98 protein-coding genes, 4 pseudogenes and 1 riboswitch (1 of these 103 running past the window's edge) are annotated in these 115,343 nt (G+C 42.6%); of the genes and pseudogenes, 79 read left to right on the top strand and 23 right to left on the bottom strand.

Annotated elements, in window-relative coordinates:
* The 6 genes from purL to purD form a co-directional block, all read left to right on the top strand.
* Nucleotides 1-1,635 carry the 3' portion of a phosphoribosylformylglycinamidine synthase subunit PurL gene (gene purL, locus CVD23_RS06745; protein WP_101665553.1) on the top strand. 582 nt of this gene lie to the left of the window's left edge, so only the last 1,635 of its 2,217 coding nucleotides appear in the window; the start codon falls outside the window, past its left edge; the stop codon is at nt 1,633-1,635.
* Nucleotides 1,620-3,035 carry an amidophosphoribosyltransferase gene (gene purF / locus CVD23_RS06740; protein WP_101578294.1) on the top strand — a complete coding sequence of 472 codons (1,416 nt, stop codon included), beginning with the start codon at nt 1,620-1,622 and terminating at the stop codon, nt 3,033-3,035. Before purL ends, purF begins: the two co-directional genes overlap by 16 nt.
* Before the next feature lie 91 nt (nt 3,036-3,126).
* On the top strand, nt 3,127-4,155 hold the full coding sequence (gene purM, locus CVD23_RS06735) for a phosphoribosylformylglycinamidine cyclo-ligase (protein ID WP_101665552.1): 1,029 nt from the start codon (nt 3,127-3,129) through the stop codon (nt 4,153-4,155).
* 14 nt (nt 4,156-4,169) lie between these two features.
* Nucleotides 4,170-4,751 (top strand): phosphoribosylglycinamide formyltransferase, encoded by a 582-nt coding sequence (gene purN / locus CVD23_RS06730; protein WP_101665551.1) that lies wholly within the window; start codon nt 4,170-4,172, stop codon nt 4,749-4,751.
* Nucleotides 4,748-6,283 (top strand): bifunctional phosphoribosylaminoimidazolecarboxamide formyltransferase/IMP cyclohydrolase, encoded by a 1,536-nt coding sequence (purH, locus tag CVD23_RS06725; protein ID WP_101578291.1) that lies wholly within the window; start codon nt 4,748-4,750, stop codon nt 6,281-6,283. Before purN ends, purH begins: the two co-directional genes overlap by 4 nt.
* 20 nt (nt 6,284-6,303) lie before the next feature.
* Nucleotides 6,304-7,575, top strand: a complete 1,272-nt coding sequence (gene purD, locus CVD23_RS06720; protein WP_101578290.1) for a phosphoribosylamine--glycine ligase — start codon at nt 6,304-6,306, stop codon at nt 7,573-7,575.
* Here the strand turns inward: purD and CVD23_RS22815 are convergent.
* Both CVD23_RS22815 and CVD23_RS22810 read right to left on the bottom strand, forming a co-directional pair.
* Nucleotides 7,553-7,642: an EYxxD motif small membrane protein gene (locus CVD23_RS22815; protein ID WP_342751462.1), complete on the bottom strand. Its 90-nt coding sequence runs from the start codon at nt 7,640-7,642 to the stop codon at nt 7,553-7,555. The two genes, purD and CVD23_RS22815, sit on opposite strands and share 23 nt — an antisense overlap.
* A gap of 172 nt (nt 7,643-7,814) precedes the next feature.
* Nucleotides 7,815-8,306, bottom strand: a complete 492-nt coding sequence (locus CVD23_RS22810) for a YgaP family membrane protein (protein ID WP_374702618.1) — start codon at nt 8,304-8,306, stop codon at nt 7,815-7,817.
* Between the two features lie 166 nt (nt 8,307-8,472).
* Between CVD23_RS22810 and CVD23_RS06710 the strand changes: the two genes are divergently transcribed.
* From CVD23_RS06710 to gatB, 24 genes and pseudogenes are all read left to right on the top strand, one after another.
* A complete protein-coding gene (locus CVD23_RS06710) occupies nt 8,473-10,215 on the top strand; it encodes an adenine deaminase C-terminal domain-containing protein (RefSeq protein ID WP_101665550.1) in 1,743 nt (580 codons plus the stop codon).
* 74 nt (nt 10,216-10,289) lie between these two features.
* Nucleotides 10,290-11,339: a DUF3048 domain-containing protein gene (locus CVD23_RS06705; RefSeq protein WP_101665549.1), complete on the top strand. Its 1,050-nt coding sequence runs from the start codon at nt 10,290-10,292 to the stop codon at nt 11,337-11,339.
* Between the two features lie 14 nt (nt 11,340-11,353).
* Nucleotides 11,354-11,668 carry a YerC/YecD family TrpR-related protein gene (locus tag CVD23_RS06700; RefSeq protein ID WP_101578287.1) on the top strand — a complete coding sequence of 105 codons (315 nt, stop codon included), beginning with the start codon at nt 11,354-11,356 and terminating at the stop codon, nt 11,666-11,668.
* Between the two features lie 224 nt (nt 11,669-11,892).
* Nucleotides 11,893-12,579, top strand: coding sequence for a heptaprenylglyceryl phosphate synthase (locus CVD23_RS06695; protein ID WP_101578286.1), 687 nt, complete (start codon nt 11,893-11,895; stop codon nt 12,577-12,579).
* A gap of 74 nt (nt 12,580-12,653) precedes the next feature.
* Nucleotides 12,654-14,861: a DNA helicase PcrA gene (pcrA, locus tag CVD23_RS06690; RefSeq protein ID WP_101665548.1), complete on the top strand. Its 2,208-nt coding sequence runs from the start codon at nt 12,654-12,656 to the stop codon at nt 14,859-14,861.
* An 88-nt stretch (nt 14,862-14,949) separates the two neighbouring features.
* Nucleotides 14,950-16,956: an NAD-dependent DNA ligase LigA gene (ligA, locus tag CVD23_RS06685; protein ID WP_101578303.1), complete on the top strand. Its 2,007-nt coding sequence runs from the start codon at nt 14,950-14,952 to the stop codon at nt 16,954-16,956.
* A gap of 14 nt (nt 16,957-16,970) precedes the next feature.
* Nucleotides 16,971-18,143, top strand: coding sequence for a CamS family sex pheromone protein (locus CVD23_RS06680; protein WP_101578284.1), 1,173 nt, complete (start codon nt 16,971-16,973; stop codon nt 18,141-18,143).
* A gap of 193 nt (nt 18,144-18,336) precedes the next feature.
* On the top strand, nt 18,337-19,884 hold the full coding sequence (gene pruA, locus CVD23_RS06675; RefSeq protein ID WP_101665547.1) for an L-glutamate gamma-semialdehyde dehydrogenase: 1,548 nt from the start codon (nt 18,337-18,339) through the stop codon (nt 19,882-19,884).
* Nucleotides 19,885-20,024: 140 nt separating this feature from the next.
* Nucleotides 20,025-21,533 (top strand): cardiolipin synthase, encoded by a 1,509-nt coding sequence (cls, locus tag CVD23_RS06670; protein ID WP_101578282.1) that lies wholly within the window; start codon nt 20,025-20,027, stop codon nt 21,531-21,533.
* Between the two features lie 63 nt (nt 21,534-21,596).
* A pseudogene (locus CVD23_RS06665) lies at nt 21,597-21,833 on the top strand (SDR family oxidoreductase); the annotation flags it as partial.
* A gap of 217 nt (nt 21,834-22,050) precedes the next feature.
* Nucleotides 22,051-23,043: a thiamine pyrophosphate-dependent dehydrogenase E1 component subunit alpha gene (locus CVD23_RS06660; protein ID WP_101578281.1), complete on the top strand. Its 993-nt coding sequence runs from the start codon at nt 22,051-22,053 to the stop codon at nt 23,041-23,043.
* 21 nt (nt 23,044-23,064) lie between these two features.
* Complete coding sequence (locus CVD23_RS06655; protein ID WP_101578280.1) at nt 23,065-24,093, top strand: alpha-ketoacid dehydrogenase subunit beta; 1,029 nt, start codon at nt 23,065-23,067, stop codon at nt 24,091-24,093.
* A 30-nt stretch (nt 24,094-24,123) separates the two neighbouring features.
* Entirely contained in the window at nt 24,124-25,353 is a 1,230-nt protein-coding gene (locus CVD23_RS06650) for a dihydrolipoamide acetyltransferase family protein (protein ID WP_101578279.1), read from the top strand.
* A 15-nt stretch (nt 25,354-25,368) separates the two neighbouring features.
* Entirely contained in the window at nt 25,369-26,748 is a 1,380-nt protein-coding gene (gene lpdA / locus CVD23_RS06645) for a dihydrolipoyl dehydrogenase (RefSeq protein ID WP_101578278.1), read from the top strand.
* Between the two features lie 25 nt (nt 26,749-26,773).
* A complete protein-coding gene (locus CVD23_RS06640; RefSeq protein WP_101665546.1) occupies nt 26,774-27,550 on the top strand; it encodes an acetoin reductase in 777 nt (258 codons plus the stop codon).
* A gap of 449 nt (nt 27,551-27,999) precedes the next feature.
* Complete coding sequence (locus CVD23_RS06635; protein ID WP_101665545.1) at nt 28,000-28,455, top strand: hypothetical protein; 456 nt, start codon at nt 28,000-28,002, stop codon at nt 28,453-28,455.
* 441 nt (nt 28,456-28,896) lie between these two features.
* On the top strand, nt 28,897-29,097 hold the full coding sequence (locus tag CVD23_RS06630; RefSeq protein WP_257988080.1) for a hypothetical protein: 201 nt from the start codon (nt 28,897-28,899) through the stop codon (nt 29,095-29,097).
* Between the two features lie 277 nt (nt 29,098-29,374).
* On the top strand, nt 29,375-31,261 hold the full coding sequence (locus tag CVD23_RS06625; RefSeq protein WP_101665543.1) for a sigma-54-dependent Fis family transcriptional regulator: 1,887 nt from the start codon (nt 29,375-29,377) through the stop codon (nt 31,259-31,261).
* A gap of 513 nt (nt 31,262-31,774) precedes the next feature.
* On the top strand, nt 31,775-32,509 hold the full coding sequence (locus CVD23_RS06620) for an alpha/beta hydrolase (RefSeq protein ID WP_101665542.1): 735 nt from the start codon (nt 31,775-31,777) through the stop codon (nt 32,507-32,509).
* Nucleotides 32,510-32,795: 286 nt separating this feature from the next.
* On the top strand, nt 32,796-34,076 hold the full coding sequence (gene aceA, locus CVD23_RS06615) for an isocitrate lyase (RefSeq protein WP_101665541.1): 1,281 nt from the start codon (nt 32,796-32,798) through the stop codon (nt 34,074-34,076).
* A 208-nt stretch (nt 34,077-34,284) separates the two neighbouring features.
* The gene (locus CVD23_RS06610; protein WP_101665540.1) at nt 34,285-34,728 is read left to right on the top strand and encodes a YueI family protein; all 444 of its coding nucleotides are present in this window, start codon (nt 34,285-34,287) and stop codon (nt 34,726-34,728) included.
* Between the two features lie 311 nt (nt 34,729-35,039).
* Nucleotides 35,040-35,330, top strand: coding sequence for an Asp-tRNA(Asn)/Glu-tRNA(Gln) amidotransferase subunit GatC (gene gatC / locus CVD23_RS06605; protein ID WP_101575903.1), 291 nt, complete (start codon nt 35,040-35,042; stop codon nt 35,328-35,330).
* A gap of 12 nt (nt 35,331-35,342) precedes the next feature.
* Nucleotides 35,343-36,791 (top strand): Asp-tRNA(Asn)/Glu-tRNA(Gln) amidotransferase subunit GatA, encoded by a 1,449-nt coding sequence (gene gatA, locus CVD23_RS06600; protein ID WP_101665539.1) that lies wholly within the window; start codon nt 35,343-35,345, stop codon nt 36,789-36,791.
* Nucleotides 36,792-36,803: 12 nt separating this feature from the next.
* Entirely contained in the window at nt 36,804-38,231 is a 1,428-nt protein-coding gene (gatB, locus tag CVD23_RS06595; RefSeq protein ID WP_101665538.1) for an Asp-tRNA(Asn)/Glu-tRNA(Gln) amidotransferase subunit GatB, read from the top strand.
* A 56-nt stretch (nt 38,232-38,287) separates the two neighbouring features.
* On the opposite strand, the gene CVD23_RS06590 is transcribed toward gatB, so the two are convergent.
* The 3 genes from CVD23_RS06590 to CVD23_RS06580 form a co-directional block, all read right to left on the bottom strand.
* Complete coding sequence (locus CVD23_RS06590) at nt 38,288-39,922, bottom strand: methyl-accepting chemotaxis protein (protein ID WP_374702619.1); 1,635 nt, start codon at nt 39,920-39,922, stop codon at nt 38,288-38,290.
* Nucleotides 39,923-40,479: 557 nt separating this feature from the next.
* Complete coding sequence (gene putP, locus CVD23_RS06585; RefSeq protein ID WP_101665536.1) at nt 40,480-41,958, bottom strand: sodium/proline symporter PutP; 1,479 nt, start codon at nt 41,956-41,958, stop codon at nt 40,480-40,482.
* Nucleotides 41,959-42,071: 113 nt separating this feature from the next.
* Nucleotides 42,072-43,088 (bottom strand): hypothetical protein, encoded by a 1,017-nt coding sequence (locus CVD23_RS06580; RefSeq protein ID WP_101665535.1) that lies wholly within the window; start codon nt 43,086-43,088, stop codon nt 42,072-42,074.
* A 186-nt stretch (nt 43,089-43,274) separates the two neighbouring features.
* Here CVD23_RS06580 and CVD23_RS06575 point away from each other — a divergent pair, with 186 nt between their 5' ends.
* On the top strand, nt 43,275-43,832 hold the full coding sequence (locus CVD23_RS06575; protein ID WP_101665534.1) for a thioredoxin family protein: 558 nt from the start codon (nt 43,275-43,277) through the stop codon (nt 43,830-43,832).
* A gap of 18 nt (nt 43,833-43,850) precedes the next feature.
* A complete protein-coding gene (locus CVD23_RS06570) occupies nt 43,851-44,930 on the top strand; it encodes an NAD(P)H-dependent flavin oxidoreductase (protein ID WP_101665533.1) in 1,080 nt (359 codons plus the stop codon).
* A gap of 24 nt (nt 44,931-44,954) precedes the next feature.
* On the opposite strand, the gene plsY is transcribed toward CVD23_RS06570, so the two are convergent.
* Nucleotides 44,955-45,575 (bottom strand): glycerol-3-phosphate 1-O-acyltransferase PlsY, encoded by a 621-nt coding sequence (gene plsY, locus CVD23_RS06565; protein ID WP_101665532.1) that lies wholly within the window; start codon nt 45,573-45,575, stop codon nt 44,955-44,957.
* 196 nt (nt 45,576-45,771) lie between these two features.
* Between plsY and CVD23_RS06560 the strand changes: the two genes are divergently transcribed.
* Nucleotides 45,772-46,566, top strand: coding sequence for a class I SAM-dependent methyltransferase (locus CVD23_RS06560; protein WP_101575894.1), 795 nt, complete (start codon nt 45,772-45,774; stop codon nt 46,564-46,566).
* A 99-nt stretch (nt 46,567-46,665) separates the two neighbouring features.
* Here CVD23_RS06560 and CVD23_RS06555 read toward each other — a convergent pair whose 3' ends face one another.
* Together CVD23_RS06555 and CVD23_RS06550 are read right to left on the bottom strand one after the other, a co-directional pair.
* Nucleotides 46,666-46,929 (bottom strand): hypothetical protein, encoded by a 264-nt coding sequence (locus CVD23_RS06555; protein ID WP_101665531.1) that lies wholly within the window; start codon nt 46,927-46,929, stop codon nt 46,666-46,668.
* 329 nt (nt 46,930-47,258) lie between these two features.
* Nucleotides 47,259-47,633, bottom strand: a complete 375-nt coding sequence (locus tag CVD23_RS06550) for a DUF3221 domain-containing protein (protein WP_101665530.1) — start codon at nt 47,631-47,633, stop codon at nt 47,259-47,261.
* Nucleotides 47,634-47,833: 200 nt separating this feature from the next.
* On the opposite strand from CVD23_RS06550, the gene CVD23_RS22700 reads away from it, so the two are divergent.
* Nucleotides 47,834-47,953 carry an acetyltransferase gene (locus tag CVD23_RS22700; protein ID WP_142382889.1) on the top strand — a complete coding sequence of 40 codons (120 nt, stop codon included), beginning with the start codon at nt 47,834-47,836 and terminating at the stop codon, nt 47,951-47,953.
* 66 nt (nt 47,954-48,019) lie between these two features.
* Here the strand turns inward: CVD23_RS22700 and CVD23_RS06540 are convergent.
* Nucleotides 48,020-48,124: pseudogene (locus tag CVD23_RS06540) on the bottom strand (VOC family protein); the annotation flags it as partial.
* A 123-nt stretch (nt 48,125-48,247) separates the two neighbouring features.
* Between CVD23_RS06540 and CVD23_RS06535 the strand changes: the two are divergent.
* The 8 genes from CVD23_RS06535 to CVD23_RS06500 all read left to right on the top strand — a co-directional run bounded on the left by CVD23_RS06535 (nt 48,248) and on the right by CVD23_RS06500 (nt 56,143).
* Nucleotides 48,248-49,429, top strand: coding sequence for an alanyl-tRNA editing protein (locus CVD23_RS06535; RefSeq protein WP_101665529.1), 1,182 nt, complete (start codon nt 48,248-48,250; stop codon nt 49,427-49,429).
* Nucleotides 49,430-49,533: 104 nt separating this feature from the next.
* On the top strand, nt 49,534-50,097 hold the full coding sequence (locus tag CVD23_RS06530; RefSeq protein ID WP_257988079.1) for an RNA polymerase sigma factor: 564 nt from the start codon (nt 49,534-49,536) through the stop codon (nt 50,095-50,097).
* On the top strand, nt 50,094-50,567 hold the full coding sequence (locus CVD23_RS06525) for a hypothetical protein (protein ID WP_101665528.1): 474 nt from the start codon (nt 50,094-50,096) through the stop codon (nt 50,565-50,567). The genes CVD23_RS06530 and CVD23_RS06525 overlap by 4 nt, the downstream gene beginning before the upstream one ends.
* On the top strand, nt 50,567-51,643 hold the full coding sequence (locus tag CVD23_RS06520; RefSeq protein ID WP_101665527.1) for a hypothetical protein: 1,077 nt from the start codon (nt 50,567-50,569) through the stop codon (nt 51,641-51,643). The genes CVD23_RS06525 and CVD23_RS06520 overlap by 1 nt, the downstream gene beginning before the upstream one ends.
* A 106-nt stretch (nt 51,644-51,749) precedes the next feature.
* Nucleotides 51,750-52,691: a hypothetical protein gene (locus CVD23_RS06515; RefSeq protein ID WP_101575889.1), complete on the top strand. Its 942-nt coding sequence runs from the start codon at nt 51,750-51,752 to the stop codon at nt 52,689-52,691.
* 242 nt (nt 52,692-52,933) lie between these two features.
* Nucleotides 52,934-53,845, top strand: coding sequence for a diacylglycerol kinase (locus CVD23_RS06510; protein WP_101575888.1), 912 nt, complete (start codon nt 52,934-52,936; stop codon nt 53,843-53,845).
* A gap of 266 nt (nt 53,846-54,111) precedes the next feature.
* Nucleotides 54,112-54,657 carry a cysteine hydrolase family protein gene (locus CVD23_RS06505; protein ID WP_101575887.1) on the top strand — a complete coding sequence of 182 codons (546 nt, stop codon included), beginning with the start codon at nt 54,112-54,114 and terminating at the stop codon, nt 54,655-54,657.
* A 16-nt stretch (nt 54,658-54,673) separates the two neighbouring features.
* Nucleotides 54,674-56,143 (top strand): nicotinate phosphoribosyltransferase, encoded by a 1,470-nt coding sequence (locus CVD23_RS06500; RefSeq protein ID WP_101665526.1) that lies wholly within the window; start codon nt 54,674-54,676, stop codon nt 56,141-56,143.
* Between the two features lie 95 nt (nt 56,144-56,238).
* Here CVD23_RS06500 and CVD23_RS06495 read toward each other — a convergent pair whose 3' ends face one another.
* Nucleotides 56,239-56,367, bottom strand: a complete 129-nt coding sequence (locus tag CVD23_RS06495; protein ID WP_101575885.1) for a hypothetical protein — start codon at nt 56,365-56,367, stop codon at nt 56,239-56,241.
* A 149-nt stretch (nt 56,368-56,516) separates the two neighbouring features.
* A riboswitch (cyclic di-AMP (ydaO/yuaA leader) is annotated at nt 56,517-56,660 on the top strand.
* Nucleotides 56,661-56,813: 153 nt separating this feature from the next.
* On the opposite strand from CVD23_RS06495, the gene CVD23_RS06490 reads away from it, so the two are divergent.
* The 6 genes from CVD23_RS06490 (at nt 56,814) to CVD23_RS06465 (ending at nt 63,998) form a co-directional block, all read left to right on the top strand.
* Nucleotides 56,814-58,640, top strand: a complete 1,827-nt coding sequence (locus CVD23_RS06490; RefSeq protein ID WP_101665525.1) for an APC family permease — start codon at nt 56,814-56,816, stop codon at nt 58,638-58,640.
* A gap of 196 nt (nt 58,641-58,836) precedes the next feature.
* Entirely contained in the window at nt 58,837-59,265 is a 429-nt protein-coding gene (locus CVD23_RS06485) for an EamA family transporter (RefSeq protein ID WP_101575883.1), read from the top strand.
* 185 nt (nt 59,266-59,450) lie between these two features.
* Entirely contained in the window at nt 59,451-59,723 is a 273-nt protein-coding gene (locus CVD23_RS06480) for a hypothetical protein (protein WP_101665524.1), read from the top strand.
* Between the two features lie 68 nt (nt 59,724-59,791).
* Nucleotides 59,792-61,138, top strand: a complete 1,347-nt coding sequence (locus CVD23_RS06475) for an MFS transporter (protein WP_219619916.1) — start codon at nt 59,792-59,794, stop codon at nt 61,136-61,138.
* A 271-nt stretch (nt 61,139-61,409) separates the two neighbouring features.
* On the top strand, nt 61,410-62,003 hold the full coding sequence (locus CVD23_RS06470; RefSeq protein WP_101665522.1) for a Bax inhibitor-1/YccA family protein: 594 nt from the start codon (nt 61,410-61,412) through the stop codon (nt 62,001-62,003).
* Between the two features lie 327 nt (nt 62,004-62,330).
* Entirely contained in the window at nt 62,331-63,998 is a 1,668-nt protein-coding gene (locus tag CVD23_RS06465; protein WP_101665521.1) for a M20/M25/M40 family metallo-hydrolase, read from the top strand.
* 227 nt (nt 63,999-64,225) lie between these two features.
* Here CVD23_RS06465 and CVD23_RS22805 read toward each other — a convergent pair.
* The 4 genes and pseudogenes from CVD23_RS22805 to CVD23_RS21870 all read right to left on the bottom strand — a co-directional run.
* Nucleotides 64,226-64,294 (bottom strand): annotated as a pseudogene (locus CVD23_RS22805) (CPBP family glutamic-type intramembrane protease); the annotation flags it as partial.
* An 87-nt stretch (nt 64,295-64,381) separates the two neighbouring features.
* Nucleotides 64,382-65,602 (bottom strand): Nramp family divalent metal transporter, encoded by a 1,221-nt coding sequence (locus CVD23_RS06455; protein WP_101665559.1) that lies wholly within the window; start codon nt 65,600-65,602, stop codon nt 64,382-64,384.
* 247 nt (nt 65,603-65,849) lie between these two features.
* Complete coding sequence (locus CVD23_RS21875; protein WP_180955579.1) at nt 65,850-66,005, bottom strand: hypothetical protein; 156 nt, start codon at nt 66,003-66,005, stop codon at nt 65,850-65,852.
* A gap of 199 nt (nt 66,006-66,204) precedes the next feature.
* Entirely contained in the window at nt 66,205-66,378 is a 174-nt protein-coding gene (locus CVD23_RS21870) for a hypothetical protein (RefSeq protein WP_180955578.1), read from the bottom strand.
* A 404-nt stretch (nt 66,379-66,782) separates the two neighbouring features.
* Here CVD23_RS21870 and CVD23_RS21865 point away from each other — a divergent pair, with 404 nt between their 5' ends.
* Nucleotides 66,783-66,947, top strand: coding sequence for a hypothetical protein (locus CVD23_RS21865; RefSeq protein ID WP_180955577.1), 165 nt, complete (start codon nt 66,783-66,785; stop codon nt 66,945-66,947).
* A gap of 172 nt (nt 66,948-67,119) precedes the next feature.
* On the opposite strand, the gene CVD23_RS06450 is transcribed toward CVD23_RS21865, so the two are convergent.
* Nucleotides 67,120-67,320: a heavy-metal-associated domain-containing protein gene (locus CVD23_RS06450; protein WP_245917312.1), complete on the bottom strand. Its 201-nt coding sequence runs from the start codon at nt 67,318-67,320 to the stop codon at nt 67,120-67,122.
* 189 nt (nt 67,321-67,509) lie between these two features.
* On the opposite strand from CVD23_RS06450, the gene CVD23_RS21860 reads away from it, so the two are divergent.
* Entirely contained in the window at nt 67,510-67,677 is a 168-nt protein-coding gene (locus CVD23_RS21860; RefSeq protein ID WP_180955576.1) for a hypothetical protein, read from the top strand.
* A 513-nt stretch (nt 67,678-68,190) separates the two neighbouring features.
* Here CVD23_RS21860 and CVD23_RS06445 read toward each other — a convergent pair.
* Complete coding sequence (locus tag CVD23_RS06445; RefSeq protein ID WP_101665519.1) at nt 68,191-70,701, bottom strand: PIG-L family deacetylase; 2,511 nt, start codon at nt 70,699-70,701, stop codon at nt 68,191-68,193.
* 310 nt (nt 70,702-71,011) lie between these two features.
* Between CVD23_RS06445 and CVD23_RS06440 the strand changes: the two genes are divergently transcribed.
* The 6 genes from CVD23_RS06440 to CVD23_RS21855 all read left to right on the top strand — a co-directional run bounded on the left by CVD23_RS06440 (nt 71,012) and on the right by CVD23_RS21855 (nt 78,019).
* On the top strand, nt 71,012-72,223 hold the full coding sequence (locus tag CVD23_RS06440) for an ROK family transcriptional regulator (RefSeq protein ID WP_101665518.1): 1,212 nt from the start codon (nt 71,012-71,014) through the stop codon (nt 72,221-72,223).
* Between the two features lie 15 nt (nt 72,224-72,238).
* The gene (locus CVD23_RS06435) at nt 72,239-73,339 is read left to right on the top strand and encodes an extracellular solute-binding protein (protein ID WP_101575875.1); all 1,101 of its coding nucleotides are present in this window, start codon (nt 72,239-72,241) and stop codon (nt 73,337-73,339) included.
* Between the two features lie 15 nt (nt 73,340-73,354).
* The gene (locus tag CVD23_RS06430; RefSeq protein ID WP_101665517.1) at nt 73,355-74,461 is read left to right on the top strand and encodes an ABC transporter ATP-binding protein; all 1,107 of its coding nucleotides are present in this window, start codon (nt 73,355-73,357) and stop codon (nt 74,459-74,461) included.
* The gene (locus CVD23_RS06425; RefSeq protein WP_101575873.1) at nt 74,458-76,149 is read left to right on the top strand and encodes an ABC transporter permease; all 1,692 of its coding nucleotides are present in this window, start codon (nt 74,458-74,460) and stop codon (nt 76,147-76,149) included. Before CVD23_RS06430 ends, CVD23_RS06425 begins: the two co-directional genes overlap by 4 nt.
* Nucleotides 76,150-76,165: 16 nt before the next feature.
* Nucleotides 76,166-77,656 (top strand): argininosuccinate lyase, encoded by a 1,491-nt coding sequence (gene argH, locus CVD23_RS06420; RefSeq protein WP_101575872.1) that lies wholly within the window; start codon nt 76,166-76,168, stop codon nt 77,654-77,656.
* Between the two features lie 189 nt (nt 77,657-77,845).
* On the top strand, nt 77,846-78,019 hold the full coding sequence (locus CVD23_RS21855) for a hypothetical protein (RefSeq protein ID WP_180955575.1): 174 nt from the start codon (nt 77,846-77,848) through the stop codon (nt 78,017-78,019).
* Nucleotides 78,020-78,313: 294 nt separating this feature from the next.
* Here the strand turns inward: CVD23_RS21855 and CVD23_RS06415 are convergent, their stop codons facing one another.
* Nucleotides 78,314-78,748 (bottom strand): DMT family transporter, encoded by a 435-nt coding sequence (locus CVD23_RS06415; protein WP_101665516.1) that lies wholly within the window; start codon nt 78,746-78,748, stop codon nt 78,314-78,316.
* Between the two features lie 347 nt (nt 78,749-79,095).
* On the opposite strand from CVD23_RS06415, the gene CVD23_RS06410 reads away from it, so the two are divergent.
* The 4 genes from CVD23_RS06410 (at nt 79,096) to CVD23_RS06400 (ending at nt 81,970) form a co-directional block, all read left to right on the top strand.
* Nucleotides 79,096-79,479, top strand: a complete 384-nt coding sequence (locus tag CVD23_RS06410) for a hypothetical protein (RefSeq protein WP_101665515.1) — start codon at nt 79,096-79,098, stop codon at nt 79,477-79,479.
* A gap of 588 nt (nt 79,480-80,067) precedes the next feature.
* Entirely contained in the window at nt 80,068-80,214 is a 147-nt protein-coding gene (locus CVD23_RS21850; protein ID WP_180955574.1) for a hypothetical protein, read from the top strand.
* Nucleotides 80,215-80,234: 20 nt separating this feature from the next.
* Nucleotides 80,235-80,615 carry a type II toxin-antitoxin system death-on-curing family toxin gene (locus tag CVD23_RS06405; RefSeq protein WP_180955573.1) on the top strand — a complete coding sequence of 127 codons (381 nt, stop codon included), beginning with the start codon at nt 80,235-80,237 and terminating at the stop codon, nt 80,613-80,615.
* A gap of 566 nt (nt 80,616-81,181) precedes the next feature.
* A complete protein-coding gene (locus tag CVD23_RS06400; RefSeq protein WP_101665513.1) occupies nt 81,182-81,970 on the top strand; it encodes a TIGR00266 family protein in 789 nt (262 codons plus the stop codon).
* Between the two features lie 261 nt (nt 81,971-82,231).
* On the opposite strand, the gene CVD23_RS22695 is transcribed toward CVD23_RS06400, so the two are convergent.
* The 3 genes from CVD23_RS22695 to CVD23_RS06390 form a co-directional block, all read right to left on the bottom strand.
* Complete coding sequence (locus CVD23_RS22695) at nt 82,232-82,768, bottom strand: DEAD/DEAH box helicase (RefSeq protein WP_308314923.1); 537 nt, start codon at nt 82,766-82,768, stop codon at nt 82,232-82,234.
* Between the two features lie 17 nt (nt 82,769-82,785).
* Nucleotides 82,786-84,561 carry a TOTE conflict system archaeo-eukaryotic primase domain-containing protein gene (locus CVD23_RS06395; protein ID WP_308314922.1) on the bottom strand — a complete coding sequence of 592 codons (1,776 nt, stop codon included), beginning with the start codon at nt 84,559-84,561 and terminating at the stop codon, nt 82,786-82,788.
* Between the two features lie 262 nt (nt 84,562-84,823).
* Complete coding sequence (locus CVD23_RS06390; RefSeq protein ID WP_101575867.1) at nt 84,824-86,062, bottom strand: ABC transporter substrate-binding protein; 1,239 nt, start codon at nt 86,060-86,062, stop codon at nt 84,824-84,826.
* A gap of 275 nt (nt 86,063-86,337) precedes the next feature.
* Between CVD23_RS06390 and CVD23_RS06385 the strand changes: the two genes are divergently transcribed.
* From CVD23_RS06385 to recQ, 4 genes are all read left to right on the top strand, one after another.
* Nucleotides 86,338-87,219, top strand: coding sequence for a carbohydrate ABC transporter permease (locus tag CVD23_RS06385; RefSeq protein WP_101575866.1), 882 nt, complete (start codon nt 86,338-86,340; stop codon nt 87,217-87,219).
* Nucleotides 87,220-87,251: 32 nt separating this feature from the next.
* A complete protein-coding gene (locus CVD23_RS06380; protein WP_101575865.1) occupies nt 87,252-88,061 on the top strand; it encodes a carbohydrate ABC transporter permease in 810 nt (269 codons plus the stop codon).
* Between the two features lie 162 nt (nt 88,062-88,223).
* Entirely contained in the window at nt 88,224-89,063 is an 840-nt protein-coding gene (gene speD / locus CVD23_RS06375; RefSeq protein WP_101665512.1) for an adenosylmethionine decarboxylase, read from the top strand.
* A gap of 175 nt (nt 89,064-89,238) precedes the next feature.
* Nucleotides 89,239-91,377, top strand: a complete 2,139-nt coding sequence (gene recQ / locus CVD23_RS06370) for a DNA helicase RecQ (protein ID WP_101665511.1) — start codon at nt 89,239-89,241, stop codon at nt 91,375-91,377.
* Between the two features lie 54 nt (nt 91,378-91,431).
* Here the strand turns inward: recQ and CVD23_RS06365 are convergent, their stop codons facing one another.
* Entirely contained in the window at nt 91,432-91,830 is a 399-nt protein-coding gene (locus tag CVD23_RS06365; RefSeq protein ID WP_101665510.1) for a VOC family protein, read from the bottom strand.
* 326 nt (nt 91,831-92,156) lie between these two features.
* Between CVD23_RS06365 and rlmD the strand changes: the two genes are divergently transcribed.
* From rlmD to CVD23_RS06300, 13 genes are all read left to right on the top strand, one after another.
* Nucleotides 92,157-93,527: a 23S rRNA (uracil(1939)-C(5))-methyltransferase RlmD gene (gene rlmD, locus CVD23_RS06360; protein ID WP_101665509.1), complete on the top strand. Its 1,371-nt coding sequence runs from the start codon at nt 92,157-92,159 to the stop codon at nt 93,525-93,527.
* A 377-nt stretch (nt 93,528-93,904) separates the two neighbouring features.
* Entirely contained in the window at nt 93,905-94,486 is a 582-nt protein-coding gene (locus CVD23_RS06355) for a TetR/AcrR family transcriptional regulator (RefSeq protein ID WP_219619917.1), read from the top strand.
* A gap of 211 nt (nt 94,487-94,697) precedes the next feature.
* Nucleotides 94,698-95,663 (top strand): FAD:protein FMN transferase, encoded by a 966-nt coding sequence (locus tag CVD23_RS06350; RefSeq protein WP_219619915.1) that lies wholly within the window; start codon nt 94,698-94,700, stop codon nt 95,661-95,663.
* A 43-nt stretch (nt 95,664-95,706) separates the two neighbouring features.
* Nucleotides 95,707-96,099: an FMN-binding protein gene (locus CVD23_RS06345; RefSeq protein ID WP_245917307.1), complete on the top strand. Its 393-nt coding sequence runs from the start codon at nt 95,707-95,709 to the stop codon at nt 96,097-96,099.
* A gap of 56 nt (nt 96,100-96,155) precedes the next feature.
* Nucleotides 96,156-97,649 (top strand): carboxylesterase/lipase family protein, encoded by a 1,494-nt coding sequence (locus tag CVD23_RS06340; protein WP_101665508.1) that lies wholly within the window; start codon nt 96,156-96,158, stop codon nt 97,647-97,649.
* A 234-nt stretch (nt 97,650-97,883) separates the two neighbouring features.
* Nucleotides 97,884-98,174: a type II toxin-antitoxin system prevent-host-death family antitoxin gene (locus CVD23_RS06335; protein ID WP_101665507.1), complete on the top strand. Its 291-nt coding sequence runs from the start codon at nt 97,884-97,886 to the stop codon at nt 98,172-98,174.
* 1,148 nt (nt 98,175-99,322) lie between these two features.
* Nucleotides 99,323-99,970, top strand: a complete 648-nt coding sequence (grpE, locus tag CVD23_RS06330) for a nucleotide exchange factor GrpE (RefSeq protein WP_180955572.1) — start codon at nt 99,323-99,325, stop codon at nt 99,968-99,970.
* Nucleotides 99,957-101,816 (top strand): Hsp70 family protein, encoded by a 1,860-nt coding sequence (locus tag CVD23_RS06325; protein WP_101665506.1) that lies wholly within the window; start codon nt 99,957-99,959, stop codon nt 101,814-101,816. Before grpE ends, CVD23_RS06325 begins: the two co-directional genes overlap by 14 nt.
* 15 nt (nt 101,817-101,831) lie before the next feature.
* On the top strand, nt 101,832-103,079 hold the full coding sequence (locus tag CVD23_RS06320; RefSeq protein WP_142382831.1) for a J domain-containing protein: 1,248 nt from the start codon (nt 101,832-101,834) through the stop codon (nt 103,077-103,079).
* Between the two features lie 96 nt (nt 103,080-103,175).
* Nucleotides 103,176-105,902, top strand: a complete 2,727-nt coding sequence (locus CVD23_RS06315; RefSeq protein WP_101575854.1) for an MBL fold metallo-hydrolase — start codon at nt 103,176-103,178, stop codon at nt 105,900-105,902.
* Nucleotides 105,903-105,920: 18 nt separating this feature from the next.
* Nucleotides 105,921-106,169 (top strand): DNA-binding protein, encoded by a 249-nt coding sequence (locus CVD23_RS22185; RefSeq protein ID WP_101575853.1) that lies wholly within the window; start codon nt 105,921-105,923, stop codon nt 106,167-106,169.
* 755 nt (nt 106,170-106,924) lie between these two features.
* The gene (locus tag CVD23_RS06305) at nt 106,925-108,394 is read left to right on the top strand and encodes a protein adenylyltransferase SelO (RefSeq protein WP_101575852.1); all 1,470 of its coding nucleotides are present in this window, start codon (nt 106,925-106,927) and stop codon (nt 108,392-108,394) included.
* Nucleotides 108,395-108,845: 451 nt separating this feature from the next.
* Complete coding sequence (locus CVD23_RS06300; RefSeq protein WP_101575851.1) at nt 108,846-109,940, top strand: NAD(P)-dependent alcohol dehydrogenase; 1,095 nt, start codon at nt 108,846-108,848, stop codon at nt 109,938-109,940.
* Nucleotides 109,941-110,288: 348 nt separating this feature from the next.
* Here the strand turns inward: CVD23_RS06300 and CVD23_RS06295 are convergent, their stop codons facing one another.
* Nucleotides 110,289-111,443 (bottom strand): MGDG synthase family glycosyltransferase, encoded by a 1,155-nt coding sequence (locus CVD23_RS06295; protein WP_101575850.1) that lies wholly within the window; start codon nt 111,441-111,443, stop codon nt 110,289-110,291.
* 156 nt (nt 111,444-111,599) lie between these two features.
* Between CVD23_RS06295 and CVD23_RS06290 the strand changes: the two genes are divergently transcribed.
* Nucleotides 111,600-113,018: an MFS transporter gene (locus tag CVD23_RS06290; RefSeq protein ID WP_180955571.1), complete on the top strand. Its 1,419-nt coding sequence runs from the start codon at nt 111,600-111,602 to the stop codon at nt 113,016-113,018.
* Nucleotides 113,019-113,336: 318 nt separating this feature from the next.
* A complete protein-coding gene (locus CVD23_RS06285) occupies nt 113,337-114,401 on the top strand; it encodes a bifunctional transcriptional activator/DNA repair enzyme AdaA (RefSeq protein WP_101575849.1) in 1,065 nt (354 codons plus the stop codon).
* A gap of 121 nt (nt 114,402-114,522) precedes the next feature.
* Here CVD23_RS06285 and CVD23_RS22690 read toward each other — a convergent pair.
* Nucleotides 114,523-115,232, bottom strand: a pseudogene (locus CVD23_RS22690) (M24 family metallopeptidase).
* Nucleotides 115,233-115,343 lie beyond the last annotated feature (111 nt).

Here is a 115,343-nt window from a genome sequence, read left to right as displayed (position 1 = left end):
GATCATAAAGATATTAAAAAAGGACAGGCACATGGAGTCGGCAATACGGTTATGTATGTCGGTGCCAAAACGGGCCGCGACGGTATCCACGGTGCTACGTTTGCATCGGAAGAGTTGAACGAACAGTCGGAAGAGAAGCGCCCCGCTGTGCAAGTTGGCGATCCGTTTATGGAGAAACTTCTCCTTGAAGCATGTCTTGACATCATCCAGTCTGACGCGCTTATTGGCATTCAGGATATGGGGGCTGCAGGATTGACGAGTTCTTCTGCTGAAATGGCAAGTAAAGCAGGATCAGGCATTGAGATGGATCTTGACCTGGTTCCGCAGCGTGAAACGGGTATGACGGCATATGAAATGATGCTGTCTGAATCACAGGAGCGGATGCTGATTGTCGTTGAAAAAGGAAGAGAGCACGAAATCACCGCGTTAATTTCGAAATATGAGCTTGAAGCAGTGGCAATCGGCACCGTTACCGATGATAAAATGCTGCGCTTGATTCATAAAGGCGAAACGGTTGCTGAAGTTCCGGTTGATGCTTTAGCGGAAGAGGCACCGGTTTATCATAAGCCATCAATGGAACCGGAATATTTCCGAGAGTTCCAGGCGATGGATAATGAAGTTCCTGCGGTTGAAGATTATAGAGAGACGTTGTTGCAGCTCTTAAAGCAGCCGACGATCGCCAGCAAAGAATGGGTTTACGACCAGTATGACTATATGGTTCGTACAAGCACGGTTGTTGCACCGGGATCGGATGCAGCGGTTGTCCGAATTCGTGGCACGCGTAAAGCCCTTGCAATGACGACTGATTGCAACTCCCGCTATCTATATTTAGATCCTGAAACAGGTGGGAAAATTGCTGTCGCCGAAGCAGCGCGAAATATTGTTTGTTCCGGGGCAGAGCCACTCGCGATTACGGACTGCCTTAACTTTGGCAACCCGGAGAAGCAGGAGATTTTCTGGCAGCTTGAAAAAGCGGTCGATGGAATGAGCGAGGCTTGCCGGGTATTGAACACACCGGTTATTGGCGGTAATGTCTCTTTGTACAATGAAACAAACGGGAATGCTGTTTACCCGACACCGGTTGTCGGCATGGTTGGTCTTATCGAAGATGTTGACCATATAACCACTCAGCACTTTAAAAATTCCGGAGATTTGATTTACGTACTAGGTGAGACGAAACCTGAATTTGGCGGCAGTGAGCTGCAAAAGCTTCAATATGGAAAGATTTTTGGAAAAGCGCCCGAATTAAATATTGAAATCGAGCAACAACGCCAAGATCAGCTGCTTAAAGCAATCCGTGCTGGACTTGTTGCCTCGGCGCACGATATTGCCGAAGGCGGTTTGGCTGTTGCCATTGCGGAAAGCTTGATCGGCACAGACCGTTTAGGCGCAGAAGTGAACGTTTCAGGAGATATCATTTCAGCCCTTTTCAGCGAGTCACAATCACGCTTTTTAGTGTCTGTGAAAAAAGAGGATCAGGAAGCTTTTGAAAAAATCGTTGCAGCAAGCCTTGTTGGATTTGTGACAGAATCAGCTGAATTGAAAATCGAATCAGCTGAAGGCGACGCCTTAAAGGTAAACACAAAATCACTAGAAGAAGCCTGGAAAGGAGCGATTCCATGCTTGCTGAAATAAGAGGATTAAACGAAGAATGCGGCGTATTTGGAGTCTGGGGACATGAAAATGCTTCGCAGATTACGTACTATGGATTGCACAGCCTCCAGCACCGCGGCCAGGAAGGAACCGGCATCGTCACAACAGACGGTGAGGTTCTGAAAGGCGTCAAAGGCGAAGGGCTTGTTACCGAGGTTTTCACTGCCAAGGCAATGGAAGAATTGACTGGAAGATCAGCGATCGGCCATGTCCGCTACGCGACAGCCGGCGGTGGAGGCTACGAAAATGTCCAGCCTCTGCTGTTCCATTCGCAAACGGGAAGCCTTGCTCTCGCCCATAATGGCAATCTGGTCAATGCTGATGCGCTAAGGCATCAACTTGAAGGCCAGGGCAGCATTTTTCAAACGAGCTCCGATACTGAGGTATTTGCTCATTTAATCAAGAGAAGCGGTTTCCCTTTATTAAAAGACAAAGTGAAAAATGCGTTAACAATGTTAAAAGGTGCTTACGCTTTCTTGGTGATGACTGAGTCAGAAATGATGATCGCCCTTGATCCGCACGGGTTGCGGCCGCTTTCGCTCGGTCTGCTTGGCGATTCTTATGTAGTTGCTTCGGAAACATGTGCGTTTGACATTGTCGGTGCCGAATTTGTCCGTGATGTGCTTCCTGGTGAATTGATCATCATAAACAATGAAGGCATTCATTCCGAAATGTTCTCGATGAATACGAACCGGGCGATTTGCACGATGGAATATGTTTATTTTTCCCGTCCCGACAGCAACATCCACGGTATCAATGTTCATACAGCACGGAAAAACCTTGGCAAACAGTTGGCGATTGAAGCGCCAATTGAGGGGGATGTTGTCACAGGTGTTCCTGATTCGAGTATTTCGGTAGCGATCGGCTACGCTGAAGCGACAGGGATTCCATATGAACTCGGCTTAATTAAAAATCGTTATGTTGGCCGGACGTTTATTCAGCCGTCGCAATCGCTTCGTGAACAGGGTGTCAAAATGAAGCTATCTCCCGTCCGCGGCGTTGTGGAAGGCAAACGTGTCATTATGGTTGATGATTCGATTGTCCGCGGCACGACGAGCAGGCGAATCGTTACAATGTTAAAGGATGCTGGTGCACTCGAGGTGCATGTGGTGATCAGTTCACCGCCGATTAAAAATCCGTGCTTTTACGGAATTGACACTTCCACATCGGAGGAATTGATTGCCTCCAGCAATTCTGTTGAAGAGATCCGCAAGCAGATTGGTGCAGACTCTTTAACGTTCCTTAGCGTTGAGGGAATGGTAGAGGCGATTGGCAAAAATGAGGATGGAGAGACAAGGGGCCATTGCCTTGCCTGCTTCACTGGCAAATACCCAACGGAAATCTATCCTGCGCAGGACGCTGGAAAAAAGCTCACCTGTTAATCACGATTGCAGAAGCTGAAATCATCAAAAAAATAAGGCAGAGTGCGGCATTGTTGAATGTCGCTTTTCTTTTAAAATAGGAGGAGCGAAAATGGCTAACGCTTATAAACAAGCAGGTGTAGATATTGAAGCCGGATATGAGGCCGTCGTGCGAATGAAAAAGCATGTTCAAAAAACGATGCGGGCTGGTACGATCGGCAGCCTTGGCGGCTTTGGGGGAATGTTTGACCTGTCCGTTCTCAACTTAAAGGAGCCGGTCCTCGTTTCAGGAACGGATGGAGTCGGCACGAAGCTGATGCTTGCGTTTATGGAGGACCGCCATGATACGATTGGCATCGATGCTGTTGCGATGTGTGTCAACGATATTGTTGTCCAGGGTGCGGAGCCGCTCTATTTTCTTGACTATATTGCTTGTGGAAAGGCAGATCCGGCAAGAATTGAAGCGATTGTGAAAGGAATTGCTGACGGCTGTGAGCAGGCGGGCTGTGCTTTAATCGGCGGAGAGACAGCAGAAATGCCGGGAATGTATGATGAGAATGAGTATGATCTCGCCGGTTTTTCTGTCGGAGCCGTTGAAAAAGCAAACATCATTACCGGTGAGAAGATTACATCCGGTGATGTGTTGATTGGGCTCGCCTCGAGCGGAATCCATAGCAATGGTTACTCGCTTGTCAGAAAGATATTGTTGCAGGATGTCAAACTTTCTCTTAAGGATGATGTGAACGAATTAGGCTGTACTTTGGGCGAAGAGCTGCTGCGCCCGACGAAAATATATGTAAAACCGATCTTGGCGGCGATCAAAAAATTTGAAATTAAAGGGCTCGCCCATATTACCGGCGGTGGCTTTATTGAAAATATTCCCCGCATGCTCCCGGAAGGCCTTGGAGCAGAGATCACAGCTGGTACATGGCCAGTATTGCCTATTTTTGATTTGCTTGAAAAAGAAGGAAAACTCCAGCGGTCGGAGATGTTCAATATTTTTAATATGGGAATCGGCATGGTGATTGCAGTGGCTGAAAAGGAAGCGGAAGCGCTGCTTGTCCACTTTAACGAAGCCGGTGAAAACGCCTATCGAATTGGCACGGTATCCGATCGGAAAGGGATTAAAATCCACATATAATACGGAGGTTGAACATGAAAAACATCGCGGTGTTTGCTTCCGGAAACGGCAGTAATTTTCAGGCGATCATCGATGCGGTCGAGGCAGGAAAAGTGGATGCATCGATCAAGCTGCTCGTCTGTGACAGAGAGAATGCCTTTGCTATCGAACGGGCAAAAAAAGCGGGCATTCCCCAGTTTGTATTTAGCGCAAAGGATTATGCGAGCAAGGCAGACTATGAAAAGGAAATTCTCTTCAGGCTTAATGAGCTCGGCGTTGAATTCGTGATCCTGGCGGGCTACATGAGATTAATCGGCGCTGTTCTGCTAAGCGATTTTGAAGGGAAGATCATCAATATTCATCCATCGCTCTTGCCAGCCTTTCCGGGAAAAGACGCGATCGGGCAAGCACTTAAAGCGAGGGTGAAAATGAGCGGAGTAACCATTCACTTTGTCGATGCAGGCATGGATACAGGCCCGATCATTGCCCAGCAGGCAGTCGGGGTCAGTGCGGATGACACGAGGGAAAGCCTCCAGGAAAAAATCCAAAAGATCGAACATGAGCTGTATCCACAAATTTTACATGAGCTATTCACAGCGGGGGAGGAAAAGCAATGACTAAAAAACGGGCATTAATCAGCGTTTCGGATAAAAGCAATCTCACAGTGTTTGCAAAGAGCCTCTCAGAGCTCGGATACGAAATTATTTCAACGGGCGGAACGAAAAAGACTCTTCAGGAAAACGGTATTCCTGTTATGGGTGTCAGTGATATTACTGGTTTTCCTGAAATCCTCGAAGGACGGGTCAAGACTCTTCATCCAAAAATTCATGGCGGCCTTCTCGCAAAGCATGATGATGAAGGCCATGTGAAGCAGCTTGCAGAACATCAAATTGAGCCGATCCAGCTTGTCTGCGTCAATCTTTATCCTTTCCAGCAAACGATCGCTAAACCAGGTGTAACCGTTGATGACGCGATTGAAAACATCGATATTGGCGGTCCGGCAATGCTGCGTGCTTCGGCAAAGAACCATGAATCGATTACGGTCGTCGTTGATCCTGCTGATTACGAACTCGTGCTTGATGAACTGCGGCAGGGAGAAGTGAGCCACGAAACACGCCGAAAGCTTGCTGCCAAGGTTTTCCGCCACACAGCCAGCTATGACGCAATGATTGCCTCGTATATGACCGAGCTAGTTGATGAGCAGAACCCGGAGAAGCTGACCGTTACTTATGAGCTAAAGCAACAGCTGCGCTACGGGGAAAATCCGCATCAAAAAGCGTCATTCTACAGCAAACCGCTCGGTTCAAACTTTTCAATCGCCAAGGCAAACCAGCTGCACGGCAAAGAGCTATCCTATAACAACATCAATGATGCAGATGCCGCTTTGCAAATTGTGAAGGAATTTTCCGAACCTGCTGCTGTTGCCGTCAAGCATATGAATCCATGCGGAGTCGGCACAGGTGACAGTGTGTTTACTGCGTTTGAAAGGGCATTTGCGGCTGATCCGGTTTCGATCTTTGGCGGGATTATCGCGTTAAATCGTGAGGTGGATGCGAAAACAGCGGCCAAGCTTCACGAGATCTTTTTAGAAATTGTCATTGCTCCGGGATTTTCGCCCGAAGCGCTTCAGATTTTAACAGGAAAAAAGAATCTTCGCCTGTTATCGATCCCGTTCGCAGGAAATGGGCAGCCGGAAGTAAAACTGTCGTCGATTGAAGGCGGGCTGCTCGTTCAAGACCAGGACCTCCATACCATTGACGATGCTGAACTTTCTGTGCCTACAAAAAGACAGCCGTCTGAAGAAGAGTGGCGGGCATTGAAGCTGGGCTGGAAGGTTGTCAAGCACGTCAAATCAAATGCGATCGTCGTTGCAGGAGATGACATGACGCTCGGAATCGGTGCCGGACAAATGAACCGGGTCGGTGCGGCTAAAATTGCGCTCGAACAAGCAGGTGCAAGAGCCAATGGAGCGATACTGGCATCCGATGCATTTTTTCCAATGGACGATACGGTCGAAGCGGCGGCCAAGGCAGGTATTACTGCGATTATCCAGCCTGGCGGCTCCATTAAAGATCAAGATTCGATTAAAAAGGCGGACGAGTACGGAATCGCAATGGTATTCACAGGTATCAGGCATTTCAAACATTGAGTCTTTTTGGAGGTGCACATATGAAAGTATTGGTGATTGGAAGAGGTGGACGGGAGCATGCTATCTGCCGAAAGGTTTCCGAAAGTCGACTTGTCGAGCAGGTATTTGCAGCACCGGGCAGTGAGGGGATGGCTGATACAGCAACATGCTTGCCCATTGATGAAAGCAACCAGGAAAAGCTGCTCCAATTTGCGAAAGAGGAAGGCATTGGCCTGACGATTATCGGTCCGGAGATTCCTTTGCTTGCAGGACTTGCAGACCGGTTTGCCGACGCGGGACTCCCGGTTTTTGGCCCGAAAAAAGCTGCTGCGATCATTGAAGGAAGCAAGTCATTTGCAAAGGACCTGATGAAAAAATACAATATTCCAACCGGAGATTACAATACGTTTTCAAACTATGAGGACGCGAAGGCGTATATTGAGGAAAAGGGTGCCCCGATTGTCATTAAGGCGGATGGGCTGGCAGCCGGGAAAGGCGTTACAGTCGCTTTTACAATGGAAGAAGCGCTGCAGAGCATTAAAGATATGATGTTGAATGAAAAATTTGGTGCAGCCTCAGCGACCGTTGTAATCGAAGAATTTCTTGATGGTGAAGAGTTCTCTCTTATGGCGCTTGTCAACGGGGAAATTGTCGTCCCGCTCGAAATAGCCCAGGATCATAAGCGCGCTTTTGATGGAGATAAAGGCCCGAATACAGGCGGAATGGGCGCTTATTCACCGGTGCCGCAAATTGGTAAAGAAACAATCGATTTAGCCGTTGAAACGATTTTGAAGCCGGCCGCCAGGGCACTTGTCAACGAAGATAAAAGCTTTTGCGGCATCCTTTATGCAGGGCTGATTTTGACGAATAAAGGCCCGAAGGTGATTGAATTTAATGCCCGTTTTGGAGATCCAGAAACACAGGTGGTTTTGCCGAGAATGAAATCAGATCTTGTTGAGGTAATCCTCTCACTCCTTCACGGGGAAACACCTGAAGTGGACTGGGATGAAAAGGCGATGGTCGGGGTCGTGGTTGCGGCAGAAGGCTACCCTGGTGAATATAAAAGTGGAACTGTTTTAACAGGGCTTGAGCAAGTGCAAGAGGAAGTGTTAGTCTTTCATGCCGGAACTGAAAAAGATGGGTCCGGAGAGTATCGAACAAACGGAGGACGTGTATTTTTGGCCGCTGCGAAAGGTGATACTTTAAAGGACGCCCAAACGAAAGTTTATCTCGGACTAGGGAGATTAAAAGGCGAAGGCGTTTTTTACCGTAAAGATATAGGCCATAAAGCTATCGGCTCCGTCTCTTCTTAGTTTTACGAACATAAACATATAAAAGGGCCACGATACTGCCTATTAAAGCGATCAGCACAAACAACATGTCACTGATGTATTCAAGGAACATTACTGTCAACTCCTTTTATACAGAGCCTGCCCTGATAGTGGCAGGCTTTATCTATGTTAAGCTATAGCGTTGGCTGCTATTAATAGTTTTCATGATCGCTATGCCAAGATAGTTTTGGTTTTATAGCAAAGTATGGACACTACATTTTCTATAGTGGATTGTCCTGCAACAGCTGGTCGATCATTTCCTTTTTGATGTCTCCGCCTGCTGCGATTTTTTCCTGGATTTGTTTGATATCTTTGCTTTGTTTTGCATCCTGTTGTGAATCGTTTCCGTTGCTTTGCGTGATCTTCTGCTTTGTATGATTGTCTCCGTTTTCCTTTGTTTCCTGTTGTGAGTCGTTTCCGTTGTTTTGCGTGATCTTCTGCTTTGTCCGGTTGTCTCCATATTCCTTTGTATTTTGCTGTGAACGGTTATCACGATTTTGCATATTTTCTTGTCTGTTTTCGAAGAGAGCGGTAACTGGACAGAAGCGGACAATTCCTTCTGCCACCTTCATTCCTCCGAGCATAGCCATCACTAAATATGAATCGCGCCGCGGCTTTTTTACAAGCTTGGCAGTGCTCCACGAAAGAATAGTCAATCCGACCGTTATTCTAATTAAAGCATTGATAATCCCAATATTAGGTGTTACTTTCATTTTGGACACCCCTTCATAAAATTTTTCACATTATTTACTAATTCTTTAATGTGCTAAACAGTGAAGTATGTTAGTATATAACAAAACCTTTTTGTAAGGGTTTTCTTAAAATACCTTTTCTAACTTATCCATATAATCAACAGTAAAGTGCAAGGAGGGAATTGCAGTGTTGGAACAGCGTTATCGGTGGAAAAACAAACATTTGCGTGAGCACGTTGCCGTACTGGACGGAAAAATTCCACCGACAATATTGCTAAAAAATGCTACATATTTGAATCAAACATTCCGTCGCTGGATGACAGCGAATATTTGGATCTATGAAGACCGGATTGTCTATGTAGGAGAAAAACTTCCGGAAAATATAAGTGAATGTGAAATGATCGATTCTCCAAAGGAAAGGCTGGTACCAGGCTACATCGAGCCCCATGCCCATCCATTTCAATTATATAATCCCCATTCATTTTCCAGATATGCATCACAGTTTGGAACAACAACCTTTATGAATGATAACATGGTGCTTGTTTTACAATTGGAAAAAAGGAAAGCGTTTTCATTTCTAAAGGAAATGCGTAATCTTCCTGCAACGATGTTTTGGTGGTGCCGATTTGACGCACAAACGGAGATACTCGAGGAAGAAAAGTTATTTTCTCATGGTGAAATCAAATCGTGGCTTGAGCATGACGCTGTTTTACAAGGAGGCGAGCTGACCGGCTGGCCGAAGCTATTGGATGGCGATGATATGATGCTCCATTGGATTCAGGAAGCAAAAAGAATGAGGAAGCAAATTGAAGGACATTTCCCGGGTGCATCTGAAAAGACGCTTGCAAAAATGATGCTGCTCGGAGCTGATTGTGATCATGAATCGATGACCGGCAAGGATGTCTTAAACCGCCTGATGCAGGGCTATATGGTGTCGCTCCGATATTCTTCAATTCGGCCTGACTTACCGGGGCTCCTCGATGAAATTCACGAACTGGGCATAGCTGCATATGATCGATTTGTGTTAACGACGGATGGATCATTTTCTTCGTTTTACGAACAAGGAGTTATTGATGAGATGATTCGCATTGCGATTAACAAAGGAGTTCCGATTCCTGATGCCTATAATATGGCAACGATCAATCCCGCCCGCTACTATAATATTGACCATCTGCATGGGAGCATTGCAACCGGCCGGGTTGCCAACATAAATTTCCTGGAGGATGAAAGCAACCCCACTCCTGTCTCAGTGCTCGCAAAAGGGAGGTGGGTCAAAAGAGATGGTTATGAAGTTAATAGCTTCCCGGAAGTTCCATGGGAGGAATTTGGACTTGATCCATTGAACATCAACTGGGAACTGACGATGGATGATATGCAATTTTCGATGCCGTTTGGAATTAAGCTGGAGAATGCCGTCATTACCAAGCCTTATTCCATAACGATAGATGTATCAACAAACGAACTGTCCAAACAGCATGATGAGTCCTTTTTCATGCTGATCGACCGAAATGGCAAGTGGAGAGTCAATACGTTGCTTAAAGGATTTGCCCGCGATTTGGACGGATTGGCAAGTTCTTTTTCGAACACGGGTGATATTATTTTAATAGGTAAAAACAAGCAGGATATGATCATCGCCTTTAACCGCATGAAGGAGCTGGGCGGAGGGATTGTTACAACTGAAAACGGCGAAGTTACACAGGAGATCCCTTTAAAACTGCGAGGGGTCATGTCCAATCAACGAGTCGAAACTTTAATTGAAGAAGAGAAGCAGCTGCTGAAATATTTAAAAGACAAAGGGTACCAATTTGTCGATCCGATGTACACACTGTTATTTTTCTCATCGACCCATCTTCCGTATATTCGCATTACGCAGCGTGGAATGTATGATGTTATGAATAAAATGGTACTCTTTCCGTCAATAATGCGTTAAAATATAACAGAGATAAAGTGAAATTCACAGAAATAGACAAAGATATATCGAGGGTTATTTAGGGGGAAAATCGAATGCTAAAAAAATCGGCTGTGCTTGCAGCGAGCCTGCTTTTGCTTTTTTCTGGATGCAGCAACAAAGAGGAAGTAAAAGACGATGTGAAAAAGGCTGCTGATAAGACAGTAAAAGAGGTTGTTGCTGAAACATCTTTCTCGGAATATTACCCCTTAACAGGAATCGGTTCTGAAGAAGCGACTGACGGACGCGCTGTTGCTGTTATGGTCAATAATCATCCGGCAGCCAGGCCTCAGTCGGGCCTGAACAAAGCCGATATTGTTTATGAGGTTCTGGCTGAGGGCGGGGTAACGCGATTACTGGCTATTTTCCAAAGTGAAAAACCGGAAAATATCGGACCGGTCCGAAGTGCCAGGGAATACTATATTGAACTTGCCAAAGGATATGATAGCTTGTTTATTGCACACGGATACAGTCCCGATGCAAAATCAATGCTCGATAAAGGCTATATCGACCATTTAAACGGAATGGCCTATGACGGCACGCTTTTCCAAAGGGCAGATTTCCGGAAAGCGCCCCACAATTCCTATATTACGTTCGGGAACATTATGAAGGGTGCTGAAGAAAATCTCTTTCCAATGAATGAGAGCCCGGGAAGTCTGCAGTTTTATACAGAAAAAGAGCTGGATACGATCAGCGGCGAGGATGCCCAATCAGCGATGATTTCCTATTCTTCAGAGGATTTTAATTCGAGCTATGAATATGATGATCAGCTTGGCAAATATAAGCGCTATTCCAGCGGAGAACAAACCGTCGACTATGTGACGGAGGAACCGGTCTTGATTGACAACATTTTTATTGTCGAAACGGAACATGCCATCGTGGATGATGCCGGCCGCCGGGAAATTGACTTAACCTCGGGTGGACGAGCCCTTCTGCTTCAAAAGGGGAAGCGTAAGGAAGTGGAATGGAAAAATGTCGATGGAAAGATCCTTCCGTTCATCGCTGGTTCTGCTGCTCCGCTTGTTCCCGGAAAAACGTGGATCAACATCGTGCCGACGGATCCCGGCATCGAACAGAGTGTATCATTTGAGACAGAATCAATTTAAAGGAGTTTCTATGCATGCAAATTGATAAACTAAGAGGGAAAGACCTTGATCAGTTGTTTAAAGCTATTCTTTCATTAAGAGATCTGGAAGAATGTTACCGTTTCTTTGATGACCTGGCAACCGTTAATGAAATCCAGTCACTGGCACAGCGGCTTGAAGTGGCGAGGATGCTTCGTGAGGGGAAAACGTACCATAAGATCGAAACGGAAACAGGAGCAAGCACAGCAACGATTTCACGTGTGAAGCGCTGCTTAAATTATGGAAATGATGCTTACGAAATGGCACTCGAAAGGCTGCGCGAGCAGGAAACTGGCACAGTGAATGAATAAAAACCGAAGATTTTTCTTCGGTTTTTATTATTGCTTCAAAACGACTGCGAACAGAGCTGTTTAATCGAAATCACTCCTTAACAACCAGCAAAGAATCCTTGATACCCGTGCAGGGTTATACCCACTATTTAACTTTATTCTGTGGTCGGCTTTTCGTTTTGTATGCCCGTAACAAATGATATAATGGTGTAATGGAATGGAAGATAGAATGGAGGCAACCTAAGATGTATGAGATCCGCGAGTGGCGCCATGTGTTTAAACTCGATCCAAATAAAGAGATAACGGATGAAGCGCTTGAAAAAATTTGCGAATCGGGAACGGATGCAATCATTGTCGGCGGGACTGATGGCGTCACACTTGAAAATGTCCTTGACCTGATGGCGAAAATTCGCCGCTATACGGTTCCTTGCATATTGGAAGTATCAACGATTGACTCAGTCACGCCAGGATTCGACCTATACTTTATTCCGACCGTTTTAAATAGCCGCGACCCTAAATGGATAACCGAACTTCATCATCAGGCTGTAAAGGAGTACGGGGAAATCATGAATTGGGAAGAGATTATCGTCGAAGGCTATTGCATTTTGAATCCAGAATGTAAAGCGGCCGAGCAGACCAATGCAAACACTCACCTATCAAACGACGATGTTGTCGCTTATGCAATGATGGCGGAGAAAATGTTCCGGCTGCCGATATTCTATCTTGAATATAGCGGGTCATACGGAGATTCTCAATTAACGGCACAAGTGCGGAGTACGCTTGAACATACAACCCTCTTTTATGGCGGCGGAATTGAGACGGCTAAGCAAGCCGCGGAAATGGGCGCTCATGCCGATGTAATTGTCGTTGGTAATGTCATTTATAATAATCTTGACGAAGCCTTGGAAACTGTAAAAGCTGTTAAGGGGTAAAACAGATCCTGCTTTCTCTTTCGTAAAAAATAAGATAAAATAAGAACAAATGTTTGTTTGGTGGTGAAGCTAAAATGCAATTTTTAACTGATAAATTATTAACCGGATTAAATCCAGAGCAGCAAAATGCTGTAAAAGCAACGAAGGGCCCCCTTTTGATCATGGCAGGAGCCGGCAGTGGAAAAACCAGGGTTTTAACCCATCGCATTGCTTATTTAATGGTTGAAAAAGGTGTTAATCCTTATAACATCCTTGCGATAACCTTTACCAATAAAGCGGCGAGAGAGATGCGAGACCGCATCTCAAAAATGATGGGCGGAGCAGCAGATGATATCTGGATTTCGACGTTCCACTCAATGTGTGTACGGATTCTTCGCCGCGATATCGACCGGATCGGATTTAATCGTAACTTTACGATTCTCGATACAACAGATCAGCTATCGGTTATTAAAGGGATTTTAAAGGCTAAAAATATCGATCCGAAGAAATTTGATCCGCGCGCGATTCTAGGCTCGATCAGCAGTGCGAAAAATGAACTGATCGATTCCGAAGAGTATTCCAATACAGCGGGGGGCTTTTACGAGCAGGTTGTCAGTGATGTTTATGAAGAATACCAAAGACGGCTGCGGAAAAATCAGGCCCTTGATTTTGATGACTTGATTATGAAGACCATCCTCCTGTTCAAAAGAGTACCTGAAGTTTTAGAATACTATCAGCGTAAATTCCAATATATTCATGTCGATGAGTATCAAGATACAAATAAAGCACAATATACATTGGTAAAGCTTTTGGCTGAGCGGTTTGAAAATTTATGCTGTGTCGGTGATTCCGACCAGTCGATTTACCGTTGGCGGGGAGCGGACATTGCCAATATTCTTTCTTTCGAAAAAGATTATCCGAACGCGAAAGTAATTCTGCTCGAGCAAAACTATCGTTCCACTAAAAAGATTCTGTCGGCTGCCAACGGAGTCATTGCAAAAAATGCTAACCGTAAACCGAAAAATTTATGGACGGAAAACGACGAAGGAAATAAAATTTACTATTTTCGGGCAGACAGTGAACAGGGAGAAGCGCAATTCGTCGCAGGGAAAATTAAAGAGATGGTTGATAGCGATAAACGCAAGCCTTCTGAAATTGCGATTTTATACCGGACAAATGCCCAATCCCGTGTCATGGAAGAAGTGCTTTTAAAATCAACGATTGACTATTCAATCGTTGGCGGAATCAAATTCTATGACCGCAAAGAAATTAAGGACATGCTGGCTTACCTCCGCCTGATTGCCAATCCTGATGACGATATCAGCCTCCAGCGCGTTATCAACGTTCCAAAAAGAGGGATCGGCGGAACCTCTGTAGATAAAATTGCCGAGTTTGCAGCCATGCATGATTTGTCTATGTATCAGGCACTTGAAGCAGTGGACTTGATTGGCTTAAGCCCGAAAATTACAAAGGCTGCAGCCGAGTTTCGCGATTTAATCGAAAACTACACACGTCAACAAGAGTATTTGTCTGTCACTGAGCTGGTAGAAGAAATTCTTGCGAAATCCGGTTACCGTGAAATGCTTCAGCTTGAGAAATCGATCGAAGCACAAAGCCGCCTTGAAAACCTGGATGAATTTATGTCGGTCACGAAAAACTTTGAAGAAACGAATGAAGACAAAAGTTTGATTGCTTTTTTAACGGACCTCGCGCTTGTTGCTGATATTGACAAGCTTGACGATGACGGAAAAAAAGCAGATGCGGTCGTGTTAATGACTCTTCATTCTGCTAAAGGGCTCGAATTCCCGGTTGTTTTCTTAATAGGTTTGGAGGAAGGTGTCTTTCCGCACAGCCGGTCTTTGATGGAAGAGGCTGAAATGGAAGAAGAGCGCCGCCTTGCTTACGTAGGAATTACAAGGGCTGAACAGGAATTATTTTTAACCAATGCGCAAATGCGCACCCTTTTCGGGCGGACGAATATGAACCCGCCTTCCCGGTTTATAAAAGAAATTCCGGTCGATCTGCTTGAAGGCCTCCAGCCTGCAGCAAAAGCTGGATCACCATTTGCTGCACCGTCAAGACAACCGATGAGACAGCCGGTCATGCGCCCGGTTATCACTTCCACAGGCGGCGAACAGGCAGATTGGAAGGTTGGAGATAAAGCGGAACATGGCAAATGGGGAACCGGAACAGTTGTCAGTGTGAAGGGCGAAGGAGAGAGTACCGAGCTCGATATAGCATTCCCAAGCCCAATTGGCATTAAACGGTTGCTGGCAAAATTTGCCCCGATTAAAAAAGGATAACGAAACAGCCTTCCTTTCTTCCGGCAGTTTTGCAACCCGGAATCCGAGGCAAATCACCAATCACCAAATCAATGAAAGGGCTGGATTTATGGACCTTGAAAAAGCGGAATCGCGCGTAAAAGAATTGCATAATCTTTTAAATCAATACAATTATGAGTACCATGTACTTGACCAGCCGTCAGTCCCGGACGCGGAGTATGACCAGCTTCTCCGTGAACTGGTCGAACTCGAAACCGAATTTCCAGAGCTGAAAACGGCTGACTCGCCTTCGCAGCGCGTCGGCGGTGCGATTCTTGATATGTTTGAAAAAGTGCAGCACCGCACACAGATGCTCAGTCTCGGCAATGCTTTCAATGAGCAGGATTTGCGCGATTTTGACCGGAGGGTCCGCCAGATTGCCGGCGAAGACATCGCATATGTTTGCGAGCTTAAAATTGACGGGCTCGCTGTTTCTCTCCTCTATGAAGACGGTTTGTTCATTCGCGGTGCTACCCGTGGCGACGGCATGACCGGAGAGGATATTACAGCTAATTTACGAACGGTACGTTCAATTCCTTTACGGCTGAATGAACCTGTTACCCTGGAGGTCCGTGGTGAAGTGTTTATGCCTAAGCGGTCATTTGAAGCGTTAAACCAGGCCAGGGAAGAACGTGGCGAAGAGTTGTTTGCCAATCCGAGAAATGCTGCAGCCGGCTCGCTGCGGCAACTGGATCCCCGGATCGCGAAGTCACGAAATTTGGATATTTTTGTTTACGGAATTGCCGATGTTGGGGAAACGGGCGTCGTTTCGCACAGTGAAGGCCTCGATCTATTGGATAGGCTTGGCTTTAAAACCAATAAAGAACGGAAACGTTGTGCAAACATCGATGAAGTCATCCAGTTTGTTGAAGGCTGGGTCGAACGGCGCCCGAACCTTCCGTATGATATTGATGGAATTGTCATCAAAGTAGATTCACTCGAACAGCAGGAACGGCTGGGAACAACAGCGAAAAGCCCGCGCTGGGCGACTGCTTATAAATTTCCTGCCGAAGAGGTCGTTACGGTCTTAAAAAGGATTGATTTGCGGGTTGGCCGGACTGGAGTGCTAACCCCGACCGCGATTCTCGAGCCTGTCAGAGTAGCTGGGACGACTGTGCAAAGGGCTACGCTCCATAATGAAGATTTGATCAGGGAAAAGGATATTAAAATCGGCGACCATGTTGTCGTCAAAAAAGCCGGAGATATCATTCCCGAGGTTGTCAATGTGCTGGCAGACCGCCGGACCGGCGAGGAGCAGGACTTCAAAATGCCGGACAACTGTCCTGAGTGCAACAGCGAACTGGTCCGCCTTGATGGCGAAGTGGCATTGCGCTGTATCAATCCGAAATGCCCTGCGCAAATTCGCGAAGGACTGATTCATTTTGTTTCCCGCAACGCCATGAATATTGACGGGCTCGGTGAGCGTGTTGTCAGTCAACTGTTTGCCGAAGAATTGATTCACGATGTAGCTGATTTATATAAGCTGACGAGAGATCAGCTTCTTGAACTGGAGCGCATGGGCGAGAAGTCCGTCGACAATCTTCTGAACGCGATTGAAGCTTCGAAGCGGAATTCGCTTGAACGGCTGCTCTTCGGTCTTGGCATCCGCCATGTCGGCTCAAAAGCGGCAAAAACGCTCGCACAGGAGTTCGAGACGATAGACAGACTTGCCGCAGCCAGCCGTGAGGAATTGACAGCGATTAACGAGATCGGTGAAAAAATGGCGGATGCGGTCGTTACCTATTTCGGGCTGGAAGAGGTGCGCGAATTAATCAACGAATTGAAGGAAGCCGGCGTCAACCTCGTTTACACCGGACCAAAACCGGTGGCAGCGTCACAGTCTGATTCTGTTTTTGCCGGAAAAACGGTTGTGCTTACCGGCAAGCTTGAGCAGCTTTCAAGGAACGAAGCAAAAGAGAAGATTGAAGCGCTTGGGGGCAATGTCGCCGGGAGCGTCAGTAAGAAGACCGACCTGGTTATTGCCGGTGAGGATGCCGGGTCCAAGCTTGCGAAGGCACAAGAACTGGGCATTACGGTATGGGATGAGGAGAAACTGATTGAAGAATTAAATAAGTAAGAGGTGGGAATGCTGTGAAAAAACTTTCAATGGCCGCTCTGTCTCTTGTTTTGCTGCTGACAGCCTGTGCCCCGAATTTTCAACAGCAAGAGGAAGTCGTTCAGGAAACGGATGAAAAAAAAGAGAAGGCAATTATCCCGAAATATAAAATATCGGATGAATATTATCGGATGATAACGCCGTTCGAGCCCGGGGAAGCCCGCGGTTTAGTCGTGAATAATTTAAATACCCGTTATGATATAAATGAATTTGAAACAGGGTTGATGAGGCTTGCCCAAAACGCCTTTGATCCGAACAAATACGTTTTTCAAGAAGGCCAGTTTTTAAAAAAGGAACAGGTTACAGCATGGCTGAACCGGAAATTCACGCCTGCCCAGCTGCAAGCAAGGAATTTGGATGAGTCGAAAAACCTCGGTTTAAATCCGCCCGATGACGAACAAGGCACGATCGATGAGCGGAACGCAAAAAGCCCGATCTATTTGGCCCATATTTTAGAACATAATTATTATATTAAGCAGGACAATAGCGACGCATTCAGTTTGGGCGGCGTCGTGATCGGCCTGGCGTTGAATTCCGTCCATTATTATCAAAGGGAGCAATTTGGCGCCACCTTTGAACGGGATATTACCCGCAGTGAACTTGACAGGGAAGGAAAAAAACTCGCCGAAGAAGTAATTAAGAGGTTGAGAGGGGTTGACGAACTGAAGGAAGTCCCAATCACCATTGCTTTATTTGAACAGGAAACGCGGTCTTCGGTCGTTCCGGGGAACTTCTTTGCTTATACGAATGTTGCCAATGGCAGCGCGAGTATTGGTGGTTGGGAGGAAGTCAACGAAGATTATGTATTATTTCCTTCAAAAGATGCAGAAGACAATCACCGGGAGGATTTCACTTCCTTTCAGAACTTTAAGCAGGATGTAGAAGAATTTTTCCCTAACTTCAATGGCGTAATTGGCGAAGGGTTTTATGCTGGAGGCCAGCTCCAGGAGTTATCGATCGATATCCCGATCCAATTTTACGGAAAAGCAGAAGGGATTGGTTTTACCCAGTATGTGACCGGAAAAGTGATGGAACACTTCCCAAACTATATTTCTGTCCAGGTCAGCATCACATCGGTTAATGGCCCGGAAGCATTGATTGTCCGCAAAGCGGAGCAAGATGAACCTTTTGTCCATATTTACGAATAAAGGTAATCATATTGTGCTGCTGGGACATTAAAATTAAACGACCAAGCCTCCGGAAATCAATAGATGCATTCCGGAGGCTTTATTTTATGGCTTTTAAAGAGTGAATTTTTTATATTTTGGAAATTGATGATCAGAACAGAAACATGTTAAAATTAAAAGTGTGTGAAAACTTTTTTACATAGGAGGCGGTAACATGGTACAACCATATAAACATGAGCCATTCACTGATTTTTCCGGTGAAAAGAATCGCAACGCGTATTTGCAAGGACTGAAAACAGTCGAACAATATTTGGGACAGAATTACGATTTATTGATTGGCGGAGAGCGTATCTCCACTGAAGACAAAATCATTTCATACAATCCATCAAATAAAGAGGAAGTAATCGGACGCGTTTCCAAAGCGAACCGCGATCTTGCAGAAAAGGCCATGCAGTCAGCCGTTGCAGCATTTAAGACATGGAAAAAAGCAAAGGTGGAGACACGCGCCGATGTGTTATTCAAAGCAGCAGCAATTATCCGTCGCCGCAAGCATGAGTTCTCCGCCCTTTTAACGAAGGAAGCAGGCAAGCCATGGCGCGAAGCGGATGCTGATACTGCAGAAGCAATAGACTTTTTGGAGTTTTACGCCCGACAAGCTTTAAAGCTTAAGAATGGTGTGCCGGTACAAAGCCGTCCAAATGAATATAACCGCTACGATTATATCCCGCTTGGCGTTGGAATCATTATTTCACCATGGAATTTCCCGTTGGCAATCATGGCCGGTACAACTGTTGCCGCCATTGTTTCCGGCAACACGGTGCTTTTAAAACCTGCCTCAACTACGCCTGTTAGCGCAGCTAAATTTGTCGAAGTGATGGAAGAAGCAGGACTTCCAAAAGGCGTTCTAAACTTTGTTCCGGGCAGCGGTGCAGAAGTCGGCGACTATCTGGTAGACCATAAAGATACTCGTTTTATTTCATTTACAGGTTCCCGTGATGTTGGGCTTCGCATTTTTGAACGTGCATCGAAGCTTAACAACGGCCAAATTTGGCTGAAGCGTGTAATCGCTGAAATGGGCGGGAAAGATACAATTGTCGTCGACAGTGATGCAGATCTTGAATTGGCGGCCCAAGCGATCGTTTCCTCCGCGTTTGGCTTCTCCGGGCAAAAATGTTCGGCTGGTTCCCGCGCAATTGTCGTTGAAGATGTTTACGACGAGGTATTAAATCGTGCCGTTGAATTAACGAAAGAATTAACGGTCGGCAATCCTGAAGATCAGAACAACTATATGGGACCGGTCATTGACCAGGCTGCCTTTGACAAAATCACGAGCTATATTGAGGTTGGCAAGCAGGAAGGCAAATTGATGACTGGCGGTGAAGGAGACAATTCAAAAGGCTTCTTTATCAAGCCTACTATTTTTGCTGATCTTGACCCGAAATCCCGGATCATGCAGGAGGAAATCTTCGGACCGGTTATCGGCTTTTCGAAAGCAAGAGATTTCAATCATGCCATTGAGATAGCCAACAACACCGAATATGGCTTAACCGGTGCTGTCATCACCAGGAACCGCGAGCATATTGAGCAAGCCCGTGAAGATTTCCATGTTGGGAACCTTTACTTTAACCGCGGCTGTACAGGCGCGATTGTCGGTTATCAGCCGTTTGGAGGCTTTAACATGTCCGGTACCGACTCTAAAGCAGGCGGTCCCGATTACTTGCTGCTTCACATGCAAGCAAAAACCACTTCTGAATTGTACTAAATTTCCACCCCTTCTTTTCCGTGAAGGGGTCTTATTTTGGCATCTAGGAATCTGTGCTTTTGCAGATGATGAGCTAAATGTTTCTCCAGGCTAACTTTATGGGTATATGCAGTTAAATAGACTTAGTGGAGAATGATCAAATGATAAAACGGAGAATAGAATTTCTTTTTGTGATTATTTTGGCAACAGCATTATATATTATGATGTTTAGTGGTTTCTCATCATTTATAAAGCTCATTTTTGCGATCATATACGGTGTGATTATTTTGATCAGTGTCTACTCTTTAATGCTTGAAAACCGCTCTGCCCCGCATACCCTGCTGTGGATGTATGTTCTCGTCCTCTTCCCCCTCTTGGGATATTTCTTTTATTTATATTCAGGTCAGCTTTATTTAAAAGGCTATTTGTTTAAAAATAAGCGGAGTAAAGACAGGGAAGAATGGCTAAAGCTGTTGAATCGAGTAAAAGCACCCAGTTTAGCGTTTTTGCAGGACAATCAGCAAGTCTTCGCCAAGTATGCGAGCAGAGCTTCATTGACTTCGATTAGTACTGCGTCGAGAACTACTGTGCTGAATAATGGCCAGGAAACTTTTTCGGAAATGAAGAGAAAACTCAGAGCTGCTGAAAAATATATTCATATCGAATATTATATTTTCCGGTCTGACCGGCTTGGGAAGGAAATCATTGAAATTTTGATAGAAAAAGCCAGGGAAGGAATAGAAGTCTTGTTTATCTTCGACGCGGCAGGCAGTATGAGCCTGTCTGGCGGGGATATCGCCAAAATGAAAAGTGCCGGAATTAAAGCCTATCCCTTTTCTCCACTAAAATATGGATTTTTTAATCAAAAGTTTAACTTTCGCAACCATCGGAAAATTGTCGTTATCGATGGCGAATCTGGATTTGTCGGCGGATTGAATGTCGGTGTGGAATATCTTGGCGAAGATGACAGCATTGGATTCTGGAGGGATACCCACTTAATGCTTGAGGGTGACGCCGTTTATACACTCCATACGATTTTTTTATTAGATTGGGAGTATGTCAGCGGAGAAAGTGTTCTTAAAAAACGGCCTCATCCAAAGCCGATCGAGGAAGGAGAATTGGATGGAGCTGTGCAGGTAGTGGCGAGTGGCCCTGATACACAGCAAGGGATCATGAGTGACTTTTTTTACGCGTTGATAGCAAGTGCGACAAAGTCAATCTGGATTGCTTCACCTTATTTTGTGCCAAATGAGGCAATTCGAACCGCACTAAGGGTTGCTGCCGTAAAAGGAGTGGAGGTTCGTGTGATGGTACCGGAAATTAATGACGGCTTTCTAACCCAATATGCTTCACGCTCTTATTTTTCAGAACTGTTAAGATGCGGCGTTGAAGTTTATTCGTACAAAAAAGGATTTCTGCATCAGAAAATCATCATTGTTGATGGAAACCTTGCTTCGATTGGGACTGCAAACATGGACATGCGCAGCTTCCACTTAAACTTTGAAGTGAATGTGTTTTTATTTGGCACAAGCTCAATCCGGGACCTTATTGCCCATTACGAAGAGGATACTGAAGACAGCGAGCTCATCCGGCCTGTTGCTTATTACAAGAGGGGCTATATTGAAAGAACAAAGGAATCGTTTGCGCGGCTGTTTTCAGGAGTGTTATAAAGGAAATATACTGCTGTATTAAAATCAATCTAATAAACCCCATTATGGGGTTTTTTGACGTGGGAATTAGGTCAGTATGGAATAACGGTCAATATGGTTTCAGGAGGACTATTAAAAATGACCGATGCAAGTTCTGCCACTTCTGAAGAAGTATTTCAATTAATTGAGTCGTCAACACCGCTTCGAAAAGTAAAAGATCCTGCCGAGGTCGCGGATGCGATTGTTTTCTTTGCTTCACCATTGGCAAGAGCCGTAACTGGCCAGAACTTAATGGTTGATGGCGGTTTGGTTATGAACTAATAGTGAATGATGCATTTGTACAGTTGCTCAGCAACGCCTGTGCGCCACACATAGGGGCGATGAGGTAATCAAAAAGAGACAAAACGAGACACCATCTCATTTTGTCTCTTTTTTTGTCCCAGTATATAAGAATAATGCTATGTTTTACGCTAGGCTGTGTTGGCACGATATTTGCATTAAACAATAGTGAATCAAATCTACGAATGGAGGTTTATAAATGGAAACGACTAAAAGCAAAGAATTGATCTTGTCTCAGGAAAAGGCACATTGGATGTACAAAAAGATGCTTGAGATCCGCGAATTTGAAGATAAGGTGCATGAACTGTTTGCAACAGGAATTCTTCCGGGATTTGTTCACCTTTATGCAGGCGAGGAAGCCGTGGCTGTCGGCGTTTGCGCGCATCTCACTGAAAAAGACAGCATCACGAGTACCCATCGTGGCCATGGCCATTGTATTGCGAAAGAATGCGACTTAAATGGAATGATGGCTGAAATCTATGGAAAAGCAACAGGTCTGTGCAAAGGTAAAGGCGGTTCCATGCACATTGCCGATTTGGATAAAGGAATGCTGGGGGCAAATGGAATTGTCGGAGGAGGATTTCCGCTCGCTTGTGGGGCAGCCTTAACGGCTAAATACAAAAAGACCAATAATGTAAGCGTTTGCTTTTTTGGTGATGGGGCAAATAATCATGGCACTTTCCATGAAGGAATCAATCTTGCTGCGATATGGAAGCTGCCGGTTGTGTTCGTCGCGGAAAACAACGGCTATGCAGAAGCGACTCCATTTACGTATGCGTCAAGCTGCAAGGCCATTAAAGATCGCGCGATCGGTTACAATATCCCGGGTGTTCAAGTCGATGGTAAAGACGTAATGGCCGTTTTTAAGGCAGCAGAAGAAGCGATTCAAAGAGCCCGCAGAGGAGAGGGCCCTTCATTGATCGAATGCGTTACTTACCGTAATTACGGACATTTTGAGGGAGATGCCCAGAAATATAAAACAGTGGAAGAAAAGAAAGTCCACAAGCAAGAGAAGGACGCGATTATTCCATTCAGGCAATATCTGCTCGATCAGCAGCTGTTGGATGAAAATGAACTGAAATCAGTTGAGGATTCGGTATCAGAAGCGATAAAGAATGCTGTGAAATTTAGTGAGGACAGCCCGTATCCGGATCAATCCGATTTGCTGACCGATGTTTATGTTTCATATTAAAAATAAAAGGAGGAATGAAGGATGGCACGAGAAATCAGTATGTCAGAAGCGATAAACGAGGCGATGACGCTGGCAATGAGAAAGGACGAAAACGTCATTCTGATGGGCGAGGATGTTGCAGGCGGCGCGGAAGTCGACCATCTGCAGGATGATGAAGCATGGGGCGGTGTTCTTGGGGTTACAAAAGGACTCGTCCAGGAATTTGGCCGTGACCGGATTTTGGATACACCCATCGCAGAAGCTGGCTATATGGGTGCAGCGATGGCAGCTGCGTCTACCGGTCTGCGTCCGATTGCTGAATTAATGTTCAACGATTTTATTGGGAGTTGTTTGGATGAGGTCATGAACCAGGGAGCCAAGTTCCGTTATATGTTTGGAGGAAAAGCGCAAGTTCCTGTTACAATCCGGACAATGCACGGTGCCGGGTTTAGAGCAGCGGCCCAGCATTCCCAAAGTTTATATGGCCTGTTTACAAGCATCCCGGGACTAAAGGTGCTAGTGCCGTCAACTCCTTACGACGCGAAAGGGTTGTTGCTTGCAGCGATTGAAGACAACGATCCGGTGATCTTTTTCGAGGACAAAACACTATACAACAAGAAGGGGGAAGTGCCGGAAGGGTATTACACAGTTCCGATCGGGAAAGGCGAAGTTAAACGCCAAGGAACTGATTTAACCATTGTTGCGGTCGGCAAACAAGTCCACACCGCCATGCAGGCGGCAGAGCAGGTTGCTGCTAAAGGAATCGAAATCGAAATAGTAGACCCAAGAAGCTTATCGCCGCTCGATGAGGAAACGATCCTTACCTCTGTTGCAAAAACGAATCGCTTGATCGTGATTGATGAAGCCAACCCGAGATGCAGCATCGCCACGGACATAGCTGCACTGGTCGCGGATAAAGGTTTTGATTCGCTTGATGCGCCAATCAAAAGGATAACTGCACCTCATACTCCTGTACCATTTTCACCGCCTTTGGAAGATATTTATCTTCCTACACCGGAGAAAGTGATCAAAGTGGTATCTGAATTACTTGGCGAACCTCTTGGTGTATAAGGGGTTAACGACAGAAAGGAGAGCGCATAAATGGCAGTAGAAGTAGTAATGCCGAAGTTGGGAATGGCAATGAAGGAAGGCACAGTATCACTATGGAATAAAGAAGTCGGAGACGCGGTTGGGGCGGGAGAAACCATTGCCAGCATCAGCTCTGAAAAAATAGAAATGGATGTTGAATCTCCGGCAGATGGCACGATTCTAAAAATCGCTGTACCAGAGGGAGAAGGTGTCCCTCCTGGTACGGTTATATGTTACATCGGAAACGCCGGAGAAGAGATCATCTCCAATGAAGTTAACCGACAGGAAACTAGCATTCGTGACGTGGACAAAGAGCCTCTAAAACAAAAAGAACTTTCTACTGTAGCGGTTATCAGTCGAGGTGATCGGGTGAAAATTTCACCGGTCGCCCGGAAAATGGCTGAGGCGGCCAAATTGGATGTTGAAAAAATTAAAGGAACAGGACCCGGTGGGAGAATCACAAAAGAGGATGTACAGGAAGCCATTCACAATTCCCGCAGCAGGGAAGCTGAAAATGTAATAAGTGAAGAACTTCCAAGCCAATCTACTGAAAATGCGCGGCAGGTTGCCCTCAGTGGAATCCGCAAAGTCATTGCAAGACGTATGCAGGATAGTTTACAAAACAGCGCACAATTAACGATTATGATGAAGGCTGATGTAACAGAACTCCTAAAAATGCAAAAACAGGCCTCTGAAGCCATGCAAAAAAACAACGACGAAAAGCTGACAGTAACAGACTTTCTTTCGCGGGCAGCTGTCCTTTCGTTAAAGGAACATTTACAAATGAACAGTGCCTATATTGATGAAAAAATTCATCTCTTTGAGGAGGTTCATCTCGGTATTGCAGTAGCATTGGAAACAGGCCTGGTGGTTCCGGTCATCCGGCACGCCGAAAAATGCACAATACGGCAATTGTCGAAGGCAAGCAAAGAGCTCGCCCGGAGAGCAAGAGCAGGGCGGCTTTCCAGTGAGGAAATGCAGGGATCCACTTTTACAATAAGCAATCTTGGCGCATACGGTGTTGAACACTTCACCCCTATTTTGAATCCGCCGGAAACAGGTATTCTCGGTGTAGGAGCCGTCTTTGATACACCTGTTTATTTAGGGGATGAATTGAAAAGAAGAAGCATCTTGCCGCTTAGCTTAACTTTTGATCATCGCGTCCTTGATGGCGCTCCAGCGTCAGCATTTCTACAAACATTGAAACGCTATTTGGAAGAGCCGATGACGATGCTTTTATAGAAGGGAGAAGATCCTTTGACACCGATAACGATAATAGGAGGAGGCCCTGCCGGGTATGTCGCGGCCATTACGGCTGCCCGGCAGGGAAAAGAAGTCATCCTGATTGAGCAGGCATTATTGGGAGGCACCTGCTTAAACGAAGGATGTATGCCAACGAAATCTTTATTGCAGAGTGCTGATACGTTTCAGCTTGTCAAAAATGCAGCATCATTTGGTGTCCGTCTGCCATCCCAATCAATAGAGATCGATTGGAATGCAGTACAGCAGAGGAAGAACACAATTGTCACTCAACTTGTGCAAGGTATTCAATACTTGATGAAGAAGAATAAAATAAAAGTGATCAGGGGAACGGCTTCGTTTCTGAACCGTTATGCATTACGGATAGAGAACGCTGCAGAAAGTGAACACATTGAAGTGAACCAAGTGATTATTGCTTCGGGATCAGAACCGATTTTTTTACCGTTTGCACCGTTTGATGGAGAGTGGATTATCGACAGCAGTCAAGCGATGCATGCCCAATCCATTCCTTCTTCCCTTTTAATCATAGGAGGCGGTGTGATCGGATGCGAGTTCGCAAGCATCTATGGCAGGATGGGAACGAAGGTTACCATCGTTGAGATGGCCGAACAGCTCCTTCCTGGAGAAGATGAAGATATCTCTTCCGTCTTACATAAAGAATTGGAGAGCCAGGGAGCCACCTTGTATACCTCGACTACAGTGAAGGATATCAATATAGAAAAAAAGAAGGTTGTGGCAGAGAATAATGCAGGTATCCATGAATTTCAGCCCGATTGCGTACTTGTATCAATTGGAAGAAAACCAAGACTAAGTGGTTTAGGCTTAGAGAATATTGGTGTTGATTATACAAAGCAGGGAATTTTGGTGGATGAACAACTGCAAACCAGTGTACCCAAAATTTATGCATGCGGCGACGTCATTGGAGGAATCCAGCTGGCTCATGTTGCTTTTCATGAAGGGACGGTTGCCGCGCTGAACGCCTGCGGCACGGCTGCAAAAACGAATTATCGGGCTGTGCCCCGCTGTATTTATACTCATCCGGAAATAGCCAGTGTAGGTCTGACGGAAAAACAGGCAAGGGACCAATACGGGGATATAAAGATTGGGGAATTCCCTTTCACTGTAAACGGGAAAGCGCTTATTTCGGGTGAACGGATGGGCAAGGTGAAAGTGTTGGTTGAACCGCGATATCATGAAATTGTTGGTTTATCCATCGTCGGTCCGCATGCCACAGAACTAATCGGCCAAGGAACGCTTATGCTTCATGCGGAATTAACAACAGATGTAATGGAGCATCTTATCACCGCCCATCCTACCTTATCCGAAGCGGTACACGAAGCGTTGCTTAGTGCTGTTGGCCATGCTGTTCATGTGTAGAGAAGAATAAAAAGGAGGAATACCGATGGAGTCAAATAAGAGAACGGCGTTGGTAACTGGATCAGGCCGCGGAATTGGCCGTGCCATAGCTTTAAGACTTGCTGAAGATGGTTTTAATGTCGTGGTTAACGACATTGACTTGGACAATGCTGAAACTGTTGTGAAGGAAATCAAGGAATTAGGCCGGGAAAGTTTCTCGATTCAAGCAGACGTTAGCAAAAGGGATCAAGTTTTTGATATGGTCCAAACTGTAGTAAAACACTTTGGACAGCTCGATGTAATGGTTTCAAATGCAGGAATCGCTCAAATTAAGCCTTTGCTGGAAGTGACAGATGAAGATCTTCAACAAATATTTGAAATAAATGTATACGGTGTCCTTTATTGTCTGCAGGCTGCTGCTGAACAAATGAAAAAGCAAAAACATGGGAAGATTATTAGTGCTGCCAGCATTGCGAGTTATAAAGGGTTCAGCCTTTTAGGGACATATTCAGCTACCAAGTTTGCAGTCAGAGGCTTAACACAGGCAGCAGCTCAAGAACTAGCTCAATTCGGGATTACGGTTAATGCCTATTGTCCGGGAATTGTCGATACGCAAATGTGGGATCTTATTGATGAAAAAATGGGTGAATATATGAATCTGGAAAAAGGAGAAGCATTTAAGCAGTTTACTCAATCAATCACGCTTGGAAGGCCGGAAACACCAGAAGATGTAGCCAAGTTTGTATCATTTCTGGCCTCGCCAGATTCAGATTATATGACTGGCCAGTCCGTTATCCTCGATGGAGGAGTCATTTTTTCATAGTTATATAGACAAATAATTATCATTAGGCATCACTGCTAACAAGGGGCGACATGGAACTCGCAGGAAACACTAATAAGGAGTAAGCGTTTTAAACTTAGAGAATATTGATGTCGATTTTACAAAGCAGGGAATTATGGTGAACGAAAACGAAGCATTGCTTAGTGCTGTTGGTCACTCTGCTCATGTGTAAAATATAATTCTCTGATTAATATCACCCCGTGTAATAAAAAAAGTCAGCAGTAACATGCTGGCTTCTTTGTCATCTAAGCCCAGGAATAGGGTTTTATTTATAAACATTCTTTATTCCCAATTTGCTACTCGATGCATATACTTTATTGGTCCGTTCGAAAGCGTAGTGAATAACATCTGAACCACATATAGCTATTACCATCAAGTTTTGATATTCATTTATGTATTTATCATTTTTTAAATCCAAGGAGAGATCTACTTTGCAAACTACTCAGGGAATCCCGGTTAGTATACCAGTCCCATCACGGTGGGGTATCCATGCTGCTATAGCTGGCAGACCGGTCGTTTGGGGCACAATGATTATCAACTCCATTACCGGAAACAGGGTAACTGGTACAGTTAATTTTCGTGGCAGACCTATTCCGATTAATGGATATTGGGATGAACGCACCAAACAAATAAGATTTGATTCACCTTATGCCTCATATTCAGGTAACTTAACGATATACGATGATCCCCGAATTAGAATTCGACATTATATTTTAAATGGACGCCTTATGATGAAGCCCCCTTCATTACAAGCAGGCGAGTCTGGCACTTGGGTTGCTACAACCGATACAATTCTCACCGGATCCCCCGTTATTAGTGACACTTTGCCCCCTGTTGGAGTCTTTTTAACATCAGATATACTATACGGTAATCGGCTGCAAAAATAGAGTTATATGGGGGGAAAAGAGGGATTTTTCCGTATTTTGCATCCCATTACAAAAATCCAGTTAAGATAATCGTTCATATTGGTGCTCAAGGAATCCCTCAGATTTATATTATCTGAAGGCTTCCGGGTGCAACATAATGTCCTTTATTTGCTCAATTACATTCATTCTTATAATGATCTATCAAGAGGCTCAGCTTTTATTAGAAAGTGTTTTCTGGGTCTCTTTTTGTATGCCCTTTTTCAGTTTTAATTTTCATGATAGTGAATGAGAAACAATCTCTTTCCCGCTTACCAAATTAGTATCCATGGGAACCAGTAAATTACAAATTTATGAATCATAGCACCTGTGAAATCCTTTTTAGTTAAGTTTGTATATTTCATCTTTTTGTGATTGATAATAAACTTATGAATGAATTTCAAGGGGGTTATGAATTTGAGCGAAGTGTCCATTGATAACCAATCAAGGCAGAACCAAGGTAACTTACTAAGTGGACAAAAGCAAGGCAATGCGCTATACAGTATTGCACTAGGTGGATTGATTTTAACAACTATTTACACAGCTGTGTTAGCATCACAATTAATGAGCACCAAGCAGAAAGTTGAATATATCTATTACAAAACAAAGTTTACAGAAAAAAAATAACCCGTTGGTTACACAGGGAGAGCAACTGATGAATTTATGTGACCTATAGCCCAAACAGTTTCACGCATACTATGCATGAAGCTGTTTTTAATGAAACACTTATCCAATAAAACAGCATTATTGAAAGCGGATACATAATTTGTTATAATATTATGAAAACTCCCCATGGAATTGATTTAACCTCAAGCCATATTACTCTTCCAGTTGAATCATACAGGTATTAGTTTTCCCAAATCTATGTGTCACTCTTCAAGCCATATGAATAGGAGGATAGCGCATGAAGGAAACTGTTTGTTATTTAAATACCTGGAAACGGTTTGTTAATGAAGGAGTCCTTGATTCAGCCCGTTTGAACAAAAGAGTAATGGAATCCTGGTACAGATGTAAAAAAGAAAAAGTGAATCCTTACTTATATAAAGGCGAGAATATTTTAACAAATGATCTACTGAACCTTCAAAGAGAAAAAAATTCTCTTCTTCTGGAAATTGCTTCCCCCTATATAGACAGGATGAACGAGACAATCCGGAAATCCGGCATGATGGCGCTTTTAGTCGATCCGGATGGATATGTCTTATCCCTTTCAGGAAACGAAAAAATAGTTGAAGATGCACGCAAAATCAATTTTATCAAAGGTGTTCGCTGGACTGAAAGAGAAGTTGGGACAAATGCAATTGGAACGGCTTTACAGACGAAAGAGGCCGTAACGATAAATGGAACCGAGCATTATTCGATTGCTTCACATCGATGGAGTTGTTCAGCCTCACCAATTTTAAGTGCTGACGGATTGTTAATGGGAGTATTGGATATTTCCTGCCCTGTTGAATATTCACATCCATTTATGTTGGGAATGGTGGCTTCGATTACTTACGAAATAGAACGGGAAATTAGCAAGAGATCTTATGAAAGGGAACTTGCGCTTTTTCAGCGCTCCGTTGAACTGTCGGATAAATACAGGGACCGTCCGTTTGTCGTTTGCAACCAAAACGGCATCATTATTTCAGCGAGCAAACCGGTTCGTGAAAAGGTACCGCGATCAATTGGCATGAGCATTTCGCAGTTTTTACGATATGGTTATCAAATTGACTTGGAAACCGCTCTTTCCTTTAAAGAAAGCAGAGAAGTAACGGGAACTTGTTTGTTTTTATCAGAAGGAACGTGTAATTCGGACAGTCGACTATTTATTGGTTCAAATTCATCATCAATGTTTTATTTTAATGGAGAGATTGGCAGGAGTGAGGCTTTTCAAAGCACTTTGAAACAAGTGAAGCTTGTTTCCCCCACAGATGCCAGCGTTTATATATCCGGAGAAACAGGGACCGGGAAAGAGTTGATTGCCCAGGCCATTCACCAAAATAGCCCCCGCAAGGACGGACCTTTTGTCGCTCTCAATTGCGGAGCGATACCAAAGGACTTAATCGAAAGTGAATTGTTTGGGTATGAGGAAGGAGCCTTTACGGGAGCGAAACGAAAGGGCTATAAAGGGAAGTTTGAACAGGCTCATAAGGGAACGCTTTTTCTCGATGAAATCGGCGAAATCCCCCCAGCCATGCAGGTGGCATTATTGCGTGTATTGCAGGAACGGAAGGTCGTTCCGATTGGAAGCAGAAAAGAAATTCCGGTAGATATCCGCATCATTACAGCAACTCACTGCGATCTTACTGAGCTTGTCAATCAGGGCTCTTTTCGAAAAGACTTATATTACCGTCTGCATGTTTATCCAATTCATGTTCCTTCTTTGCGCGAAAGGAAGGAAGATATCCCATTTCTAGTCCGCTATTTTTGCCAAAAACATAACTGGAATATCCCATTGTCAGATAGATTATTTGATAAATTGAAAGATTACCAATGGCCCGGGAACATAAGAGAATTACAGAATGTGCTGGAGCGGTTAAATATTTTGTTTTCAAATGGTGCGGCTGAAGATAATCTATTTCTACATAATATGTCTTCCCCGGAGATTATGCAGCCATCATTTGAATCGGCAACAACGCAGCTTGAAGCGCGCAGTCAAACAGGAAATGAACTGACTGTCCGGGAAAAAATTCAAAAAGATTTAATGCTAGAGGCCTTGCAAAGGACAAAGGGAAATGTGACGGCAGCGGCGAAATTGCTCGATGTTCCAAGAAGTACTTTTTATAAGCGGCTGCGAAAATATGGGTTATAAACCTACATTAAGCGAAAGATGATAATCGCCGAAGATTTAGCTTGCAAATGATTCTTAATCATATAGTTCTTGAATGAAAACTATCTTGCCTCTCGAAGTCATGGGGAGTTCCCCTCCAGTTTCCAAAAGTTTAGGTAGAACTTAAATTTTTCGGGAATAGGGGAGCACTCCTTTTTCTATGCTCAAAGCACTTGATACATAATTAAGATAGTTTTTTTGATGACTAATCATTGAAAGAAAAGGAGTCCTTGCAAAAAATGTAGAAAAATAGATAATCAGAGTTTAATTTTCAAGAAAGCAGGAATCAAAATGTTTATTAAACGCATTAAATCCAATAATTTCGATCCTGTAATAATACCAGAAAAAGAGGTAGTCGCAGTGAGGATGTTAAATCGATTGAACCTCATCTGCCAAGGTTTTATGAAAGCTTGTTAAATCAGATTAGGAGAGGCTACCGATAGTACGAAGGGGTGGTTTATTATTGAAAAGGTAAGTTTTAAAAATTCACTTGGCTTGAACCTGGTCGGGAACTTTTTTGACGCAGATTCCAAAGCGGTCATTATTATGTGTCACGGTTTTACGTCAGATAAATCGTCCAGAGGCCGTTTTGACCGGTTTCCCAATACATTTCAAGAGCAGGGATACAATGCTCTCGCTTTTGATTTCAGCGGTTGCGGTGAAAGTGATGATGACAGCTTGACACTCGCAAAACAAATTGATGATTTGAAATCGGCTGTAAAGTTTGTAACCGAGCAGGATTATTCACAGATTGCTTTGTATGGGCACAGCTTTGGCAGCCGAGTTTGTTTAGAAGCATTTGATCCTGAAAATATCTCAACCATGATTTTAACGGGTGCATCAACTGGTCCTGTCAAATATAACTGGAATGAACATTTTTCTGAATTGCAATTACAGGAACTCAATGAAACAGGTTATATAACAGACTACCAAAATGGAGGCAGCCGGAAGGCCGTAATCATCGAAAAACAGATGCTTCTGGATTTTGAACAGTTTAACCAGGAGGAGGTTTTGAAGCGGATTACTTGTCCGGTTTTAATTATCCATGGCAATAAAGGCTGGGAAGAGAAGCTGTTGGCAAGCATTTCGCAAGAAGGGATGAAATGGCTGCCAGTTGAATCGCAATTAACAGTCATTAAAGGTGCTGACCATAGCTTTATGAATCACTTATCAATAATTGAACGCTTGTCGATTGACTGGAATAGAAAATATTTTTCTATTAAAAAATAAATCACATTACGAAAACCGGCTTTTTTCAGTCGGTTTTTATTTTGGGTAGTATTAAGTTGCAAATGTTGGTTTAGCGTAAAAAACACAGAAGAAATTTGTCGAAATAAAATTCTGAAAAATCACATAAAAACAGTTTGCATTTTCGAAACTCTGTTATATAATACAAACATAATAAAATTTATTGTATTATAACAAATCAGGTAAAGTACAGGTTGTTGATTTCATAACTTTACAAGGTTATGTAATTTTATAGTTTAATAAGACCATTTTTAGGAGGAAAACAGTTATGACAGATGAAAGAGTGCAAGAGTTGCAGGAAAGCTGGGAGTTGAATCCACGCTGGCGGGGGGTTACCCGTCCGTACTCGGCAGAGGATGTGATCAAGCTGCGCGGTTCAATTGATATTGAACATACTTTAGCGCGCCGGGGAGCAGAAAAGCTCTGGAACCTTATCAATCAAGAGGATTTTGTGAATGCCCTCGGCGCTTTAACCGGAAATCAGGCAGTCCAGCAAGTAAAAGCCGGACTAAAAGCGATTTATTTAAGCGGCTGGCAAGTGGCTGCCGATGCCAATCTTTCCGGGCATATGTATCCCGATCAAAGCCTGTATCCTGCGAATAGCGTGCCGAGCGTGGTAAAGCGGATTAACCAGGCATTGCAAAGAGCCGACCAAATCTATCATTCTGAAGGTGACAACTCGATTGACTGGTTTGCACCAATTGTTGCGGATGCAGAAGCAGGCTTTGGTGGCCAGTTAAATGTTTTCGAATTAATGAAAGGTATGATTGAAGCAGGTGCTGCAGGTGTTCACTTCGAGGACCAGCTGTCTTCCGAAAAGAAATGCGGTCATCTCGGTGGTAAGGTATTATTGCCAACACAAACAGCCGTCCGCAATTTAATTGCGGCTCGCTTAGCAGCGGATGTCATGGGGGTCCCAACGATAGTGGTCGCGCGGACAGATGCGAATGCAGCTGATTTGATTACGAGCGATGTGGATCCATATGATGCACCATTTATTACGGGTGACCGTACTCCGGAAGGATTTTTCAGAGTGAAAGCGGGATTGGAACAGGCAATCGCCCGCGGTCTCGCCTATGCTCCATATGCAGATCTGATCTGGTGTGAAACATCAGAGCCTAATATCGAGGAAGCAAGACAATTTGCGGAAGCGATTCATGCGAAATACCCTGGTAAATTGCTAGCCTATAATTGCTCGCCGTCTTTCAACTGGAAGAAAAAACTTGATGATGAAACGATTGCCCAATTCCAAATCGAGCTTGGAAAAATGGGCTACAAGTTCCAATTTGTCACATTGGCTGGCTTCCATGCCTTAAACCATAGCATGTTTGAGCTATCACGCGGCTATAAAGAGCGCGGAATGGCAGCGTATTCAGAGCTCCAGGAAGCCGAATTTGCAAGTGAAGATCATGGATATACTGCAACAAGACATCAGCGTGAAGTTGGAACGGGTTATTTTGATCAAGTTTCGATGGTCATCACCGGCGGAACGTCGTCGACAACTGCTTTAAAAGGATCGACTGAAGAAGCTCAGTTTACTGTTTCTTAAACCCGTAAACGGTAATCTAATCTGATCACTACCTAATTTCTCCCTATCTATCCCTTCTTGCTTTATAAAGAACGCGGAACTATCTCCGTACTTCTTTATAGGTGAGAAGGTTTTTTTTTACCCGAATAGGGAAATCCTTTTCAGTGAGCACTTTTTTAGACGCAGCGGCATAAATAATAGTAGCCTTAAGATATGGGAGGTGACCAGCTTGCCAAAATCGAGTGTGGATGATTATATCCAGCAGGGAATTCATGGCCAGAAGGAAACGAAGCCGGATGAACGGCGAAAGTTTTTGGGAACGCTTCGTGAACGGATCGTAGGAGTGTTAACGAAACAGCAAATTAGGGAAGCGGGAATATACGAAGAAGCCGAAACACTCATGAAACAAAATCCAAATGCCCACCTTTATTTAAATGGAGATATGGATTATGCCGATTTGTCCAAATACATTAAAATTGCAAAAAAGTGCAGGCTTGAATACACGATCGTAACAAATAAAGAGCAGGATACAGAGATCGGTCTTGTTCTCGCCTATAGTTATGCAATTGATAAAGAAGATATCGAGATTAAGCAAAAAGTTAAACCGGAACATACAACAACAAACAAGAAACAAGGAATTTTTTCGTTCTTAAATAAAGTTTTTAAAAAATAAAGCTGAAGCATAAGCCCGGTTTATTTCAACCGGAACATTTTAATCAGGCTGATTCTTCTTCAATCCATCTCCCCCTCATATGAAACTTCCAAAAGCTCTCTTGAAAATTTTTCAGGATTCAGCTGCTCCCTTCACATCTTGTAACCCATCATAAGATACGGCTGGCTTTGTTTTTTCGCCCAGTGATCTATCAAAATATAAACCGGCTGAGTTTTTCTAGGGAAAACCCGGCCGATTGTTGCTTAATTCAAGCAAATTTTGATATGATCATAATTATTGTGACTGTTCGAACATTATTGGGGGTGACTCGTATGTCAAGAATTTCTAAGGATCAGGTACAGCACGTTGCCAACCTGGCACGACTGGCAATCACGGAAGAAGAAGTTGAAAAATTCACAAAACAGCTGGATGCAATTATTTCCTTTGCTGAGCAACTAAATGAAGTAAATACGGACGGTGTTGAGCCAACGGCCCACGTTTTAAATATGAAGAACGTCTTGAGAGAGGACAAGCCAGAAAAAGGGCTGCCGCGTGAAGATGTTCTGAAAAACGCACCTGATCACGAAAAAGGGCAGTTCAAAGTTCCGTCGATTTTAGAGTAAGGAGGGAGAAACATGAGTTTATTTGACCAGAAGGTTTGTGAGCTTCATGAACAATTAAATAAAAAAGAAATCAGCGTATCTGACCTTGTTGATGAATCCTACAAGCGAATCGCAGCTGTTGAAGATAAGGTTCATGCTTTTTTAACGCTGGATGAAGAGAATGCGCGTGCTGCAGCTAAACGGTTAGATGATCAAGGAGAGTTGAAGGGTCCTTTGTCCGGTATGCCAATTGGGCTTAAGGACAATATTGTCACGAAAGGCTTGCGCACTACGGCCGGTAGCAAAATCCTTGAAAACTTTGACCCTATTTACGATGCAACTGTTACACAAAAACTACAGGATGCCGGAACAATCACAATCGGCAAACTAAATATGGACGAGTTTGCGATGGGTTCATCGAATGAAAATTCAGGTTTTCAAAAAACGGAAAACCCATGGAATCCTGAGACGGTACCAGGTGGTTCTTCCGGTGGCTCTGCTGCTGCGGTTGCGGCGGGACAAGTTCTCTTTTCACTAGGGTCTGATACAGGTGGTTCGATTCGCCAGCCTGCGTCATTCTGCGGCGTTGTAGGTTTAAAGCCAACGTTTGGACGTGTTTCTCGTTTCGGGCTGATCGCATTTGCCTCTTCCCTCGACCAGATTGGGCCAATTACACGTACAGTCGAAGACAATGCATATTTACTTCAGGCGATTTCCGGCCATGATCCGCACGATTCCACGTCAGCTAATATTGATGTACCGAATTTTGTTGAAGCCTTAACGGGTGATGTGCGAGCCCTGAAAATTGCAGTGCCGAAAGAATACCTCGGCGAAGGTGTCGGTGAAGAAGCACGCCAATCGGTTCTGGAATCTTTAAAAGTGCTAGAGAAGCTTGGTGCTATCTGGGAAGAAGTTTCCCTTCCACACTCCAAATATGCGCTCGCCACTTATTATTTACTGTCTTCCTCTGAAGCATCAGCTAACCTCGCCCGTTTTGACGGTGTCCGTTACGGTTATCGTACTCCTGATGCCGAAAACTTAATTGATCTCTACAAGAAAACGCGTGCTGAAGGATTTGGTGACGAGGTAAAACGGCGGATTATGCTCGGGACGTTTGCGCTAAGTTCCGGATATTATGATGCTTATTATAAAAAAGCGCAGAAGGTTCGGACGCTGATCAAAAAAGATTTTGATGATGTGTTTGAAAAATATGATGTCATTATTGGTCCGACGACACCGACACCGGCTTTTAAACTTGGCGAGAAGATCGATGATCCACTAACGATGTATGCCAATGATATTTTAACGATTCCGGTTAACCTTGCTGGGGTGCCAGGAATCTCTGTTCCGAATGGTTTTGCAAATGGTCTGCCGCTCGGGCTCCAAATCATCGGCAAGCATTTTGACGAAAGCACGGTCTACCGGGTTGCCTATGCGTTCGAACAGGCAACTGAATTTCATAAACAAAAACCGCAGTTGTAAGGGGTGAGAAGATTGAACTTTGAAACGGTGATTGGCCTGGAAGTACATGTGGAATTGAAAACTGACTCGAAAATTTTTTCAGCGAGTCCGAATCATTTTGGAGATGAACCGAACACGAACACAAGCGTAGTCGAGCTGGGGTATCCTGGTGTTCTTCCGGTGTTAAATAAGAAGGCAGTCGATTTTGCGATGAAAGCCGCGATGGCGTTGAACTGTGAAGTTGCTTCGGTTACGAAGTTTGACCGCAAAAACTATTTTTATCCCGATAATCCGAAAGCCTATCAAATTTCACAGTTTGATAAACCGATTGGCGAACACGGCTGGATTGAGATTGAAGTGAACGGGGAAAAGAAAAAAATCGGCATTACCCGACTCCATTTGGAGGAAGACGCCGGGAAATTGACTCACGAACAAGGCTATTCGTTGGTCGATCTCAACCGCCAGGGTACACCATTAATTGAAATCGTTTCTGAGCCTGACATCCGCACTCCGGAAGAAGCGTATGCATACTTGGAGAAGTTAAAGTCGATTATTCAATATACCGGTGTTTCCGATTGCAAAATGGAAGAAGGCTCACTGCGCTGTGACGCGAACATTTCACTCCGTCCTGCCGGCCAGGAACAATTCGGCACAAAAACAGAGCTGAAAAATTTAAACTCATTCAACTTTGTGCGCAAAGGACTGGAGTATGAGGAAAAGCGCCAGGAAGAGGTGCTTCGTTCCGGTGGCGAGATTCAGCAGGAAACCCGCCGTTATGATGAAGCAACAAATACAACGATACTAATGCGTGTCAAAGAAGGTTCGGATGACTATCGCTATTTCCCTGAACCGGATTTACTTGATGTTTATATCGATGACGAGTGGAAAGCGCGGATTCGCGCTGAAATCCCTGAATTGCCGGACCAGCGCAAAAAGCGCTACATCGAGGAATGGGGATTGCCTGCTTATGATGCCTCTGTGTTAACCGTTACAAAGGAAATGGCTGATTTCTTTGAAGCAACTGTGAATGCCGGTGCAGATGCAAAGCAAGCATCGAACTGGATTATGGGTGATGTCTCAGCCTACTTGAATGCCGAGCAAAAAGAGTTGGCAGAGACAGCACTGGCTCCTGAGGGCTTGGCAGGCATGATTAAGCTGATTGAAAATGGGACGATTTCTTCCAAAATAGCCAAGCAAGTATTTAAAGACCTAATTGAAACAGGCGGAAACGCAGAGAATATCGTGAAAGAGAAAGGGCTTGTCCAAATCTCTGATGAAGGGGCACTTCTCAAAATCATTCATGAAGTGCTTGAAGCAAATCCACAGTCGATCGAAGACTACAAAAATGGAAAAGCGAAGGCGATTGGCTTCCTGGTCGGGCAAATTATGAAAGCGACGAAAGGCCAAGCCAACCCGCCGCTCGTCAACAAGCTGTTAGTTGAAGAAATCCAAAAATATTGATCAAGCTATAACAGAAAAACGCTTAGGAATTCTAAGCGTTTTTTTCATCCATTACTTTAGAAAGTATAATTTTTAACAATCGAATTTAGCTCGTCACCTATCGCAGTTAAGCTGTCAGCTGATCTTGACATATTTGAAATAGCTTTGATTTGCTCGTCAACAGATGCGGTAATTTCTTCTGTAGAAGCAGCTGTCTCCTGGGAAATGGCAGATACGTTTTGAATGGATGCTGCAATACCCCCACTTTGAACGGTAATCGTATTAATTTCACTGTTTAACTGTTCAATAGCAGTAATTGTCTGTTGAACGGCTGTTTCGATTTCGGCAAATTCAGATTCTGTATTGCAAACAGCTTCGGTTAACTCAGTTGATAGTTGGATCGTTTCCGCCATTGTTAACACAGTCGCTTCCGTTTCTTGTTCGATTCCTAGAATCATATTATGAATCTGTTTCGCTGCCTGGTTTGACTCCTCAGCAAGCTTCCTTACTTCTTCTGCAACGACGGCAAACCCTTTCCCGTGTTCTCCAGCTCTTGCGGCTTCAATACTTGCGTTTAACGCAAGCAAATTCGTCTGCTTGGAGATGCCTTCAATTGATTGGGTGATTTGCGAAATATCCTGGATTTTATTATAAAGGCTTGTTATACCCATGCTTATCTTATCTGAGGCTTCCATCGACTGCTCGTTTGATTGCTTAAGCGAATTTATGATCAATTTACCATTTTTCGTGGCTTTGTCCGAGTGTAACGTAATTTCCTTTATAGCATGCTGCTGTTCATTCATTTTTTCAATCGATCCTGTTAGACTCTCAATGTTTCGGCTTGTTTCTTCAATGTCACTGGATTGCGATACCGTACCTCTTGAAATCTCTGACATCGCAACACCAATTTGCTCACTGCTTGCGCTTGTCTCTTCAGATACTGCTGAGAGCTCGGTTGCCGCGAATACAAGACTTGAACTGGTTTCTCGTAACTTTTCCATTTGGCTCTTAAGTCCTGCAGACATCCTGTTGAAGGAAATGCCGATCTGCCCGATCTCATCTTCAGATTCAGCCAACTTGGGAATATTCAGTTGCCCATTGGCAATTAGCAGGGAAGCGTCGGAAGCAGCACGTAACAATCGTATTTTTGGTCTGGCCATAAAGTGAAAAACAACAAGGCTTGCCACTGTGATGACGACCGTAATCATCAAGATTAATAATTTTAAATTGTCGATTCCGGCATAAAACTCGTCCGTATATGCGCCGACTCCGATATGCCAATCCCATGGCTCGTAATAAACCAAATAAGCCATTTTTTCACGCTCATTCTTTTCTTCAGGATTTGTCCATCCATATGTATAATAATGATCTTCAAGACTTTCAGCCCGTGCCGCTTTTAAAATATTCCGAATCACATATTCACCCGTGTTGTTCTTTGTATCATATTTATCTTCGCCGATTGGCAGAGAAGGGTGCATTTCAACACGAGCCTTGGAGTTATAGGCAAAAAGATAGCCTTCTTTCTTGTATAAAAATGGTGTCTTTGAAAAATCATACACTTTTTTGCCATCTTTCTCGATTTTAGGCCCATTGAAAATTTCTCTCGCCTTTTCTTTTGCCTGTTTAACTGTTATCTTGCCTGATTCCACATCTTCATTGAGCAATTCCAACGTTGGAATCGCCCCATCCGCCAAATGCTTTAAATCCAGCATGCCACTGTTCATGAGTTCTTTTTTAGCGAAAGTGTAGCTGATAACCCCGATGGAAGTGCTAATGACGATAATAATAATAGAAATTAATAATAATAACTTAACTGAGATTTTTTTAGAGAAATTTAATTTTCGAGTCACAAAAATACCTTCCTTTATCCCATTTATGTTGTAGATTTCTAATATATCTGAAGAAAATTTAATAAGTGACCAACAGGGAATGGGCTACTTTAATTAATTTTTCGTATTTTAATGAAAACGGATACGATATGATTATACCGCTTGGTTCGATATATAGGACTATTGTCACTAAAAGTTCGGTTTTTAATGAATAAATAGTTGTATTAAAAAGTAGTGAATAGAACTAATAAGATAATAGTTATCATTTATTGAAAGAATATTAAGATTTATTCGACAAATTCACTTAATATTTCCCAGGAAAAGAAGCGTGATCCAAAAAAACAAGCACGCCTTGACCCAATGATTGATATACTTGAAAACTTCACCAACTAGAGTCCAAATAAAAAAGGTTCACCCGTTTAGGATGAACCTCTTCATGTTTATTCACTTTTCAACAGCCTGATACTTTCCTCAAACTCTTTGTTAATTTCTTCATTGTTCTTATAGGTCAGCATGCTGACGACGACAGAAACGATCAGGTTAACAAGAAATCCAGGGACGATTTCATACAGTGTCTCGCCATAACCTGCCAGGGACCAGGCAATAACTGTTGCCGCTCCCGCAATCATTCCAAACAGAGCTCCCCAATTTGTCATCCTTCTCCAAAAGAGGCTTAAAAGGATTACAGGCCCAAAGGATGCTCCGAAACCAGCCCACGCATATGCAACGAGATCTAAAATGGTGTTGTCCTGTTCAAGGGCAAGAAGCGCGGCGACGATGGAGACGATCAGAACTGCCATGCGCCCGAAAAAGACGAGTTCCCTGTCAGTAGCACTTTTCCGTAATAACGCTTTATATATGTCTTCAGTTAAAGCACTTGATGTGACAATTAATTGCGAAGAAACGGTGCTCATAATCGCGGCCAGGACTGCGGCAAGCATAAATCCGGCAACGAGTGGGTGGAACAATATTTGCCCTAGCTGAATGAATACTGCCTCTGGATTTTCGAGTGTATACTCAGCATTTTGATTGAAAAAGGCGATTCCGACCAAAGCTGTAAATGCAGCTCCGAGCAATGAAAAAATCATCCAGTTCATTCCAATCAGGCGGGCACTCTTTGTTTCCTTCACAGATGTAATCGCCATAAAGCGGACAATAATATGGGGCTGGCCGAAGTATCCAAGTCCCCATGCCATTGCAGAGATAATTCCAATAAAAGTTGTACCTGTAAAGAAATTAAGCAATGTCGGATTGATGGTTCGAATCGTCGCAAACGTTTCTGCTGGCCCGCCCGTTTCAAAAAACGCAAAAATCGGAACAAGCAATAAGGCAATCACCATCATTAACCCCTGGATAAAGTCGGTATAGCTGACGGCAAGAAATCCGCCAAACAGCGTGTAGGCAACGGTAACTCCGGCAACAATAACCAAACCTGTATAATAGCTTAAGTCAAATGAGCTTTGAAAGAATACTGCGCCAGAAACGATGCCAGAAGAGACATAAAAAGTAAAAAAGATAAGAATAACGAGTCCTGAGACTATTCTAAGCAGGCGTGTATGATCTTTGAAGCGGTTTTCCAAAAAGCCGGGAATTGTAATTGAGTTGTTGGAAACTTGCGTATAAGTGCGAAGGCGCGGTGCAACAAACAGCCAGTTTGCGTAGGCACCCAGCGTCAAGCCAATGGCAATCCAAACGCTTGCCAATCCATCTAAATAAATGGCACCCGGCAGTCCCATCAGCAGCCATCCGCTCATATCAGCCGCTCCGGCACTCAATGCCGTAACAGCAGGACCAAGTGATCTTCCACCAAGCACGTAATCAGTTAAATTGCTTGTCCTGTGATAAGCATACCCGCCAATAAATAACATGCCGGCCATGTAAATGCTGATAGAAATCAGCTGTAATACATCATCAGACATTCGATGTCCCCCTTTGAATTATTGTATAAATAATTTTTATATACAAAATATTCTACCATTAATTTCTCATTACACGATAGCCCTTATTAATATAGTATTTTTTAATCTTATCCTTACTGAAAAGATCTTGCGTGCTCTTCGAAAAGCATCATCATATCTTCATATGTGTATGCATTGAAGAGCATTCCTTTATTATCAAAAATATAATAAAGAGGTTTATCAAAATCTTTATCGACAGCAAACGGTGACTCGGCCAAAACATGAATTTCGCTGATAACAGCCATTTTTTCATGTTCTCGTAATCTTTGCGGAGAGTCATCATTCTCATCCAAAATCATTAAGACAGAAAACTTGCGTTCTTCTTTAGCATACCAATTGGGACTGACAATCTCTATATCAAGGGTTTCGCTTAGCCACGTAATCAAAGCATTCGTATCAGCCGTGTTAAAAATGAGCTTTTCCTGATCGAAAATAAAATATGCCGGCAGACTCGGGGGAGGCGGAAGCTCGGGAAATTGGGAAATAAATTCATCCATATTCATTGCGGTTCCGTTCATTATCGTCTCGCTTGCAAGTTCGAACGGGAGGTTTACCCACATACTTTCTCCCGGAGGTTCTACCTGTAAAATAGACAGTGTCTCTTTCTGATCGGATAAAAACTCTTGATAGGAGACTTTTTTTTCAACTTCCGCATCAATAATGTACGTAGCCTCGCCTTTTGCCCATTCTACCTTGATTGCTTGCGTATATCTATCAGGACGATTCGGGAACGTAAATGTTCCGTTGTTCCACATGTAGCCATCCCAATATATTTCAAGTCCATACGGATCCCACCAGCCATAAGTAATGTTTTCCGGCTGTTCATCAAATTTAATCTTTAATTCAGATAAAGGATCAACGAGGACTGGCTTCTTCCCTTGAATAAGATCTCCCGGAGTGATGTCCTTGTTTTTTTCTTTCTGGTTGTTCCATCGATAAGGACCCAGCAGTGGCTTGAGTTCTTTGCCGTTAGCAGTAACAATTGGCAGCGGCGGTTTTTCTTCCTGGTAAAGCTTGTAACGGTCAAAGGCAAACATAATCCCTAAAGCAAGCAAAATGATTCCACCCCGCCATACCCATTTCTTTTTCACTTTTCAACCACCCCTTTGTCGAATATTAAAGTTTAGTCGCTAATTTATGGTTCAATATATGTCATGAACTTTTATACCTAAATTGTACCTTAAAAGCGGGAAATTTGACGGTAAAATTGTCAAATGGATATAGTGGTTATAAGTGATGATTTGAAATATTCTCAACAAAGCAAAGGAGTGAGCAAAATGGCATTAACAGAGTGGTTTGACAAAGGATTAACATATGAGCAGTACAGGCAGGGTATGGCGGTTAATGGAGAAGGGATGGACTCGATCATGGCCCGTTTTTCTCTTCCGGATCGGGAACAAGAGAAGCTTGCTAATGTAAAAACGGAGAAATTGCGAGCAATTGTCCTCACAGAAGACTGGTGCGGTGATGCGATGCTCAATAATCCGATCCTGATAAAAATTGCTGAAGAAGCCGGTATCGAAGTTCGATTCCTGCTGCGGGACAGCAATCTTAAGCTGATGGATCAGTACTTAACGAACGGCACAGCAAGGTCGATTCCCATCTTTATTTTCATTGATCAAAATGGGGCAGAAAAAGCAGTATGGGGTCCGCGTGCTCCTGAAATTCAAAAAATAGTGGATGAAGAAAGAGCCCAGTTGCCTGACAAGGAAGATCCCGATTTTAAAGAAAAGCAAAAAGGAATGATCGGCAGGTTGACAAAAGCTTATGTTGAAGATCAACAGATTTGGGAAACGGTGGCACGCAGCATTGTCCATACATTGACCGGAGATTAAGTAAAGGAGATGGAGAACATGCCATGGCATCACAATGCTGTGACCGAGTTGTTGGGCATTACCTATCCAATCTTTCAGGCGCCGATGGCTGGCGGAATTACGACAGTTCAACTTGTCAGTGAGACATCCAACCAGGGCGGACTTGGGAATCTCGGTGCCGGCTATTTGACAGCGTTACAAATGCGGCAGGATATTGAACAAATAAAACAAGCAACGACAAAACCATTTGGAGTGAATTTATTTGTTCCGCCAGCTAATCTTTATGCAGAATCCGCTCGTGTAGAGGCTATAAAGAGGCGCTTAAACAAATTTAAAGAACTGCTTCAAATAGATGGGGAGTTCCCGGAATTAACGAAGGATTATCCCGGCCTTTTTAACGAGCAAGTAGAGGAAGTGTTACGCGCAAAGGTTCCGATTTGCAGCTTTACTTTCGGCATCCCTGATCAAGCAATTTTAAAAGAGATTAAAAAGACTGGAGACATATTGATTGGAACAGCCACGAATGTGAAAGAAGCGATCGAGTGGGAAGAAGCAGGAGCAGATGTCATCATCGCACAAGGCAGCGAAGCCGGCGGGCATAGAGGGACATTTGATACGGAGAACAAAGGGATTGTCGGGCTGATCGCTCTTGTTCCACAAATCGTTGATGCGGTGCGTGTTCCTGTGATCGCAGCAGGTGGCATCATGGACGGCAGGGGGATTGCGGCCGCGCTTCTTCTTGGAGCAAAGGGTGTGCAACTTGGAACTGCCTTTATACCGTGCGCAGAAAGCGGTGCCGCTCCGGTTTATAAAGAGGCGGTTTTAGAAGGAACGGAAGATAACACCGTCCTGACGAAAACTTTTTCCGGAAGGCTTGCGCGAGGGCTCAGCAACACTTTTATCGAAGAAATGGAAGCTGCAGGTGAAGGACCGCTGCCGTTTCCTCTTCAGAATGAGCTGACCGGGTTAATCCGCAAGCAGGCGGGTGCCTTAAAGAATAAAGAATACATGTCTCTCTGGGCTGGCCAGGGAGTGAGAATGGCAAAACGGGAAACGGTCGCTTCCTTGCTTGCCAGGCTTATAAAAGAAACGAATGCAGCCATAGAACTGTTTAAATAAGGAAAGGACGCAGCTGTCCTTTCTTTATTGTTTCTTAGCTAATGAGTCGATTCGGTCATTTTTTAAATTTTTATCATTGATTTTTGGTTCTGTTTTATTATTGAAATTGCGAATGTTCGTTCGGTGCAGGAATAGAAGAAAGAAAGTAAAAAGTGCAAATATAATTGAATGTTCGACATTTCGTTCCATGATTGAATAAATAAACAAGGAAATTCCGACGGACAGGGATCCGAAAAATACATACTTTGTTAAAGCAATCGTCAGAAAAAATGCTATATATGCAGTGAGAAACATCCAGGCATTCGCTACGAGAAGTGCACCTGCCGTGGTTGCAATCGCTTTGCCGCCCCGAAACCCGGCAAAAATGGGAAAGCAATGGCCGATGACCGCGATAAGGCCCATGTAAAGGGGATCAGCCTCAACTGCAAACAAAGTTGGAAGAAGTGCCGCTGCCGCACCTTTGCCTACATCGATAAGCAAAACAATCACAGCCGCTTTTTTACCAAGCACCCTAAAAGTATTGGTGGCGCCCGGGTTGTTGCTGCCGTAATCACGAATGTCAATTTTAAAAAACCATTTTCCGATGAGCAATGCTGTTGGAATAGAGCCTAATAAATAGGCAATGATGCCGAATAACACAATCATCTGTTTGCCATCCTTTTTGTGTAGTTATATGAACGTTTTTTCTTCACTTATCATATTTCTATAGATGACGATGCCTCCTTCCGTACTCGAAAGAAAATCTAACATACTCCGTTATTGTTTTCATTAGCATTCTACCATATAATGTCTCTATTAACAGCGTTATTCATAATATTTAGAAAAATAAGGTGGTTAAGTGATGGAAAAAGTTAATTTTGGAACAGTAGCAAAAAGCTATGCTCGTTCCCGCAATGATATTCCGAACACCTTTTTTGAGAGCCTGCAGCTGCGCAATGTGAGTTTTGAAGGCAAGAAAGTGGCCGATATCGGCTGTGGCTCGGGAACATTGACGAGAAAATTAATGCTTAGAAAGGCGGATGTTATCGGTATTGACCCGTCAGAGGAGCTGCTTAAAGAGGCAGCTGCCATTAATAAAGACAATTATTTAAATGTATCCTATAAAAAAGGGACGGCAGAAGCAACCGGTTTGGGCGAGGGTGAATACGATATTGTTACTGTGATGCGCGCCTGGCATTGGTTTGATCGGGAGGCTGCTTTAAAAGAGATTAATAGAATTCTTAAAAAAAGAGGGACACTCATTGTTGCTGACTCCGGTTTTACATCCGGCCATCCTGTTGTTGAAAGTACATTTGCGGTGATTAAAAAATATTTGAAAGATGGTTTAAAACCGCCCGGTTCGAAAGGACAATCAAATCAGCGAATAAATGGCTTCCCGGTCGAGTGGTTTGAAGAATGGCGCTTAAATAGCTTTGAACTGAGGGACTTTTATAAATTCGATTATACAGTCACATTTTCAAATGAGCAATGGATCGATAGAGTCGAATCTGTATCATGGCTGGCGGGAATGAACGATTCTGAAAGACAGGCAGCATTATTGGAGCTTTCCGGTACAATTGAAAAACAGTATGGAGAAGAAGCAACCCATGCAATTGGCCACTCCTGTTATATTTGCATATTGAGGAAACAGGGTTAAGGTAATGAAGCTTCAGGATAGGATAATAATTAGAAAAATGCAGATTGAAGATTTTCCTGCTATGGCAAGATGGCTCAGAACACCGGTAGTGCTCGAGTTTTATGGAGGAGTGGAAAATCCGTTTACTCTCGAAATGACCGTGCCACTGCAAGAAGCATATACATCTGCATATTCAAGTTCGATATGAGAAATTTGTCTATGTGGAGTAACAGAAGTGTCATCCACTTTCTGGCGTCCGTCCGTTCCAAGAACTTCTTGCGTGGAAATTGTTCCCGGGGTGGTGATCTGATCATTAATTACCTTTCCGGTTCCTAAATCAATCGTAGGCTTATTTGGGTCTTTTTTCAGATTACGTTCAGGCAAAACTTGACCTGTTCCCTTTTTAGATTTTGAATTGAAATTAGACCTAGAACCCAATTCCTTGCTGTATTCCTCGTAGCTAATGACGTACCCTTTTGATGAGACTAAATCGTAGGAGCTATTTACTGTGGATTCTTTGGAGTGTTTGCTTTCTGATAAAGCTGTACTTGCAGAGCTGGCCAGTGGTGTAACGCTAAATAAACTAATCCAATCATTGTTGCAAAAAATCTTTTTACAAATTTTTTCCTCATTTGTTTGAATATTACAATAATACTATACTATCTATCATTACCAATGTCTACCATAAACTAAGAAAAAATTTCTATAAAATTTTAATTCTCGATTTTTTCGATTCTAGTGACTACAACTTGCGGTGGATCGGATTCTAAAATTTTGCTCCACCCCACTTCAACCTTCTGACCGAATTTTATGTGATTAGGACGCTCTTCTACAACTAGCAACATGATGTCTTCATATTTTTTTTGTAGTTCTTTAAGCGGCAAGTTGATATCCTGTATATTAAAATTCTCATCGCGGACTAATATAGTTCTCTCAGAGTCTCTGATAAAAACAATATAACCTTGAATTTGACTCCCCTCAGTATGCTGTTCATTCGCAAGATCATTTTCATTTTCAACATGTTTTTCACCACAACCAGTTAACGTAAATCCCAGAGCTAAGAATACTATCAATAAGATATGTTTCATTTTCCTCAACTCGCTTTCTGTAACGTTATTAGTCCATCATACCATAATTTGGTTATGCGTTCTTTATGATGAAAACGATCGGTGAATGTTAATTTCTAATGTGAAACGAATGTGAGATAATAACAGTGGTTATGATGTGAATACATTCTGGAGCATAGGTATCGCATATATGATAATGGGCTCTTTCCTATTATGACAGGATTATTCTTGATGTGAATGTCGATAATAAAAGAGCAATTCGTTGCTATGAAAAATGCGGTTTTGTGAAGGTGAAGCTTATTCAAAGCGGAGCAAGCTGGCTGATGAAGTATAAGGTATAAGAAGAGCATCGTCCTGCAAACTCGATGCTCTTTGTTTCTTTTAATAGATTTACTAAAATATTATTTTTATTTCTCCCAAAGTTCAATCCACCTTCCGTCGGGATCAGCAATCCAAATAAAGGTTCCGTATTCGCTGACTTCTGGCTCCTTTAAAAGCGGTACACCAATCTTTAAAGATTAAGTCATGATATAAAAAGTTTTTTCGGTTATTCATTGAATTTCAGCTGTAAAACGACCAGAATAATAAATAGATTGATTTCTTGTTTTATTGTGAGCAAAAGGGGCGACCAATCAATGACCACTAAACTTTATTATCAAGATCCATATTTTAGAACCTTTGCAACGAGAGTAACGAAGCAGGCAAACGATGACGCAGGCAATTGGTTTGTTGTCGTTGAAGAAACAGCTTTTTATCCAACAGGCGGGGGCCAGCCGCACGATGTGGGTACCCTTGATGGAGTAACTGTCTTGAATGTCGAAGAGATTGATGGTGAAATCCGCCACTATGTTGATGGGTCTCTGCCTTTGCACGAGGAAATCAAAGGTGTGATTGATTGGCAAAGGCGCTTCGATCATATGCAGCAGCATGCCGGCCAGCATATTTTATCAGCCGCCTTTGAAGAACTGTTTGATTTTGAGACGGTCAGCTTTCATCTTGGCAAGGAATTGTTGACGATTGATCTCAATATTGAAGAACTGACAGAACAAGCGGCAAACGAAGCAGAAAAGCGTGCCAATCAAATCATTCTCGAAAACCGCCCAATTGAAACGAAGTGGGTGACTGAAGAGGAGCTTTCACAATTTCCTCTTCGAAAGCAGCCGACAGTAACTGAAAATATTCGCCTTGTCATTATTCAAGATTTTGACTATAACGGCTGTGGCGGGACTCATCCAAAAGCAACCGGCGAGGTTACTGCAATTAAGATTTTGGGTTGGGAGCGACAGCGAAAGAGAATCCGCATCCAATTTGTTTGCGGAAATCGAGTTCTAGACCAGCTTTATAAAAAAGAACAGACCATCCGCCAACTCTGCCAGCTGTTAAACGCCCCGGAACAAGAATTGCCTGCGGCTGCCAGACGCCTGCTTGAATCAGGAGCAGAAAAGGACAAGTCCTTGCAGGAAATACGTGAGACGCTGCTCCGGTTTGAAGTGAAGGATCTTCTTGAACAAAGCAAAAAGCTGATTGCAAAAGTTTACCAAAATAGAACCATCCAAGAACTACAAATGCTTGCGCGCTTGCTTACAGCAGAAAAGGATGAACTTACGATTTTATTGGTAACAGAAAACGATAGCCGGCTTCAGCTCGTTTGTGCAAGGGGCTCGCAGGAGACTGCCAATATGAAGCAGATCATTGCCGATGTGCTGCCAATCATCGCTGGAAAAGGCGGGGGCAATGAAGCGTTGGCTCAGGGTGGCGGCGAAGCGTTGGTATCAGGTCAGGAGCTACTGGACATTTTATTAGACAAAGTAAAATAAGGGGACAGTTCCGCGGTGCGTTAAACTGCTGCGGAACTGTCCCTAAATTTTTTTTATTTTGGCTGTAGGGGTAATCCGCTTTCGTTTCGTCTATTATTGTGTGAATCAGAAAGGGGGGGAGAGAGATTACAGATCAGGTTCTTATTGATAAGGTCAAGGGAGGCAGTGATCATGCATTCCGGCTGATTGTTGAAAAATATCGCAATGATGTGTTCCGGACCGCCTTTGCAGTATTGCGGGACCAGAAGGAAGCTGAAGATGCCGCCCAGGAAGTTTTTTTGAAAATCTACCTGTCTCTCCCCCACTATGAGAATCAGGGCTTTAAAACATGGCTAACGAGAATTGCCGTTAACCATGCCATCGATGTAAAAAGAAAGCAAGTGCGCCGGCGTGAAGATGTAATGGATCTGGTTGATGACTTGAATCCGGGCCACCCTTCCAGTGTAGAGATTGAGGTTATTACAAGGGAGAGACGCGATCTTGTCAGGAAAAGGCTTCACGAACTCCCGGAAAATTATCGGGACGTAATTTATGGCTTTTACATAGAAGAAAAAAGCTATCAAAAAATGGCAGAAGAACAACATGTCCAGGTGAAAACGATTGAAACAAAGTTATACAGAGCACGCCAGTGGATTAAAGCACATTGGAAGGAGGACGATTTTTCATGAACCATTTTTCGATAGAAGACTGGAAAAAATATCTGAAAAACGAAATAAGCGATGATGTCCGCGGGACATATGAAAATCATCTCTACTCCTGCGACCAATGTCTGGATCTATACATGCGCGCTTTATCTGAAGATGAAGCGGCATTACCGGCGATCGAAGCTGAAACGGACTTTACCAATGTCGTGATGAAGTCAATAGCCATCGTCAAACAGGGATCGCAACAGGAAAAACAACCTGTTAAGAGAGAAAAAAGGTATTATCAGACAGCAGCATTCCATTATGTTCTCGCAGCAGCGATGACGTTGTTGTTGATGGCAACGGGTGTATTCCAATCTGTTACGCGCTATACGGATACAGTCCAAAACACTAATTTTCAAGAAAAGCAGCCTTCAATTACGGAGGGAATTATGGATAGAACATTTACTTGGCTAGATTCTTTTGAAATGAAAAACAAGGAGGCGAATAAATAATGAAAAAAAATCCTCTGATTGCGTTTTTGCTGGCATTTTTCCCTGGAGGAGGGCTTTTATATTTAGGTAAAATACTAAGGGGTATTTTTTACACTGTAGCGGTTCTTGGCTTACCGATGTTTGCCTTCGTGATGATCAGTGTCAGCTATAATGAATCATTTATTGTGTTTGCGCTGGCTGGGCTATTGGTTTACATTGTGAATTTTATTGACACAGCGATTACAGCGTCAAAGCTTTATAAACAGCCTGCTCAATTTGAAGAAAATAAAAAGCTCAGTTCTAATGAAGAATCGGAACGCTTTTTTACGATTATCCTATCTTTTGTCCCCGGTGTCGGACATTTTCAACTCGGATTGATGAACCGGGGGCTGACATTGCTGGCAGCTTTTCTCGGGCTCGGAGTGATGGTGCTGTTTGTATCCATTCTTACCGGGCGCAGCGAATTTCTTGTTTTTCTACTAATTGCTCCTGTTATCTGGTTTTATGGTTTTTTTGATGCGATTCAGCAGCTGAATAAAAAACAGCGTGGTGAAGAGCTGATTGACAGGACGATTCTTGAAGATTTTGAATTGAGAAGAGAAGAGGGAAAAAAGAGCAAAGCAATTGCGACGTTTCTATCAATTTTTCCAGGGGCCGGCCATCTTTATCTTGGTTACCAGCGCCGGGGCGTCCAATTGATGGCAGCCTTCCTGTTTTCGATGTATATTCTCGATGTTTTAAGGCTGGGGATCTTCCTGTTCCTCATTCCGATTATCTGGTTTTACAGTTTTTTTGACGGTATGCAAAAAGCAACCCGTTACGGGGAAGGCCCGATCGAGGATATTCCGATCATTTCTTATTTCATTAACCATCAAAAATGGGTCGGAATCGGCCTCGTTGTGCTTGGCTTATATTACATGACCACGCATATGATACTTCCGGCTCTTTCACCGATGCTTTATGACATGATCGATATTGATTTACAGTATTGGTTTGACCGTTATTTCCAGACAGCCATCGTTTGCATTCTGCTGATTGGCGGGGGAATCAGGCTGCTGCTCGGGAGCAAACCGGCTAAAGAGGAGGTATCGAAATGAGAAAAATCGACAAAGGGAAAGCAGGAAAAATGTTGGCAGGGGTGCTTTTGCTCGGTGGAGGACTCGGGCTGCTGCTGAATGCTAATCGGAGAAAGCAGGTGGAGAAATGAGAACTTGGCGTGTCGGAACTTTTTCTATGGGAGCATCGCTTCTGTTCCTCGGGATTTTTTTGTTAGTCTCGAGAATATTCGGGTATAGCTTAATGAATATCATGATGGCCTGGTGGCCGACCCTGCTCGTTGTCCTCGGCCTTGAAATTCTCTTGTTCTTGATTCTGACCAAGCAGGAAAAGCCTTATTTAAAATACGATTTCTTGAGTATTTTGTTTGTAGGCTTATTGGGAACAGCAGGTATTGGTTTTGCGGTTTTAAGCTCAACCGGATTGATCGAAAAGGTAGAAGAAACCCTCAGTCGCCAAGAAAAAACATTGGATCTTCCCGGCTTTTCGCAAAACGTTGAGGGAGAAATAAGTCGGGTTGTTGTCGAAACCGAAAATTTCCCAATTACGATCGAAGGAACGACGGAAAGAGAAATTTCGATTTTTGGGAAATACCGCGCCCATCTCGGGAAAAATGAAGTATTGGTTGAGGATGTCGAGGATTACCTATCGGTCCAGAAAAAAGGGGATTCTTTGTATGTGAGTATTAAAGGCCTTCCAAGTGAAACAGGGCCATTCGAACAGTACACATCACTGGACGTAACCTTGCTGGTTCCAAACGACTTAAAGCTGGAGGTTGCCGCTAATGAAAACGAGGTTACGATGAAGCCGCGCACTTTGCAAAACGATTGGAGCATCGATCGTGCGTCTTCGGTAGCCGTTCATTTGCAGGAGAACAGCGACATTAATTTATCTGCTGTAGGAGTCCAGGAGCTCAACAGCACGGGCCATGAGTGGCAGGTTTCCAGTCCCGAGAATCAGGAATCTGCGGGTGACCCAGCTAAGGAATATACAGAACCTAACAAAAACGGTTCTCTTAAAATGGGCGAAGGAACGCATCGCCTCAATATTATGAATACGTACAGTGTTAGTCTGAATAGCTTGCCATAGCTCTTACAGTGTAAGGGCTCTTCTTTTTTGAAAAGCTAAACATATAGAACGATATTCCAGAAACCGGGTCGAAACATTTGGTAAAAAGAGTTCACAAGGGGTAAAATGATCTTTAAGTTACTCCAAAAAATGATTAGCAAATCATTGCTTTCCAGGGTGCAGTTAAGCTATCATGTTAAAAGATGGAAGCGCTATAATTGACTATGTTATGTTTTGATATTCTAAAAGTAGGATGATTCAGTATGAAACGTGCAAGAATTATTTATAATCCAACTTCAGGCCGGGAGTTATTTAAAAAGCATTTAGCCGAAGTGCTGCAGAAGCTGGAAACAGCAGGCTATGAGTCTTCATGCCACGCGACAACTAGTGAGGGAGATGCAACGGCAGCGGCGCGAATAGCGGTCGAGCGCCGGTATGATTTAGTCGTCGCTGCGGGCGGAGATGGAACCATTAATGAAGTCGTCAACGGAATGGCTGAGCAGGAATACCGGCCGAAGCTTGGAATTATCCCGATGGGAACGACGAATGACTTTGCCCGGGCTCTTCATATTCCGCGTGACGTCGAAGCGGCTGCTGATATTATAGTCAAAGGGGATACGATCCCGGTTGATATCGGCAGAATGAATGAAAAATACTTTATTAACATTGCCGGCGGGGGACGCCTGACCGAGTTAACTTATGAAGTCCCGAGCAAATTAAAAACAATGCTCGGCCAGCTTGCCTATTACTTAAAGGGGATGGAAATGCTGCCATCGATTCGTGCTACCGACATCAGTATCGAATACGACGGAAGGCTGTTTGAAGGAGAAGCGATGCTGTTTCTTGTTGGCCTGACAAATTCAGTTGGAGGCTTTGAAAAGCTGGCACCAGATGCTTCGATTAATGACGGACTGTTTACACTCCTGATCTTGAAAAAGACGAACCTGGCCGATTTTATCCGCGTTGCAACACTGGCGATTCGCGGTGAACATGTCAATGATGCCAATGTCATTTATACGAAAGCAAGCCATATTAAAGTTCATTCAGCGGAGAAGCTGCTCCTTAACCTCGACGGAGAGCTGGGCGGAGAAGCGCCGGCCGAGTTTGAAAACCTTTATCGCCATTTTGAAGTGTTTGCGCCGCTTGATCAGATACGCCCAAATGATCGACCATAACAAACTAAAGCAAAAAGATTTTAAAAACAAGGCATACGATGACCTTGTTTTTTTGTTTATTCCAATCTCTAAAACCTCATCTCCCTAAAATGCCGGAGAAAGTTGGAATGTTGCCTGTCCCCTTCGTTCAGGAAAATCGGGCAATTTTGAAGGGATAGGCACAGGGATAAGCGAATATATTAGCAGCGGTGCAAAATCGGATTTGAAATTTTATGTTTAGCAATTAAAGAAAATTATAAAACTGATAAAGGGAGAGGTGCGGTTGGATGAAAGCTTTTATCAATATTGATTATACATACGATTTTGTTGCAGAAGATGGAGCACTTACTTGCGGCAAGCCTGGGCAGGAAATTGAAAACAAAATTGTTTCCTTAACAAAAGAGTTCATTGAAAACGGTGATTTGGTCGTGCTTGCGATTGATGTTCATGATCTCGGCGATACATATCACCCGGAAACAAAATTTTATCCCCCCCACAACATTCGAAATACTAAGGGACGAGACTTATACGGGGAACTGGATAATGTGTTCAAAGAACACAAACACAAAGATCATGTGCTTTACTTTGATAAAACGAGATACTCTGCTTTTGCCGGAACGGACCTGGAAATAAAGCTGCGCGAACGCGGCATAACAGAAGTGCACCTTGCCGGGGTGTGTACGGATATTTGTGTGCTGCATACGGCGGTTGATGCTTATAACAAAGGCTTTAACATTACTGTTTATAAAGATGCGGTTGCATCTTTCAATGAAGCCGGGCATGAATGGGCACTGGGCCATTTTGAACATTCGCTTGGCGCAAAGGTGTTATAAAAATGGAGGGAACGGAATGAAACATATATATAACGATGACAGTCTGGCGCTTCATACCGATTTGTACCAAATCAACATGGCGGAAGCGTATTGGCGTGACAAAATGCATAACCGGAAAGCGGTATTTGAGCTGTTTTTTCGTAAGCTGCCATTTGGCAACGGCTATGCTGTTTTTGCCGGGCTCGAGCGAGTTATTCAATATATGCAAAACTTCCGGTTTGCTGAAAGCGATCTTGAATATTTAAAAGAAGAAGCCAAATACGATGATGATTTTCTCGACTATTTGCGAAATTTGCGCTTCACTGGAACGATCCGCTCGATGAAGGAGGGTGAACTGGTTTTCGGCAATGAACCGATTCTCCGGGTAGACGCGCCACTCGCGGAAGCCCAGCTGATTGAAACAGCGCTCCTTAACATTATCAACTATCAAACTTTGATTGCGACAAAAGCTTCACGTGTGAAGCATGTAGTCGGCGATCAAACAGCAATGGAATTTGGCACAAGGCGGGCGCAGGAAATGGACGCGGCAGTCTGGGGAACGAGGGCTGCTTATTTGGCTGGCTTCCAGGCAACAAGCAACGTGCGCGCCGGGAAAATGTTTGGTATCCCGGTCGCAGGGACTCATGCCCACTCGCTCGTCCAGGCATATCGGGACGAATATGAAGCATTCCATACATACGCAAGCGCCCATAAAGACTGTGTATTTTTAGTGGATACATATGATACGCTTCGTTCCGGTGTGCCAAATGCGATTAAAGTAGCAAGGGAGCTTGGTGATAAAATCAATTTTAAGGCGATCCGCCTTGACAGCGGCGACCTTGCTTACCTATCCAAGGAAGCGAGGAAAATGCTCGATAAAGCAGGATTTACTGAAACGAAAATTGTCGCTTCAAGCGATCTTGATGAATATACAATTATGCACTTGAAGGCGCAGGGAGCGGAGATTGATAGCTGGGGAATTGGAACGAAGCTGATTACCGCTTATGACCAGGCCGCTTTAGGAGCTGTCTATAAAATTGTCGCGATAGAAGATGAGAACGGGAATATGACCGATTCGATTAAAATTTCCGGCAATCCGGAAAAAGTGACAACTCCCGGCCTGAAAAAAGTCTATCGGATTATTAATAACGATAACAATAAATCAGAAGGCGATTATATCGCGATGGAAGATGAAAATCCTCAAGAAGAAGAGCGGTTGAAAATGTTTCACCCGGTCCATACGTACATCAGCAAGTTTGTCACCAATTTTACAGCAAAAGACCTTCATGAAGACATATATGTAGATGGCCAGCTTGTCTATGAGCTTCCATGCCTGGAAGAATTACGCGAGTACGCAGCCGAAAATCTCTCCCTGCTCTGGGACGAATACAGAAGAACTTTGAATCCTGAAGAATACCCTGTCGATTTAAGCCAAAAATGCTGGGAAAATAAAATGCGGAACATTGATGAAGTGAGAGAGAAAGTGAACAAGATAACAGAAGAGTAATTTGTGCAACGAAAAAATGAGCCGATCAGGCTCATTTTTTTGATTTACGCAATCCAGATTCGGGAGCAACATGCAGTTCCTTTTCTTTGAACTGATTATCCACTATCATCATTTCTCGGCAGCTGATTTTGTTCCGTTGTTGGACTCCCATATAGATCATTAATCTCTTTGACTACTTCGTCCAAAAATTCATCAGATAACAAGGGATAGTTTTCTTTATGCATCAAAATACTCCTATCGTATATTGATATAATAAACTATTTTTTGCCTGAAGAATTTATATTATACACAACAACATAATCTTTCTATTCTGGGGTTTAATTTTTTCATTTACTTTTCTGCAACACAGGAGTATCATAATCAGCAGTTTCATATTTCTAAATCGCTGAAACCAGATGGTGCGGGGGAACCGATTTTTTGGGTTGTTTCATAATCCAAGGGGTGAATCCTATAACAGGAAGGGCTACTCAAGGTCCGAATCCGACAGCTAACCTCGTAAGCGTTAATGAGAAGGAAGGTGGAGCTTGTACGACAACAAAACTGATGTCTGCAGGTCTATTATCTTATGGCTTGTGGGCGTTTTTTTATTTTTAGAGTCTAGTTTTGCCTGAGATTTTTTATTGCATAACAGGGAAAAATAAATTATACAACTAGTCGGCGGTGAAAATCAGTGATTTCTTCTATAAAAAGACTTTTAATTGGACGACCGTTAAAATCAACTGAATTAGGGGAACAGAAGCTTAACAAAACTAAAGCGTTGGCGATCCTTTCTTCTGACGCGTTATCATCAGTTGCATACGGTCCGGAGCAAATATTGATTGTTCTCGTTACAGTTGGTGCTGCAGCTTTCTGGTATTCGATTCCTATCGCAGTTGGCGTATTAATTCTGTTAACGGCACTAATTTTGTCATATAGGCAAATTATCTTTGCTTATCCCCACGGCGGGGGCGCATATGTGGTCTCCAAGAAAAATCTAGGTGTAAATCCCGGGTTAATCGCTGGGGGTTCCTTGTTGGTGGACTATATTTTGACTGTAGCGGTAAGCGTTTCTGCGGGGACGGATGCGATAACATCAGCGTTCCCGAGCCTGTATAGCTATAATGTTTCCATAGCCATTGTATTTGTTATATTTATTACAATCTTGAACTTGAGAGGTGTAACGGAATCAGCTTCGGTTTTAGCCTATCCAGTTTATTTATTTGTTCTAGCGTTATTCATATTAATTGGTGTGGGTATATATAAGATTGTAACGGGACAGGTTTCACCCGATTTGCATACACCGATTGGAGCGCCAGTAGCAGGGATCAGTTTATTTATCCTCCTCAGAGCATTTGCGTCAGGTAGTTCTGCTTTAACCGGGGTTGAAGCCATTTCCAATGCAATCCCGAACTTTAAAGATCCAGCCCCTAATAATGCTGCTAAAACATTAATTGCGATGGGTGTCTTACTTGCTTTGTTGTTTTCGGGAATTGTATATCTGGCTTATTATTATGGAGTTGCTCCAAGCGGAGAGGTAACAGTTGTCTCACAGATTGCAGAAGAGACTTTTGGCCGAAATTTCATGTATTTCTTCATTCAAGGAACGACAGCATTGATCTTAATCCTTGCCGCCAATACTGGCTATTCCGCTTTCCCTTTACTGGCAGTGAACCTTGCCAAGGATAAATTTATCCCAAGAATGTTTACAATTAGAGGAGACCGATTAGGCTACTCCAATGGAATTATCATTCTTGGACTTTTTTCTATCATCTTAATTATTGCGTTTAAAGGTCAAACTGAACACCTGATCCCGCTTTATGCCGTTGGTGTGTTTATTCCATTCACGTTGTCCCAGACAGGAATGATGGTGAAGTGGCTTCGTGAAAAGCCTCAAGGCTGGATCGCGAAATTCGTTATTAATTCAACGGGTGCCGTGATCAGCTTTACAGTCACAATCATGTTCTTTTTAACTAAATTTTCACAGGTATGGCCGGTGCTAATCTTCATACCTGTTATCGTGTATGTCTTTCATAGAATCAGAAATCATTATGAAGCAGTGGGAGACCAACTTCGGCTTACGACTTGTGAGCCTTCTGTACCAATTGAAGGGAATGTTATTATTGTTCCTGTCGCAGGGATTACTCATGTGGTGGAGAACTCATTAAACTATGCAAAATCTCTGTCAGCCGACCAAATTATTGCCGTTTACGTTGCTTTTGAAAGGGAAGACGAGAAAAGGTTTGAAGAAAAATGGAAGAAATGGCAACCTGATATTAGGCTGGTAACCCTGCACTCGCATTACAGAAGCATCATTCATCCATTGACGAAATTTGTTGATATTGTTGAACATAAAGCGCGGGAAGCGAATTATCAGGTCACAGTCATCATTCCACAATTCATTCCTAAGAAGGGCTGGCACAATATCCTTCACAACCAATCAAGTTTACTGATTCGCGCCTTCTTGCTGTACCGGAGAAACGTTGTTGTCACGACTGTACCTTATCATTTAAAAAAATAATGCGGATGGTGGCTTTACTTCATGTAGAGCTGCCTTTTATTATGTAACGGAACAGGACAATTTAATAAGAAGAGTTCTTTTATAAAATTTATGACTATTTAATCAGGATGGAACATCTGTAATCACAGTACATAATAAGGAACGAACGATGGAGCATACTTATAAAGATGAGAAAATTTTAAGGGAGGCAGGAATTATGTCGCTTTGGCTTATATATGCGCTTCTTGCAGCGATATCGGCTGCTTTGGTCAGTATATTTGGAAAAATTGGATTGCAAAACATTGACCCGAATACGGCTACCGCAGTAAGAGCGATCATCATGGCCGTGTTTTTGATTGGCGTTGTTGCCTTTGAAGGGAATTTACAGAAGATACCGGAGATCATCAATCAAAAGCGGACATTTATGTTTATCATTCTCAGCGGCATCGCCGGGGCTACATCCTGGTTGTTCTATTTCATGGCGCTCAGGGTCGGAAAGGTGTCCCAGGTGGCGCCCATTGATAAACTGAGTGTCGTTCTCGCCACCGTTTTGGCGATCTTGTTCCTTGGTGAAAAAATAAGTCTGTTAAATGGATTGGGCGTTGCGCTTATTGCGATCGGAGTCGTTTTAACAGCATTGAGTTAATCTGATAAAATGTAGGGATTGTTGGAGCTGTCAATTTGGGCAGCTTTTTACTCATTCAAAATAATTTGAATGATAAACTTAAGTTGAATACAAATGGGGCATGACTATGTGCGCGAACTTGTTAAATCAGGATTATTAGTTTTAACCGATACGAGAGACAATGGCGGGATCCTTGAAAAATATTATTGCCGGTTGCCAAAGATTTTCGCATTCGTTTGCACGATATTGAGGAAGCGGACGAAGGGGACAATCACAAATTAAATATTGTCAGAAAAACAATCAATGACTTTCGCGACCAATATTTAAGATCACTTAGCAAATTAGCAGATGAGGACGTTGATCAACAGCTCTTTTTTGCCGGGCAGTTAACCTTAAACGATCAAGAAGCTGCAATGCTGAAAAGAGAATTAATGGCAGTCATAAAACCTGGCAGGAAAAGAAAAATGAAGAAACCATGAACGCAAACATCAAAAGATATGGAGCTGTACTTTCTTTATACAAAAAAGAGGACCAGGAGGATCAACGAGTGGGGACAAATGGATTTAGAACATTTTTATTCATTTGGTTAGGACAATTGGTGTCGATCGTTGGATCAGGGTTAACGGCATTTGCACTAGGAGTGTGGGTTCTAGAGGAAACTGGGTCTGTGACGATGTTTTCACTCATTCTTTTGTTTTCCACATTTCCCGCGATTGTTTTTTCACCATTTGCCGGAGTAATCGTCGATCGTTTCGATAGACGGAAGGTGATGATCATTAGCGATTCAATAGCTGGTCTCGGAACTTTATTGATATTTGCGTTATACAGCACAAATTCGCTAGCCATCTGGCATTTATACATCATCCTGTCGATCTCTTCAGTGGCTAGTTCGTTGCAGTTCCCCGCTTATCAAGCGGCCGTCTCGACATTGGTTTCCAAGGCGCACTTAGGGAGAGCAAGTGGAATGGTCCAAATAGCAGAATCGGTCTCACTCGTTATTTCTCCGATTTTGGCGGGCGTTCTTTTTAAGCTTATCGATCTGCATGGCATTGTTATTGTTGACTTTTCCACCTTTCTCGTTGCTTTATTTACACTGTTATTCATCAGAATCCCAACTCCAGCAAATAGTGATGAAAAGGAAAAATCGAACAAATCGATGTTACAGGAAGCAGCCTTTGGTTGGCGATATATTATAGAACGTCCAGGTCTTAAGTGGCTGTTGGTTTTCTTTGCAGTCTCCAATTTTCTTTTAGGTTTTTATAATATTTTGCTGCAGCCATATGTATTATCTTTTACAGATGAAACTGTACTTGGAATGGTAATCTCTTGTCTTGGCATTGGAATGCTGTTAGGTGGTCTGTTAATGAGCGTATGGGGTGGGCCACAGAAACGAATAAGAGGACTTTTAGGCTTTGGGTTTCTCTCAGATCTGGCCCTTGCAGTTGTTGGTTTAAAAGGATCTGTCATTGTAGTTGCAACTTCTAATGCAGTCGCGTCGTTTTTTATGCCTATAACTAATGGATGCAGCCAGGCAATTTGGCAAAGTAAAGTTCCCAATCATATACAGGGGCGTGTATTCGCCTTGCGAAGAATGATTGGATTATCACTAAGTCCGCTTGCGTATATTTCTGCCGGCCCAATTATTGACTATGTGTTTGAACCGGCAATGACAGCAAACGGCTTTTTGGCAGACAGCTTTGGCCCTATTTTTGGAGTGGGGGAAGGCAGAGGGATGGGGTTGTTTATCACCTTGATTGGTATCGGTTGGGCGTTGACAGCTTTATTGGCATACCTGCATCCACGAGTGAAAAATTTGGAAACCGAGCTGCCGGATAACGACATTCCTGTAAATTTATCTCGGCAAGAGACTTTGGATGAAGCAACTGAAGCCTGAATAGCGCGTGGGTCTTCAATATGAGGTATTAATATCACAGTAAGGAATGGTAATACGGTGGTGCGTATTGCCATTTTTTGCTGCATCATAAGTCATTGGGAAACTTATAGTTTATAATTAAACCAAGACAGCCGAAAAGATACAGGATATTTAACGATAAAAAAGTTTTTCGTCCAATGTTTATAATGTAATAACCCAATGTTATGAAAGAGAAGAGGGGATAATAGTGAGTACTAGTTTTACTTATACAGGAAGAAGTAAGCAGGGCAGTATGTCCAAATTATTAGGAGTCTTTTTTATGGCTATTTCAGTAGCCGCGGTTGGCGTGTTTACAGGCCAGTTTGTTCCGCCGGCTTGGTTTTTGCCATTGGTTATTTGTGAAATTGTATTATTGCTCATCGTTACTTTTACGAGAAAAAAGGTGTCATACCCAGTCATGTATGCATTCATGTTCATTAGTGGAGTGACTTTATATGCGTCATTAAGCTTTTATGTGAGTGAAATTGGTGCAGGGGAGACGATGAAAGGAATCTTGCTGGGAACAGCTGCTTTTGCCGGGTTAGCCGTATTTGGCCTAAAGACTAAAGAAGATTTTAGCTTTCTCGGCGGCTTCCTGTCCATGAGTGTTTTTGCCTTGATCGGGCTTGCTATCCTGCAAATCTTCATGCCTTTTTCAGGCACCGCCGAGATGATTTACGCAGGTTTCGGAGTACTGATATTTACTGGGTTTACGATCTATGACTTTAATAAAATAAAAATGAGGGGATTCTCGGATCAAGAAATCCCCAGACTTGTTATCAGTATCTATCTCGATTTTATTAATCTGATCTTGTTCATTTTAAGATTTTTGCGAAGCAGCAAGTAAAGTATTATCATCGCACGATTTTCCAGTAATCCACATCAATATGAGTTATGAGTCAATTAGCAAAATCTAAAAAAGACATTTCCGATTTGTGTGGAAATGTCTTTTTAAATCGTTTAAGAAAATATTTTGCATTTCCATAACGGCTAAAACGACAAAGACGACGATGGATAAGGCTAAAACAGCGTTTGAAAGCCAGCCGTTTTTCCTCCAAGCAATATTTCCTTAACATTTTCTTCACCTAATCATAACTTGCTTCCATCTATCATTTGTAGTTATGGTAAATGAGGAAGATGTCGGTAACCCAATAAACTAAGGGGATATGAGGTTATGAAACTGCAAAATACAAATCATCGTTATCGGACGGTGGCTGTCATTGTCTATATACTGGTAATTTTTTCACTCATAATGGCAAATATGTGGGCCATACCATCCATTGAAGTTGTGTCAAAAGAGGACACCTCAGGGAAGGTTTCTGCAGAACGAGTGTATGATCATCTAAAGAAGATTGCACAGCAACCGCGACCTGTAGGATCTGCTTACCATGATCAGTCAAAAGAATACATCGCCGATACCATTAGGGACATGAACATCCCAGTCGTTATTGAGCAATCCACGGTCATGCATGACAAGAAGAAACTGCCGATTCAGAACATTGTTGCCACGATGGAAGGTACAAAACCGGGCAAACAGGTGATGGTAATGGCGCATTATGATTCTGTGCCTGAGGGACCGGGGGCGAATGACGACGGAGTGAATGTGGCCGTGATGTTGGAAGCGATGCGAGTATTGAAAAAAGAGGAGCCGATGAGAAATACGATGGTGTTCCTGTTCACGGACGGGGAGGAATTGGGGCTTTACGGCGCAAAGGAGTACCTAAAGAAGCATTCCTCCGAACACATCGGTTTTGTCATAAATCTGGAAGCCCGCGGTTACAAAGGGCCCGTCATCCTCTTCCAGACAAGCGGACCGAACGGCAGCGCCATTCAACTATTTAACGAGTATGTGAACAATCCGTACGCTTTTTCTTTTATGGAAGATATATACCGCCATTTGCCTAACGATACCGATTTTACTCCTTTTAAGGAAGAAGACATATCCGGGTTGAATTTCGCATATGCGGAAGGGGCCCATGTTTACCATACCAAGGAAGATGATTTGAAGCATGTCTATCTGCCAACGGTTCAGCACAGCGGACAATATGTGTTATCTATGACGAAGGCACTCAGTTCTATGGATTTGTCTACTTTGGGGAACAAAGAGAATCAAGTGTTCTTTAATGTATTTGGTGACCATCTTGTAGTTTTTCCCGTATCTTGGAACGTCTTTCTCGCAGCAATCGCTTTACTTCTCAGTGCTACGACTATTTTGTATGGTTGGAGAAAAGGAGATATCGTTCTTCAGAGGAGCAGCCGATGGGTGATTTTTGCTGTAGCCATAGCTATTCTGTTGTACTTATATGGAAGCTTATTTTCCATCGCTTACTCCATCTATGAATTAAATGGCTTTTCTTCCATGCTTCTAATTGCATTGGCTGCAATTTCCATTCTTGGCCTCCTGTTCTATTGGATTCTGCGAAAGCTGAAGGTCGTCTCTCGATTGAAGAAACTTGTCCAGGGGCTGCCGGTCATAGATATTGTTGTTGGGACCATGCTGATCATGGCCGCACTGACCGTCTGGACCAAGTTCAGTATGCCGGGAAGTCATTATTTATTTGCAATTCCGTTGATGGTCAGTTCGTTTAGCTTGTTGGGATTCATGTTGATGCGCCAGTCTATGACAGCGTGCATGTTTTTGTCTTTGATCGCAGCCGTACCGCTCACGCTGATTCTGTATCCTGTTTTGCGATTGTTGTTTGTTGGCTTCGGAATTGCAGGCATTCATTATTTGCTCATTATCCTTTTGTTATACGTTCCTTTGATTCTACCGGCTACGCTCTACACAGAAACTAAGGTACTAGGTTATAAATCTTCTGAAATCCGAATTTTGGGCGATTAACGATAACGCCGTTTTCTCTGGACAGGTAACCCTGGCAGCGCTTATGATTCCGATTGCAAAGATGTCTTAGTAACGACGTTGGAACTTATGCGTATGAGAAGCATCGATACAATCACCGCTATCGTGAAAGCCACCCAGAAAAAATTCGTCGATATGGATATTAACCCGCTGTCGTTGGCCAACGCGGCGATTTGAATTGTCAACACGTTCAAGCAAGAGTTCCAAACAGTATGCCACACGATGCAAATCCATAGATTAGAGGTTTTGTAGAATAAGTAGCCCATTAGAAATCCCATTATTCCCGAGAAGACTTTAATAAATTAAAATCTTAAAAAGACATTTCCAATTACAATGGAAATGTCTTTTTAAACGGGAAGTTTCTTTTAGAAAATATTTCGCAGTTCCGTAACGGCTAACACGACAAAGATGATAATCGATAAGGCTAAAACAGCGTTTGAAAGCCAGCCATTTCTTGCTTCATTTTGCATATGTTTTTTTGAGTTAAGCAGCCAAAGAAGAGTAAACGCCAGAAATGGCATAAAGAGTGCCCCTAAGGCCCCGTAAACAATGATCAGGCCGACTGGTTTTCCGATAAAATGCAGCAGCATTGGAGGGAAAGTAAGCCAAAGCACATAAAAGCGGTACGATTTTGTTTTGCTTAAATCTTCGTCTTTAACATTGGTGTGGCGTACCGTCCGCACAAAATCAGCAAATAAATAGGAAACGCCATTCCATACCCCAAGTACGGAGGTGAATGAGGCGGACCAAAAACCAGTAAGAAACAGCCATCTGACCGAAGGATGCAACTCATTTCCAAGAACAGAAGCAAAGGAAACGAGCCCCTGCTCACCACTAATATTGCTGTTTGTACCATATAATAATGCTGCGCCGAGAATAAGCAGTGAGATGGTGAAAATCGCTGTTACGATATACGCTATAGCAGAGTCAATCCGCATCAGTTTTAAAAAGGAGGCCCCCTTCCACTGATGCTCTTGCAGCCAGTAGCCATACGACGCCATCGTAATCGAACCGCCAACGCCGCCAATCAATCCGAGAGCAAACAATAAGGAGCCAGGCGGTAATGATGGAACAGCTGTGTTCCATAAACCACTTAGCTGCGGGATGACAAGCAGTGCAGATCCTACGACGGTTACAAACATGATAGCAATCAATATATTCATAACATGTTCGAACGCCTTGAAACCACCCCACCAAATTAAAACAAAGCCGATGATTCCATGTATGACTGCCCATGCCCATAATGGAAGAAAAGGGAACATGGCCGCCATCGCTAGGGCACAAGAAGAAGTCCCAGCTGCACCATAAACAAAGCCCCAAATAATTGAATATGTACCAAAATAACCAGTTGTCCATTTCCCGAGAAATGTCCAGCCAGTCAAAATCGTTTTGCCACTTAGCAAATGCCAGCGGCCAACCCCTTCATTTAATGCGAATTTTAAAATTGAACCAATGATGATCGCCCATAAAAACACAAGGCCGAATTGTGTACCTGCCACGAGAGCTGCTACTAAATCGCCGGCCCCGACACCAGTTGCTGCAACAATTAAGCCTGGGCCTATTATCGATTTTTTCTTGGCCGTCAGACCGGTTGGTGCAGGAATGTTATCTGTATGCGTTTTCAATCATTTCTCCCCTCTCGTTAAAATTCTCAAAATTCATAATTATTTTAACTTATTTCCCTATTATATACAAAAATAATGATTTATGGTTAGCGGCTCTCAATATTATGAGGGTTACGAGTAAACTTCAGGCGGGACGGTGTGGGGATTTTTATAGTGGAAAGGCGTGGATTGGCCCTCCCGGCGAATGCCGGAAGGGCCGTGTGCGAAACTATTGTGTGATGTCATCATCAGTTGCCATTGGTTGAATCTCGTTCGTGCTTCCCTTTTTATTTTTCTCATGTGTCGGGTTTTGTTGCTCAAATTGTTCAAGCTGTTTGCTTACAGCTTCAGATTGGATCATGTGACCCCCATTGTCTTTATTCATTGGTTAATTGCCCTCCTTCGTCATCATGGTTCATGATTATCATGAGAATAAGCCGGAAAATTTATGCAACAGCATTTTGTATTTTTTAAAATCTGGAGCGCAAAGCACCCGCCCTTGCTTCAAGCATACAGGCGATAAGGCTAGCTATTAGTTTTTTACAACCAGCCCTGACATGCACCTGGAATAAAGACATCGCTCTCTAATCGTTAGTCATGGTTCGATAAGCGCCAGTTTTAACCACTTTGAGTAAGAAGTCATCTGTTGCTTCTCCGTCCCTATGTACTATATGAAGTGAACCGTCATCAAGTTTGGCACTGTTTGTGACATTCGGATCAACGTCTGCGATCCTGTTCGTATTTTCTCGGTCATCCATACCTTCACCTCCTGTTTACTAGCATATGGAAACGGCCACATTTTAAACTGGTTCTGGTATAGCTACTTGACAAATATAATGTCTGTTTGGAGCTTAGAAAATACACTCTGCTGGCTCGAGTAATTGTTATGCAGTATTGGAACAATCTTTCCGTATAGCTTGTTGCCAAACCGGAACAATATAAAAAAGATCAACGTTGGAGCTACCTGATCGAGTTCCGATTTGCGAATTTATCTAACAAACGGCGTGTTTATAGAATCTTTAAAAGTCCATACAATTAATGACTCAATGGTAGTGTAAAAAGTTCTATGAAAACTCGGCTTTGAGGGTTCCGTTCTGCCACAAAACAGATGGATAGCCCCGCAAACGCTCTTGACAAACACGCCAATCATGGAGGTGCCATAATGGAAAAAGACAATTTAAGCCAGAACGAAAATCGAAAACGAAGTAATGAAGAAGTTTTAGAAATCAGTTCGACAGGATATGGATTAGAATCTGTTTCAAAAGACACGGAAGAACACGAAGTACAAACATTAAACAATCGAAATTCTTCTTGCGGAGGATTATGAGCGGCTCCTGAAATAATGAACAGTTTATCAATTATTAGTTAGCCGAAATTGATATAAAAAGACCCCAACTGTTTAAAGACATTGGGGATGTGTTTCAACTAATTTTTCTGATAGTTCCAATCGCTTGTAAACGGTAAGAAATATCTCCCTATTCCGTTACACACAAGATGACTTATTCAAGAACGTGCAAGCCATGTTGTTCGATCCTTGTTTTGATTTTTTCCTGGGCAAGCTGCGTTTCATCGTATGTGATCTTTACTTCGCCATCTTCAATGTCTACCAACGCTCTTTCAATGCCATCCATTTGCGAAAGAATCGTTTCTAATGTTTGAATAGGTTGTTCATTTACAGCTTCTTTTACATAAATAGTCATCTGTGCCAATTTCAATTCTTCCTTTCCGTTTTATTGAAATTTAAGGCTTTTACATACCTTGCATTGCTTTTATATATACCCATTCATAGTAGAAATATGTGACGAGTTATTCTTGTTAACCATAGTGAGCGACAGAATCCATTGAAAATTTGTTAAAAACGGGGAATAACTATAGAGGAGGTGTGATGGATGGAGAATATAGAACAATTGCTTCGTGATTATGGCTATCCCGAGGAGGCGATCCCTGATTTATTAAGAGAAATGAGCAACCTCGGTTATGAAAAGGCGGAACAGATGATCATGCCATATCACGACATAATTGCCGATAGATCGTCTGACGCAAAGAGCCGCCCGTGATTTTAACGGATGCGGCTTTTTATTTTTTCTTACAGCTATCAGTGATCCCTATTTCTTAGATTGCTACATCGCGATGCGAGTTTTGGTGTAATGAAGAAAACTGGCTGCACTCCTTAATTATCGGGGGAACTCCGTTAACATTGGTCATTCTTGAGACGGCATTATACGGTCGTCAAGCTCGAACATAACATATTCGCGGATATTAACATATTCGCGGATATATCGACATATTCGCGGATATATCAAAATTTCCGCGGATATATTCAACAATTTCGTGGACATGCCAAAATTTCCGCGGATATACCAACCTTACCCGGATATTGAAGCCGCGCATCAACATTTGCTGCAGCATGAAGTAAAAGTCGAGTCCATTCAAATAGATGGCGATGTTAAGTGGTTTAGGTTTGAGGATTTAGAAGGCAATAGGTTAGAAGTCTGCTATTTTAAATAATCTGTGGCAACTTCAATATTAAAAGAAAAGTCCCCCAGCTAAAGCTGAAAGGACTGTCCCACTTAATTATTAGCCCCGTAACTAATGAGGTTTGTAAAGATTCTATATCCACCAGGTACTTGGCCTTGAATTTGACGATAGAATACCAGGTTTGTATAAAGGTATGTTCCTTCGCCATACTCTACCATTAGAATACCTCCATTAAATGGCGCCTCATTAGGATCCCCCATACTCACAAAGGTTTCGTATCGGCTATCCCACTGCATAGGATAATACAATCCTCGTTCCTGTACCCAATTGTCCCAGTCACTATCTGTAATTTTATTCGGATAGTTAAACAGGGGAGAATCCGGCTGTAACAATGTCACTTTTGCGTTCTCATCTGTTACTCTCCAACGAATTGATGGGTTTCCAATTGTTAATGGATATGGAGCCGTAGTGGCTGCGTTCCATCCATCATTTGGTTTGTGGTATTGTACAACTAGATGTCCTCCGTTTTCAACATATTGATGTAGGCGGGCGTTGTTCGCCACTAGATCGCTACGAGACAAATAGGCACGTATACCAACAACGATCGTATCAAATTGACTTAAATCAGCTGTAGCTAAATCTGACTCAACTAGTTTCGTAATGTCCATCCCTGTATTGGATAGATAATCTGCTACTTTATCAAATCCACTGTCAATGTATCCCACTTTAAGATTATCGTGCTTTAACAATTCGAACGCTACACCATTTATCTGAGAAGGATGCTGGTAATAGAATTTCCCTATGTGATCATATTGGATCTCTTGAATGGTTGAGTCAAAGTCTCTCTCATTAACCTTGGCGGTAGCTGCAATGTTAAAGTCACCGCCTTGAATGTTGTAAGGTGGTGTTAGCACAAAGCTCACATCTTTCTCCTGTAAATGGTTTTCAAAATTCACTGAAGCCGTTCTTGGTGCAACATTCCATCCCTCCGGTATATTTAGTGACACTGCCGATTTGGTTTTACCTTGTCGATAGTTTTTAAGCTTGACGGTAACCGGAATCTCCTTTTGGACGTTGGCGGTATTCACAACAATATCTTCAGGCGCTAATGTTATACCGACATCAGGCAGGACCGCCACTGTGCCGTCCAAGTCTACTATTTGGCTAGTCTTTGTACCTGAACGTTCGAATTCTACAGTTGCTTGAATGACCGGTTCATTGTAAGCATGATAATATTCAGCTTTCGTTGAGACTTCCACTTCGTAAGTTATGGTTGCTGATTGACCTGGAGCAAGTTTTTTCACCCGATCATTAGTGGAAGCCTTCCAGCCTTTTGGAATGGTTAATTGAATAGCAGCCTTATCAAGTTTTTGTGCGCCTTTATTAACGAGGGTAACTGTGACAGTGGTTTTCTGTCCTTTTGTAAGTACATTGCTTGCGGCGGCAGCTTTAACTTCTAAGTTTGATGAAATAAAGCTTAAGTCATTTAATTGTTCCTCTTTTAAGGAAATCTTATGAAGTAGATCTGATCTTAGTTGTGGATCCAGCTTTGCTTTTTCGGTTGCCTTCTTCAATTTGCCCACATTTGTTATAGCGTCTTGGGTTCTTTTGAAAATGATTTCATTATTAGGATAGGAAGCAACAATTGAATCTAACTCATTTTGGATTTTTGCAAACTGAACCTTTAAGGAATGCTCCTTTTTGGGGAGCACTTGGGCCCATTCGTTAAAGTCGTATGGTATTCCAGCGAAAAGGTCATAACTATTTTTCGTATTGACAGCACTATCGAGTAACTCCAGGTGAATTTGTCGTGGAGCAGCAGGGATATCATTACCCATTCCCTGGCTTTTATGCATATATCGGGATTCCTCGCCGAGCTGTGGATAAGTCATCTTATATATTGGGTCGTACATCCCTATCTCGATGGAGGTAGTGGCTGTTTCTTTTGATTCTGCAGGAAGAAAGATTTTTTTGACTTGCCAGACGGAAAGTCCTTCTTTTAATTGTTGTGGATAAACATTTGGATCCCCCGCATCCTTAAAGGCTCTTTCACTTAATATTTCCATTGCACGATGGTGCCCGTGCTGAGTGTGATCGTTTCTAAATGACGGCATAAGAATATCAGGCTGGTAGCTACGAATAAAACGAATCAAACGTTCATAAGTAAGGTCTTCTCCCCATTTTTCCAATGTTTCTTCAGGCGTCTTTGAGAAACCGAAGTCGTAAATTGGATCTGAGGTGGTTTCACTTAAATGATAAGCTTTTACACCAGTGATTTTAGCTGCTTCAATCATTTCCCTTGACCGAATAATACCGAGTCCGTTGTCCAATTCATTACCAATCTCATTTTGCCCACCTTCACCGCGGTTGGCGATAAGACTGGCAGTTTTTACACCAAGTCCTCGCGATAAATATGCCAGAAAGTCACTTCGCTCATCATCAGGATGGGCTCCAGTATTTAAGAACGTAACAGTAGTTTCTAGAGGTTTTAAAGCATTCCATAAATCAACATCCGGTTCCTTAGGCTCAGCAGCACTTCCGCCAATGGGTATTAGCGAAATGATTAATAGGAAAGACAGTAATCCAATAAAATACTTTTTCATTTTGTAACCCCTTTCATTTTTTTGAACTCTTCTATAACCCAACTCTCCTTTCGTTAAAGATGAGCAGTATGTTAGTTAATTTACCTAACTAACAGCTTAAACAACTCTCTATTTATCAATATCATATAAAAATATAAAAGTAAATATCTCTCTATTCAGAAAATTCAATATAGTTATTTAAGCCTAGTTGACATATATAATCAAATTTTTCATAAAATTTAAAATATATAGTTGTAAACGCTTTCTTGTTAAGTTATTATTTAGTTAATTAGTAAAACTTACTAACCAAAAAATTTAAGGCCGTGATGGAATGACTTTAAATGGAACACCAGCACAAATGAAATCAGTTAATAAAAAAAGGGTGCTTCAATGCATCCAAGAGAATTCTCCAATATCGAGAGCTGAAATTGCCGTGAAGGTAGGAATCAGTAAACCGACTGTTTCTTTATTAGTTGATGAATTACTACAGGAAAAATGGATACTCGAAAAAGGTACTGGTGAAGCCTCGTCGCAAGGAGGAAGGCGGCCGATTCAGCTTCATTTCAATGAGCGGGCAGCATATATAGTTGGAACCGATATTGGCGGCACAAAAGTAAAAACCGTCATTTGTGATTTATTCGGAAATATAATATGTACTCGTAGCTTTAAAACCAGCCAATATTTACAATCCGGTTTACTAAATCAAATTTCAAAAGATATTGAATGTATGATTCAAAAGAGTAATATTGATAGTCAAAAAATATTGGGTATGGGTGCAGGTGTACCGGGAATAACGGAACAAACAAGTGGAGTTGTGATTGAGGCACCAAGCTTAAACTGGGTTCGCTATCCTTTTATCAAGGAAGCAAAACGCATTTTTCCTTTTCAGGTATACGTTGATAATGATGTTAATGTGGCTGCACTAGGAGAACAGTGGCTTGGAAATGCCAAGAATAAAGAAAATGTACTGTTTATCGCTGTTGGAACGGGAATTGGAAGCGGCATTATTATTCATAATCAACTGTACCGCGGTTTTTCAAGCGCTGCCGGTGAGTTGGGATATATGGTAACAGATAAAAATGATATGAAAAATGCATTTCAGCCTATTTTCCATCGATATGGATACCTGGAAAGTGTTGCTGGGGGAAAAGCAATTGGTGACAGGCTTACAAAATTAATACAACAGCAACCAAAGCACCCACTTTATGAACGAGCAAATGGAGAAGAGCTCCCAGGTGAAATGGCTTTTGCATTAGCAAGGGAAGGAGATAAGACTGCAATTGATGTCATCGAAGAGGCAGTTGAACATTTAGCCTATGGAATTATCAATGCTGCGTGTTTATTGAATCCAGAAGTGATTATTTTGGGAGGTGGTGTTTTAAAATCTTCTGAACTTATTTTACCTAGTTTACTAGAAATAGTGAACCAGTATCTGCCAAGTTCAGTAGAATTAAAAATCTCACAATTACAGGAAAACGCAGGGGTTTTAGGAGCAGTTTCATTATTCTTACGGGAGCATGAGAGTATTATAAAACTTAGGTAACTAGGGGGAAATTTAATGAAAAAGAAAAAGGTGTCCATCCTAACCACATTAACGATTGCTGCTGCTTTGTTGCTTTCAGCATGTGGCGGCACGGAGGAAAGCTCAAATACTACTGATAAATCAAACAAGCCGGAAGAAAAGACAGAAGAAAAGCTTGAAGAAAAAATCGTAGTTTATTCTCCACATGGCAAGGACATATTGTCAGAGTTTGAAACACAATTTGAAGCAGAATACGATGTCGACGTTGAATGGCTGGATATGGGTTCACAAGAAGTACTCGACCGTATCCGTTCGGAAAAGAATAACCCACAGGCAGATGTTTGGTGGGGAGCCCCTTCCACAAACTTTGACCAGGCTAAGGATGAAGGATTATTAAGCCCGTATGAACCATCATATGCAGGCAACCTTGATGACGGTTTTCATGACCCAGATTGGAATTGGTCGGGTACGAGTCAAACACCGGAAGTTATTATGTACAACAGCAAAGAACTGACAAAAGAGGAAGCCCCAAAGGATTGGGATGAATTGTTGGATCCAAAATGGAAGGATGAAATCATCATCCGTTATCCCCTGGCTTCGGGAACAATGAGAACAATCTTTTCTGCAATGATTTATCGTGATTTCAAGGATTCAAATGATCCTTCAAAAGGATATGAGTGGTTAGAGAAACTAGATGCAAATACGAAAGAGTATTCTGCAAATCCTGAAATGATGTACAACAAGGTGGCCAAAGGGGAAGGCAGCATTTCAGTATGGGCTATGCCTGATGTAGTAATGCTGAAGGAAAACAAAAACTATCCATTTGAATTTATTATACCTGAGAGTGGAACCCCAGTTCTGACAGAAGGAATCGCAATCGTAAATGGTGCGCCACATCCAAAAGCAGCCGAAGCCTTCTATGAATTTGTCAATTCACCTGAGGCTGCTAAGCTATTAGCAGAAAAATATTACCGAATCCCAACCAGAAGTGATGTAACAGACCTGCCGGAATGGATCACCGAAACCGAGATTAAGAGCATGGAGATTGACTGGAAGGTCTTCCAGGAACAAAGTGACGGTTGGATGAAGCACTGGGATGAAAATATTAAAAGCGGTGAGAAAGAAATTAAAGAATAGGGAAGTGTAGTTGGTATGGCGTCAATAAAGATTGATAATGTCCAAAAAGCCTTCGGTAACGTAATCGCAGTAGATCATTTAAACTTGGAAATCAAAGACGGAGAATTCTTTACCTTTCTGGGACCGAGTGGATGTGGAAAAACGACAACTCTTCGTATGATTGCTGGGTTTTACTATCCGACTAAAGGCGTTGTAAGATTTGGAGATAAAGATATGACGCGTGTACCTCCAGAAAAAAGAAATACGGGCATGGTTTTTCAAAACTATGCCCTTTTTCCTCACATGACGGTTTTCGAAAATGTCGCCTTCGGGTTAAAGGTTAGAAAAGTTTCAGGAAATGATCTTAGAACCCGGGTAAATGATGTGCTTCATAAGGTAAAGCTTGAAAAATATGCAGAACGTCAAGTGAGTCAGCTAAGTGGAGGTCAACAACAACGTGTCGCACTTGCCAGGGCATTAGTTATAGAGCCCGAAATTTTGCTCCTTGATGAACCGTTGAGCAACTTGGATGCTAAACTGCGTGATGAGATGCGAAGCGAAATTTTGCGTCTTCAGCAGGAATATAAGATTACTACGATATATGTCACTCATGATCAGGCTGAAGCCCTGTCAATGAGTGACAGAATTGCTGTCTTTAATTTTGGCGTATGTCACCAAGTTGGCACTCCATCTGAAATATATAATGAACCTGCTAACGATTTTGTTGCTGGTTTTATAGGAGAGATAAACCTTTTACCTGTTGAAGTTGAGGACTTCAATGAAGAAAAGGTTGAGGTTACAGCCCAGATCGGCCCTCAAAAGAAAAAAATAGTGGTACATAATCATCCATTTAATTTTAATCAAGAGAATCAAGGCAAGAGTGCCCTCTCGATTCGACCCGAAGCCATTAAAATTCATGAAAATCCGGTGGAAGGGTCAAACGTTTTAAAAGGGAGTATAAATGATGTAGATTTCTTTGGCTCCTTAATAAATGTTCGCATTAGTATTGATGGTATCTTTTTGCAGGCGAATTTATTAAATAACATCAAGTTGGAGAATTTAAGAGAAGGAAAAGAGATATGGGTCGAACTCCCTGAAGATCAAATTCGCATTATACCAGTAGTGAGTGGTGAGGAAACATGATAAAAAATCGCGATACAAGACTTACTCTACTACTTCTGGTTCCTGTTCTCTTGGTATTGGTTGCGTACGTTCTATATCCCTCATTAAGGACTTTGCTAGAAAGCTTTAATAATGAATCAGGTGTGAATCTTCGAAACTATCAAGATTTCTTCACCCAGGAATCGAAAACGAATTTAGAAGCCTTATGGAATTCTGTTTATATTTCACTTCTAAGTGTAATTGTCAGCGCCCTTGTTGGAATTCCTTTAGCTTTCATTTTTAATCGATACGAATTTCCTGGAAGAAGTTTTTTCTCGACTGTCGCTATCATGCCAATCGTCCTTCCTTCACTGGTAGGGGTTATGGCTTTTATGTTTTTGTACGGAGAAACTGGCCTCATTCCAAATGCAATAAAGGACTTGCTTGGATTGGAGGAAGTGCCATTCAAAATTGGCGGTGTATCCGGAATTCTCGTTGTACACGCTTATACAATGTATGTTTATTTTTATATGATGGTGGCCTCAGCAATTAATAAAATCGATCCATCACTAGAGGAAGCCGCTTATAATTTAGGTGCGAGCAGAACCAGGGTTTTCTGGAAAGTAACATTTCCTTTACTGACGCCTGCTATTGTTGGCGCAAGCCTTTTAGTTTTTATGATATCGATGGCTTCTTTTAGTGCACCGTTTCTTCTAGCAGGCGGCTATCGCGTTTTGAGCCTGCAAATTTATTTTTCGAAAATTAATGGAGACATGGAGGTGGCTGCAACTCAGTCTGTCATTTTATCCATTGTTTCTATCGGGTTTTTATTGTTTATGCGCTGGTATCAAAATCGCAAAGACTATCGGATGGCTTCAAAAGGAATTGGAGCCCACCGGAGTGAAGTGAATAATCCAGTCTTGAAATGGATGTTGGTCTTCTCAGGCATTATTGGAGTCGTCATTTTACTGCTCCCCCATTTTACAATTCTCTTGTTGTCTTTAGTACCAGATGGAACATGGACTTGGCAAACCTATCCATCCGTATTTAATTTTGAAAACTACCATTTACTGTTCCAAGACCCCGAAATATTTAAACCTTTAAAGAACAGTTTATTATTGTCATTTATAGCAACCGCGGGAAATTTAATATTCGGTGTCTTAACATCATATGTGCTTGTCAAACGGAAGTTCATTGGGAAGAGCTTTGTCGACATACTGGTAATGATTCCTTGGGCTTTACCTGCAACCGTTATAGGGATGAATCTCATCTTTGCCTTTAACGAACCAAACGTATTCTCATTCGGAAATATTCTTGTCGGGACGTTTTGGATCCTGCCGTTGGCCTATTTTATCCGTCACATTCCGCTAGTAGTCCGATCTACAAATGCTGTACTGGAACAACTGGATGACTCAATTGAAGAAGCATCAAGAAGCCTTGGTGCAAAGTGGTTTTATACGTTTAGAAAGGTTATCCTTCCTATCATCATGCCGGGTGTTTTAGCTGGAACATTGCTGGCATTTGTCGAATCTGTCGGAGAATTCCCGACTTCTGTGCTTTTATACACTATCTCCAATCGGCCAATTTCGATTGAGATAATGAATCAATTGAGAATGTTTAATATGGGCCAGGCTGCTGCCTATGGAATGATCCAAATTGGTCTAATTGCATTAGTTCTTTTTATTTCAAATAAGTTTTTCGGTGTGAAAGCCGAACAATCCTTGTCTTAAATCGGAGCTGAAAACTATGAGCAAGCTACATGAGTTTATTAAGAATGAAGGAGAATCATTTCCTGGAAAAACGTATGCAGAAGAATTGTTAATGCCCGTTTTTAATGATCAGAGGGATTACCTATTCCATGTCATGTTTGATATTCATCGTGCCCACGTTATTATGCTGGCAGAGCAACAGATCATTCGAGAAGATGAAGCGAAAATTATGCTGGCGGGCATCAATAAAGTTGCTAAAACGGATATGAAGCTTTTATTCTATCAGCCTCAATTTGAAGATTTATTTTTCATGATGGAAGCCAAAATAGGTGAAGAAATTGGAGACGAATTAGCAGGTAAGATTCACATTGGACGCAGCCGCAATGATATGGGGATTGCCATGTACCGCTTAGTGCTGAGGGGGCATCTATTACAACTTCTTGGCAATTCTTTTCAATTAAGTGATGCACTCTTGGAAAAGGCAGAATGCCATAAAGAAACATATATAACCGGCTATACGCACACGCAGCCTGCACAGCCAACAACATTGGCACATTATTTCCTAGCGATTTATGATGTTTTGCAAAGAGACGTAAAACGTTTGTGGTCAGCCTATGAAACAGTTAATCAATCTTCACTCGGAGCGGCGGCACTTACCACTACTGGTTTTCCAATTAGCCGCGACCGGACATGTGACCTGTTAGGCTTTGACAAAGTGATCGAAAACTCGTATGACTCCATTGCAGGTGCCGATTATCTTTTGGAAACATCATCGGCTTTGATGACATGCATGATCAATACAGGAAGATGGATACAGGATTTTCTCCAGCATGTGACAAGAGAATTTGCGACTTTTTATGTAGCAGATCCTTATGTCCAATGCAGCAGTATCATGCCGCAGAAAAGAAATCCAGTTTCAATTGAACATTCTCGCTCTATTGCTAGCAGTGCATTTGGGGATGCGCTTGCGGCACTAAACATGGTTCATAACACGCCCTTTGGTGACATTGTTGATACAGAGGATGACTTGCAGCCCCATCTCTACAGGGCATTTAACAATGCAAATCGAGTAATGAAACTAATGAATGCTGTGATCGTCACTTTAAAGGTTAATGATGAACATTCAAAAAATATGGCTAAAAAATCGAGTATTACAATTACCGAGCTAGCGGATACATTATCAAGAGATTATGGGATTTCATTCAGAAAAGCTCATTCTATTGCCAGTTATATATCTAAGAAGACAATAAGTGAGCAAAAAGAATTGTATGATTGGAATATTCAAGACATAAACATCATGATCCAAGAATTTAAAGATGTGACATTAACTGAAGAAGAGTGGAAAAGGATTATTTCTCCAGAGTATTTCGTTGAGATTAGAAGCATTAAAGGTGGACCAAGCCCTAAAGAGGTTACGAGGATGATTAATGAAAGAAAGAATACTCTCAGGTGCCAGCTTGATGAGTATCATCAAACTGTAGAGAAACTTAATCAAAAAAGAAACATATTATTAGATTTCTCTTTTTGAATCATGAGCGACTGAAATTTCAGGATTCGGAGGGCAATGGTTTAGAAGTTTGTCATTTTAAAGAATAAGAATGGCACGAAACGAGATGTTCATGGCGAATGTTCTTGAGTATCTGCGGTATTTGGATAGTATAGGAAACTTGCTGTCAGCAGATAATATGGGAGATTTCACATTACAAGGAGGAAGCCCATGACACAAGAGAACAGCAGGCCTGAAAGCGCTCTAAACAGAGAAAATGATGATATGGATGGTGGACCAATAGGGGGTCGTTTAAATAGTGATGACTCATATAGCGACACTGGCTTAAACAATGCACGTTTAACTCGTAAAGCAGTAAAGAAAGGAAAAAATTCAGATCGGTAAAAAAGAGTATCATTTTTTCGATACTCTTTCTGACATGAAAATGTTAGTTTTCAAGCCTACTGTTGTCGATTTGCTATGATGTCAATAGTCTTTTGTAGTGCGTATGTACACAATCAATATATCCTCTTTTGAATGAACTCAGTGTTTTAGATGTGTGGAAAGCCAACGTACAAGATAATTAAGCAATCACCGTCGGGAGAACGGGTAGAGCCTGCTAAAAAACTGGTGGATACACTGGTGTTCGCAGGAATCCCCCACTTCAAATTTTCGTTAGAAAAATAAGTGGTGGGTAGTTCAATTGTGGTTGAATAAAAACAATGAACAAAATAACAGGAACATCGCGATTATTTTTTTTGTATCGATCGGAATAGGTTTGCCCCCAAACCATCCAAAGTGATCAATAAGCACGCCGAAGATCAGTTGTCCTGCAATCACTGCTACTAACGCTGGTGCAACACCGATATTAGGAACAGCGAAAATCATTACACTGACATAAAACGCCCCCAATAAACCTCCAAACAACTGCCATTTGGGCACGGAAAAAACGGCACCAAGATTTCCTTTTCCAAAAAATAGAACAAGAAAGAACAGAGCCAGAGTGCCGATTACAAACGAGATAAAAGCTCCCTCTAAAGCACCTGCCTTTTTCCCTAATCCACCATTGATCTGTGCCTGAAAAGCGACCGCCACCCCTCCAATAAATGATAGCACCGGAAAAATCCATTTCATGTTTTTCTCTCCCTTTGACCTTTGATTCTAATCCGCTAAAATAATACCCAAAGATCCAAGGTTTTTGACCTTTATCGTTTGGGTATTTTAATTGTTTAAAAAAGCATATTCTCATCATACACTAATTTCCCCTTTCATATCACTAACATGTGTTAAGAGTCAATTGAGCAGGAACCTCCTGTAAGATTGTAAGGTGGGGTCTTTCACATCCAGCAGATACAGAGGGTACAATTATTGAATTTTGTGATTATCCAGGACAAAACTAATTGAAGCTCAACTTCATGTAATAGTTTTCCCCATAACGCATATGATTGAATATCTGTTTGTTATGGGGGGATTTTTCAAAAATGATAACAGGAGAAATGCTGGTCAAATATTATGAGCTTAATAAAAAGAAAAAAGAAATTGAATTGGAAATGAATCAATTAAAGGATACATTTCATCACTACTTTGATGACCAGGTTGGATCCAATGATAAAGGTGAAATTACGATAGATGGCTACAAACTCCAAAGGCAAATACGAAAAACAGAGAAATTTAATGAAGAAGAAACAGTAAAAAGGCTAGAGGAATTACAAATGACCGATCTCATTAAAGTAGTAAAAAAACCGGATGATATAAAGATTAAGTCCGCGATTAACCTCGGACTTATAAAAACAGAGGATCTCGAAGGTTGTATCTTATCGACTACTTCACCGGCGATCACTGTAAAACCGGTGACTCCGAGATAGAGAGAAACAGAAATAGAATTTAAACTGGAATATCTACGTCACATGAGAATATAGATTTTTGGCCTGAATACTTAGCAGAAATAATGATGATTGGCACGTGTCAGCTGCTTTAATTTAGATTCGTTATCCTTAGGCCTGAATACTTAGCAGAAATAATGATGATTGGCACCCAGGAGAGAAGAAGATATTAGATTTTCGCGATATGGCCTGAATATTTAGCAGAAATAATGATGAGTTTGCACGGAATATAACCCGAATTATCTTTCTCTCTTATAAACGCCTGAATACTTAGCAGAAATGCTCCCAATTTTCAAAAACAATCATAAACTATGCAATATTTAAATACCATTGGTCCAGATTCAAACACAGCACGAGGAATTGAAGAACACTTTACAGATAAGATAGGCGCTTCACACATCATACGATGGTCTATATATTTTAGTAGAATTACACATAGAATAGTAGATATCTATAGTTTATTAGTGTAAAGTATAGTAAAGTAGGGTAAATAATTACCAGTAGTCAGGTTAAATATTTCTATTCTTGGACAGGCTTACATATATATGAAAGTATATGGGGAGGTGTCCAATGAAGAAGAAGGGTGATGACGAAAAAATGAACACAACAGCTATCAGAAAAATTCAAAAAACTGAACGTAAGAAGAAGGTCCAAGCAAGTTTTGCAAAAGCAGTTGCACGCAATGGCAAAGCTTTGGAGAGACTAAGTAAGAATTAATGCACATTGAGTATCTTAATGTGGAAGATGTAGAAGAGCTACACGATTTAGCACTTGCTGAATATGGTGGTTTGCCAGGAAGGGAAAAGAATAAACTTGAAGGGATTCTAGGAATACCATATGCAGGCTATGGAGATTTTGAAAAATACCCGTCAATCGTGGAAAAAGCAGCAGTATATTTATACTACCTGGCTAGTGGTCATGGTTTTATAGATGGTAATAAGCGAACTGCTTACTTATCAGTATTTACCTTCTTAGATTGGAACGGCTATGATTTAATCGTTCCCGATGATGAAGTTTATAGATTTATTATGCTTATAGCATGTGACAAAACTAGACCGCCCTTTAATGACGCGGTGCATTGGATTGAAAAATATATGATTAAACAAGCTGAGGACTAGTCACTTCCGTAAACCTATCGGAGGTGACTATTTTATTTTCTTCAATTTCACTTTGTAGATCAACAACCGAAAGTTATATCCTATTTCTGAAATAAATAGAACACAAGAAGACGCTGAAACTGATGTCATGATATCGGTGAACGATAGGGAATTTGACAGGGGGATAAGATAGTCGATTCTCATCAATCTGTATGCAACCGCATTTCTTTCGCGCTTCTTTTCAACTACAAAACTTTATATAAGATTGTACACAAAAAAGGTTTTGTGTAGCAAAAGATAGAATAGTTGTACTGAATGCATCGAACGACTATTGTTTCGTATGAAACTTATCAATCAGTAGGAACGTATCAGTATTTGAAGAGAAAGGAGTGATTTTTCTGCATGTGTAGTTAATAAAAGATTTAAATTAATTAAGGTAACTGTGAGTTTTACCTGATGTTGATAAAATGAATGTGAGTTAACGCACGCATCTCGGTGATTTAGACCGATTGATGACCATGAACCTTGTTTACGATCGTTGTGTTTTGTCAGCATCTAAGGTTCAAATAAAAACTGGAGGAATACATATGAATAACCATGAAATCGATTTTAAAATCTACGGCGACGACATGCAGTTTGTTGAAGTGGAGCTGGATCCAGGTGAAACAGTAATCGCAGAAGCGGGAAGCTTAATGATGATGGAAGACCAAATTCACATGGAAACGATTTTTGGGGATGCTTCCGGCGGGGGCGGTGGAATCATGGGGAAGTTGTTCGGTGCAGGGAAACGGTTACTGACCGGTGAAAGCTTATTCATGACCACATTTACTAATGAAGGCCAAGGAAAAAAACATGTGTCCTTTGCGTCCCCTTATCCAGGAAAAATTGTGCCGATGGATTTAAGCCAGATGGATGGCAAGATTATTTGTCAAAAAGATGCCTTCCTGGCTGCAGCTAAAGGTGTTTCTGTCGGCATTGAATTCCAGCGGAAAATTGGAGCAGGATTCTTTGGCGGAGAGGGCTTCATCATGCAAAAGCTTGAGGGAGACGGTATGGCTTTTGTACACGCTGGCGGAACGATACATAAAAAAGAGCTGTCTCCTGGTGAGGTACTTCGTGTAGATACAGGCTGTTTGGTTGCCATGACAAGCAATGTGGATTATAACATTGAAATGGTGAAAGGGGTCAAAACTGCCTTGTTTGGGGGGGAAGGCCTTTTCTTCGCAACATTGAGAGGTCCCGGTACTGTATGGATCCAATCACTTCCATTCAGCCGGCTGGCCAGCCGTGTCTTTGCTGCCGCGCCCGGAGGCGGCGGCTCCAAAGATGAAGGAAGTGTTCTGGGCGGAGTGTTCAGGATGTTGGATGGGGATTGATTCCCAGCGTTCGATCCTGTTTTTCAATAAAGTCAAAAATGTAAAAAATAATCTATGACAACGATAAACCCTAAATGCCGACTGTTGAGTCGGCATTTAGGGTTTTAGCTTGTTTAAACTACATCATCGTCCTAAACAATAGGAATAGCCCAATGATAGGGTTTGATGGTTTCTGACCATCGCATTAACATCGGAAAAGATGTTGCCGGATTTTCGTTTTAGTACCTCATATTAAATTTGTTGTGATGAGACATACTCAAATTAAAACAACTTCATCTGTTCTGTGTGATTTGACTTCTCCCCAATTATATACCCCATGCTCTTATATCCGACTAACCGTTTATCAAACATACTTTTTAAAATGGGAATTTTAAGATCGACATAATCATACACTCTAACTTCTTGTTTATCGGCATATAAACGATGTAAACGACCGACGTATTGCTGTAGTGTTCCTTTCCATGAAATCGGCATTGCCAAGAACAAAGTATCCAGACGGCTATCATCAAATCCCTCGCCAATATATTTCCCAGTTGCGATAACCAGCCGTTCATCACTAGCAGGAATGCTCGCCAATCTTTCCAGTTCTATTTTTTGCTCCTTTTTACTCATGTTGCCTGAAAGGACAATAATATTTTTTGCAAAACCAGTAAACTTTTGTTTAAGATTTTCAAGGTGTTCGATTCTTTCGGTTAATATAATAGGGGAACGGCCATCCTCTAATTCTTTTAAGACATCATCAAACAATAAATCATTTCGATTATTATCATTTAAAATCTTATTATATAGCTCTTGCATCTTCGTTTGCTGACATTCTAATTTGTATACCTTGGAATTAGCCTGTGAAGAAACGGTCGGACTTTTGCCTGCGATTTTGCATCAGTTTTGTAGCGAATCGGGCCACATTGCATAAATAAGATAGGATGCAAACCGTCCTTTCGATTTGGTGTTGCAGTCAAGCCATGGACATAATTGGCTCTAATTTGTTTGAGAACCTTTTCAAAGCTAAATGCAGAAATATGATGGCATTCATCCACGATAATTTGTCCGTACTGAGTTACAAAAGATTTTAACTGACCTTTTGAAATTAAACTCTGAATAGTAGCTATATCAATGTTTCCTGTTATTTTATTTTTGCCGCCGCCAATCCGGCCAATGTCTTTGGAAGGTATGTTTAAAAAAGCAGAGAGCTTCTCAACCCACTGCTCCATCAAGTGGGTTCTATGAACAATAACTAATGTATTCGTTTTTCGTTCTGCGATAAGGGCAGCTGCAGTTACAGTTTTCCCGAAACCTGTTGTTGCTGCTAAAATACCGTTTTCGTGATTAAGTAAAGCTGTGACAGCCTGCTGTTGCTGTGAAGATAAAGTTCCATGAAAAGAAACGTTAATATCTTCTCCTTTATACTGCATATTTTTTATTTCAACTTCAATTGATGATTCCTTTAATAGCATTATTAATTCATCCAAGCAGCCACGCGGTAAAATAAAATGATCCTGGTCTTCCGAGAAACAGTTAATAATCCGGGGAATTCCATGAGTAGACATCCTTTTCGCTTCTGCTTTATAAAATTCAGGATTTTTAAAGGAGGCCAATCCCATCATTTTTGTAATAAGAGAAGAGGTTAATCCTCCTTTATTTATCAAAATCCCGTTCTTTAGTTCCACAGTAACCTTTGAAGGAAGAATTGCGGTAGAGTTTTGTTGTTTGAACGACTGGCTATCAGAAATTTCAAGGATGCCCACAATCTCTTTTTTTGATAATTGTTTCACCGAAGATAAATAAATCCATTGATCTGGATAAGGAGTAAATGCTTCATCGACAAATAAACTATTGCCGTTTTTCGCCGCATGATATTGCATCGGTAGCGCAATTAAGTTGCCGAATCCTCCGTTTGGCAGGGTATCCTGGTTGGGGAACATTCGATCATAAGAATCAATGCCAATTTCATGGCGCATTTCACGTGTTTTTGATAGTAACTTCATTCCGAGTTTTCTCGCTACAGCGGAGGATATGTTTTCCGAAAAGAAAATCCATACATGAGCGCCATTCCCAGAGCGGGAGCGCTCTATATGAGAAGGAACATTTAAAGTTGTACAAACCTTAACAAAAGCTAAAACATCTTCCTGCCAGTTTTGTTTGTCAAAGTCGATGGCTAAAAATGAACATGTTTCATCCTTTTGCATTGGGTATAAACCGACAGTCAATTTTCCTTTTAAATGATTGGCGATCTCCTGATCTGTTAATGGCAGCAGGGTTCGATGCTTGCAATCCTTGCATTTAATGTGTGGCTTTTTGCAAATCGGATCTTTCCATTCATGGGCACATGCAGGAGTATACCCAGATTTTCCGCCGGTTGATTCCCATCTCAGTGCATAAACATCCGTTCTTCCTTGAAATAAACTTCTATACAGTTTAATTTTATCTTCAGCATAGGAGTTTTTTGTAACGATTGTACTATTATTTGCTGTGTGTTCATTTGGTTCTGAAGTTTGCATCATTTTTGAGAGCAATTTCTTTAAATAAGCATTTTCTTTTCGTAGCTTTTCACATTCCTCTAAAACTTGCTGCAGCTGTATATTTCCATTCATTGAGATCCCTCTTATTGGCTGATTGATAATTTCATTTTAATGGATATCGTTAAGATAATACAAATACACATATTGGCTTATGGTAGCTTTGAAACATATTATAAATTGAAGATTTAACGTTAATGTTATAGCGTTGTTGTTTTACCACTTAATTTAATTGTTTCCTTGTTAGTACAATCATCAATAATGGAGTTACTGAGTTAGAGAATCTGTACAAGCAGACAAAAAATAACCCGGGTCAAATAACCCGGTTTATTTGTCTTTATTTCTTTATGTGCTGATTCACTATCGCTTGTGCGGCTTCGGCGGCCTTTCCAGGGCTTTCGCCGCCAAGGACAGCTTGGATGGAGCTGAGGACAGCTTTTTCGACGTTTTCGTCAGGGATTAAATAACGGGGTTGGAACCTTGTTTTTTTGGTAGTCCAATCCACGATATTGTTTAAGTCTTCAGATTCATAGCTTACGTCTTTAACCGTAACGTGTTGGCTTGTTTGATTTGCGTAAGCTGATGCATTTTCAGGCCGGCTTAGAAATTCGATGAACTTTTTCGCTTCTTCTTTTTTCCTGGAGTTCTTGTTCACTCCCAATAAGAAGGTTGTCGTATGGATTCCTTCATATTTTGCTTTATCTTCTGGAACCGTAATCGGGGCTAGCAGCCCGAGCTTGATATCCGGGTTCAGATTCCTGATGCTTGCGATTGCATAGGAGCCCGTTGCCAGCATTGCTGCTTTTTCCTGTGCGACAAGAGCGATCGCAGCGTCATGTTTTGTCCCTAACGAATCCTTTTGAATATATTCTTTATCGGCAAGCTCTTTGAATTGTTCAAGGGTTTTGATCCACCATTCCTCGGTAAGTTTCGCCTTACCGCTCATCAGTTTATCGAAAATTTTTTCATCCGGGGCATTATTCATCATCATGCTGTTCATGAATTGGCCCGATCCGATATCAGCACCCGGAAAAGCAATCGGGATATAGCCATTATCTTTAAGCGTCTGGCAGAGCTTAAGGAAACCTTCCCAGTCTTTTGCTGGCTCCAAACCAAGTTCTTCAAATAAAGTTTGGTTATAAACAGGCTGGTTGAAAACCAGCTGTAAAGGCACAGCAAGCTGTTTTCCTTCAACATTGCCAATCTCAATTAACTTTGGATCAAAGTTATCCAGGAACTTTTCACCGCTTAAATCTTCATAGAAACCTAATTTCTTTAATGATTGCAATTGATAACCCGGATTTGATGCAAAAACATCCCCAGTCGATCCGTCCCGCAGCACGGTTTGGACAGGATATTGCTCCGAAGGGTAGATCGCCATTTCAACCTTAATTCCCGTTTCTTCCGTGAACTTTTTAATTAACTCTTCAAAAGCGTCCTTATCTTCGCCGCGCCAATGCATGAAACTGATTGTTTTTGATTTGCTGTCTGCCCCGGTCTCTTTCGAAGAACAACCGGCGAGAACACCCGAAACCGTCAATAGCACAGCAATCAACAAACTACCTATCTTCTTCAATGAATCTCCCCCTTGAAATATGTATAAAAACTCGTTGTATAACAATTAGCCGAAAAACCGACATATAAAACCTTTTTCTATCTTTTTTTAATGTTTAGCTTCTGTTAAGCGGTATGTTGGCGTCCAGCATGTTTTCCAAGTAGAAAAACAGGGTAGTAAGAGAGTTAGCAAGCAATCAAACTGTGTCAATTGATATCGATTTTAGGAAGAAGGAGTGGGAAAAAGCTTAAACGGAGTTTAAAAAGAGAGAAGTTTGTTTTTAGGGGAGTGTTCTGATGAAATTTAAACAGTACAAAGCGCTTTACTTTTTCATTCTGCCGGGGTTGGCCTTGTATTTAACCTTTTTTGTCTATCCCACTTTCAGCGCCTTATTTTATTCCTTTACAAACTGGGATGGTTTAACGGCTGATTATGACTTCGTTGGATTGGAAAATTATGTAAATATCTTCACAAATGATTCGATATTTGCAAAAGCGTTCGGAAATAACTTGAAGTTTATGCTGTTTGTCGTTATTTTTCAAACCTTATTTTCATTAATCTTTTCCTTATATCTGGTCAGGAATACAAAGACGAATGTTTTCCTGAGAGCCCTTTTCTTTTTCCCGACGATCCTATCGTCGGTTTCCGTTGCTTTTATCTGGGCATTTGTTTACGATCCCAATTTGGGAATTTTAAATACGGTCCTTGAAAGGGCGAATCTGAATTTTCTTTCGCAAAATTGGCTCGGGAATGAAGATTTGGCCATATACTCGATTGCCGTCGTTCAAGTTTGGTTTCATACCGGCCAAATGATTATTCTTTTTGTAGCCGGACTGCAAAACATCCCCGCTGATTTATTTGAAGTAGCCAAAATCGAAGGCGCATCAAGGTGGCAAAGGTTTCGTTTTGTCACATGGCCGATGCTTGCTCCTGCCGCAACGATCGTCATCGCTTATACGACGATCCAGTCCTTTAAAGCCTTTGACCTGATTTATGCGATGACAAGGGGCGGCCCCAATTATGCTACTGAAATCCTTGCGACTCTCATCTATTCAACCGCTTTTAAAGGCTTCCAATTTGGTTATGCATCAGCCGAATCGGTGATTTTCATGATGGTCGTTGCCATCATTACTTATCTGCAGTTCAGGGCTCTCCGTGCCAACAGAATCAATGAATAATTTAAATAAAGAGAACAGAAATGGGGGGTTAGATGAAGATTTTCAAAGGCGGGATGCTCGCCATCTACGCATTGTTAATTATCATTCCGATTGTCTCAATCTTCTTTACTACATTTAAAAGTTCCAAGGAAATGTATGATAATATTTTAGGGCTGCCAAGTTCGTTTACGTTTGACAATTATATTGAGTTGTTTGCCAGCAAAACGATGAGCACTTATTTTATGAACAGCGTCATAGTCACGATTTTCTCAGTGACATTTACCTTGTTTTTCGCAAGCTTGATAGCCTATGCACTGACAAGAATGTCCAACTGGTTCGGAAATTCGATTTTTGCATTGTTTACACTGGGAATGATGGTGCCGGCCCAGGTCAATATGAGTCCTTTATACGATCTCGTTTATAGCCTCGGCCTTACAAATACCCGAATCGGCTTGATTGTTGTCAATACGGCTGTTACCTTGCCGGTCGCTGTATTTATTTTAACAGGCTTCATGAAATCTCTTCCAAGGTCATTATTTGAAGCAAGCATGATGGACGGTGCATCCAATTGGGCTATTTACAGAAGAATCGCGATTCCTCTTTCATTGCCGTCACTGGCTGCTACTTCGATCTTTTTGTTCGTCATGCATTGGAATGACCTTTTTTATCCATTGTTATTCATTACGGAAAACAAGTATAAAACCTTGCCGCTTGCTTTACTGGAATTCCAGGGCGAGTATATAACCAATTATCCAATGCTGTTTACCGGCGTCATCATCGCTTCAGCCCCAATGGTGATCGCATATGTTTTCTTGCAGAGATACTTTATTGCCGGAATGACTGCCGGTTCGGTAAAGGGATAGAACTTCCGGTGGCTGCTTTACTATACACAAGTAGAGCAGCCATTTTTTTTCGGCCAGTTTTTTATGGACAAAAATGGGTATGATAAAAATATTTAAGTTTATCATCCAAGCCGAAATTGGCCATTAATCCAAGCACCGACACAGCAGAGAAGGGGAATCCACATGAAACTAACACAAGAGCAGCGTATCCAATTGCACGGCTTCAATAATTTAACCAAATCATTAAGTTTTAATATGTATGACATTTGCTACACGAAAACAAGGGAAGAACGAGAAGCTTATATTGAGTACATTGATGAACAATACAGCGCTGAGAGATTGACCAAAATTTTAAAAAATGTTGCCGATATTATTGGTGCGCACGTTTTAAATATTGCCAAGCAGGATTATGTTCCGCAGGGGGCAAGTGTCACGATGCTCGTTTCAGAAGGGCCGGTGGTCGAGGTGCCGACTGAATCTTTTGAGGAGTCGCCTGGCCCGCTTCCGGAAACGGTGGTGATGGCATTGGATAAGAGCCATATTACTGTTCACACCTATCCGGAATACCATCCCGATGAAGGAATCAGTACATTCAGGGCCGATATTGATGTCTCGACATGCGGGGAGATTTCTCCTCTAAAAGCCTTGAACTACTTGATTCATTCTTTCGATACAGACATTATGACGATAGATTACCGTGTCCGTGGTTTTACGCGCAATAAACACGGATATAAGCTGTTTATCGACCATGACATCAACTCCATCCAAAACTACATCCCTGAAAATATAAAGAGTTTATATCAAATGTTTGACGTAAATGTATACCAGGAAAATATTTTTCATACAAAATGCAAGCTTAAGGATTTTGACTTGAATAACTATCTGTTCGGCTACACAAAAGAGAAGCTCACCCCTGAAGAGCGTGAGGAAATAACCGATAATCTTCAAAAAGAAATGGACGAAATCTTTTATGGGAAAAACATCTCCTGTAGCTGGATGGAGGAAGACGAAGAAAACAAATGAAAAGTGCGGCCAGCTGGCTGCACTTTTTTCTGGGTTTTTTATCATAGATTAGACGAAGAGGAGATTACATTCCCAGGAATTATTGTTACAATAGTAAACAGCACCGCCCAATAACCCACTCTATTAAAACCTCTTAAATACCCAGCGATACTATTCCAAGAGAGGAGACAATTCTTTGTTTGAACAAGCCCGGCAACTGTTAAAAAAATATTATGGTTATTCTTCTTTTCGCCACGGTCAGGAGCAGGCAATCCAGTCTGTGCTTGACGGCAAAAACACGATCACTGTCATGCCAACGGGAGGAGGAAAATCAATATGCTATCAAATTCCTGCGCTGATTTTGCCTGGAACAACGATTGTGATATCTCCGCTGATTTCATTAATGAAGGATCAGGTTGATGCGCTTGTTCAGCACGGCATTCCTGCAGCTTTCATTAATAGCTCGCTCGGTGTCCAGGAAGCGAGACAAGTAATGGCTGAAGCAAAGCAAGGAGAATACAAGCTCCTATATATTGCCCCGGAACGGCTCGAGTCCCGCGATTTTGTCGAGGATTTAAAAAGCATGCCAATTCCGTTAGTCGCTGTCGATGAAGCACATTGTATCTCGCAATGGGGACATGATTTCCGGCCAAGCTACTTAAACATCGAACGAATCGTCAACAGCCTGCCGGATAAGCCGATTGTGCTCGCATTGACAGCAACTGCAACTCCAAAGGTTCGCGAAGATATTTGCGCATCGCTTTACATTGATGAACAAAACTCGGTAATTACCGGATTCGAACGAAAAAACCTGTCTTTTTCAGTCATTAAAGGACAGGACCGCTATGCCTTTTTGAAGGATTATGTGAAAAAGAATGCAGCGGAAGCAGGTATCATTTATGCGGCGACGAGAAAAACGGTCGACCAGCTTTATGAACGTCTCCGCAAGGATAAAATTAATGCAGCCCGCTATCATGCAGGGATGAACGATACTGAACGGATCAGTGAGCAGGACCGTTTTTTAAAGGATGAAGCGACAGTAATGGTTGCGACGTCCGCATTTGGAATGGGTATCGACAAGTCGAATATCCGTTATGTGGTCCACTTTCAGCTTCCGAAGAACATGGAAAGCTATTACCAGGAAGCCGGTCGTGCCGGACGTGATGGCCTCGATAGTGAGTGCATTGTTTTGCACTCTTCCCAGGATGTGCAAATCCAGCGTTTTTTGATTGATCAATCGAGCGAAAGAGCAAGGATCCAGCAGGAGCTCGAAAAGCTGCAGCTGATGGTCGACTATTGCCATACCGAAAATTGCCTGCAGGAATATATCCTTCATTATTTTGGCGATCACGATACGGCTTCGTGCGGACGCTGTGGCAATTGTACCGATTCCCGCGCCAGCGTTGATGTCACAAAAGAAGCACAAATGGTCATGTCATGCGTAATCCGGATGGGGCAGCGCTTTGGAAAAGCGATGATAGCCCAGGTATTAACCGGGTCAAAAAATAAGAAAATCAGTGACTTTGGCTTTCAAAGCTTACCCACTTATGGAATATTGAAAGAGAAAAGCGCAAAAGAAGTGAGCGACTTAATCGAATTCTTGATTGCAGAGGAACTCCTTGCTGTTCAACACGGGCAGTTTCCAACGATTTATACGGCGGCAAAAGGAAAGGATGTCCTGCTTGGCAAGCAAACCGTCCACAGGAAAGAAGCGGTCAAAACAAGGACGGTTACGAATGACGATCCTCTGTTTGCCGAGCTGCGTGAATTGCGGAGAAACATTGCATCTGAAGAAAAAGTCCCGCCATTCGTTATTTTCTCCGATACCAGCTTGAAGGACATGTGCACGAAGCTGCCGCTTTCGGATGGCGAATTCCTTGCAATAAGCGGCGTTGGGGAACATAAACTGAAGAAGTACGGGGACGCGTTTATCCAAGCGATCATGCAATTCTGTGAAAATAATCCGGACCGCCAACCTGAAGCAGGACTGGTAACAGTGCCGGTGAAAAAAGTGAAAAAAGCCGTCGGAGATTCTCACCTTGTCACGTTTGAAATGCATCAAAGCGGTTTAACCGTTGAAGGAATTGCAGAGAAACGGGATATGGCGATCAGTACGATTGAAAACCACCTGTTGCAGTGTGCCAGAGATGGACAAGCGGTTAATTTCGATCTGCTCATTCCTGATGACTTTAAGCCACTGATTGAACAGGCAGTTGCGGAAGCAGGCAGGGGAAAACTGAAGCCTATTAAAGAACTGCTTCCTGATGAGGTTACTTATTTTATGATTAAGGCCTATTTTTACTGGTCGAAGGTGAAGGTAGGAGTGGAAGAATAAGAGGCGAGGAGAAACCAGATATGGTTTCTCCTCATATTAAGTAAAGTTAAGTAATCAGACTTCCGCTTTTCCTAAAATGGTGTTGATCCTCTCTTGCTTCTCCCCTTCACTCAAATACTCAAACAATCCAAGGCGATTTCCCCATGGATCAGAAAAAGTGCCCCATTTGACCGGAACTTCTTCCCGCGATTCGATAGCAAAATTTTCGATATTCAATGCATTCATTAGCCTTTCCCGTTCTTTTTCAATATCCGTTACACCTAAGCGGATCGGGCCACTGCCTTCTGATGGGGTTCCTTCAGCGACTTGCAGCCAGCAGCCGGGAATCAGCTCCCATTCTGCAAATCCATCATGTGGGATAAAATCAGGTTTTCTATTTAAGAATGTTTCATACCATTTTTGGCCTTCTACTATATTCGAGACACGTACTTGTACAGTCATTTCATAGATCATTTGAATTCCTCCTTAATCATTCATTCCTATATATTTCATGAGGAAAGATCCGATCTCCTTCATGTGCAGTGAACTTTAGCAAACTAGGAGAAGTAAAATTAACAATATCTAATCAGATACCTGTGAGTTAGCAAAAACGTTATTGTGTCAGTCCGCTGAATAACAAACGAAAATTAGGAATTGACTATAGAAAATCGCCATACTTTAGATAATATGTTTGATTTTCATTATCAGTACTTAACCGCTGTTTCGCAATGAATACTACATTATGATACAATTTTGCTAGTAAAATTAGCTACGGAAACTATAAGCAAAGGAAGTATCCCATGAGCAAAACGATTCCAGTTCGAAAAAATGACTATATAGATGTTGAATTTGAAGACCTGACGCATGACGGAGCGGGTGTAGCGAAAGTGGATGGCTACCCAATTTTCGTACCCGGTGGATTGCCAGGCGAAAAAGCGACAGTCAAAGTTATTAAGACAAACAAAGGGTATGGTTTTGGGCGGTTAATTGAACTGCTTGAAAGAAGCCACTTCCGGATTGACGTGGAGGAAAGCGATGCCCATAAATATGGCGGCTGCCAGCTTCAGCACATCAGCTATGATGCTCAGCTGAAGTATAAGGGGAACCAGGTCCGGCAGGTGCTGGCCCGAATCGGCAAGCTTGGAGACGTTAAAGTCCATCCTATTCTGGGAATGGAGAACCCGTGGCACTATCGAAACAAAGCCCAGGTGCCGGTCGGCGAAAAAGACGGAAAACTGATTGCCGGCTTTTTCAAACCGAGGACTCATGAAATTGTCGACACAAATGAAAGCCTGATTCAGCTTCCGGAAATCAATGAAGCAATCCAGACAGTTAAAGAAATCTGCAGTGAACTCGGGATTCAGGCGTATCAGGAAGAAGCGCATAAAGGCGTGCTCCGCCATATTATGTCCCGGTATGGACAACAAACAGGCGAGCTGATGGTCGTGATCATCACAAGAACAGAAAATATCCCACACCAAAACGAATTGATCGAGACAATCGTTGCCCGTCTCCCTAAGGTAAAATCAATCGTCCATAACGTTAATTCAAAAAGGACAAACGTCATATTGGGAGAAAAAACGAAGGTCCTCTGGGGAAATGAAGTCATCTATGATTACATCGGAAACGTTAAATTTGCGATTTCCGCTCTGTCTTTTTATCAGGTAAACCCGGTTCAGACAAAGGTACTGTACGACAAAGCGCTTGAATACGCCGGATTGACAGGCGAAGAATCTGTCATTGATGCCTATTGCGGAATTGGAACCATTTCGCTGTTCCTTGCCCAAAAAGCAAAGAAGGTTTTTGGTGTTGAGGTTGTTCCGGAAGCAATTGAAGATGCGAGGCGGAATGCTGAACTGAATGAGATCTTTAATGTGGAATTTGCTGTCGGTGAAGCGGAAACTGTCATTCCGAAATGGTACAAAGAAGGAAACGAGGCTGACGTATTAGTTGTCGACCCGCCGCGTAAAGGGTGCGATGAAGAACTACTTCAAACGATTATTGAAATGAAGCCGAAGAAGGTAGTTTACGTTTCCTGCAACCCGGCTACACTTGCCCGCGACTTGCGGATCCTCGAGGATGGGGGATATAAGACGATTGAAGTTCAGCCTGTTGATATGTTTCCGCAGACGACACATGTCGAAATTTGCGTACTTTTGTTGAAAAAGTGAATGAATGTATGTATATAGATATAGCTAAATTCTCAGCCGATAATACAAGTGCCAGATGCTTATCACCAAACTCCCTGGATTATATACTGCAAAACATATAGCGGATACCGTGGATTATGCGTGTAGACGGAAGAGTAAAACTGGCAAAGCAACTTTACATGTGAATCCGTTTTCAGGCATGTTGTTCTTCCAAAAATGCTATTCAAGCTAAGGCACATTTTTTCGGATAGGGTAAAAACAAACGGGGGTACTAAATATGTATAAATCAAGAAGTTTTATTAATTTTGGTAATTAGGATTGTCGGAAAAATATAGTAATGTCATAGTATGAATGAATATAAAAAATGTTCATTCGGAATGATGGAGGTTGGTTACTTGATAGATAAAAAAGCAGCTATCTTTAATTCTGGAAGGGAGTTATTTTACTCAAAAGGATTCAAAGACACTAATGTTTCAGACATAGCAAAGATGGCCGGAATTGGGATAGGTACTTTTTATAACTACTACACCTCGAAAGAGAAGCTTTTCTTAGAGATTTATCTAAAAGAAAACGAGAATCTTAAAAAGAGTATTGTGGAATCTATTGACCTGAATGATGATCCCGTAACGCTGGTTACAAAGCTAGTGAAACAGAACATCAGTGCTATGAACTCAAATCTGATACTAAAGGAATGGTACAACAGGGATCTCTTTAGTAAACTGGAGCAGTATTTTTATGAACAGGGCGGAATAGAGAGCATTGATGAACTCATGCATAGCGGTAAAGCAGAGTTAATTAAAAAATGGAAGGCTGAAAGGAAAATAAGGGATGATCTGGACGATGAGCTTATATTCGCCCTTTTTAACTCTATACTTTATATCGATATTCATAAAAGAGAAATCGGGATTCACCACTTTCCACAGATTTTATATTACTTAACGGAGTTTATAATGAAAGGCTTAACTGATTGCCGAAAATAGATAGATACAGGCAGTCATTTTTTTGCCCGTACCTGAATGAATTTATCAAATATTCATTCAGGTACGGGAGAGTATTATTTCAGTATGAATTATCCAGTTACCGAGTACAGCTCAGGTAGTTTTAGATTTAACTTATATTGTGAAATAATTCACAATCGGTACTTCCAGGACAAAAATATTACAGGAGAAGTTAGAGAAAGGAGTGGTGCAAGTGGACAAGGCGGTAGTTGCCCAGTCAATGAACGTTGGGATGAGCACAGTGATGACTCACAGAGCTTTCGGCAAGCATGCTGAGGAATCTCTTAGAGCAGTCCGCGATGAAGCTGTACGGCTGGAAGAGCTGCTGAGCCGTTTTATACCCGGAAGCGAGATAAGCAGGATCAACAGGTCTGCAGGTATGAAATATGAAAGGCTGAGCGGTGAAACATATGAGGTGCTGTCCCGTGCTATTGAATTCTCAAGATACTGCCAGGGCCTCTTCGATGTCACTATTGGGCCTTTAGTAACCTTATGGAACAACGGCAAGGATACATTCAAGCCTCCGGAGGAATCAAGGATAAGGAAAATTGTTCCTTTGGTGGACTATTCTGACTTGTTATTGGATCCCTGCGAAAAGGCTTCCGGACTTCAAAGGCTGGGCCAGTCCATTGACCTGGGGGGTATAGGAAAAGGGTTTGCCGGCGATCAGTTTTTGGAGGTATTTAAGAAATACGGCGTCGCATCAGCTTTTACAAATATCGGAGGAAATGTGATGGCTTTAGGGACAAAGCCTGATGGTTCCCCGTGGCGTGTGGGTATCCAGCATCCCAGGCAGGAAAACAGCTTAATGGGTCTTGTTTCTGTGGCTGATAAGACAGTGGTTACATCCGGGGACTATCAGCGATACTTCATTGACAGTAACGGTAAAAGGCATCATCATATCCTGGATCCATCTACTGGATATCCGGCGAAATCAGGTTTGGTAAGCGTGACCATAGTTGCCGATAGCTCCATGGCTGCTGATGCGTTGTCCACCATATTGTTCGTAGCCGGGATGGAAAAGGGGCTTGAACTTCTAAGACGATTCTCCGGAGCTGAAGCCATTCTCGTGGACATAGACTTACAGGTTCACGTTACGGCTGGCTTGAAGAGATGCTTTCAGGCCGGTGAAGGTATAAGCGTGAATATCTTAAATTAAATGGAAGGGAAAGATTTGAATGAAAAGGAAGGGGAAGATTAGAATGCTAATAATTATACTGGTAATTTTTGTTGTGACGGGTTTGGGAGGAGCGCTTATTTTTACTTCGGGGGAACGCCGAGAAGGTAGAAGCCTCCCTATCGCTGATGTGGATTTTAAACAGCTTAATGACGGCACTTATATTGGGGAATATGAAGGTGGAATGTACAAATGGAGGGCCAATGAAGTTCAGGTTACAGTGTCTTCAGGCAAGGTCACTGATATTAAACCACTAAAGCATAAAGAGAACCAATCGCCGGAATTCACGGAGAAGTTATACAATAGAGTAATCAAATCACAGTCGCTGCAGGTAGACACCATAAGCGGTGCAACCATTACTTCCAAGGCCTATCTAAAGTCGGTGGAAAACGCCCTGGACAAAGCACAAAAAAAGTAAGAGAGGAACCTGGATGGTCTCTTTTCGATCCAAAATATTTGAAGGAGGTAATACACATGAATACAGTTGTCAAAACACGGCATGGTGAGGTGCGTGGCATTGTTGCCGATGGAGTGTTCACTTTTAAAGGTATTCCCTATGCAGCGCCACCGTTTGGTCCCAATCGGTTCCTGCCACCACAGTCAGTCGAGCCCTGGAACGGTGTACGAGACGCCATCACCTATGGTCCGGAGGCACCCCAGCTGCGCCCTGACCCGCAGGCTGCGGAGCTTGCCCCAGATCCTGCCGTCCCTGGTGAGGACTGCCTGAACCTCAACATCTGGTCCCCCGAGCTAGGGACGGCCGGGCTACCGGTCATGATGTGGATTCCCGGCGGTATGTTCGAGGTCGGATCGGGGGCGTCGTATAACGGCAGTCACTTCGCCCGCGACGGCATCGTATGCGTGACCATCAATTACCGTGTCGGTGTCGATGGCTTTCTCTATCTTGGCGACGGAAACGCCAACCTCGGTTTGCTTGACCAGGTCGCCGCTCTGGAGTGGGTAAGGGATAATATTGCCGCCTTCGGAGGGGATCCCGGCAACGTCACGATCTTCGGTGAGTCGGCTGGTGCGATGAGCGTCGGCACGCTGCTTTCCATGCCCCGTGCCGATGGCCTGTTCAGGCGAGCTATTGCCCAGAGTGGGGCGGCTCATCAGGTGATCTCGGCTGCCACTGCACAGCGGGTTGGACGGTATCTTGCCGAAAAGCTTGGCGTCGAAGCAACCCGAGAGGCAATCACAGAGGTCCCCATCAATCGTCTGCTTGCGGCGCAGGCGGAGTTGAAGGCCAATCTTCTTGCACATCCCGACCCTGAGCGCTGGGGTTTTGAGGTGGTGGCCAGTACGCTACCGTGGCAGCCTGTAGTCGACGGGAAGATCATCCCTGCACGTCCTATTGATCGCATTGTTGCCGGAGCCGGTGCGGGTGTCGATATCCTGGTCGGCACGAACACCGACGAGTGGAGGTTGTTCCTGGTAGCCAGTGGCGCAATCAACGATGTTACCCATGAAGCTTTGGCCGCGGCTGTTGCGGCATACGGACTCCCGGTAGAAGCGACATTGGCCGTCTATAGCGCGGCACATCCGGGCGCCAGTCCCGGCGATCTGCTCGCGGCTATCCAGACTGACTGGTGGTGCCGTATTCCCGCTATCCGTCTGGCCGATGCACATGCGAAGCGCACCTCGGCCACCTATATGTACGAGTTTGCCTGGCGTTCGCCACAGCTCAACGGACTTCTCGGTGCTTGCCATGCGCTCGAGATTGCCTTCGTTTTTGACACGCTCGACAAGGGATTTAAGCCGATGGTAGGGCCGCTTCTGGGAGACAACCCTCCGCAGCAGCTTGCTGACAACATGCATGCTGCCTGGGTTGAGTTTGCCACCAATGGAGACTGCGGTTGGCCGAATTATGATCTCAACCGCAGAGCAACCATGCGCTTCGATACGACCTCGGTGGTTGTGGACAATCCTCGAGCCGTAGAGCGGGAGCTGTGGGAAGGCGTGCGTTAGGTTTTACTGCTGCCGCATTCCTATACGTAAATTTACCCAATTATAGATGTGTATTATACGAATTAAATATAATCCATAAGGCAATCTTAATTTCCATAGCCTTTGTCGTTAAGCTCGAAACCTATAGAATATATAGAAGATAGCTTTTACATCGTATCCTGCTGTAAATTTTGATGTTGTATTTTACGAAGTATTATCATACAAAAATAACAAACAAGCGGTGGAGGTGTGAAAGTGCCAAATATTAAACCGGTTTCTGATTTAAGAAACTATAACGATGTTCTCCGTTCCTGTCAGGTTGGTGAGCCTGTATTTCTGACTAAAAATGGAAGAGGTCGCTATGTCCTTTTGGATATACAGGAGTACGAAAGGCAGCAGGCCGTGATAAACCTGCTGACCAAGCTCTCCGAAGCAGAGGATGTTATTAAAACAGGAGAGGAATGGAAATCACTCGACGATCTCAAGAAGCATTGGAGGTCCGAGTGTGAAATTCAAAATCCGAATCAACCCTGTCGCAATAGATGATGTTCAAGAGATAAAGGGAAGGAATTTATAAGAAATAATCGAAAAATAGTAAAGGTTAAGAAATTCGTTAATCTAACAGACTGCAGTTGAGTTGAATAAAATAGTAAAAGCGATTCACTAAGTTTTGTTAAATTAATTAAGTGAAGAACGAATTATTACGTCCGCAACGATTACTACCGGCGAAAAAAAATGACGAAAAAAAAGCAATTACAAACGTTGATGTAAATGCGAGATATACAGCCAGAGATAATTGGAAAAAAAGACGACTCTAAATTCAAAGATCGAATTAGAGTCGTCTTTTTTGATGAGTCAATTGAGAGAATAACGTCAGTTTTTCAGCGGCCTCTTTTTTTGCGGGCGGGCTTCTTAACTTAGACTCCTTGCATGTGGTTTCGATTTATAAAATTCACAAGAACACCCGTGATTTCAATCGTGGGATGAATGGGAATGTATGTTCCTTTTTTAATGGACCTCCCTCACTATTTAGCAGTATAATTTAGGTGGAGGGAGGTAAGATCATGTACAGCACTTATCAAATTAGAATTTAAAAAGGGCATCGATTTTATCGTTACTTTGACGAAGTATGCTTTCATGCAAAAAATTTCTATAATACAGCGAATTTCTATTTCAGACAGATATTCACTTCTTTATTCTAATAGCGAATCATTACATACACACCAAATAGAGATCATGGGACTCGTTGATGAATATTTGCCTATAATGAATCAAATCAAGTTGGAATACGTTGAAAACCGGAGGCAAAAGGAACTCAAAAGGATCTGGAAGAGCGAAAGGCAATAAATGAATCAACCTTTTTTGAAAAACCAACCACAATCAACAATCTTGTAGGTTTTGGCTTTTTGGATGCTCTTTTCAAAGCATCGAGGCAGCCCGATTATCTGTCATTGCCTTGACAGGTGATGAAAGTGGTGTACAAAAATTGGAAATCCTTTTTAATAGACTCAAAGACTATAAACTGAACCCCCATAAATACACAGGCAGGCCTAAATTGCCAAAATACGCGCCCCCAAAGAATGGCCGGAAAGAACGCCTTTTTTCAATAGAATCCCGTTACTTGAGTAATGGAAGGCTCATAACTTAGCATGATACAATTACTATAGAATGATCAGTAATGAGGAGGTCTGCACGTGGGATGGTTTTGGAATAAAATAAGAAAGTCTTCTCCAGAATTGGAAGCGATTGAGCAATTGAGCGAACAGAACAGCCTGCTCAAAGAGCAATGCAGGTTACTTGGCGAACAGATTGCAAAATTAAGCCGGCTTCAGTACAAAACGAGTAAGGATACACAAGAGAAACTGGATCTCTTAAATGAATCCCTCGATTCGGTCATCAAAAAGCAGGAAGCTTTTGACGAACAAAAGCAAGCGCAAAAAGATCGGGACGAAACAAAACTCCAAGAAGCGGCTCAATCATTGATCCACTGGCTGGATGATCTTGATTTGGTTAACTCCCGTTTAACCGGGGAAAACCAGGATTCCTGGAAAAAACTAATGGAACAATGGATTGAACAGCTTTTGGCTCTGCTAACCAAGTTGGAAATTCAGGAGCTGAAAGTGCTGGGGAGCAGTTTTGATTCAAGAGTGGCAGAATCTATTGGAACCGTCTCAAGGACGGAAGCAAAAACGAATAATGATAGAATCGTCACTTCAAAGGCCAATATACCCTATCAAATCGTGGAAGTTGCCAAAAGAGGATTTATCTCGAAAAGCGGTACATTGCTGCGAAAGGCGCAGGTTATTACATTAGAAGAGGAGAATCCAAATGCCGAATCATGAAAATGTTCATTTTCGTCCGATAGTGGGAATCGACTTGGGCACCACAAATTCAGCTGTTGCGCATATCCATAATGGAAAACCGGAGATCATTCTTTCACCAAAAGGGGAAAGGATTATTCCCTCTGTCGTACTGATTGACCTGAAGAATAATGTCATTGTCGGGGAAGACGCCAGATCCGCACTTGTTGCGATGCCAGACCGGTCCGTGAGTGCCATCAAACGAAAAATGGGCCTAAATGAACCTGTGTCGATCGCTGGACAAGCCCTTCTTCCACAGGAAGTATCGGCTCTTATTTTACAAGAACTCAAATCCTATGTAGATGCCATATATGGTGAAGGAGAGAAAGAAGCAGTCATCACGGTTCCTGCCTATTTTACAGATGAACAGCGCAGGGCAACGAAGCAAGCTGGTGAGCTTGCCGGCTTTGTCGTGGAACGGATTATTAATGAGCCAACCGCTGCTGCCCTTGCTTTTGGGCTGGAACATACGGATGAGGACCGCCTGTTCCTTGTTTATGACCTTGGAGGAGGTACATTCGATGTCTCTGTCGTTGAGATGATGAGCGGCCTGCTTGAGGTAAGGGCATCAACCGGGAACCACCGGCTTGGCGGAGAAGATTTTGACTGGAAGTTAGTAGACTTTTTATCTGAGAAAATAGTAGAGGAGAGCGACATTGATCCCCGAAATGATATCAGGGCGACGGCGCTGCTGAAAGAAGAAGCAGAAAAAATCAAGATGCGATTGAGTAAGGATTTTGTTGTGCCAGTTGAGCTGCCATTGGTCACGGTAAAGGATAATGAACCAGTTGGCATTTCAACGGAGATTACACGTGAACAATTTGTTGGTTTAATCGATGGGCTCCTGCTTGAAACGATGGAGAGTGTAAGCAGTGTCCTCAAGGATGCCCAGATCAGCCCGGCAGATATTGAAGAAGTGCTGCTTGTCGGCGGCTCGACCAGAATACCGAGGGTTCGGGAACTGATTCAAGACATGTTCGCCAAAAGCCCGAGAACAGATGTAAATCCTGATGAAGCAGTCGCGCTGGGCGCCGCTGTCCAGGCTGGATTAAAATCAGGAGCTTTATCTGACAGCGGCCTTGTCGCTACCGATGTGGCCCCGTTCTCCATGGGAATTTCGGTCCTGAAAGAATGGATGGGCCTCACCAAACGTCCCGGCGGCTTTGCACCCATAATTCCACGAAATACGACGATACCTGTGACAAGGACGGAAAAATTCGGCACATCTGCACCGGGGCAGACGGAGGTCGCCATCGAGATTTTCCAGGGCGAACATGAATGGGTGAAGTATAATCACAGGTTGGGAGAATTTTTGCTTTCCGGGATACCGGCGAACTTCGACAAGCAGGAAGAAATTGACGTAACCTTCCGATATAACCTGAATGGAATCCTTGAGGTATCCGCAAAGTGTGTTTCCACAGGAAAAGAGATGAGCGTTATCGTCCAGGACGGATTGCAGCGCGATTCACAGAAAGCCTTTCAGGAAAGTGTCCAACGCCTTGAAGACTTATGGAAGAACGCGGATCAGGATTTGGACGATGAAGAATTAATAGATGCAGATTGGGAAGAGATGGAGGATTTATTGGATGACACAGAGCTGGACGAGTTCGATATTGACAATGAGCAGGCCCCGTCCGTCCTGCATGAAGAGGCAGTCCAGCTTCGCGAACGGGCTGTGAAAATGATGGCTGAGCTTGATGCTGATGGCCAATCCAAGGCTCGACAAGTTATTAATTCCCTGGATCAGGCGATTGCGGGGGATGATCTTGAGCATTTGCGAAATGTTATTGATGAAGCAACTGACGCCTTGATCGATTTGGAATTGTAAGGGAGGGGCATTATTGTGGAAACAACTAAAAAAAAGCGCAAAAGACAGGGCAAGCCGAAGGTAGAGAATCTGTATAAAATTCTCGGGGTTCGTTCCAATTCCAAGCCGGAAAAAATAAAACAGGCTTATATCCAGCAGGTAAAACAATACCCGCCGGAACAATTTCCCGAAGAATTTCAGCGGATCAGAAGGGCATATGAAACTTTGCGCGATCCCTTAAAGCGGGAAGAGTATGATTTGATGCGGAAATACGGCGGTTCCCTGGAAAAAATGATGGAGGAAGCCGTAGAATGTATGGAACAGGAGAATTGGGACCAGGCTGAAAAAATGTTTTCCAATATTTTAAAAATTGCTCCGAAAGCGGTCGGTGCCCGAATTGGCTTGGCGCAAATTCAGCTTAATAACAATGATCTGGATGCATTTGATAAGCAAATGGAAATCCTCTTCGAAGAGGCTGATTCTGTCGAGAATAAGGTGAAGTCGCTTGCAATCAAGGCAAAAGTGCTTAACGATATGGACTTTCCCGAAAAAGCGCTTGACGTGTTGATCCTGCTGGGTGAACGTTATCCTGATCATTTAGATGAGTACAGATTTATGTTCATACAGGTCTATCAAGCTTTAGGGCGGGGGGAAGACGCTTTAAAGATGATCGAATTGGAGCTGCCGGCACTGGAGACGCAGGAACCTGATCACATATTCATTTTTATTGAATGGGTTAACGCCATGATTGAACTGGGGAAGTGGCAGCTCGCTGACAAAATCCAAAAGCGGGTCAGAAAGTTTTTAAAATCCTTAAAAGATGAAGATGATAAATTGATGGCAGCGAGCGCCTTAATCAGTGAGTATGAAGGCTACTATGGGGTGGGTGCTTTCAGGGAAGCCAAGTTCTATATGGATTTGCTCTATGCCCTTGATCCGAAGCATCCTTTAGTTCGGCACAACAGATCAGAAGTGCAGGAGCTCGCACGGGTCCAGAAGGAAATGGGCCGCATGGCAAAAGATGATGAGCTGTTCCCGCTTGTTTCAATACAGGCGATGGAATGGTTTGTGGAAGAATTCAGTGATAATGCAATATTTCCAGATATGATATCTCCGGAAATATTACAAGAATTTAATTTTATGGATGAGGAATATGCTGCAGGAATCAAACGGCTGAAAAAGAAATATCCCCTTACCTACCGGCGTTATCAGGAAGAATGGGAAGAGTTGTATGAAGAAAAAACTTCCGGATTAAACCGGGAAGCCCGCCGACGGTTAAAGTAAATTCTTGATTAACTAAAGGGTGCCTGACCCCCTGTTACGTGACACGAACCGGGGGTCAGCACGATTTGACAAGGCACAGCAGAAAAGGAGATAACAATGAAAGTGAGTATATTAGGTGGTGGCAGCGAGGTTGGAGCTTCCTGTCTGCATATCAATATGGCGGATACAAATCTATTAATTGATGCGGGGATGAGGATGCATGGGGATGAGTTGCTTCCTGCCCTGGGAATGCTGGACAGCCTTGGAAAACCGGATGCCATTTTGGTAACGCACGCCCATGCAGACCATATTGGCGCACTCCCTGTTGTCCATTCACTTTTTCGGAAGATCCCGATTTATGCAACACCTCCAACCGCAGATCTTATGAAAATAATGATGAAAGATTCATATAAACTATTAGAACAGCGATCCCGTGAGGCCAATACTTTGCCTCCATATACGGAAGAACAGGTAAACTCCCTGCTGGATTCGTTGCTTCTTTTTCCTGCGAGCGGGACGTTGCGGATTGGTAATGTAAAAATAACCAGCTTTCGTGCCGGCCATATTCTGGGGGCGGTCATGTTTCTCATTGAAGGAGAAGGAGAAAAGCTGCTTATAACAGGTGACTTGAGCTTCAAAGCGGGCCGGACCATTCCGGGTGTCCAGGTTCCCTATGATATTCAGCCGGATGTGGTCATTATGGAGTCCACTTATGGGAACCGGGCCCATACCGACCGGAACACAGAGGAAAGACGTCTTGCCGAGCATGTTGCGGAAGTGGTTGCCGGAGGGGGCTTTGCGCTTATTCCCGCTTTTGCTCTTGGACGGGCACAGGAGATTTTATTGATTCTGCAAGATTACATGGAAAAAGGGCTAATCCCGGAATTTCCTATCTATGTAGATGGCCTTGTGACACCAATCAGCAGGATTTATAAAAATTATCCCCATTTTTTAAAAGGGCCGGTAGCCCATCGCATTTTGAAAAACGGCGATGTATTTTTAACGGAAGGCCGATGCAAGGCTGTTCAGCCAAAAGAACGCGATCAGGTGCTTAAGGGCAAGCCTGGATGCATTGTTGCATCATCCGGCATGCTGACGGGCGGGGCCAGCTCCTGGTATGCAGAAAGGCTGGTATCCGATGAAAAAAACGCGATTTTTATCACCGGCTACCAGGATGAAGAAAGTCCAGGTAGAAAACTGTTAAACCTTGCCGATGGCATTGAAAACCAGCTGAAATTAAACGGGACAGTCTATCAAGTAAGGTGCCGCGTTGGAAAGTATGGTTTATCCGCGCATGCCGATGCACATGAAATGAACCGTTTTATCCAGGCATTAAAGCCTACTTATACATTGCTTGTCCACGGCGATGATGATGCAAGGGTCCAGCTGGCAGATTTAATTGACCCTAGGTTCCATCCGATTTTAGCAGAGAATGGCGAGTCTTACCCGTTCGCAAAACGGGCGTCAGGAAAAGGTTCAACTGGCAAAAGATATAGGGCAAACGATGAAAGCATGAAGCTCAGGGAAAAGATTGGCAGCCTTATACTCTATCAGCCTGAAAATGAAAACATTTTTAAGCTGGCAATTTGCACAGGCATTCACCCCAAAACAAACTCATTTATTTGCCAGACACTTAAAGGAAAGCAGCTCAGGCTCCATGCGGACCAGGTTACAGAAACGATTGACAGCTGGAACCGGTCGATGGAGGAACTAAGAGAGGCGGCTGGAAACGTTTTATCCTTTGTTCGGCCTTTTCTTGAAAAAATAAATTGGAGTTCTCTGCCCAATCAAACTCTCACCCTTAAAGATATTTATACTGCGATTCAAATTAGCAGCCTACGGGAGAAACTGGCTGTAGCATTGGCTCTGCAAGGCATTCCATCTGAAAACCGTATTAATAATCAAGACGGCACAAACAATTATAAATTCGACGCAAAAGTTAAGCAGCAGCTGGGCTCAATGGAGTTGCCGATTCAGGGAATTAAACATAATCCCACTGCAGCAATGGAAACCGTCCGAAGGCTCTTGGCCGATAATCCACGGTTTATACGCTGCGGTGTGGATGAATTAGGAACTGATGAAGAAAGGCTTACGGTCTACTTTGATTTTCCAGATGCTGTGCCAGAACGTGAGAAAAGTGAACTTTATGATTTGATCAGGAAGGAAACAGGTTGGGCAGCCAGCTTTTCAGATTCTGTCCGCCAGGATCTTTTGCAAACCCGGCTCATAAAGCTTCTGGGCCGTTCAATTGGTTCCCCCTCCATACACTTAAATGACCGGATAGTGGCTGTGGCGGTTGACAAGCCAAACGATGGCGATAAGATCATTGATAAATTTAAAGAAGAAACTGGGTTCACCCTGCAATTTAATATGGGATCTTCGACGTCTTCTGCCAACAATTTCGATGAAATCATTCAATCCAATATTCGTTCAAAACGCCTTGAAAATAACCAGGCGATTGAAGAAGCGAAAAAATGGGCGGCGGACCGGGGGATAACCATCTATAAAACGGGAATAAAACAACAAGATGGACAATGGGTGATGGAAGTCCACTTTATCTCACCAGAAATAGCCATGGAGCATGAAACCGACTTGGAGGAACTATCCTACCGAATCGGCATGCCGGTTACGTTTGCAAAAAATCCGAAGCAAAACGAAATCATCCGCCTGACACTTGAAGTTATTCCAGAAACTTGGGAATTAAAGAAAAATCCTTCGGTTCATATCGATAAAAAGACAGTTGCTATAAAACTGGCGTCGTCGCCGGACGATAGAGATATACAGCAAATTAATGATCAGCTGAAAAAAGAAACTGGGTACGCTTTGGAAGTTAATTTTTTATAGAGGAAGGAGGTTAGAACAATGAAGCTTGGTTCAGAACAACGCCCGATTATTGTAAAGGTTCAAACAGATGAGAAAATAGGCACCATTACTAAAATATGTAAACATTTCGGCTGGCGTTTTATTATTGGCATAGAGCCTATGGAAGATTTGACAGATCTGAGGGCTGCATTGAAGGATGCATTGACGCCTGGAGATGTGTACAGTCTATGTCCTTGTGGAAGCGAAAAAAATATAAGTTTTGCTGCGGAAAAAAATGAAAAACTTTGATGTGAATGAATACATCAGGAATTTTCAGTTTAAGGAATCGTAACAGGCGCGCACAGAAAATGAAAAGACTGTGTATTAGTGCGCCGTCTAATTTGTGACAAAATCTATGCTAGTCCTAATGGCTTTTCGTTAATTTGGAGCAGAATATTGCAATGCAGGTAGAGGTATAATACCGCCCCATTGCTTAAAGTAGTTATAGTCGCCTTTAGTGTAGTGTCTGAGAAAAGTAATCCACACATGTGGGTGCGTTGCGTGGACACAGGGCCAATAGCCCTTGCTTTAAGCGATATACAGGGTTTTAGCCTAATAACAAAGTATGTTTTTGTGTTCCCTCAGACTGAAGGTTTGAGGGAATTTTTTATTAGGGTTTTATGAGCGTTATATAATATATACATTTACACATAATTAATACTTTTGTGTGCCTGTTTTAAAGAATGCGTTTTTAAGATCATTTCCACATTATATGAAGTATTGAAGCGCACAGTTAAGAATATAGGGAGTAACGGAGGTGGAGGTCGCTTCCATGTTTTTAGCCCTAACGTCTCGGATTTCAGTACATACCTTCAAAATATTAAAGGGCTTCATCCTTGTGTGGAAAGGGTATAATAAATTGGAAGAAGTAGACATTATAAAGGGCTGCCTTGTGCTGATATGGAAAGCAGACAACTAAAAAATTATAAAGAATGCCTATGATTTTTGTTTTATGTAAAAGTAAAATTAGGATACAGAAAGAAAAAAGAGGAAAAGGAGATACGATGACAAAAGAAATAAAAGAAACAGGATGGAACTTTGACAATAGTTATGCCCGTCTGCCGAAATCATTTTTTACAAGTCTTAACCCTACCCCAGTACGCTCACCGAAGCTGATCATTCTCAATGATTCACTGGCAGCATCGCTGGGTTTGAACGCCGAGGCGCTGCAAAGCGAAGATGGCGCAGCTGTGCTTGCTGGAAACCGGATTCCTGAAGGTGCTTTGCCTCTTGCTCAAGCTTATGCGGGGCATCAATTCGGGCATTTTACGATGTTAGGGGACGGCCGGGCCCTGCTGCTAGGCGAGCAGATGACTCCCCTGGATAAGCGGTTTGATATTCAACTTAAGGGATCAGGTAGAACGCCATATTCCAGGGGGGGCGATGGTCGAGCTGCACTTGGTCCGATGTTGCGCGAATACATCATCAGCGAAGCAATGCATGCGCTAGGTATTCCTAGCACCCGCAGTCTGGCGGTGGTGACTACCGGTGAGTCAGTAATCCGCGAAACTGCCCTGCCTGGTGCAATTCTGACACGGGTGGCTGCCAGTCATCTGCGCGTCGGCACCTTTCAATACGCTGCAAAATGGGGCACAGTTGAGGAACTCCGAATCTTAGCTGATTATACACTAAAGCGCCATTTTCCAGACGTTGAAGCTGATGAGAGCCGGTATCTTTCGCTGCTTCAGGAAGTAATCAAGCGTCAGGCCGTCCTGATTGCCAAATGGCAACTGGTTGGCTTTATCCACGGGGTGATGAACACCGACAACATGACCATTAGCGGAGAAACCATCGATTATGGTCCTTGCGCCTTTATGGATGAATATGACCCGGCTACGGTATTCAGTTCCATTGACATTCATGGCCGCTATGCCTATGGCAATCAGCCGAATATTGGGGGGTGGAATCTCGCGAAATTTGCTGAATCCCTATTGCCGCTGCTGCATGCAGACCAGGAGGAGGCTGTCCAACTGGCCCAGGATGCGATTTCAGAATTTCCGGAGTTGTATCACCATAATTGGCTCGCAGGAATGAGAGCAAAATTGGGGATATTTAACGAAGAGAAACAGGATGAATCCCTTATTGAAGACCTCCTCAGTATGATGCAGAAGCATCGTGCGGACTATACCAATACCTTCCGCGCATTAACTTTTGATAGACATGAGGATACGGTCCTGTTTGGGACCCCGGAATTTGCTCAGTGGCATGAGCTGTGGCAGGAAAGGCTGGGCAGGCAGGAGCAGTCGAAAGCCTCCTCGAGTCAGTTGATGCGGAACAGCAATCCTGCGGTAATCCCTCGGAACCACCGGGTAGAAGCAGCACTGGAAGCCGCAGTGAAACAAGGAGACTACAGCGTGATGGAAAGGCTTCTTGATGTTCTTTCAACTCCTTACGGGCACTCCCCAGAACAGGCTGAATACGCCACACTGCCTGCGCCATCAACCCGTCCTTACCGAACCTATTGCGGGACATGATACTACAAGCTAGGGATGGTTCTATCTGCTTTTCTCAACCAATTTGACGCCTTGTCATGGTTTACTATTAGTGCAAGATAATGCTACCCCTTTACTTGAGGTAGCATTATTTTAGTTTATTATTTCTTCTGTTCACCTATTTGGTAACTTTACCCTCATTTTTTATGGTGAAAAGGGATAGGTTTCTTGGTCAATATAGTGACTAACGAAGCAGGTTTGTTTAGGGAAAAGGATGCCACAGTTGAAAGAAAATAGCTATGTTCAATCTCCAATTTTTTATATTCAAATATTCATTTTTTTAAATGATTACTGACGCACTTTCTTGAACATACTAACGATGAAGATTCAAAAATTGTTAACATCTCTACAGAATCAGAAGTGATAAAAAGAGGTAATCTTTATATAAGCTATTATTATAGTGATAAAACATTTACCACCTAGGAGGGAAATTATGCAAACTAAAGCTGCAGTCACATTCGGTAGCGGGGAACCATTTGAAATCACAGATATTACTATTGATGAGCCACAAGCAGGTGAGGTATTAATCCGTATTGTTGGAACGGGGATTTGCCACACGGATATCCTTGCACAGACCCAAGCATATCCCGTCCCTCTTCCTGCTGTTCTAGGTCATGAAGGGGCTGGTGTTGTTGAAAAGGTAGGATTGGGTATTACGCACATCGCACCAGGCGACCATGTTGTACTGTCGTATAGTTCTTGTGGTACATGTGAGAATTGTTTAAGCGGTAAAGCTTATGCTTGCGAATCATTTTATGATTTAAACTTCGGCGGCAGAATGATTGATGGCACAAGCCGATTACATAAGGATGACCAGGACATTTCTAACTTTTTTGGCCAGTCGAGCTTCGCCTATTATGCAGTAGCATCTGCACGCAACGTCGTGAAAGTTCCAAAAGACGTACCGCTTGAAATGCTCGGACCACTTGGATGTGGAGTTCAGACAGGTAGCGGGGCTGTATTAAATAAATTAAAGCCTGAGCATGGTTCAAGCATTGTTGTTTTTGGATGCGGCACTGTTGGGTTAAGTGCGATAATGGGTGCCAATGTAACTAATTGCGGTATTATCATCGCAGTTGATGTCCAAGAAAACCGTCTGGAATTAGCAAAGGAATTAGGCGCAACCCACACCATCAACGCCAAAGATGGTGATGTTTTGGAAGCTATTATGAAAATCTCGCCCAAAGGTGTAAATTACGCCATCGAATCCAGCGGAAGGCCTGATAATACAAGATTGGCTGTTGATTCCCTTGCTGTGTTAGGAACAGCTGTACAAGTAGCAGGGGGGCCAGTTGGGTCAGAAGTAAGCTTAGATATTAATACGATCCTATTTGAAAGAAACCTGAATGGCTTCCTGATGGGAGAAGGCGTTCCGCAAATATATATTCCTAAGTTGATTGAACTGTACAAAAAAGGTAAATTTCCTTTTGATAAATTAATTAAATACTACACATTAGAAGAAATCAACGAAGCAATCCAAGATACGAAAAAAGGCACAACCATTAAACCAATTATTAAGTTTGGGTGACAATTTTATATCACCAGCTATGGATGGTTTGTGACAATTTTTTTCTCGTTAAAAGATTTGTTTAAAGGTGTTGGAATATTAGTATTGAGTATATCTTTCATTTCCTGGGTGTTGCCTGTTTTTAAACAACTAAACGGAACATCAGAAAAAGAATTTGTAGAAGAAACTTTTTAAAAAAGTGACGGTGGATTTAAGGAGATTAATGGACTTAAACTCGATCGTTCTGTTGTAATATAGCCGATGCACCGACTGCCAAAATTCATAACTGAACTATGGCTTAGCTCCACTCGGCAATCAAAGAGTTCTAGGTAGTGGAGCAGGCCAATGCAGTTGTACTTTTGGGTAAGACTACAAGTATTCTTGATAAAAGGAAAGTTCAGTCTCTGCTTCAAAATAATGCCCGTCAACATTTAAAATAAACTCCAAAATATCCTCTGCTGCATGTGCATTTATAAATTTTCTTTGGCTCTTTATAATGTTATTTAGCTTTTCACCATCATTTTCAAGTAATGCGGTTATTGTTTGTTTGATGTCGCTTGGATTCTTGCATATTACGCCCAAATTTGACCTCTCCGCAAATGCAGGATTGTCTTCTTCCTGGCCAGGCAATGCTCCTGTTATAATTAACGGTGTGTTGGAAGCGATCGCCTCAAACATGACATTGGGACTGCCGCGTGTAAAGGCAATGTCAGAAGCAAACATTAAATCTTGAATGTTTTTTGTAAAACCGTATATCTCAACTTTATCTCCATATTGGCCCTTAAGCGAGTGCTCCAGCTTTGCCTTTAGCTTTTCATTTCTTCCTGCAACGATTTTTACTGTGCAATCAAAATGATCGAGCAGATTTTCCGCAATTTTCTTCATGTTTCCTACACCTTCACCACCACTCATGATTAAGCATTTTAAAGGTGCGCCGTCTTTATCACGTACTTTTTTATGTATGCCTTTTCGGAAAAACCTCGAACGTACCGGAAATCCGAGCACTTTTATGTTTTCATCTGGAATGCCATATTCTATACACTTATCCCGCGCTTCAACAGTCGGGCTGATAATGTAATCAGCGCGTTTATCCGCCCAAAGTGGGTAAATGTTTACAAGATCGGCGATAAGGATAATAAAAGGTATTTTAAGATGTTGTTTGTCTAATATATTTAGAACAGAACCGTTAAAATTAGGGTGGACTGATAAAATCAAATCCGGACGTACTTCATCCAGCAATGTTAAAAAGTTATCTCTGATCTGTGATTCTATAAGGCCATTAATTAACGATGGCGTCATAGAAGACAAGCTCCATACCATCTTCCATAACTGCTCCGTATTTCTCGTTATGGGCCCGTAAGACTTACCGATGTTTTGAAGGAGTTGTCCGCCAAGCGAAAAGCCATCTACTACATGGATTTTAACGTCATCGCCAAGTCCGATCTTTTCGCACAAAGATTCTGTTATACTTTTATGTCCATGACCTGTATTGTCGGATGAAATGATGAGTATTTTTTTGCTCATTTTACCAAGCCCTTCATAAAAGACGTATAATCAGATTATAACAAAATCAAAAGTTTGATGCTCGGTTACATAAATTCTTAATACAATATTAATATTTTGGTATGCATTCATGTTATAGGTCTTTCAACACATTGATAAAGGGGCTATAAAATTATTTTGAAAAATACTAATGTGAAAATAATCTATTCTATATTTGTATTTATCGCGTTGGCAGCGTTTGATCATATCATCATTGGGTTATTTCCGCCGCTGTTTCAATATATAGCTGATGATTTAAATGTGCCCATAGCCAGTCTCGGTATTGTTTCAGCTATTAATATATTAGTAACAGCGATTTCTTCAGTTTACTGGGGATATCTTTCAGGTAGATTTAATCGCAAAAGACTTATTATTATCGGAACATTAATTTGGGTCTTATCAGTATTTCTAACATCGATAAGCACCAGTTATATACAGCTACTAATATTTCAGATCTTAACGGGAATAGGTTTAGGATGCATTGCCTCTATTGGATTCAGCGTATTGACAGATTATATCCCGTATCGAAAACGTGGTATGGTTCTGAGCCTTTGGGGCATGGCGCAAGGCTTGGGGGGAATTGCTGGGGCATTGTTGGCTTCTTTAACTGCATCAAACACTAATTGGAGATGGCCTTTTGAATTAGTAGGGTTTATAGGCTTTTTTCTGATTGTCCTCTACCTGTTTGTCAAAGAACCATCAAGGGGGGAATCAGACCCCGAGCTGAAAGGCTTCATTAAAAATGGACAATCCTACAACTATTTTATTGAAGCAAAGCATATATTAGGAATTCTATTAAAGGGCAGTAATGTGTTTCTGTTTTTGCAGGCATTCTTTATGAATATTGCAACAGGAAGTCTCATCTGGATTCCAACCTTATTTATCTTCAAAATCATCCAGCAAGGCTACAGCATGGAAACAGCAGTGATTGCCTCCGGTTATCTTTATGCTATATTTCAGCTTGGCGGGATGATGTCAATTTACTTGGGCCATCTTGGTGATAAACTTCAAAAGAAAACCTTTAAGGGCCGAGCTTATTTAACCGCGCTCTTCGTATTTGTGACGATGCCGCTTTATGTACTTATGTTTTCAGTTCCAATGGATAACCTGTCTTTGCCTAATGACAACAATCCTATATTCATTTTGGTCAGTATCATCAAGCAAATATTTGTGAATCCATGGATGGCCTTATTGTTTGTGTTATCGTTTTTTGCGTCTGCTGCCCAATCTGCCAACACACCAAACTGGCTGGCGCTAATCACAGATGTAAATCTTCCCGAGCATAGAGGTACAGCCTTCAGCGTCGCCAACCTTTTCAACAGTTTAGGAAGAACGATTGGAAACGTAGGAGTTGGTGTTTTGCTAGGTCTCATTTCCGTTCGCTTCCAAGAACCGTACAGCTATATTATTACTTTGTCGATACTGCAAATTTTCCTTATTCCCTCGGCAATATGTTATATAAAAATGGCGAAAAAAAATGTTGCCGACATCAACAAAGTTAAAGAAACACTTAAGGCAAGATCGGAACAAAATAGGAGCCGTGCGTTATCACAATGAATTTCGTTGACAATAGAGACGGAAGCAGATTATGACATAACAAAAACAGGTCGCCCAAATGAGAATTTTTATAAGTAATGCCTATATTCATTATTATTCTTGATCTTTTTGATGAAAATATAATTTTCGTAGAGATCACATCAATAGTTATAGACTTCATTTATAACCAGTTACCATTGATGTAAATCGGTATTTGTCCGACAAGATTCGATGTCTTCAAATGAAGTATTTATAAAAATCAATGCCTGAATTTCGGCGACGGTACTCCTTTTAAGACATTATAATGGTATTAGTTAACCTATCTGAAGGAGGGCGAGCATGATAACTGCAGATAAGAGAGAGTACTATCAAGCCTTGATCGACAAAAATACAGAATACGAAGGTGTCTTTTATGTCGGGGTCAAAACTACCGGTGTGTTCTGCCGCCCGACCTGCCCTGCAAGAAAGCCGAAATTCGAGAACTGCGAATTTTTTGAAAATGCCCAGCAAGCACTGCTGGCTTCATATCGCCCCTGTAAACGCTGCCGACCGTTGTCCCATCCCAATCAGGTCTCAGAACTTGTCCAAAAGCTTGTGGAAGCTGTTGAAGATAATCCCGAGAAACGCTGGAAGGATAAAGATTTTCGGGAATTATCGGTGGATGCATCAACGGCTCGTCGCCAGTTCAAAAAGCGATTTGGAATGACATTCGTTGAGTATGCACGGGCGCGCCGGATGGGTCTGGCGATGAAACAAATCAGGGAGGGTGAGGCTGTGATTGACGCACAACTTTCAACAGGATATGAATCGAGCAGTGGATTTAGGGATGCCTTTTCACGTATTATGGGTGCGGCGCCTACCATGCTCGGATATAATAACATCCTAAAGGCAGCATGGCTGGATACTAAGCTAGGTCCGATGATTGCAATTGCGGACGAGGAATCTCTTTATCTTTTAGAATTTGTGGATCGCCGCGGTTTGGAACGGGAAGTTGAACGTCTTAGACAGAAAACAAAATCAGCGATTATTCCCGGGCAAACAGAACCGATTCAATCGATCAAAAGTGAACTGGATCAATATTTTGACGGCAAACTAACAGAATTCAAAACACCATTATTTTTTCTTGGATCTCCTTTTCAACGTGGGGTGTGGGAACAATTGCGAAAAATTCCTTACGGCCAAACAATATCCTACTCCGGCTTGGCTGCTGCAGTTGGCAAACCATCTGCCTTTCGGGCTGCTGCAAATGCAAATGGTGCAAACCAACTCGCCATCATAATTCCATGTCACCGCGTCATTAATACAAATGGAGAGCTGGGTGGCTATGCGGGTGGCCTGACCCGCAAAAAATGGCTGATTAACCATGAAGCCAAAGCAATAATAGAACATAATAGTGCAGAATAACTTGAAAACGGATAACATAATGTGTAGTGCGTTGCAAAGATGGATAAAAAAGCAGGAACCGCAAAATAAGTTCCTGCTTTTTTATGCTTGTAAGAAACAACTGTCTGTCCAGTAGAGTTTGTTAAAAAATTAATTCTGCCAACTCCCTTGGATACTCCGTAATCAATTTTGTCCCGTCTTTAGTAAGTATCACTGTATCAGAATGTCTGAATCCTCCGACTTCAGGAATATAGATTCCTGGCTCGATTGTGAAAACCATGCCTTCTTGTAATACTAAGTTGTTATCAAAGCGAAGCGACGGTTCTTCGTGTAATCCAATTCCGATTCCGTGGCCTGTTCGATGGATGCTGTATTGTTCAAGACCTGCTTTTCTGAATATGTTCCGGGCAGCGTCGTCGACTTCTTTTGCTGTAACCCCGACTTTGATCGCTTCTAAAGCGGCAAGCTGGGCTTCATAGGCGGCCTTGAAAGCATCTTTTTGTTTGTCTGATGGTTTAAGGTTCGTTCACATTCAGCCCGGTATCCATTCAAGCCGACCTGGCGGCTGTGTACGACTATATCATTTTCTTCAAGTTTTCTTGTGTGCGAGAATGCGTGTGGCATCACGCTTCGTTCCAGCCCGGAAGGGGACATGGCGAAGAAATCCAATGTTGCATTTGGATGCTTTGTCGACGTTTCTTCTAATAAGGCTTTGTTCCCAAACTGGTCTATTTCCATTTCAGTGATGCCAGCTTTTACATTTTCTAATGAATGTGACAGGGCATGACTGACTAATCGACCGGATTCAATGATAAGATCGATTTCCTTCCATATGCTGCCGTAATTTTGCAATACGTTTGCTTGAATCCATTTTTATATCCCCTTTCATTTATAAATATATTATCACTAGTGTTGCATAAATACTGTCGAAAAATTCAATCTATTCATTCTCATGGTTTAGAG

The organism is Bacillus sp. V33-4 (assembly GCF_002860225.1).
In the GTDB taxonomy this organism is placed as follows: Bacteria; Bacillota; Bacilli; order Bacillales; family Cytobacillaceae; genus Bacillus_BJ; species Bacillus_BJ canaveralius.
This window is presented reverse-complemented; position numbering and strand designations above follow the sequence as displayed.

Excerpts from the sequence above, each read along its gene's own strand:
- purF (WP_101578294.1), top strand. The coding sequence starts at position 1,620 with ATGCTTGCTGAAATAAGAGGATTAAACGAAGAATGCGGCGTATTTGGA.
- purM (WP_101665552.1), top strand. The coding sequence starts at position 3,127 with ATGGCTAACGCTTATAAACAAGCAGGTGTAGATATTGAAGCCGGATAT.
- purN (WP_101665551.1), top strand. The coding sequence starts at position 4,170 with ATGAAAAACATCGCGGTGTTTGCTTCCGGAAACGGCAGTAATTTTCAG.
- purH (WP_101578291.1), top strand. The coding sequence starts at position 4,748 with ATGACTAAAAAACGGGCATTAATCAGCGTTTCGGATAAAAGCAATCTC.
- purD (WP_101578290.1), top strand. The coding sequence starts at position 6,304 with ATGAAAGTATTGGTGATTGGAAGAGGTGGACGGGAGCATGCTATCTGC.
- CVD23_RS22815 (WP_342751462.1), bottom strand. The coding sequence starts at position 7,642 with ATGTTGTTTGTGCTGATCGCTTTAATAGGCAGTATCGTGGCCCTTTTA.
- CVD23_RS22810 (WP_374702618.1), bottom strand. The coding sequence starts at position 8,306 with ATGAAAGTAACACCTAATATTGGGATTATCAATGCTTTAATTAGAATA.
- CVD23_RS06705 (WP_101665549.1), top strand. The coding sequence starts at position 10,290 with ATGCTAAAAAAATCGGCTGTGCTTGCAGCGAGCCTGCTTTTGCTTTTT.
- CVD23_RS06700 (WP_101578287.1), top strand. The coding sequence starts at position 11,354 with ATGCAAATTGATAAACTAAGAGGGAAAGACCTTGATCAGTTGTTTAAA.
- CVD23_RS06695 (WP_101578286.1), top strand. The coding sequence starts at position 11,893 with ATGTATGAGATCCGCGAGTGGCGCCATGTGTTTAAACTCGATCCAAAT.
- pcrA (WP_101665548.1), top strand. The coding sequence starts at position 12,654 with ATGCAATTTTTAACTGATAAATTATTAACCGGATTAAATCCAGAGCAG.
- ligA (WP_101578303.1), top strand. The coding sequence starts at position 14,950 with ATGGACCTTGAAAAAGCGGAATCGCGCGTAAAAGAATTGCATAATCTT.
- pruA (WP_101665547.1), top strand. The coding sequence starts at position 18,337 with ATGGTACAACCATATAAACATGAGCCATTCACTGATTTTTCCGGTGAA.
- cls (WP_101578282.1), top strand. The coding sequence starts at position 20,025 with ATGATAAAACGGAGAATAGAATTTCTTTTTGTGATTATTTTGGCAACA.
- CVD23_RS06660 (WP_101578281.1), top strand. The coding sequence starts at position 22,051 with ATGGAAACGACTAAAAGCAAAGAATTGATCTTGTCTCAGGAAAAGGCA.
- CVD23_RS06655 (WP_101578280.1), top strand. The coding sequence starts at position 23,065 with ATGGCACGAGAAATCAGTATGTCAGAAGCGATAAACGAGGCGATGACG.
- CVD23_RS06650 (WP_101578279.1), top strand. The coding sequence starts at position 24,124 with ATGGCAGTAGAAGTAGTAATGCCGAAGTTGGGAATGGCAATGAAGGAA.
- CVD23_RS06640 (WP_101665546.1), top strand. The coding sequence starts at position 26,774 with ATGGAGTCAAATAAGAGAACGGCGTTGGTAACTGGATCAGGCCGCGGA.
- CVD23_RS06625 (WP_101665543.1), top strand. The coding sequence starts at position 29,375 with ATGAAGGAAACTGTTTGTTATTTAAATACCTGGAAACGGTTTGTTAAT.
- aceA (WP_101665541.1), top strand. The coding sequence starts at position 32,796 with ATGACAGATGAAAGAGTGCAAGAGTTGCAGGAAAGCTGGGAGTTGAAT.
- gatC (WP_101575903.1), top strand. The coding sequence starts at position 35,040 with ATGTCAAGAATTTCTAAGGATCAGGTACAGCACGTTGCCAACCTGGCA.
- gatA (WP_101665539.1), top strand. The coding sequence starts at position 35,343 with ATGAGTTTATTTGACCAGAAGGTTTGTGAGCTTCATGAACAATTAAAT.
- CVD23_RS06590 (WP_374702619.1), bottom strand. The coding sequence starts at position 39,922 with ATGCTGGATTTAAAGCATTTGGCGGATGGGGCGATTCCAACGTTGGAA.
- putP (WP_101665536.1), bottom strand. The coding sequence starts at position 41,958 with ATGTCTGATGATGTATTACAGCTGATTTCTATCAGCATTTACATGGCC.
- CVD23_RS06575 (WP_101665534.1), top strand. The coding sequence starts at position 43,275 with ATGGCATTAACAGAGTGGTTTGACAAAGGATTAACATATGAGCAGTAC.
- CVD23_RS06570 (WP_101665533.1), top strand. The coding sequence starts at position 43,851 with ATGCCATGGCATCACAATGCTGTGACCGAGTTGTTGGGCATTACCTAT.
- plsY (WP_101665532.1), bottom strand. The coding sequence starts at position 45,575 with ATGATTGTGTTATTCGGCATCATTGCCTATTTATTAGGCTCTATTCCA.
- CVD23_RS06560 (WP_101575894.1), top strand. The coding sequence starts at position 45,772 with ATGGAAAAAGTTAATTTTGGAACAGTAGCAAAAAGCTATGCTCGTTCC.
- CVD23_RS06550 (WP_101665530.1), bottom strand. The coding sequence starts at position 47,633 with ATGAAACATATCTTATTGATAGTATTCTTAGCTCTGGGATTTACGTTA.
- CVD23_RS06535 (WP_101665529.1), top strand. The coding sequence starts at position 48,248 with ATGACCACTAAACTTTATTATCAAGATCCATATTTTAGAACCTTTGCA.
- CVD23_RS06525 (WP_101665528.1), top strand. The coding sequence starts at position 50,094 with ATGAACCATTTTTCGATAGAAGACTGGAAAAAATATCTGAAAAACGAA.
- CVD23_RS06520 (WP_101665527.1), top strand. The coding sequence starts at position 50,567 with ATGAAAAAAAATCCTCTGATTGCGTTTTTGCTGGCATTTTTCCCTGGA.
- CVD23_RS06515 (WP_101575889.1), top strand. The coding sequence starts at position 51,750 with ATGAGAACTTGGCGTGTCGGAACTTTTTCTATGGGAGCATCGCTTCTG.
- CVD23_RS06510 (WP_101575888.1), top strand. The coding sequence starts at position 52,934 with ATGAAACGTGCAAGAATTATTTATAATCCAACTTCAGGCCGGGAGTTA.
- CVD23_RS06505 (WP_101575887.1), top strand. The coding sequence starts at position 54,112 with ATGAAAGCTTTTATCAATATTGATTATACATACGATTTTGTTGCAGAA.
- CVD23_RS06500 (WP_101665526.1), top strand. The coding sequence starts at position 54,674 with ATGAAACATATATATAACGATGACAGTCTGGCGCTTCATACCGATTTG.
- CVD23_RS06495 (WP_101575885.1), bottom strand. The coding sequence starts at position 56,367 with ATGCATAAAGAAAACTATCCCTTGTTATCTGATGAATTTTTGGACGAA.
- CVD23_RS06485 (WP_101575883.1), top strand. The coding sequence starts at position 58,837 with ATGTCGCTTTGGCTTATATATGCGCTTCTTGCAGCGATATCGGCTGCT.
- CVD23_RS06470 (WP_101665522.1), top strand. The coding sequence starts at position 61,410 with ATGTCCAAATTATTAGGAGTCTTTTTTATGGCTATTTCAGTAGCCGCG.
- CVD23_RS06465 (WP_101665521.1), top strand. The coding sequence starts at position 62,331 with ATGAAACTGCAAAATACAAATCATCGTTATCGGACGGTGGCTGTCATT.
- CVD23_RS21875 (WP_180955579.1), bottom strand. The coding sequence starts at position 66,005 with ATGAATAAAGACAATGGGGGTCACATGATCCAATCTGAAGCTGTAAGC.
- CVD23_RS21870 (WP_180955578.1), bottom strand. The coding sequence starts at position 66,378 with ATGGATGACCGAGAAAATACGAACAGGATCGCAGACGTTGATCCGAAT.
- CVD23_RS21865 (WP_180955577.1), top strand. The coding sequence starts at position 66,783 with ATGGAAAAAGACAATTTAAGCCAGAACGAAAATCGAAAACGAAGTAAT.
- CVD23_RS06450 (WP_245917312.1), bottom strand. The coding sequence starts at position 67,320 with ATGACTATTTATGTAAAAGAAGCTGTAAATGAACAACCTATTCAAACA.
- CVD23_RS21860 (WP_180955576.1), top strand. The coding sequence starts at position 67,510 with ATGGAGAATATAGAACAATTGCTTCGTGATTATGGCTATCCCGAGGAG.
- CVD23_RS06445 (WP_101665519.1), bottom strand. The coding sequence starts at position 70,701 with ATGAAAAAGTATTTTATTGGATTACTGTCTTTCCTATTAATCATTTCG.
- CVD23_RS06440 (WP_101665518.1), top strand. The coding sequence starts at position 71,012 with ATGACTTTAAATGGAACACCAGCACAAATGAAATCAGTTAATAAAAAA.
- CVD23_RS06435 (WP_101575875.1), top strand. The coding sequence starts at position 72,239 with ATGAAAAAGAAAAAGGTGTCCATCCTAACCACATTAACGATTGCTGCT.
- CVD23_RS06430 (WP_101665517.1), top strand. The coding sequence starts at position 73,355 with ATGGCGTCAATAAAGATTGATAATGTCCAAAAAGCCTTCGGTAACGTA.
- CVD23_RS06425 (WP_101575873.1), top strand. The coding sequence starts at position 74,458 with ATGATAAAAAATCGCGATACAAGACTTACTCTACTACTTCTGGTTCCT.
- argH (WP_101575872.1), top strand. The coding sequence starts at position 76,166 with ATGAGCAAGCTACATGAGTTTATTAAGAATGAAGGAGAATCATTTCCT.
- CVD23_RS21855 (WP_180955575.1), top strand. The coding sequence starts at position 77,846 with ATGACACAAGAGAACAGCAGGCCTGAAAGCGCTCTAAACAGAGAAAAT.
- CVD23_RS06415 (WP_101665516.1), bottom strand. The coding sequence starts at position 78,748 with ATGAAATGGATTTTTCCGGTGCTATCATTTATTGGAGGGGTGGCGGTC.
- CVD23_RS06410 (WP_101665515.1), top strand. The coding sequence starts at position 79,096 with ATGATAACAGGAGAAATGCTGGTCAAATATTATGAGCTTAATAAAAAG.
- CVD23_RS21850 (WP_180955574.1), top strand. The coding sequence starts at position 80,068 with ATGAAGAAGAAGGGTGATGACGAAAAAATGAACACAACAGCTATCAGA.
- CVD23_RS06400 (WP_101665513.1), top strand. The coding sequence starts at position 81,182 with ATGAATAACCATGAAATCGATTTTAAAATCTACGGCGACGACATGCAG.
- CVD23_RS22695 (WP_308314923.1), bottom strand. The coding sequence starts at position 82,768 with ATGCAAGAGCTATATAATAAGATTTTAAATGATAATAATCGAAATGAT.
- CVD23_RS06395 (WP_308314922.1), bottom strand. The coding sequence starts at position 84,561 with ATGAATGGAAATATACAGCTGCAGCAAGTTTTAGAGGAATGTGAAAAG.
- CVD23_RS06385 (WP_101575866.1), top strand. The coding sequence starts at position 86,338 with ATGAAATTTAAACAGTACAAAGCGCTTTACTTTTTCATTCTGCCGGGG.
- CVD23_RS06380 (WP_101575865.1), top strand. The coding sequence starts at position 87,252 with ATGAAGATTTTCAAAGGCGGGATGCTCGCCATCTACGCATTGTTAATT.
- speD (WP_101665512.1), top strand. The coding sequence starts at position 88,224 with ATGAAACTAACACAAGAGCAGCGTATCCAATTGCACGGCTTCAATAAT.
- CVD23_RS06365 (WP_101665510.1), bottom strand. The coding sequence starts at position 91,830 with ATGATCTATGAAATGACTGTACAAGTACGTGTCTCGAATATAGTAGAA.
- rlmD (WP_101665509.1), top strand. The coding sequence starts at position 92,157 with ATGAGCAAAACGATTCCAGTTCGAAAAAATGACTATATAGATGTTGAA.
- CVD23_RS06345 (WP_245917307.1), top strand. The coding sequence starts at position 95,707 with ATGCTAATAATTATACTGGTAATTTTTGTTGTGACGGGTTTGGGAGGA.
- CVD23_RS06340 (WP_101665508.1), top strand. The coding sequence starts at position 96,156 with ATGAATACAGTTGTCAAAACACGGCATGGTGAGGTGCGTGGCATTGTT.
- CVD23_RS06325 (WP_101665506.1), top strand. The coding sequence starts at position 99,957 with ATGCCGAATCATGAAAATGTTCATTTTCGTCCGATAGTGGGAATCGAC.
- CVD23_RS06315 (WP_101575854.1), top strand. The coding sequence starts at position 103,176 with ATGAAAGTGAGTATATTAGGTGGTGGCAGCGAGGTTGGAGCTTCCTGT.
- CVD23_RS22185 (WP_101575853.1), top strand. The coding sequence starts at position 105,921 with ATGAAGCTTGGTTCAGAACAACGCCCGATTATTGTAAAGGTTCAAACA.
- CVD23_RS06305 (WP_101575852.1), top strand. The coding sequence starts at position 106,925 with ATGACAAAAGAAATAAAAGAAACAGGATGGAACTTTGACAATAGTTAT.
- CVD23_RS06300 (WP_101575851.1), top strand. The coding sequence starts at position 108,846 with ATGCAAACTAAAGCTGCAGTCACATTCGGTAGCGGGGAACCATTTGAA.
- CVD23_RS06295 (WP_101575850.1), bottom strand. The coding sequence starts at position 111,443 with ATGAGCAAAAAAATACTCATCATTTCATCCGACAATACAGGTCATGGA.
- CVD23_RS06285 (WP_101575849.1), top strand. The coding sequence starts at position 113,337 with ATGATAACTGCAGATAAGAGAGAGTACTATCAAGCCTTGATCGACAAA.